Here is a 115,343-nt window from a genome sequence, read left to right on the forward strand (position 1 = left end):
CCAGAAGACCAACGCCTTCAACAAGAGCGATGAAGCCGCCTGCAGCTGGGCCCTGCAGTCCGCGCTGATCCGCTTCCAGAACGCGGCTAAAGCGGCCGGTGCCAATGCCGTGGTCGACCTGGCCAGCAACTACAAGAACGTCGAGTACAAGGACAGCCAGAAGTATGAATGCCACGCTGGCGCGATCATGGCGGGCGTCGCCCTCAAAGGAAACCTGGCCAATGTCAAATAAGCCCGTACGGCTCGGCCTGTTCATCGTATTGGCGTTGAGCGCCAGCCTGCCCGCACTCGCCGACGTGGACGGCCAGCACCTGTATCGCCAGCACTGCGCCAAATGCCACGCCGAAGACGGCCGCGCCAACACCTTGCGCGGCTGGTTGTACTTTGCGCAGAACCTGAGCAAGGTCAAATGGCAGGACAACAACAGCGACAGCGACATCCTCGAAGCCATTCAGGACGGTCCCGGCGCCATGCCCGGCTACGCCGATACGCTCAGCGAAGCCGAACAGCTGGCGCTGGTAAAGGCCGTACGCGATTTGCGTAAGCCCTGAGCAACACGCAGATAAAACAAAGGCCGCATGAGCGGCCTTTGTTTTGTGCAGGGCTTACTGATGGTACTGCCCAGACAACTCATGCACCGCTTCGAAGAAGGCACGCGCATGCTCAGGATCGACTTCCGGGGTGATGCCGTGGCCAAGGTTGAACACCTGACCACTGCCATGACCATAAGCCGCGAGAATACGCCCGACTTCAGCGCGGATTGCCGCCGGGTTGGCGTACAGCACGCTCGGGTCCATGTTGCCCTGCAGCGCCACCTTGTTGCCGACACGGGCACGGGCGCTGCCGATATCGCAGGTCCAGTCCAGGCCCAGCGCTTCGGCACCGCTATCCGCCATCGACTCCAGCCATAGGCCGCCGCCCTTGGTGAACAGAATCACCGGCACGCGGCGACCATCGTGCTCGCGGATCAGCCCGTCGATGATCTTCTGCATATAGGCCAGGGAGAACTCCTGATACGCCGCCGCTGACAGCGAACCGCCCCAGGAATCGAAAATCTGCACCGCCTGTGCGCCGGCCTTGATCTGCCCATTGAGGTAGGCGGTCACCGACTGCGCCAACTTGTCGAGCAACGCGTGCATGGCCTGCGGGTTGTCGTAGAGCATGGCCTTGGACTTGCGGAAGTCCTTGCTTGAGCCGCCTTCAACCATATAGGTGGCCAGGGTCCAGGGGCTGCCGGTAAAACCGATCAATGGCACGCGGCCATTCAACTCACGGCGAATGGTGCGCACGGCGTCCATCACATAACCCAGATCCTGCTCTGGATCGGGGATCGGCAGCGCTTCGATATCAGCCATGCTGCTGATGACTTTCTTGAAACGCGGGCCTTCGCCGGTTTCAAAATACAGGCCCTGGCCCATGGCGTCGGGGATGGTCAGGATGTCAGAGAACAGAATCGCCGCATCGAGCTGCGGGTAGCGGTCCAGCGGCTGGATGGTGACCTCGCAGGCCAGCTCCGGGTTCTTCATCAGCTTGACGAAGTCACCCGCCTTGGCGCGGGTGGCGCGGTACTCAGGCAGGTAACGACCGGCCTGGCGCATCATCCACACTGGGGTGACGTCGACAGGCTGCTTGAGCAGAGCACGAAGGAAGCGGTCGTTCTTCAGGGCGGTCATGGCAGTTCCCGAGAAAAGTAATCGGTAAAAAAGTGCGGGCATTTTCGCAGAGCGCAAAACAAAAGGCACGGCGAGTGCCGTGCCTTTTATCTATTGCGACGATTTGCCTCGCCCCAACTCTTAACTCTAAGCGTTACGAGCGAAGGTCAGGCAAGGCGGAAGCAGGCTAGGAAGCGGAGTGTACGAGTTGTACATGAGCATTCCGAGCCTGCTTTCAACGCAGCATGGCCGAGCGCAGTAGCTTAGACGCCGAGGTAGTCGAGGATGCCTTCGGCGGCGTTCCTGCCTTCGAAGATTGCCGTCACCACCAGGTCAGAACCGCGAACCATATCGCCACCGGCGAAGATCTTCGGGTTGCTGGTCTGGTGCTTGAACTGGCTCTGCTCCGGCGCTACGACGCGGCCTTGGCTGTCGGTTTCGATCGTGAAATCGCTGAACCAGGCAGCCGGGCTTGGACGGAAACCGAAGGCGATCAGCACGGCTTCCGCCGGGATGATTTCCTCGGAGCCCGGAATCGGCTCAGGGCTGCGACGGCCACGGGCATCCGGCTCGCCGAGACGGGTCTCGACCACTTTCACGCCCTCAACCTTGCCTTCACCAACGATGGCGATGGGCTGACGGTTGAAGAGGAATTTCACCCCTTCTTCCTTGGCGTTCTTCACTTCCTTGCGCGAGCCCGGCATGTTCTCTTCGTCGCGGCGATAGGCGCAGGTAACCGACTTGGCGCCCTGGCGAATCGAGGTACGGTTGCAGTCCATCGCGGTGTCGCCGCCGCCGAGCACGACGATACGCTTGCCCTTCATGTCGATAAAGTCTTCCGCATTCTTCTCGAAACCGAGGTTGCGGTTGACGTTGGCGATCAGGAAATCCAGCGCATCGGTGACGCCCGGCAGGTCTTCACCAGGGAGGCCGCCCTTCATATAGGTGTAGGTGCCCATGCCCATAAACACAGCATCGTATTCATCCAGCAGCTGCTGCATGGTGATGTCTGTGCCGATCTCGGTGTTCAGGCGGAACTCGACGCCCATGCCGGTGAAGACTTCGCGGCGATTGCTCAGCACGCTCTTCTCCAACTTGAACTCGGGAATACCGAAGGTCAGCAGGCCGCCGATTTCCGGGTTCTTGTCGAATACCACCGGGGTCACACCGTTGCGCACCAGGACGTCGGCGCAGCCCAGGCCAGCCGGACCGGCACCGATGACGGCGACGCGCTTGCCGGTTGGCACCACGCGCGACATATCCGGACGCCAGCCCATGGCGAAGGCCGTGTCGGTGATGTACTTCTCCACCGAGCCGATGGTCACCGCGCCGAAGCCGTCATTCAGGGTGCAAGCACCCTCGCACAGACGGTCCTGCGGACACACGCGGCCGCAGACTTCCGGCAGTGTGTTGGTCTGGTGCGACAGTTCGGCGGCGGCGAGGATGTTGCCCTCGGACACCAGCTTGAGCCAGTTGGGAATGAAGTTGTGCACCGGGCACTTCCATTCGCAATAGGGGTTGCCGCAGCCCAGGCAACGATGCGCCTGGTCGGCCGCTTGCGCAGGCTTGAAGTTGTCGTAGATCTCGACGAACTCTTTCTTACGCTGACGCAACAGTTTCTTCTTCGGGTCTTTGCGCCCGACTTCGATGAACTGGAAGTCGTTATTCAGACGTTCAGTCATTGCAATACCTCATCAAACCACTTCAGGCGCATTCTTATTGCGGGTTGGCACGGGTGCTGGAGAGCAACGACTTCAGGCTTGCCGCCTTCGGTTTGACCAGCCAGAACTTGCGCAGGTAGTCGTCCAGGTTTTCCAGCAGGGTCGCGCCCCACTCACTCGATGTTTCCTGGACGTACTCGGCGAGCACGCGTTCCAGGTGGCTACGGTAAGCCTCCATCGACTCATTGTTGATCCGCTGAATTTCCACCAGCTCGTGGTTAACGCGGTCGTAGAAGCTGTTATCCAGATCCAGCACGTAGGCGAAACCGCCAGTCATGCCGGAGCCGAAGTTGTAGCCGGTTTTGCCCAGTACGCAGACAAAGCCGCCGGTCATGTATTCGCAGCAATGGTCGCCCGTGCCTTCAACCACGGTGTGCGCACCGGAGTTACGTACGGCGAAACGCTCGCCCGCAGTACCGGCTGCGAACAGCTTGCCGCCAGTGGCGCCGTACAGACAGGTGTTGCCGATGATGGCACTGTCCTGGGTCTTGAACGGGCTGCCTTTCGGCGGGGTGATCACCAGCTTGCCGCCGGTCATGCCCTTGCCGACGTAGTCGTTGGCGTCGCCTTCCAGGTAAAGGTTCAGACCACCGGCGTTCCACACACCGAAGCTCTGGCCCGCAGTGCCCTTGAAGCGGAAGGTGATCGGCGCCTTGGCCATGCCCTGGTTGCCGTGTTTGCGGGCGATTTCGCCGGAGACACGGGCACCGATGGAACGGTCACAGTTGCAGATTTCCAGATCAATCTCAGCACCGCTGGCTGCCTCAATCGCCGGCTTGACCAGCTCGACCATCTTCTCGGCCAGCAGGCCTTCGTCGAACGGCGGATTGCGATCAACCAGGCAGAACTGCGGCTTGTCAGCCGGGATGTGGTCGCTGCCGAGCAGCGGCGTCAGGTCAAGATGACCCTGCTTGGCGGTTTCGCCCGGCAGCATTTCCAGCAGATCGGTACGCCCGATCAACTCTTCCAAGCTGCGAACACCCAGCTTGGCCAGCCACTCACGGGTTTCTTCGGCGACATAGGTGAAGAAGTTCATCACCATTTCGACGGTGCCGATGAAGTGATCCTTGCGCAGCTTGTCGTTCTGCGTGGCCACGCCGGTGGCGCAGTTGTTCAGGTGACAGATGCGCAGGTATTTACAGCCCAGAGCGATCATCGGCGCAGTACCGAAGCCGAAGCTTTCGGCGCCGAGGATAGCCGCCTTGATCACGTCGAGGCCGGTTTTCAGGCCTCCGTCGGTCTGTACCCGCACCTTGCCGCGCAGGTCGTTACCGCGCAGGGTCTGATGGGTTTCGGCCAGGCCGAGTTCCCACGGCGCACCGGCGTACTTGATCGAGGTCAGCGGCGATGCGCCGGTACCACCGTCGTAACCGGAGATGGTAATCAGGTCGGCATAGGCCTTGGCCACACCGGCGGCGATGGTGCCGACACCGGCTTCCGCCACCAGCTTGACCGACACCAGAGCGACCGGGTTGACCTGCTTGAGGTCATAGATCAGCTGCGCCAGGTCTTCGATGGAATAGATGTCATGGTGCGGCGGTGGCGAAATCAGGGTCACGCCCGGCACTGCGTAACGCAGCTTGGCGATCAGACCGTTGACCTTGCCGCCCGGCAGCTGGCCGCCCTCACCGGGCTTGGCGCCCTGAGCAACCTTGATCTGCAGCACTTCGGCGTTGACCAGATATTCCGGGGTTACACCGAAACGGCCGGTTGCCACTTGCTTGATCTTCGAGCTGCGCACGGTGCCGTAACGGGCCGGGTCTTCACCGCCCTCACCGGAGTTGGAGCGCGCGCCCAGACGGTTCATCGCCTCGGCAATGGCTTCGTGCGCCTCAGGCGACAATGCACCCAGCGAGATACCTGCCGAGTCAAAACGCTTGAGAATCTCGCCCAGCGGCTCAACCTGATCCAGTGCGATTGGCTGGTCTGCCAGCTTCAGTTTCAGCAGGTCGCGCAGCATCGACACCGGACGGGTGTCGACCAGCGTGGTGTATTCCTTGAATTTCTCGTAGCTGCCCTGCTGCACAGCCGCCTGCAGGGTGTTGACCACATCCGGGTTGTAGGCGTGGTACTCGCCGCCGTAAACGAACTTGAGCAGGCCGCCTTGCTGGATCGACTTGCGCGCGTTCCAGGCTTCGGCCGCGAGCAGCTTCTGCTCGTTTTCGATATCGACGAAGCGCGCGCCCTTGATGCGGCTGGCCACACCACGGAAGCACAGCTCGGTAACGTCATCGGCCAGGCCGACTGCTTCAAACAGCTGCGCACCACGATAAGAAGCAACAGTGGAGATACCCATCTTCGACAGGATCTTCAGCAGGCCTTTGGAGATGCCTTTGCGGTAGTGCTTGAACACTTCATACAGATCGCCCAGCACTTCGCCAGTGCGGATCAAGTCGCCCAGCACTTCGTAAGCCAAGAACGGGTAAACGGCCGACGCGCCAAAGCCGAGCAGCACCGCATAGTGATGCGGATCGCGGGCAGTCGCAGTCTCGACCAGGATGTTGCAGTCGCAACGCAGACCTTTTTCGGTCAGGCGGTGGTGAATCGCACCGGTGACCAGCGAGGCGTGAGCCGGCAGCTTGCCTGGAGCAATGTGGCGGTCAGACAGAACCAGCAGCACCTTACCGGCACGCACCGCTTCTTCAGCCTGATCGGCCATGTTGCGCACAGCAGCTTCCAGGCCAATCGACTCGTCGTAGTTCATATCGATCAGCTGACGCTCGAAACCTGGGCGATCCAGGTTCATCAAGGCGCGCCACTTGGCTGGTGAAATCACCGGGCTGCTGAGAATCACCCGCGCAGCATGCTCTGGCGACTCTTCGAAGATATTGCGCTCGGCACCGAGGCAGATCTCCAACGACATGACGATGGCTTCACGCAGCGGGTCGATCGGCGGGTTGGTAACCTGAGCGAACTGCTGACGGAAATAGTCGTACGGCGAGCGCACGCGCTGGCTGAGCACGGCCATCGGCGTGTCATCGCCCATGGAGCCTACTGCTTCCTGGCCTTGTTCGCCCAGTGGACGCAGCACCTGATCACGCTCCTCGAAGGTGACCTGGTACATCTTCATGTACTGCTTGAGCTGGTCGACGTCGTAGAACGCCGAACCATGGTCGCGGTCTTCCAGGGTCGCCTGAATGCGCTGGGCACTCTTGCGCATCCACTGCTTGTAGGGATGGCGCGACTTCAGACGGTTGTCGATATCGTCGCTGCCGAGGATCTGCCCGGTTTCGGTGTCCACCGCCAGGATTTGCCCAGGGCCTACGCGGCCCTTGGCCAAGACGTCCTCGGGTGCGTAGTTCCACACGCCGATTTCCGAGGCCAGGGTGATGTAGCCGTTCTTGGTGGTGACCCAGCGCGCAGGACGCAGGCCGTTACGGTCGAGCAGGCACACGGCATGGCGGCCATCGGTGAGTACCACACCGGCCGGACCATCCCAGGGCTCCATGTGCATGGAGTTGTATTCGTAGAACGCGCGCAGGTCGGCGTCCATGGTTTCAACGTTCTGCCACGCAGGCGGAATGATCATACGCACGCCGCGGAACAGGTCGATGCCGCCGGTAACCATCAGCTCAAGCATGTTGTCCATGCTCGAGGAGTCGGAACCCACGCGGTTGACCAGCGGGCCGAGTTCTTCGAGATCGAAGATCTGGTCGTTGGCGAACTTCATACGGCGCGCCTGCGCCCAGTTACGGTTGCCGGTGATGGTGTTGATTTCACCGTTGTGCGCCAAGAAGCGGAACGGCTGAGCCAGCGGCCACTTCGGCAAGGTGTTGGTGGAGAAGCGCTGGTGGAATACGCAAATGGCGGTCTGCAAACGCTCGTCACCCAGGTCCGGGTAGAACTGCTGCAGGTCGGCCGGCATCATCAGGCCTTTGTAGATGATGGTCTTGTGCGAAAAGCTGCAGATGTAGTGATCGCTGTCAGCGGCGTTGGCCACCGAGGAGCGACGACGGGCGCTGAACAGCTTGATCGCAAACTCCTGATCGGACAGACCTTCGCCGCCGATAAACACCTGCTCGATCTGTGGCAGACGCTCAAGCGCTAAGCGGCCAAGTACGCTGGTGTCGATTGGCACTTTGCGCCAGCCGACCAGGCTCAGGCCGGCAGCGAGAATCTCGCGATTCATGTTTTCGCGGGCCGCTTCAGCCTTCACTGGATCTTGGTTGAGGAACACCATGCCGACGGCGTACTGCTTAGGCAGCTCGGCGGCAAAGTGCTGCTGGGCCATGGCCCGCAGGAAAGCATCAGGCTTCTGGATCAGCAGACCGCAACCGTCACCGGTCTTACCGTCGGCGTTGATCCCGCCACGGTGGGTCATGCATGTCAGGGCTTCAATCGCGGTCTGCAGCAGGTGATGGCTAGCCTCACCCTGCATATGGGCGATAAGGCCGAAGCCGCAGTTATCCTTGAACTCATCAGGACGGTACAAACCTGCTTTCATAGGGACTCTCACCAGACGGCCTATCACAAGGCAATTACTTTCTAATTCAACCACTTACCATGCGCGCAGGACTAAACCCCAGCTTTGCGCAGGCGAAAGGGCAGTTATTGTACATACCCACCTAAGCCGTCACAAATCTTAGTGACGAAGCCTTGAAAAAATATGTCGCGAAAACGAAGGATAAGACCGGAAGGTCGTGGTAGCGACCGACCGGTCAGCGCAAGCGCTGAAGTGTATCAACTAGCGCGCCTGAGCAATCTCTTGCTGAATCCCGGCGAAGTTACGCGGCCAGGGCTTACCAGCCTGCACCTTCGCAGGCAGGGTACGCAAGGCCGCTTGCGCCGCATCACGCGTGGCAAAGCTGCCATAGGTGACCACGTACAGCGGCTTACCCTGATGCTGCTTCTTGAAATAGTGGTAATCCGCACCGTTGGCTTTTACAAACGCCTGAGCACCGCTCTCTAAACGCGCACCGAGAATCTGCAGGGTATAACGCGAGCCCGTCTGCGCAGCATACCAATCACCACCAGCCGCCGGCTTGGCCGCAGGGGGCGGAGCTTTCGGCTTTGCTGGCGACGGCGCCGCTGTGACCACTGGCGCAACCGGTTTGACCACAGGCGCAGCAGGCGGAGCAACCACAGGTGCCACCTTAACCGGTTCAGGCACCACAGGCGCCACCGGAACACTTGCTGACACTGCCGGCTCAGGCGCGATATCCGCAACGCCTGACACGCCCGCAGCGTCAGCTTCTTCAGCGCCACTCAAACCGGCGGCCTGCGCCAAAGGCTCACGAATCACCGGCTGCGCTTCGCCTACCAAAGGCAGCGGAAGTGGCTGATTGGCACCCTCAAATTGAATCGCCGGCGCAACCGCCGGAGCAGCTGTCGCGCCCGACTCCGCAACCACGGCAGACAGAGGAGTTTCACCGAGTGGCAACTGTGCAATCACCGGCGCATCAATATCCTCAACCACCCGACCTTGCATAAACCAGGCAGCCAGCACGCCGATCGCCACCACACAAAGGGCCAGCAAATGCTTGCGCGGCAAACTGAAGGAAAAACCACCACGACTTGCCGCACCACGCTGCGCCAACATCGCCTCAACCAGCGACTCACGCGCAACCTGATTGATTACGCCCGGCCAGCCGGAAGATTGCTCATGAATATCGGCAACCTGGTCATCACTCAACACCTCAATGCCCTGCCCCGCACCCTCAAGACGCTGAGCCAGATACTCGCGCGTCTCATCCTCGCTATAGGGCTGCAACTCGATGACATGAAAGCACTCATCACCCGCAGCCACACGCTCAAGCCGCGGCAGCAGCTGCGAATCAGCAAACAGAAAAACATGCGGGCGCCCCTCCGCATTGCCAACCGCCAGACTCAGCAAGCTGGTCAAGGCCGCATCACTGAGGTCTTCAGCATCATCCACCAGCACATAGACCTCCTGCCCGGTCAGCGCTAATTGCCCAACCTGTGCAAGAATGGCCGGCAGCTCTGGCCGCTGCACCTGCAACCCCTGCGCGACCTGACGCAAAATGCTCGCGGGATCCGAAGCGCCCTTGGCTGACACCACAACACTCTGCACTGCCTGCTTATTGGTACTCGCTACCAGCGCCTGGCGGAGCAGGGTCTTGCCACTGCCTTCCGGCCCACTGACCACCAGCAACAACTGACTGTAACGCGCCAGATGGTGCAACTGACCCAGCACTGGCTTGCGCTGGGCAGGGAAAAACTTGAACCCCGGCACCCTCGAAGCGAAAGGGTCATGGGTGAAGTGGTAATGATCGAGAAACGCCTCGTCAGCATGCAGACTTGTCATGGGACACTCGTTAATTTTTAAGCTGAGCCAGCTGCGCCGCATAGTCTGCGTTCAGCGTGGCATTCAAAATTTCCCGGGGAAAATCACCGGTTACAACCGCCTCACCCAAACCACGCAACAACACCAGACGCAGCTTGCCATCAAGGACTTTCTTGTCGACCGCCATATGCTCCATAAAATCCTCAGGCGTCATATCCTCAGGTGGAACAACCGGCAACCCTGCAGCCATAAACAACCGAACAGCACGCTCGCGTTCGGGCTTGCTAATCCAGCCCAACCGCTCAGACATATCCAACGCCATGACAGTACCCGCCGCCACCGCCTCACCATGCAGCCACGAACCATAGCCTTGGTGCGTCTCGATGGCATGGCCGAAGGTGTGCCCAAGATTCAACGTAGCGCGCACACCTGACTCACGCTCATCCGCCGCAACCACACGGGCTTTGGCCGCGCAGGAATGAGCAATTGCAGCAGTCAGGGCCTCCTGATCTAGCGCGCGCAATGCTGGCATATGCGCCTCAAGCCAGGACAGGAAGGGCTCATCACAGATCAAACCGTACTTAATCACCTCAGCCAAACCGGCTGACAATTCTCGAGCGGGCAAGGTAGCGAGCGTAGCAGTATCGATCAACACAGCTTGCGGCTGGTAAAAGGCACCCACCATATTCTTACCCAACGGGTGGTTGATGCCGGTTTTGCCGCCAACCGACGAATCGACCTGAGACAGCAATGTTGTTGGTACCTGAATGAAATTGACACCGCGCTGGTAACACGACGCCGCAAACCCCGCCATATCACCAATTACGCCGCCCCCTAGAGCAATCACGGTCGTGCGCCGGTCATGCCGTGCACCTAGCAACCCGTCAAAAATCAGCTGCAGGGTTTCCCAGGTTTTGTAACTTTCGCCATCAGGCAAAACCACAGAAGTTACGGCAAAACCAGTAAGCGAGCGTTCAAGCGCGGCTAGATATAGGGGAGCAACTGTCTCATTGGTTACGATCGCGACTTGACGACCAACAATGTGGGCCGCCAACACATCATCACGAGCCAATAGCTCGCCCCCGATATAGATCGGGTAGCTGCGCTCACCAAGATCGACATGAAGAGTTTGCATAGAGCCCCCAAGTTTCAAAGAGGCCTAGGATAGCGCAGTTCAGCCTGCGCTTTAACGGGGAGAAAGCGCCTCAAGACGCTCAAGGATCTCTTGTACCACCAGACGAGGGGCACGCTCGTCAGTTTCGACCACTACGTCGGCGATTTCACGGTAAAGCGGATCACGAACTGCCAACAGATCAGCCAGAACCTTACCCGGATCCGCCGCCCGCAACAGTGGACGATTACGATCACGTGAAGTGCGATCCACCTGCTGCTCGACAGACGCATGCAGATAGACCACATGTCCACCGCGCCTAAGGGCAACACGGTTTTCAGCACGCATTACCGCACCGCCGCCGGTGGCAAGCACCATACCATCGACATCGCAAAGGTCTGCGATCACCGCCTGCTCACGCTCACGAAATCCCTGCTCACCTTCAACATCAAAGATCCAGGGAATATCTGCGCCCGTACGCTGCTCAATCTCTTTATCAGAGTCTTTGAACGGCAACCGCAACTCTTTAGCAAGCAAACGCCCGATGGTGCTTTTACCAGCACCCATCGGGCCAACAAGAATCAAATTCCGCACTGAATCAGCGACTCACCGCGATGGTTTGATTGTTCATAATGCGAGGAGTCAGAAATATAAGTAGCTCAGACTTTTTATCCTGCACCAAGTCGCGCCGGAAGAGGCGACCTAAATATGGAAGATCTCCCAAGAACGGAACCTTATCTACCGATTTAGACTGAGTATTAGAAAAAACACCGCCAATTACAATTGTTTCACCATCAGCAACAAGAACCTTAGCATTAACCTCATTTTTATTGATTGATGGCACACCGCCTGTTGCTGCAGCTTGCGAAAAATCAGGCGCGTCTTTAGTTACCTTAACCTCAATTATTACGCGATTATCTGGCGTAATTTGGGGCGTAACCTCAAGAGATAGAGCGGCTTGCTTAAAAGATGTACTTGTTGCACCGCTGGAACTGGCCTCCTGATAAGGCACTTCAGAACCTTTCAAAATCTTTGCTGTCTCCTTGTCTGCTGTAACAACTTTAGGCTGGGAGACGACCTCGCCAGAGCCCGTTTTTTCCATAGCGCTCAACTGAAGATCCAAAATAACGTTATCTGTAACAAAACCGATACCAAACCCGCTTGTCGCCGCCGCAGCCCCCAAGTCAACAAAAGGACTATTCACTGGGGAAGTCCTGAGGCCTGGAAAACGCCCAACCGTACCGCCTTCATCATTCTCCTCAACACCTAAATCTCCATCCTTGCCCCAGGCATTCCACTTATCACCAGTCCAAAAATTACCACCCCAACGGACACCGAGTGACTTATCAAAATCCACATTGGCCTCAACTATACGCGCCTCGATCATAACTTGACGGACCGGAATATCTAGCTGAGTAACAATACGACGAAGCTCATCGATCCTTTCTTGAGTAAGCGTAACAATAAGGGTATTTGTTCTGTCGTCGAAAATAACAGAACCGCGCATATCATCCTTAAGTGTTCCTTGCGAATCGTTATCCTCATATATTTTCGCTATATCAGATGCCTTCGCATAATTCAGTTGAATAACATCTTTACGGAGCGGAGCTAACTCAGCCACTTGTTTCTGAGCTTCTAACTCCTGCCGTTCGCGCGCCGCGATCTCGTCCGCTGGCGCGACCATCAAGACGTTACCCACTTTACGCTTATCAAGACCTTTAGTTTTCAAAACGAGATCAAGTGCTTGATCCCAAGGAACGTTTTGCAAACGCAATGTGATATTTCCAGACACAGTATCACTAGCAACCAGATTGAGGTCAGTAAAATCAGCGATCAACTGCAGCACTGAGCGAACATCGATATCTTGAAAATTCAAAGAGAGCTTTTCGCCACTGTAGGCAAAACTCTCTTTCTTTTGCTGCTCAACATCGCTCTGACTCAATGGCTTTACACTTATAGTTAGCTTATTATCAGCCTGATAAGCTAGGTAGTCATAAAAACCAACAGGCTCGATAACTATAACAGCATCTCCACCGACCTCAGAAGAACTAACAAACTGAACAGGCGTAGCAAAATCTTTTACATCCAGCTTTACCCTCAAAGCTTCCGGAATTTCAGCCTTAGAGAACTTCAACTTAATTTTTCCGCCCTGATCCTGAATATCAGGGCTAATAGCTGAGTCCGCAAGGCCGATAATAATATTACCTTCCCCCTGATCACCTCGCTGGAAATCTATACTGTTTATTCCCTTACTAATTGATTCATACTTATCTTTCTGCGGCATTGAATCTGATCGAGCAGTACTCAAAACTGGCGCAACAGCACTAGAACGTTCGCCGACGACAACATATAAATTATTCCCTTCGGCACGTGTACTATATGGTTCCAGAGTTGTAAGATTAACTATTAAACGAGTCCGATCTTTGGCCTCAACTACAGTTACACTACGAGCATTACCTACGCCTAGCTCGCGGTTTTTCGCACCCAGCTTATTTGACACCCCAGGCAAATCTAAGGCGATTCGAGCAGGCTGCTCGATAGTATATCCGCGTGGAGCTAGAACCGGCTCATCAAAGGTGAGCTTCAGTTCAACCCTGTCTCCCGGCAATGCCGCAACATCCAAAGTCTGTAAATTCGCAGCAAAACTAGAACCAGTGAAAATCACTGCAATGAGCGGGAGACCAAAAATAGAGAACTGATTACTCATAATATTATTCCGCCGAGCAAATTGATTATTTTTTTCATAGTCATCACACCCTTAATTAAGAGCGCTCCTTAAGGGATAAGCTGCGCGGCCGCTCTAACCAACCACCTTCACCATCTGGAACTATCTCAATGACTTCAATTCTAGACTCATCTAAAGCCTGAATACGCCCATGATTTCGCCCGAGGTAGTCACCGACTTTGACCCTATGTACACCACCAGCACCGCTTATCAAGGCAAAAAATCCGCTTGAATTAGACAGCACACCAACCATGTCAAACACTTCGATATTGAAACCTTCGAGAAACTGTTTCGTGCGAGCCTCATCAGGCCTTACATCCTCGCCCCCTTTCTGCTTTGCAATGAGCTCCAATGTAACGGGCGGTTGAAATGGACTCCTTAATGATGCGGCACCATAAGTAAAACTCTCGTATACTTGAAATTTTGGCAACGGCTCGATCTCACCCTTAGGTCGCGCACGAATCTCCTCCATAAAAGACTGCAAGTCAGTAAAATCACTACTGGCTCCGCAACCGGCAATGCCAAAAAATAAAATAAAAATTAACAACAAACGAAAGCTCATTGCTGGCCTCCTTTATCATTATATCGATAGGTTTTTGCAAGTATATTCATTCTCAACTTAGATGAACTACCAGCAACCGCTGGCGCCAAATCAAAATCATGAAGAGTAACTATCCGCGGAAGACTAGCAACACCACTAACAAAGGTTGCTAGGTCATGGTAACTACCAACAACCTTCACCTGAATTGGCAGCTCAATATAAAATTGCTGAGCAACCTCAGGTAAAAGCTTAATTTCTTCAAACTCTAAGCCACTACCCAACCCTGTCCGCGTAATATCCTCAAGCAGGCCAGGGACCTCAGTATCACTTGGGAGCTGTTTTAACAGAGCCCCAAACGAAACCTCCATCTCTTGCATCTGATTCTTATAAGCATCTAAGTTTGCAGCTTGAAAGGCTTTCGTTGAGAACTGCTCTTTAAGAGTAATTTCCTCTGCATGCTTAGTCTCTAACTGGACTTGCAAATCTTTAAGGTGGAAATTGTAACCCAGTGCAACAACAATCATGAACAGAAGAATTCCTGATATAAACTTTACTGCTGCTGGCCACGAGCCAACATTATTAAAATCAAGATCACTTAGATCAATCTGACGCAGGCTTTCTAAAGAATCATTAAGGCTCATTGCTTAGCCTCCTCGGGAGCAAGCGCAGGCTGGGTCTGCTGCACACTTAGCTGAAACACATTGGCCTGATCAACCGCCCCGGCCGTCACAGACTTAACCTCAGTTAGATTCGGCGCTGTTAGCCACTCTGAAGCGTCTAAATTTCGCATCAGATTCGATACACGATTGTTAGATTCAGCCGCGCCAACAATTGAGATATTCTTAGCAGCCATTTTTACGGCAGTGAAATGCACACCATCAGGCAGTGTTCTAACCAACTGATCAAAGACACGACCAATAATAGGCCGATTACCTTGTAAATCCTGAATAATCTTCATCCGCTCAAGAAGCTGCTGACGACGAGTTTTCAGCTCACTAATTTCTTTAATGCGCGCATCCAGAACAGCAATTTCCTTACGGACAAACTCATTCCGAGCATCTTGTTGCTCAATAGCCCCGTTAAGATATTGATCCCCAAGAAATACAGCCCCTGCTGCTACGATAAACACACCAGCAAGTGTTACTAGAAAGCGCTGCTTGCGCTCTTCGCGCAGCTGCTCGCGCCAAGGTAAAAGGTTAATCCGCGCCATTAGTCGAAACTCCTCATTGCCAGACCACAGGCAATCATCAAGGCTGGCGCATCACTGGCGAGCGCGCCAGCATTGACCTTTCCACTCAACGCCATTTCAGCGAATGGGTTAGCGACCAATGTCTGAGTACCAATTTTTTGCTGAATCAAACGATCAAGGTCTGGAATCGAGGCAGTACCGCCTGCCAACAGGATGTAGTCGACATCATTGAACTGGCCTGCAGCGAAAAAGAACTGCAGCGATCGAGCGACTTGTTGCACCACGGCTTCTTTAAAAGGCTGCAACACTTCGCTGTCGTAGTCATCCGGTAAGCCGCCTTGCTTCTTGGCAAGGCCTGCCTCTTCAACTGACAAGCCGTAACGACGCTGAATCTCCTCGGTCAACTGCTTGCCACCAAACAGTTGCTCGCGGGTGTAGATGGTGCGGCCGTTGTGGAGAACACTGAGCGTGGTCATGGTGGCGCCAATGTCTACAACGGCTACGGTCAGCTCATCCCGACCACCACCCAATTGGTCAATCAACAAACCGTAGGCGCGTTCCAGGGCATAAGCCTCGACATCAACCACTTTGGCGGTGAGACCAGCAAGCGCAAGAGCGGCCTCACGAACCTCGACGTTCTCTTTGCGACATGCTGCGAGCAGCACCTCAACTCGATCGGCATTACGCGGGGATGCGCCCTGCACCTCGAAATCGATGGCAACTTCTTCTAAGGGGTAGGGGATATACTGGTCGGCTTCGATCTTCAGTTGGTTTTCGAGCTCATCATCAGAAAGCCCGGCTTCCATTTCGATGGTCTTGGTAATAACTGCAGACCCGGCAACCGCGACGGCGACAGTTTTTACACCGCTCTTAGCCTTCGCTAGCACACGTGAAAGGGCCTGACCCACACCTTCCAGCTCGGCGATGTTTTTTTCGACCACCGCGTTTGGCGGGAGCGGTTCAACTGCGTAAGCCTCTACCTTGTAGCGGCTTCCGGAGCGGCTCAATTCGAGGAGCTTGACGGAGGTCGAACTGATATCGATCCCGAGTAGCGTATTCGCTTTCTTATTGAAGAGCCCTAGCACGACCGATTTCCTATTGGCATCCGCGACTTACGGACTATTTATGTTTTTTCACATTAAATAACAGTCTTGACAGAAGCGCAAATGGCTACCCGGCAAAAAAACCGCTTATAATGTGATCAGTTTTTCTCTTTTAACCTTGTGTTTCGCTTAACCCGTTCTTTTATCTGGAAATCCAAAAATCTTGATGCGTCTTTTGCGTTTTTTTTGCTGGTCTAGCCTCGCCGCTTTTTGTGGTCTGGTACTCAGTTTCAGCGGTGCCTTCCTCTATCTTAGCCCCAGCCTTCCATCCGTCGAATCATTGCGCAGTATTCAGCTGCAGATTCCCCTGCGCGTCTATAGCAGCGACGCCAAGCTGATTGCCGAGTTTGGTGAAATGCGCCGCTCGCCCATCGCCTTCGAAGACATTCCCCAAGACTTCATCAGCGCGCTGCTGGCAGCCGAAGACGACAACTTTGCCAATCATTATGGCGTCGACCTGACCAGCCTGATGCGCGCTGCGACGCAAATCTTAAAAAGCGGCCAAATCCAGAGTGGTGGCAGCACCATCACCATGCAGGTAGCAAAGAACTTCTTCCTGACCAGTGAAAGAAGTTTCTCACGCAAGATCAACGAGATACTTCTAGCTCTGCAAATTGAGCGAGAGCTTAGTAAGAACGAAATTCTTGAACTTTACGTGAATAAGATTTACCTCGGTAATCGCGCCTACGGCATCGAAGCAGCCGCTCAGGTGTATTACGGTAAGTCCATTCGCGATGTCACTCTTTCACAGATGGCCATGATTGCCGGACTGCCTAAAGCGCCTTCGCGCTTCAACCCGCTAGTCAACCCGACACGCGCCCTTGAGCGCCGCGACTGGATTCTCGGGCGCATGTTCAGCCTGGGTCGCATTGACCAGCAGCGCTACAAAGAGGCGCTCGCCGAGCCGATCAATGTCAGTTACCACGTGCCAACGCCCGAGCTGGTAGCGCCTTACATAGCCGAAATGGCGCGAGCTGAGATGGTCGGGCGCTACGGCAGCGAGGCCTACACCGAAGGCTTTAATGTCACCACCACGGTACCGAGCGATCTGCAGCTGGCGGCCAATACGGCCGTACGCGAAGGCTTGATCACATACGACCAGCGCCACGGCTATCGCGGACCAGAAAGCCGACTACCCGGCATGACCAAAGAAAATTGGTTAACCGAACTGAGCAAGCAGACCTCTCTCGGCGGCCTGGAACCGGCCATTGTTACCGGCGTAGAGAAAAGCGGAATTATGGTCCTGCTGCGTAACGGCGAAGAACACGCCGTGGCTTGGGACAGCATGAAGTGGGCGCGACCATTCCTTAACACCAACAGCCTTGGTCCACGCCCACAGCAGCCTGCGGATGTCAGCCAGATAGGCGACCTGATTCGTGTGCAGCCTCAGGATGATGGAAGCCTGCGCTTCGTTCAGCTCCCCGCAGCACAAAGCGCTCTTGTTTCCCTGGACCCGAACAACGGTGCCATCCGCGCCTTGGTGGGCGGATTTTCTTTTGAGCAGAGCAACTACAACCGTGCCGCCCAGGCCAAGCGCCAACCCGGCTCGAGCTTCAAACCCTTCGTGTACAGCGCCGCGCTGGATAAAGGCTACACCGCCGCCACCCTGGTGAATGACGCGCCAATTGTGTTCGCCGATGACGCGCTGTCGCAGGTTTGGCGACCGAAGAATGACAACAACACCTTCCTGGGTCCGATCCGCCTACGCGAAGCCTTGTACCGCTCACGCAACCTCGTATCGATTCGCCTGCTGCAAGACCTCGGCATTGCCAGCACCTTGAGCTATATCGAGCGTTTTGGTTTTGACAAAAAGGACCTGCCGCCCAACCTGTCATTGGCGCTTGGCACCGCAAGTCTGACCCCAATGGAAATCGCCGAAGGCTGGAGCGTGTTTGCCAGCGGCGGCTATAAGACCGAGCCCTACTTGATCGAACAGATTGAGGATCGCACTGGCAAACAGCTGTTCAACGCCAACCCAGCGCAAACACCTACTGGGATCGCTCAGCGCGCAGAACAAAACAGCACGATACAACTCAGCACCGGCGACCAGCCTCTGCCGCCTGAGCCGGTACTTGCCGAGCAGATCATTGATGGGCGCACCGCCTACATCATGACCAGCATGCTTCAAGATGTGATCAAACGCGGTACGGGGCGCCGCGCCATGGCCTTGGGCCGTGATGACCTGGCAGGCAAAACTGGCACCACCAACGAATCAAAAGACAGCTGGTTCTCTGGTTATAACGCCGACTACATCACCACGGTCTGGGCCGGCTTTGATCAACCGGAAAGCCTGGGTCGCAATGAGTATGGCGGCACTGTAGCCCTGCCGATCTGGATGAGCTACATGGCTGCTGCCCTGAAGGACAAGCCAAGCCATCTACTGGCCGAACCCGAAGGTTTGCTGACCCTGCGTATCGATCCCCACAGCGGTCGCGCCGCTACACCGGATACACCGGAAGCCTATTTCGAGCTGTTCAAAAGTGAGGACTCACCACCGCCCATGGGTGAGTTTGAGCCGGGCACCTACATCCCGGGTAGCCCGCTACCCGCTGACGAATTGGCGCCGATCGACCTGTTCTAAGCCACTCGACGCCTTAAGCAGCGGCTTAGCAAATCGGAAATCGCGCCAATAAAAAACCCGCCTTAGCGGGTTTTTTATTGCGCTAGCGCTCAGCGATTAGCCGTTGAACACGTCGTTTACCGACTGCAGCGGGTAATGCTTCGGATACGGCAGAGTCGCCACACCGCTTTCAATCGCGGCCTTGGCCACAGCATCGCAGACCACAGTGATCAGGCGTGGGTCCATCGGCTTCGGAATGATGTACTCGCGACCGAACGACAGGGCAATGCCGCCGTAAGCGTCACAGACTTCCTGGGGCACCGGCAGCTTGGCCAGATCACGCAACGCCAAGGCTGCGGCGATCTTCATTTCCTCGTTGATACGGGTCGCGCGAACGTCCAGCGCACCGCGGAAGATGAACGGGAAGCCCAGTACGTTGTTGACCTGGTTCGGGTAGTCAGAACGACCGGTGGCCATGATCACATCGCTGCGCACTTCGCGCGCCAGCTCCGGTTTGATTTCCGGGTCAGGGTTGGAGCAGGCGAACACAATCGGATTAGGCGCCATGCGCTTGAGGTCTTCAGCAGCCAGCAGGTTGGCACCCGACAGGCCGACGAAAACATCGGCACCGTCCAGGGCATCAGCCATGGTGCGCTTGGTGGTTTCGCTGGCGAACACAGCTTTGTACTGATTGAGGTCATCGCGACCAGCGTGGATCACGCCTTTGCGGTCGATCATAAAGATGTTCTCGACCTTGGCGCCCATGCTCACCAGCAGCCTCATGCAGGAGATTGCGGCTGCGCCAGCACCCAGGCACACAATTTTGGCCTCTGGCAGTGTTTTACCGGCGATTTCCAGGGCGTTGAGCATGCCGGCCGCAGTCACGATCGCGGTGCCGTGCTGGTCATCGTGGAACACTGGAATGTCGCACTGTTCGATCAGCGTGCGTTCAATTTCAAAGCACTCGGGTGCCTTGATGTCTTCCAGGTTGATGCCACCGAAGGTGATCGAGATGCGGCGTACGGTGTCGATAAATGCCTGCGGGCTTTCAGACTCGACTTCGATATCGAATACATCGATGCCGGCAAAACGCTTGAACAGCACGCCCTTACCTTCCATCACCGGCTTGGAAGCCAGCGGGCCCAGGTCGCCCAGGCCGAGAATAGCGGTGCCGTCGGAAATCACTGCCACCAGGTTGCCTTTGCCGGTGTAGCGGTACGCCAGCTCCGGGTCACGCGCGATTTCGCGCACAGGCTCAGCGACACCTGGGCTATAGGCCAGGGACAGATCGCGCGCAGTTGCGGTGGGCTTGGTGAGCTCGACACTCAGCTTACCCGGACGAGGATTCGCATGGTATTCGAGAGCGGCTGTTTTCAAATCAGACATGTTGGCATTTCCGCTTTGGGCTGTTGAACAGGCAGGCGGCGAGGATACGCAAGTTGTATACAGCTGCACAAGACTGACGAGTCCGGATGGACACGCCAGCCCTAGCGCACGACCTTCAGCCAGTCGCCAGCACGCGGCTGCCCTGATGGGTAGAGGTTATTCAGCAGGCGCAGAGTCTTCAGCGCATCCCCCGGCAACTTGCTGCCTTTGGCCAGCGCCTCGATGGTTTGTCCCGGCTTGACCTTGACCATCTGCAAGCGCAGCGGCTGCGCCTGCTGGAACTCGGCGCTAGTCATCGGCCGGAAGCTTTTGATCACGCTGAGAAACTGCTCATCCTGAGTTTCCAGCGAGGCGCGACCACGTACTGCTCCGACAAACAGGTAAACCCGCGCACCGTACTGGATAACCGCCACTCGCTTGGCGGCAGTGCCTGGAATCACCGCGCTATAGCCTTTGAGACCAGCCTGCTGCAACTCGACGCCGGCCACCAGCCGTTGACCGCCGACGCGCTGGCGCAAGAGTTCAGCCGGCGTCAGTTGCTGCGGGTTATCTTCCAGGGTCATGGCGATAAACGCCTGCTGATCGACGGTGTGACCGATCAGCGCATCCGGGCGATTGAGCAAGCTCCAGCCCTTAGGAAACGCCAGGGTGAAGTTCAGATCGGCATGGTAAAAGCGCTGACCGCGACGCACACCGGTTTCGGCGGAGTCGCCAAAGGGCAGACCTTCCAGGCGCTTGAGAAAGGCCTCGCGATTGACCTCCTGCTGACCGGTAGCCAAGGCCCGCGCCGGGCCCAGCACCTGCTGCAAACGCCGGTCGTTATCCGGATGAGTATCGAACAGCCCGTGGTAGCCGCCTGCAGGTTGCGCCTCACCGCGCGCGGCAGCTTGGTCGCGGGCAAAGTCTTCCTGATTTTTCAGTACCTTGACCACTTCGATCATCGCCTGCGGGTCATAACCGCTGCGCGCCAGGTACTGCGCGCCCAGACCATCGGCCTCCAACTCCATGTCGCGGCCATAACCACGGACAACGGCACTGCCCAGCACGCCGGTGACATCGGCAGCGGCCCCCACGCCAGTGCCAATCGCCACAGCCTGGCCGAGCAAGCCCCAGGCAGTGGACTGGCTTTGCTGCTGCACGCTGTGCCGCGCGGTGACGTGGCCCACCTCATGACCTAGCACGGCGGCCAGCTCGGCTTCCGAGCTGAGATAGGCCAGCAGCCCGCGATGGATATAGATGTAGCCGCCCGGCAGGGCAAAGGCGTTGATATCCGGGCTGTCGACCACGGTGAACTGATAGGCCAGCTGGTTGCGGTGGCTATTCTTCGCCACCCGCTCACCGACCTGCTGCACGTAAGCCTGCAGCTTCTCATCGGCGTAGCGCGGGTTTTCTTTGAGGATTTCCTGGTTGTAGCGGCGCCCGAGGTCGAGTTCCTGCTGCTCGCTCATCATCACGAAATCGCTGCGGCCAGTGGCCGGATTGACCGCACAACCGGCCAACTGTACCAGCAGGACACAGAGCGTCAGTACACGCAGGATCATGGCAGGGCCTCCAACATAGCCTTATCAGTCAATCGCAGCATCCAGCGCGCCTGTCCCGCGCGCAAGCCGCCACGCCTGGAGCGGTCGATCACCCAGCCACGAGCCTCGACCTGGCGGCCTTCAAGGCTTTCGACCGCGCGCAGATCAAAATTGCCCAACGCCTTGGGCGCGATATGCAGCACCAGCGAATCGCCCATTTCCAGCCACAGACCGCCGCCATTGCGTTCGATACGCTGCACCTGCCCGCGGAGCAAAGCAAAGCCACCACGGCTCAACTGTTTGGGCGCTAGCACTGGCGAACGCTGCCAGAGCCCGGCACGTGCCTGCCGCGCACTGCGCTCGGCGGCTTGCTGGCACTGCACCAGCGCCAGGTTAGGTGCAACCGCCACCTGATAGCCCAAGCCCTCGGCGAGTAGCTGTGCTTCGAGATTATTACCACGGTCGTCATAGGCGTGGGCCAGGGTGCGCCCGTAGTGGTCCTTGGCCTGCCGACCAAGCTGCAGGGCCACCCGACCATCACTGGCCGCCACCAGCGCCTGCAGCCGTTGGCGCGCAGCCTCGGCAAACGGCTCGGCGGAACGTCCCTGCCGACCCATCTCCGGGCTGTTCAAGCCAATCAACCGCACTGTGCGGCCATCGACCAGGCGCAGGGTGTCGCCATCCACCACCCGCTGCACCTTGGTACTGGGCAGGTTGCCCGGCGCCGGACAGAACGCCAGGGCACCGCCAGCATAAACGCCGAAAACGAAAAAGGCGCCCACGAGGGACGCCTTTTTCAGTAGCGAGGTGAAACCCATGTGGGTCTGCGTCGCTGTGCGCAAGCTTACTGCTTGGCGCCGAACATGCCGAAACGCTGCTTGAAGCGATCAACACGGCCGCCGGTATCCAGCATTTTCTGCTTGCCGGTGTAGAACGGGTGGCACTCGTTGCACACGTCCAGGCTCAGCGGCTTGGCCAGAGTGGAGCGAGTTTCGATCACGTTGCCACAGCTGCAGGTGGCGGTGACGGCTACATAGTTCGGGTGGATATCGGCTTTCATGATGATTCCTCAGGGCTGTCGTGCCGCCACCAGACACTATTGTCAGGTACCGCACGGAAATAGGTCGGCGATAATACCAGAGCACCGCCGCGACGCAAGGCCGGCCGTCGACTGGCAGCATGCTAAGATCGCGCCCTGCAACCAGGAGCCCATCGCTTGCCAGACGTCATTTTGCGCCTCGCCTTGCCCTCGCCGCTGCGCCGCCTGTTCGACTACCGTGCCCCGCCCGGTGTGCCGCGCAGTGCCTTGCAGCCCGGTGCGCGGCTGCGCGTGCCGTTTGGTCGACGCGAAATGATCGGCATCCTGATCGAAGTCACGGAGCACAGCGACGTGCAGGCCGACAAGCTCAAGCCCGCCCTGCAATTACTGGACGCCCAATCGCCGCTGCCGCCCGCACTGTTCAAGCTGTGCCTGTGGACCGCGCAGTATTACCAGCATAGCCTGGGCGACACCCTGAGCTGGGCGCTGCCAGTACTGCTGCGCCAGGGCGAGCCGGCGGAAGTACGCCAACAGCGCTTCTGGTCGGTCACCGCCGGCGCGCAGTTGGACGACCCCCGCCTGAGCCGCGCACCGCGTCAGCGCGACGCCCTGAAAACCCTGGCCCAGCACCCCCACGGCGTTGCCCATGCACTGCTGAGCAAACTGCAGCTTAATAAGGACAGCCTCGACCTGCTGCTGGAAAAGGGTCTGGTGCAGATTGACGTGCGCCGTCATGCGCCGAGCGAGCGCCACGCCAACTGGTTGGCGCAGCCGGAGCTACCGCTGAATGCTGAGCAGCGCGCGGCCAGCGAGGCGATCCGCTCAGGTTTCGCCAGCTTCAACGCCTTTCTTCTCGCCGGGGTCACCGGCAGCGGCAAGACCGAGGTCTACCTGCAGCTGATCCGCGAAACCCTGGAGGCCGGCAAGCAGGCTCTGGTGCTGATCCCGGAGATCAACCTCGGTCCGCAAACCCTGGCGCGTTTCGAGCAGCGCTTCAACGCGCGCATCGCCCTGCTGCACTCGGCAGTGAATGACCGCGAACGCCTGGACGCCTGGCTGGCGGCGCGCGATGGCGAGGCGGACATCATCATCGGCACCCGCTCGGCGCTGTTCACCCCCATGCAGCGGCCAGGGCTGATCATCATCGACGAGGAGCACGACGCCTCCTATAAACAGCAGGAAGGTCTGCGCTACCACGCCCGCGACCTCGCCGTGGTACGTGCCCATCAGGAGAACATCCCGATCGTGCTGGGCTCAGCCACGCCCTCGCTGGAAAGCCTGCACAACGCCCACAGTGGCCGCTACGCCCTGCTGCACCTGCGTGAGCGCGCCGGCGGCGCCAAGCAGCCGCGTTTTCTGCGCCTGGATGTGAAAAGCCGACCGCTGGATTCCGGCATCTCCGGCCCCATGCAGCAGGCCATCGCACAAACCTTGCAGGCCGGCCAGCAAGTATTGGTGTTCCTCAACCGCCGCGGTTTCGCCCCGACCCTGCTCTGCCACGACTGCGGCTGGTTGTCCGAGTGCCCGCGCTGCGATGCACGCATGACCGTGCACCAGCGCTCACGCGAGCTGCGCTGCCACCACTGCGGCCACGTCGAGCGCCAGCCGAGTAACTGCCCGAAGTGCAACAACGTCGACCTGCGACCGGTCGGCGCCGGCACCGAGCGCGCCGAAGAGCGTCTGGAAATTCTTTTCCCCGACGTGCCGGTCTTGCGCGTCGACCGTGACAGCACCTCGCGCAAGGAGGCCATGACCACCTTGTTCAACACCGTACAAAAAGGTGAGCCGTGCATCCTGGTCGGCACGCAGATGCTCGCCAAGGGTCACCACTTTCCGCGGGTGACCCTGGTGGCGATTCTCGATGCCGATGGTGGGCTGTTTTCCGCCGATTTTCGCGCCAGCGAGCGTATGGCCCAGCTGATCGTGCAGGTCGCCGGTCGCGCCGGACGTGCCGAAGAGCCGGGCAAGGTGATTATTCAGAGTCACCTTGCCGACCATCCTTTATTGGAGCAGCTGACCGAGCAGGGCTACTTCGCCTTCGCTGAACAGGCCCTTAGCGAGCGTCGCAGCGCTGGCCTGCCGCCGTTCTGCCACCTCGCACTGCTGCGCGCCGAAGCGCATAAACCCGGGCAGGCCGAAGGCTTTCTCGACGATGCCTGCACGGAAGCTGAGCTGTTGCTGAACGAGCTGAAACTCAGCGGCATCGAACTGCTTGGTCCGGTGCCCGCGCCAATGGAGCGCCGCGCCGGCCGCTACCGCGCCCAGCTGCTGGTGCAGGCGAACGCCCGTGCGCCGCTGCATCGCTTACTCAACACTTGGATGCACGCACTGGAGCAGATGCCAAGCGGCCGCGCCGTGCGTTGGTCGTTGGACGTCGACCCCATCGATCTGTTCTAAGACAGGCCGCAGTGCGCAGCCTGTTACACTGCACGCCATTTCGTTTAGCAGGCCTGTACCGTGACCCACACCGCTTTCTCTTCTCTGCCGCTTTCCGCCGCCATGCTGGCGAACCTCGAGTCCCTCGGTTACAACGAGATGACCCCGATTCAGGCGCAGAGCCTGCCGGTAATGCTCAAGGGCATGGACCTGATTGCCCAGGCCAAGACCGGCAGCGGCAAGACCGCAGCTTTCGGCATCGGCCTGCTGAACCCGCTTAACCCGCGCTACTTTGGCTGCCAGGCACTGGTGATCTGCCCAACCCGCGAGCTGGCCGACCAGGTGGCCAAGGAACTGCGTCGCCTAGCCCGCTCGGCAGATAACATCAAAATTCTGACGCTGTGCGGCGGCGTGCCGTTTGGCCCGCAGATCGGCTCGCTGGAACATGGCGCGCAGATCATCGTCGGCACCCCGGGGCGCATCCAGCAGCACCTGAGCAAGGGCACGCTGAAACTCGACGGCCTCAACACCCTGGTGCTCGACGAAGCAGACCGTATGCTCGACATGGGCTTCTACGACAGCATCGCCGACATCATCAGCCAAACCCCGACGCGCCGGCAGACCCTGCTGTTCTCCGCCACCTACCCGGCCGGGATCAAGCAGCTGTCCGCGACGTTTATGCGCGATCCACAGCAGGTCAAAGCGGACGCCCTGCACGACGACACACAGATCGAGCAGCGTTTCTACGAAATCGCGCCAGAAGAGCGCATGGACGCGGTGGTCAAGCTGCTCAACAGCTATCGCCCGCAGTCCTGTGTGGCCTTCTGCTTTACCAAGCAGCAATGCCAGGAAGTGGTCGACCACCTGACCGCCAAAGGCATCTCGGCGGCCGCGCTGAACGGTGATTTGGAGCAGCGCGACCGCGATCAAGTGCTGGCGATGTTTGCCAACCGCAGCCTGTCCGTACTGGTGGCCACCGATGTGGCCGCCCGGGGCCTGGATATCGACGCCCTGGACATGGTGATCAACGTCGAACTGGCACGCGACTCGGAAATTCACATTCACCGCGTCGGCCGTACCGGTCGTGCCGGCGAAAAGGGCCTGGCCATGAGCCTGGTCGCCCCAGCCGAAGGCCATCGCGCCCAGGCTATCGAAACTCTGCAAAAGGCCCCGCTCAACTGGCACCCACTGAGCAGCCTGAAGCACCAGGGCGGCGCGCCATTACAGCCACCGATGATCACCCTGTGCATCGGCGCTGGTCGTAAAGATAAACTGCGCCCCGGCGATATTCTCGGCGCGTTGACTGGCGAGGCCGGCATCCCTGGCGCGCAGGTCGGCAAGATCGCGATCTTCGACTTCCAGGCCTATGTCGCCGTTGAACGGGTCGTGGCCATGCAGGCACTCAAGTGCCTGAGTGAAGGCAAAATCAAGGGCCGCTCGCTGCGTATCCGTACCCTATAGTTGCCATAAGCGCTAAACAGACGGTCGCCGTGACGCGACCAGCGACAGAGGAGTAGCACCCTTGCGCAATATTCTGGTGATCGAAGACAGCCCATTGGTGCTGAAAATTCTCGAGCATCTGTTTCGCAAGGAGACCGGCTTCCAGCCCATCTTCTGTGCGTCCCTGGGCGAAGCCCAGGTGATGCTGGAGACCTCGGCGGAGCTGTTCTTTGCCGCGATCGTCGACCTCAACCTGCCGGACGCCCCGGACGGTGAAATCGTCGACGTGGTGATGGGCTATCACCTGCCTTGCATCGTGCTCAGCGGCACCTACAACGAACAGCGCCGCGATCAGATGCTGCTCAAGGGCGTGGTCGATTACGTCCTCAAGGAAAGTCAGCACTCCTACGAGTACGCCTTCCGCCTGCTGCACCGCCTGGAAAGCAACAGCACCGTGAAGATCCTCATTGCCGAGGACTCCGATGCCACACGCCACTACATCCGCCACGTGCTGACCCCGCATCGCTACCAGATTATTGAGGCCTGCGACGGCGATGAAGCCCTGAGAATCCTCAAGGAACAGCCGGACATCGACCTGCTGGTGGTCGACCACAGCATGCCGGGGCTCAGCGGTTTTGACCTGGTCAAACTGCTGCGGCAGAAGATGAAGCGCCACGAGCTGATCATTCTTGGCCTGTCCGCCGACACCAAGGGCTCGCTCAGCGCCAAGTTTATCAAGCACGGTGCCGATGACTTTTTGCGTAAACCGTTCTGCTCGGAAGAGCTCAACTGCCGGGTGATGTCGACCCTGGAACGCCGCGACCTGCTGCGTGCGTTAAAACAAGCGGCGCAGTACGACGCCCTCACCGGCCTGAATAATCGCCGTGCGTTTTATGAACATGGCCAACAGCTGTTCCAGCAAGCCCGCTCCGGTGGCCGTGACCTGAGTGTGGCGATGCTCGATCTGGACTTTTTCAAACGGATCAACGATGACCACGGTCACGCCAGTGGTGATGCGGCACTCATCGGCTTTGCCCGGGCGTTTTCCGCCACCTTCCCAGACGCTCTACTCGGTCGCCTGGGCGGGGAAGAATTTGCCATGGTCAGCCAGCAGGACGCCGCCACCCTCAGCGACACCCTGGATCAGCTGCGCACGCACTGCGCCAGCTTGAAGTACGCCATCGGCGCACCCGCACTGTCATTCAGTGCCGGCATCTATCATGGCGCTCCTGATGACCTGGAAAGCCTGCTGCACCAGGCCGACCTGCGTCTGTATCAGGCCAAGAGCCAAGGCCGCGGGCGCAACTGCTGGCAGTAGTGCATACGGTCTGCTGGCGCTGCAGCATTAGGTCTTAGAGCCCATGGCGCAGAAAGATCTGCGCATAACTGCCATCGGCGCGCATGTCCTCAATCGCCTTATTAAAAGCATCAGCAATTTGCTGATGCTGCGGATGCTTGCGGCTAACCAGAATGTGCAGGCCGTTTTCGCTCAACGGCTGCGGCAGAAACTCCAACTGATCGCGAATCCCGGCAAGGCTGCGACTCAGGTGAAAGCGCGCCACCAGCTCATCCTCCAAGGTCAGCTGCACCCGCCGTGCCTGCAACATCCGCGCGCCCACCTCGAAGCCCACCACTCCCACTTTGGTCAAACGACTGTCCAGATCAAACTCACTGGAGTAGGCATACCCGCGCACCACAGCGATGCTGTAGGGGTACAGATCCGGCAACGTACGGAAGTTGATATGACTGTCCTTCCGTTGCAGAAAACGAATGCGGTTAATCAGGTAGGGCTGTGAGTAATGGCCAAAAACCGCGCGCTCGTCGGTATACCAAGCGTTGATCAGGACATCGTAGATTTCTTGCTGCAACCCCCGCACCGCACGCTCCCACGGCACCTGGACATAACTGGTGGTATAGCCGGCGCGGGCCAGGGCGGTGGTCACCAGGTCAGAGGCCACCCCGTTGTTCAGCAGCGTCTGGTCATTGAATGGCGGCCAAGGGTCCGCCACCAACCGCAAGGGTTCTGCAGCATGGCCATACAGAGGCGCCAACAGCAGCCACGACAGCAGGCAGGCACGCAGTCCATTCATCAACGGCGATTCCAGAGAAAGCAGAGCACTAATCCTAGTCGATCACTGGCTCAGCCACACCCTACTGGCCATGCGCTAATATGCGCGCTGTTTTGCGCCAGCCTTGGCGCGTGTCGCAGGTTGAGGAAATGGCTGTGCTTACCCCCCAGGTCGTGATTATCGGAGCCGGTGCCGCCGGGCTTATGTGTGCATTGACGGCCGCTGCGCGCGGACGCCAGGTGTTGCTGCTGGATCACGCCAACAAAGCCGGCAAGAAGATCCTGATGTCCGGTGGCGGGCGCTGCAATTTCACCAACATGTACTGTGAACCGAGCAATTTTCTTTCGGAAAATCCGCACTTCTGCAAATCGGCCCTGGCGCGCTACACCCAGTGGGACTTTATCGGCCTAGTGGCCAAGCATGGCGTGCCGTACCACGAGAAGAAACTCGGCCAGCTGTTCTGCGACAACAAGGCCAGCGACATCCTCGGTCTGTTGCTGAGCGAGTGCGATGAGGCCGGCGTCGAGCTGCGCCTGGACACCTCGGTCAGCGAGATCAGCAAGCGGGACAGTGGTTATCAGCTGCAGACCAGCGCCGGCCTGGTGCGCTGCGAATCGCTGGTGATCGCCACTGGCGGTCTATCGATTCCAACCCTTGGCGCCAGCGGCTTTGGCTATCAGGTGGCCAAGCAGTTCGGCCACGAGCTGCTGCCGACCCGCGCCGGCCTGGTGCCATTTACCCTCACCGACCCGCAGCTTAAAGCGCTGTGCACCGAGCTGTCCGGCACCTCAGTCGAGGACTGTGTGGTGAGCTGCAACGGCCAGAGCTTCAAGGAAAATATCCTGTTTACCCACCGCGGCCTGTCCGGCCCGGCGATTCTGCAGATTTCCTCATTCTGGCAACCCGGCGATGCCGTGAGTATCAACCTGCTGCCGCATATCGACCTGCCCGAGTGGCTGGAGCAACAACAACGCGAACGCCCCAACAGCGAGCTGAAAACCCTGCTCGCCGAGCTGTTTACCAAAAAGATGGCCGGGTTGCTGGCCGACAACTGGTTCGCTTCCAAACCGATGAAGCAGTACACCCACGCCGAACTCAAGGCGATTGCCGAGCAGCTCGGCAACTGGCAACTGGTGCCGGCCGGCACCGAGGGTTACCGCACCGCTGAGGTTACCCTGGGTGGCGTCGATACCCGCGAGGTGTCGTCTAAGACCATGGAGTCGCTGAAGTCACCGGGGTTGTATTTTGTCGGCGAAGTGCTGGATGTGACGGGACATTTGGGCGGTTTCAACTTCCAGTGGGCCTGGGCCTCCGGCTACGCGGCAGCTCAGTACGTCTGACCTTTCAGGGCGCCGGGGCAGGCTCAAGCGGCGGCAACGGCTCACCCGGCAACCACTTCTGGTGGATCACGGTAAAGCTGCCATCCCTCTTCATCGCGTCGAGTTCACGCTGCCAGCGGCTGATCAACGCATCATCCGTCTGCAGGGAAAAAGCGATGTAGCTGTCGCTGTGCATGAAGTCGAACAACAGCTGCACTTCATCGGCCTGGATATCGCCCTGTGCCAGCAGGGCATTGATGCTCAGGTTATCCAGCACCATCAGCTTGACCCGACCGAGCTTGAGCATGCTTACCACCTGCGCCGGCCCGGTTACCGGAGTGAGGTTGCTGAAGCCCTCAGCCAGCAGCCGCTGATGACTGTACCAGTCGCGCGGCACGGCAATTTCGCCGTACTCGCGTGCTTCTTCTAAACGGCTGATCGATAGAAAAGAGCGGCGCAGGGCGTAGAAGCTGGTGATGTTGCGGGTAATCGGCCCGACCCACTTGAACAGCTGTTCACGCTCACGGGTGCGCATGGCCACAAACAAGCCCGTGTTCGGTCGGGTCAAGGCCTCCTGATACCCACGCGCCCAAGGCACCACGCTGATCGGCGCGCTCTGCCCGGTGCGCTGCAGGATGGCTTGCACCACTTCAGTGGCTAGCCCTTTGGGTTCGCCGTTCTCGCTGAAATTGATGGGCGGGTATTCTTCGGTGTAGAAGCGCAGCGGCTGAGCCTGTAACACCCTGCACGACAAGCAGACAAGCAGCAACACGAGCAATCCACGCATACAGGTGTACAACACGGCAGATGCCTCGCGAATGGCGGATAGTTTAAGCGTAGCCCGGCCGCCGTGATTCACACCAACCCATCGATCGGCGCCACACTTTAATTGGTAGCAACACGGCTTACGGCTGCCAAGTCGACACAGACTCCGTTAGGCTGCTACCTGTTAAGGTTGATCAAGGTCGGGCCATGCCGTCCACTGCGCTGCGCCACTCGCTTCGTCGCCTCTGGGCCCAGGATAAATTCAGCTACAGCCTGCGGGTGTTTATCGCCCTCAGCGGCGCGTTGTTGCTGTGCTGGTCGCAGGGCTGGATGCATGCGCTGATCCCGTTGTTTCTCGGCGTCATCGCCAGCGCCCTGGCGGAAACCGATGAAAGCTGGCAGGGCCGCGTGGTCGCACTGCTGGTCACCCTTGGCTGCTTCAGCGTGGCGGCCTATGCAGTGGAATTTCTGTTCCCCTACCCCTGGCTGTTCGTCTGCGCCCTGGCGCTGTCGAGCTTTGCCCTGACCATGCTCGGCGCACTCGGCGAACGCTACGCCACGCTCGGCGCGGCCACGCTGATTCTCGCGGTGTACAGCATGATCGGCGTGGAGCAACGCGGCGGCGCGGCGGGCCTCTGGCAGGAGCCATTACTGCTGGTGGCGGGCGCAGCCTGGTATGGCCTGCTGTCGGTGCTGTGGAATGCGCTGTTCGCCAACCAGCCGGTGCAGCACAGCCTGGCGCGGCTGTTTCGCGAGCTGGGCCAGTACCTCACGCTCAAGGCCGCGCTGTTCGAACCGCTGCGTCAGCTGGATGTGGAAGAACGCCGCCTGGCCCTGGCCAAACAGAACGGTCGTGTGGTGGCGGCGCTGAATGCGGCCAAGGAAATCATCCTGCACCGGGTCGGCAATGGCCGGCCGGGACCGAAAGTCAGCCGCTACCTGAAACTGTACTTTCTCGCCCAGGACATCCACGAACGCGCCAGTTCCTCGCACTACCCCTATAACGAGCTGGCCGAAGCGTTCTTCCACAGCGATGTGTTGTTCCGCTGCCAGCGCCTGCTGCGCCTGCATGGCGAAGCCTGTCAGCGCCTGGCCCAGGCCATCGAACTGCGCCAGCCGTTCGAGTACCGCGAGCTGTGCCGCCAGGCGCTCGACGATTTGCACGACTCCCTCGAACACCTGCGGGTGCAGAGCAACCCCGCCTGGCGTCACCTGCTGCGCTCCCTCGGCGCGCTGGCTGGCAACCTACGCAGCCTGGATACGCTACTGGGCAATGCCAGCAACCCTGACGCCATGGCGGAGCAGCAGGACAGCAGCCTGCTCGACCGCGAACCGCACTCGCTCAAGGATGTTTGGGAACGCCTGCGCCTGCAGCTGACGCCCACCTCATTGCTGTTCCGCCACGCCTTACGCTTGTCCATCGCGCTGGCGGCCGGTTACGGCGTGCTGCACTGGATTCACCCGACCCAGGGCTACTGGATACTGCTGACCACGCTGTTTGTCTGCCAGCCGAACTACGGCGCGACCCGGCTCAAGCTGGTGCAGCGCATCAGCGGCACGGTGCTCGGCCTGCTGCTCGGCTGGGCGTTGTTTGACCTGTTCCCAAATCCGCTGGTGCAAGCGCTGTTTGCGGTGGTCGCCGGGGTGGTGTTCTTTGCCCTGCGCAGCAGCCGCTACACCCTGGCCACCGCCGCCATCACCCTGCTGGTGCTGTTCTGCTTCAACCAGGTCGGCGACGGCTACGGGCTGTTTATTCCGCGCCTGGTCGACACCCTGCTCGGCAGCATGATCGCCGGCCTGGCGGTGCTGCTGATCCTGCCGGACTGGCAGGGCCGCCGCCTGAACCGCCTGCTGGCCAGCACCCTGAGCTGCAACAGCCGCTACCTGCAGCAAATCATCGCTCAGTACGCCAACGGCAAACGTGACGACCTGGCCTACCGCCTGGCGCGGCGCAACGCGCACAACGCCGACGCCACGTTGTCGACCACGCTGGGCAATATGCTGATGGAGCCGGGGCACTTCCGTAAGGAAGCGGATATCGGCTTCCGCTTTCTGGTGCTCTCGCACACCCTCTTGAGTTACCTCTCAGGCCTTGGCGCGCACCGTGGCGAAACCAGCCTGAGCGGCAGCGACAACCCGCTGCTGGCCAGCGCCAGTCGCTTGGCCGCTAGCCTGGACGAGATTGCCAGCTGCCTAAGTGATGACCGCACAGTGGCCATTTACAGTGACGCCGAAGAACAGCTGGCCAGCGCGCTGGAAACACTCAGCGAAGACCTGGATGACCAACAACGACTGGTGCAAACCCAACTGGCGCTGATCTGCCGTCAACTCGGACCATTACGTACCCTGGCCTCACACCTGCAAAAACGCCAACCTGAGGCTTAACCTCAGGCTATACGGCGCACCAGCCACTATTGGCTAGCGCATAGAGCAGGCTTTCTGCCAGTATGCCAGCGCACGTATACCACCCTGGTCGCTCTATGCTCACCGCCAGGAACATCGCTAATCGATCGCTACAAATCAGCCTAAGCAGTCTGGTCCTAGCGTTCTGCCTGCTGCTGGTAATGCCCCTGAGCCAGGCTGAAATACGCCTCGATGACTATACACCCGCGCAAAACCTCAATGATCTGGCCGATTACCTGGCGGACCCCGGCGGCACACTGACCCTGAAAGATATACGGCAGGTCGACGCCGACTTTCGTCATCGCAAGGATCTCAGCTTCGGCTACACCCGCGGGCCGGTCTGGCTGCGCCTGCAGCTGCGCTCACACACCCTGCAAGCGCGTACCTGGCGCGTAGAGCTGGACTACCCCTCGCTGGATGAAGTGCGCCTGTACGATGTCGGATCAGACGGTATACGCACATCACGCGCTGGCGATACCGTGCCCTACTCAGAGCGCAGCATCGGCCACCGCACGCCCGTATTCGACATCCCCCTGCAACCTGGCGAGCAACGCACCCTGTACCTGCGCGTCGAATCGGCTGGCAGCATGACGCTGAGCGGCAGCCTGATGTCGCTCAGCGACTTCGAGCAGCACAGCCAACGCGGCTACCTGGTACATGCGACCTACTGCGGCTTGCTGATTGCCCTGGGTCTGTACAACCTTCTGCTATTTCTCGCGCTGCGCGAGCGGCCCTTTCTCAACTACGTGCTGTTTATGTGCGCCTTTGCCCTCGGCGTACTGTCGCTCAACGGTCTCGGCGCGCAATACCTATGGCCGCAGGCAGCGCCTTGGAGCAACCGCATGCTGCCCGTCAGCCTGACATTGGCAGCCCTCTTCTCGGCGATATTTGCCCGCAGCTTCCTCGACACACGTCAGTGGCTACCACGCTGGGATCGTGTACTGGTCGTGCTCTGCTTCGCGACAGCACTGGCCGTTCTGGCCACCTTGCTGTTGCCAGTACAGCGCGCCTTGCAGACCATGTCGCTGACCGGGCTGACGGTCACGCTCATGCTCCTGCTCACCAGTTTCGTCTGCGTCGGCTACCGTGTGCCAGGTGCCCGTTTATTTGCCCTAGCCTGGATGATGTTACTGACCGGCGCAGTGCTGCTGGCACTGCGTAACTTCGCCATCATCCCATCGAATTTTCTGACGCTCTATTCCATGCAAATTGGCTCAAGCCTGGAAATGATCCTGCTGTCTTTCGCCCTTGCAGCGCGTTTCAATGAGCTGAAACAGCAGCGAGAGGCTGCGCTGCAAAACAACGAACGGGTACTCGAACAGCGGGTGGCCGAGCGTACCCAGGCACTTGAGGAGGCCAACCAGCGCCTTAGCGAGCAAGCCATGCGCGACCCACTGACGGGCCTTGCCAACCGTACTGCACTGCAGCAGCACCTGACCCAGGCACTAAGCCGCAACCAGCGCCGCCAAGAGCTACTGGCCGTGATGCTGATTGATCTGGACGGTTTCAAACCCATCAACGACCTTTATGGTCACGGCTTTGGTGACCTGGTATTGGCACAAGTCGCCCAGCGCCTCAACCTGCAAATGCGCGAGAGTGATTTAGCGGCACGTTTGGGTGGCGATGAATTCGTGATGGTCTGCGAAAGCGTGCAGTCAGCCGAAGCCGTCCAGCAGCTTGCCGAACGCCTGCTCGACCGCCTGAATCAGCCGATGACCCTTGAAGGACACACCGTGCATGTCGCGGCCAGTATCGGCATTGCCCTGAGCCAAGAAGAAGACGACACCACAACCCTGATTCGTCGTGCCGACGCGGCGATGTATCAAGCCAAAGCGGCAGGCCGTAACCGTACCCAGCTTGGCTGAGGCCACGCTAAAAGCACTCGGCGCCAGCCTGTCAGCTAGCTAATGCAGCACCCGCACGACCTTGAGGAAGCACACCTGCCTGCTGCCCGCGCCAATGCTTTTCCGCTACCCTGCACGCCTGCCCAGAAAGTGCCCGCTATGAACAAGACCGAACTGCTGAAACAGGTAATCGCCCGCCTCGAAGATGACCTGCTGCAGGCTCAACAGGCGGCGCTCACCGCCTATGAAACGGCGACCCATGAAGAAAATATCGCTGAAAACAAATACGACACCCTAGGTCTGGAGGCGTCTTATCTAGCCACCGGGCAGGCGCGCCGTGCGGCCGCCATTCGTCAGACCCTGGCGAACTGGAAGCTCCTGGTATTACGCGCGTTTGACCCTCTACTGGGCATCCAGCTCGGCGCCCTGATTGAGTTGAGCGACGATGAAGATCGCCGCCAATGCCTGTTCCTAGGCCCGGACGGCGCAGCGATGAAACTGCAGCAGGACGGCCAGTCAATACAGGTAATCGGCCCGCAAGCGCCCCTTGGGCTGATCCTTATTGGCAAGACCGTTGGCGACGAAGTGACCCTGCACGTGGCCAGTGGTGTGCAACTGTTGGAGATTCTGTCGGTCGACTAAAGGGCTATCAGCCGATAGCGTTAACGGGAGACCGCTATGCAAGCCAACGTCCAAGAGCTTGAAACACTGTTCCAGCAACTGGGTCTCGAGCATGATCAGATCAGCATCGACCTCTTTATCAAGCGCCACTCTCCCCTGCCGGAAGACTGCCGACTGGCCGATGCACCGTTCTGGGACCCAGCCCAGGCCGACTTTTTGCGCCAACAGTTCTTAGCCGACGCTGAATGGGCCGAGGTGGTGGATCAGCTCAACCTGCTGCTACGTGGCTGACAGCACGCCTGCTGTTCCTGGCAGTTCCCGCCAGGTCAGGTAAACACGCAGGTCGAACTCCAGCTGGTGGTAGCCCGGCAGCATGTATTCGCAGAGTTTATAGAAGGCCTTGTTGTGCTCAGCCTCTTTCAGGTGCGCCAGCTCGTGCACCACGATCATCTGCAAAAACTCCGGCGCGGCCTCGCGGAACAATGAGGCCACGCGAATTTCCTTCTTCGCCTTGAGCTTGCCGCCCTGCACCCGCGAAATTGCCGTGTGCAAACCGAGAGCACGGTGGGTCAGATCGAGGCGATTGTCGTAGAGCACCTTGTCGATGGCTGGGGCATTGCGCAGGTGCTCCTGCTTGAGACCCTGGATATAGGCGTACAACGCTTTGTCGCTTTGAACCGCGTGCTTGCCGCTGTAAGACCGCGCCAGATAATCGCCCAGGCGCTCCTCAGCAATCAGCTGACGGATCTTGTCTTGCAGCGGGGCCGGGTAGCCTTGCAGGTATTTGAGCGGGGTCATGGTCAAAATGGCGTATGCACGGTAAAGCCGAGGATTATGCCGCAAGCCGCGCGCAACCAGGGCTGCTTTTGGCACCCCAGCTACTGGCTCGGTACAACCCGCAGCAACCGACCATCTGCACTGTCAGTGAGCAGGTACAACGCACCATCAGGACCGACACGCACGTCGCGAATACGCTCTTCCAGCTCCTCGAACAGCACGTCCTCACCAGCCAACTTGCCGTCCTGCAGACGAATGCGCCGCACACTGCGCTCAGCCAAGGTCGAAGCAAACAGATCGCCCTGCCATTCTGGGAATAGTGCCCCGCGATAAATCGTCAGGCTGGAAGGAGCGACCGACGGTGTCCAGTGCAGCAAGGGTTGCTGCAGGCCAGGCAGCTCGGTGTAAGGCGAAATCTGCGCACCGGTGTAGTCAATGCCATAGGTGATCAACGGCCAGCCATAGTTATTGCCGGGCTCGATGAGGTTCAGCTCGTCGCCTCCGCGTGGGCCGTGCTCGTGGCTGTAGAGGCGCTGCAGTTGATTGTCATAGACGATGCCCTGCACGTTGCGATGGCCCAGGCTGTAGATCTCCGCCGCCGCGCCGGACTGGCCCACCAGCGGGTTGTCCTTCGGCGCACTGCCGTCGCGGTTCAGGCGCACGATCTTGCCGAGGTGGTTGCTGGTGTTCTGGGCCTGCTCGCGCCAGTCGAAACCATCGCCCAGGGTCAGTACCAGGGTGTTATCCGGTAGCCAGGCCATGCGCCCACCGTAATGCGCAGCACCGGACTTAGCCGGCTGTGCGGTAAACAGCACCTGCACATCCTGCAGCTGACCATCGACCAGCCGCGCCTTGCTCAGACGGGTGTTGTTGGCCTGGGTCGTGCCGTATGCATAGCTCAGATACAGCTGCTGATTACTGGCGAACGCCGGGTCAAGGAGCACCTCCATAAGCCCGGCCTGGGCGGCGACAAACCCCTCAGGCACGCCGCCAACCGGTTGCGGGTTAAGGCTGCCGTCCTGCTCGATGATGCGCAGGCGGCCGACGCGCTCGGTTACCAGCATGCGGCCATCTGGCAAGAAGGCCAGCGACCAGGGATGCTCCAGGCCTTCAGTCACGGTTTCAATGCGGTAATCCATGGCGTGCGCCAAGCTGCTGCCAAGCAGACCAAACAACAACAGAGCGCGGGACGTATTCAGCATGATTCGGGCCTTTTGCTTGCAGAGGGATAAATCAGGATTGCGCCGGCGATGAGCGCCGCATCAGTCCGGCAAATAACAGCGCGCCCAGGCTGCCGCAGGCCATCAGCCCAACGGTGCCGGCAAGCGTGCGGTTGGCGCCAATCAGCGTTGGCATCGGTAGCAGTGCATTGGCCAGCGCCATCGCCGCCAGCACCGCCAACGCACCGGCCAGGGTAAACAGCAGCCAGCGGCCCATTGGCCAGAGGCGCGCCAACAAGCTTGCGGCTGGCAAGGCAAAAATAAAACCGAGGATCACCAGTATCGCGAAGGTCGGGCTAAAGCCCAACAGGTCCAGGCAGGTGGTCTGCACCCGCACACCAAGCGGCATGGGCGCGCCAAGCGCCTGCAGGTTAGCCAGATTGAACTGGGTCTGCAGCACAGTGCCCATTACACTCGCCAGCAGCACAGCCAGAAAGAAGTACAACAGAGTGCGCAATTTGCTTGGCATGCAGACAGATATCCAGAGACGACGGTGGCCCGAGTATGGACCAGCGCGCCGCGCTGCACGTGGCCGGTGTTTTACATGGTTTTACCAAGCCCACAAATGGGCGATAGGCGCAGCCACAGCGCTGTAGCAGAATGCCAGCAGCCATCCTGCCGACAACAACCCACACAAGAACCGCACGATGAAAAAAGCCCTACCCCTCTGTGCGCTGATTCTCGCACTGCTTGCCGTTGCGTTCAGCCTCGGTCCCGTGCCACCCGTCGACACCCAACTGACAGCGATCCAGCTGCCGGCCGACCTCGACCGCTACCTGACCGAGACAGAAGCACCTTATCCGGACATCACGCCCGGAGCGGAAAAGACCATCGTCTGGGCCCATCCAGACCAGCGCCAGACCGACCTGGCAATCATCTACCTGCATGGTTACTCGGCCACTCGCCAGGAAACCGCACCGCTAAGCGATCAACTGGCCCGGCAACTGGGCGCCAACCTGTTCTACACCCGCCTGAGCGGTCATGGCCGAAGCGGCGCCGCGATGGCCAAGGCCAGCGTGCAGGACTGGCTGCAGGACAGCCAGGAGGCCCTGCAGATCGGTCAGCGTTTGGGTAAACAGGTGCTGGTGATCGGCACCTCGACCGGCGCCACCCTGGCCACTTGGCTGGCGCTGCAGGGCGATAACCCGCAAGTGCTGGCCTATATCATGGTGTCGCCGAACTTTGCCCCCAAAGACCCGGCCGCGACCGTGCTCACCTGGCCTTGGGCGACGCACTTTGTGCCCTTGCTGCTGGGCCCGGAACATCAATGGCAACCGCGCAACGCCGCACAGGCGCGCTACTGGAGCCACCGCTACCCGGTACAGGCGCTGCTGCCGATGATGGCGCTGGTGAAATACGTGCGCGAACAGCCGCTGGAGCAGATCAAAGCGCCGATTCTCATACTCTATTCACAGGACGATCAGGTGGTCAGCGCCTCCGCCATCGAGGCCGCCTTTACCCGTTTCGGTTCGCCGCAAAAACAGCTGATCGCCCTCAAGGACACCCAGGACCCGTCACACCATGTGCTGGCCGGCGACATCCTCTCGCCGCAGGACACGCCACGGGTACAGGCGGCGATTCTGGCGTTTCTCGCCAGCCTGCCGCCGCGTTAGTCGATACGGCACACCGCCGGACTGAATGCACAGGGTTTGTCCGCCAGGTAACTGCGGTAGATCTGTAGCAGCTGCGGTGCCGTCAGGCGACAGGTCTGCGCCCGGCACTGCGCATTAAAGGCAAAGGCGCTCTGCTCGGCTTCGGCCAGGCGGATATAAAGCGCCGGCCAGTCAGTGACGGGCACATCGGCCGGGGTAAACAGCAAGCGCCCATCGCGCTGCACCAGCGGTGCACCGGCCGCCGCATAGTCGAAGACAAACAGCAGGGTACGCGCGGTCTTGGTCGTGCACTCGACGCGGGTGGCGCACTGCTGCGGATCGCTCGCCACCGCCACATTAACGGGCGGCCCGCTCACTGGTGGCTGATGGGCACAGCCGGCCAATGCAGCGAGTACACCGAACAGCCCGATCAACCTCGTCATAAGACTCCTCCGAATAACAAAAGCCCCGCATCGGCGGGGCTTTCAGTACAGCAACAGGCTTAGTTGACCTTGGCGGCCAGCTCACCCTTGGCATAACGCTGGAACATGCCTTCCAGGGAGATCGGTTTGATCTTCGAGGCGTTGCCGGCGGTGCCGAAGGCTTCGTAACGGGCGATGCAGATATCGCGCATAGCGGTGACGGTAGCACCGAAGAATTTGCGCGGGTCGAACTCGCTCGGGTTCTCGGCCATCAGGCGGCGCATGGCACCGGTGGACGCCAGGCGCAGGTCGGTGTCGATGTTGACCTTACGCACGCCGTACTTGATGCCTTCAACGATTTCTTCAACCGGCACGCCGTAGGTTTCTTTGATGTCGCCGCCGTACTGGTTGATGATCGCCAGCCACTCTTGCGGTACCGACGAGGAACCGTGCATCACCAAGTGGGTGTTGGGGATGCGCTTGTGGATTTCCTTGATGCGGTCGATCGCGAGGATGTCACCGGTGGGCGGCTTGGTGAACTTGTACGCGCCGTGGCTGGTGCCGATAGCAATGGCCAGGGCATCGACCTGGGTGCGCTTGACGAAGTCAGCCGCTTCTTCCGGGTCGGTGAGCATCTGGCTGTGGTCGAGCACGCCTTCCGCGCCAACGCCGTCTTCTTCACCTGCCATGCCGGTTTCCAGGCTACCCAGGCAACCCAGTTCACCTTCAACGGACACGCCGCAGGCGTGGGCGAAAGCCACGGTCTGCTGGGTGACACGGACGTTGTAGTCGTAGTCGGCCGGGGTCTTGCCATCTTCTTTCAGCGAGCCGTCCATCATTACCGAGCTGAAGCCCAGCTGGATCGAGCGCTGGCAGACGTCCGGGCTGGTGCCGTGGTCCTGGTGCATGCACACCGGGATGTGCGGGAATTCTTCGATAGCCGCCAGGATCAGGTGACGCAGGAACGGCGCGCCGGCGTATTTACGCGCACCGGCCGATGCCTGAACGATCACCGGGGAATCGGTCTTGTCGGCCGCTTCCATGATCGCGCGCATCTGCTCGAGGTTGTTGACGTTAAAAGCCGGCACGCCGTAGCCAAATTCGGCGGCGTGGTCGAGCATCTGGCGCATGCTGATAAGTGCCATGGTGTTCTTTCTCCCGGTGGGGCTCGTTAATCGTGCAAGCCTGCCGCAGGGGCAGGCGCTATTCAAGTCATTCAGACCGGGAGCAAACCCGGCCTGTATTCAAGTCGTTTCAGGGTGCCTTGCAGCCACGGCCGATCAGGTCATCCTTGGCCGTCCAGTAGACCAGCCCTTCCTCGCCTTTGGTGTGAAAAGACAACATCCCGTCACTGTACAGCGCACCCGAGCCAGCGGGCTCCTGCTGCAAGCGATAAACGATATCACCGCCGCCGAGGCGCACATCGACGGACTCTGCGCTGCTGTCGGCGAAACGCCAGAGCACTTCGGTCTGGCTGTCGCACACCCAGCGCGTCCAGTTATCCGACGGTGCAGGCTGACTGGCGCAGGCGCCAAGCAGGCTAAGCAATGCCAACAGGGTAATCCGTTTCATTATCGGGACTCGCTCCATGATCAGGCTGTTTATGCGTTAGCGCGTTGTTCCAGCACTTCAACCGCCGGCAATACCTTGCCCTCGACAAACTCGAGGAACGCACCACCACCGGTGGAGATATAGCTGATCTGCGCGCCAACGCCGTATTTGTCGATGGCCGCCAGGGTGTCGCCGCCACCGGCAATGGAGAACGCTGGGCTTTCGGCGATGGCCTGGGCCAGCACCTTGGTGCCGTTGCCGAACTGGTCAAACTCAAACACGCCGACCGGGCCGTTCCACAGGATGGTCTTCGAGGATTTCAGCAACTCGGCAAACTGCGCGGCAGTTTGCGGGCCGATATCCAGAATCATGTCGTCTGCAGCCACATCAGCCACCAGTTTGACGGTGGCTTCGGCGTCTTCGGCGAAGGCTTTGGCGACGACCACATCGACCGGTAACGGCACGCTGACCTTGGCCGCGATGGCCTTGGCAGTCTCAACCAGATCGGCCTCGTACAGCGATTTGCCCACTGGGAAACCGGCTGCGGCTAGGAAGGTATTGGCGATGCCACCGCCGACGATCAGCTGGTCGCAGATCTGGCTCAGGCTGTTGAGCACGTCAAGCTTGGTCGAGACCTTGGAGCCGGCAACGATAGCGGCCATTGGCTTGGCCGGATTACCCAGCGCCTTGCCCAGGGCTTCCAACTCGGCCGCCAGCAGCGGGCCGGCGCAGGCGACCTTGGCGAACTTGGCCACGCCATGGGTCGAACCCTCAGCGCGGTGAGCGGTACCGAAGGCGTCCATGACGAACACGTCACACAGCGCAGCGTACTGCTGAGCCAGTTCATCGGCGTTTTTCTTCTCGCCCTTGTTGAAGCGCACGTTCTCGAACAGCACGATCTCGCCAGCCTTGAGCTCAACTCCGCCGAGGTAATCTTTTACCAGCGGTACGTCGCGGCCCAGGGCCTTGCTCAGGTAGGCCGCGACCGGGGCCAGGCTGTTCTCTTCGCTGAACTCGCCTTCGGTCGGACGACCCAGGTGCGAGCAGACCATGATCGCTGCGCCCTTCTCCAGCGCCAGCTTGATGGTCGGCAGGGAGGCGAGGATGCGCGCGTCGCTCTTCACCGCGCCGTCTTTTACCGGCACGTTGAGGTCTTCGCGGATCAGCACGCGCTTACCGGCGAGGTCGAGGTCGGTCATCTTCAGAACGGTCATATATCAGTCCTTCACGGGGGCTGGAGTAGTCAGGGAGAGAAAGTGTTCAGCGACATCGAGCATGCGGTTGGCAAACCCCCACTCGTTGTCGAACCAGGACAGCAGGTTGACCAGACGCGGCCCGGAGACGCGAGTCTGGCTGCCATCGACGATGGCCGAATGCGGGTCATGGTTGAAGTCGCAACTGGCGTGCGGCAGTTCGGTGTAGGCCAACAAGCCCTTGAGCGGGCCGCTTTCCGCGGCCTGGCGCAACACGCGGTTGATCTCCTCGGTGGAGGTGTCACGCGCGGTCTGCAGGGTGATGTCCAGACACGACACGTTCACCGTCGGCACACGAATGGCTTTGGCCTGGATACGCCCGGCAAGCTCTGGCAGCAGGCGCTCGATACCACGGGCCAACCCGGTAGACACCGGAATCACCGACTGAAAGGCCGAGCGCGTGCGGCGCAGGTCTTCGTGGTGGTAAGCGTCGATCACCGGCTGGTCGTTCATCGCCGAGTGGATGGTGGTGATCGACACGTATTCGATACCCACCGTCTCATTCAGCAGTTTGAGCAGCGGCACACCACAGTTGGTGGTGCAGGAGGCGTTGGACACCAGCTGCTCGGTGCCGCTCAGGCAATCCTGATTGACCCCGTAGACCACCGTGGCGTCGATATCTGCCTCACTGGCCATGGGTTGCGACAGCAACACGCGCGGCGCGCCAGCATCGATAAAGCGCTGCGCCTCGCTGCGGCTGGTGTACTGGCCGGAGCATTCGAGCAGCAGATCAATGTCCAGCGCGGCCCAGTCGATGGCTTCCGGGCTGGCCTGGCGCAACACCTTCACGCAGTCGCCATTGATATGCAGGCAATCACCGTCGACCTTCACCTCACCGGGAAAACGCCCGTGGGTGGAGTCGAAACGCGTCAGGTATTCAATGCTGGCCTGGTCGGCCAGGTCATTCAGCGCGACGATTTCCAGCTGTGCCCCGGCGCCCCGCTCATGCAGCGCACGCAGCACGCAGCGGCCGATACGGCCATAACCGTTGAGGGCAATTCGATAGGGGCGCTTGGGCATGATGGTCTCGATAGGGAACCGTAGGATGGGTGAGCCGCAAGCGGCATCACCCATCATTCGCCGGATCAGGCGTCCAGCAGCTCGGCGGCGGTTTCCAGGATGTTTTCGACGGTGAAGCCGAACTCCTCGAACAGCGCCGGCGCGGGGGCAGACTCACCGAAGGTGGTCATGCCGATGATGCGACCTTCCAGACCCACGTACTTGTACCAGTAGTCGGCATGCGAGGCTTCGATGGCGATACGCGCACCCACCTGAACCGGTAGCACGGCCTGCTTGTAGCCGGCGTCCTGCTGGTCGAACACGCTGGTGGACGGCATCGAGACAACGCGCACCTGGCGGCCCTGCTCTTCCAGCTTGGCAGCAGCCTGCATGGCCAGGCCGATTTCCGAGCCGGTGGCGATCAGGATCAGTTCCGGCTCACCCGCGCAGTCTTTCAGCACATAACCACCACGGGCGACATCGGCCAACTGCTGGGCATCGCGGCTCTGGTGCGGCAGGTTCTGCCGACTGAAGATCAGTGCAGACGGGCCGTCATTGCGCTCGATGGCGTATTTCCACGCCACTGCGGACTCAACGGCGTCGCATGGGCGCCAGGTGTCGAGGTTCGGCGTGCCACGCAGGCTGGCCAGCTGCTCGATTGGCTGGTGAGTCGGGCCGTCTTCACCGAGGCCGATGGAGTCGTGGGTAAACACGAACAGCACACGCTGCTTCATCAGTGCGGCCATGCGCACCGCGTTGCGTGCGTATTCCATAAAGATCAGGAAGGTCGCGCCGTAGGGCACGAAGCCGCCGTGCAGGGCCACACCGTTCATGATCGCGCTCATGCCGAACTCGCGCACGCCGTAGAACATGTAGTTGCCGGATGCGTCATCAGCCGACACACCTTTGCAGCCTTTCCACAGGGTCAGGTTGGAGCCGGCCAGGTCCGCCGAGCCGCCGAGGAATTCCGGCAGCAGCGGGCCGAAAGCATTCAGGGTGTTCTGGCTGGCCTTGCGGCTGGCGATGGTTTCGCCTTTGGCGGCCACTTCTTGAATATAAGCAGCGGTCTTCTCAGCGAAGTCAGCGGGCAATTCGCCGGCGACGCGGCGCTTGAACTCGCTAGCCAGCTCAGGGAAGGCGGCGGCGTAGGCAGCAAAGCGCTCGTTCCACTCGGCCTCGGCGGCCGCACCGGCAGCCTTGGCATCCCACTCGGCATAGATGTCGGCCGGGATTTCGAACGGGCCATGGTTCCAGCCCAGGGTGGCGCGGGTCAGGGCGATTTCATCGTTACCCAGCGGCGCGCCGTGGCACTCTTCCTTGCCCTGCTTGTTCGGCGAACCGAAACCGATGGTGGTCTTGCAGCAGATCAGGGTCGGACGGTCGCTGGTCTTGCGCGCGGTTTCGATGGCCATCTTGATTTCTTCGGCGTCGTGACCGTCGACATTGCGGATCACCTGCCAGCCGTAGGCTTCGAAGCGCGCCGGGGTGTCATCGGTGAACCAGCCTTCGACTTCACCGTCGATGGAAATGCCGTTGTCGTCATAGAACGCCACCAGCTTGCCCAGGCCCAAGGTGCCGGCCAGCGAGCAGACTTCATGGCTGATGCCTTCCATCATGCAGCCGTCGCCGAGGAAGGCGTAGGTGAAGTGGTCAACGATCTGGTGGCCGTCACGGTTGAACTGCGCGCCCAGTACTTTCTCGGCAATGGCGAAGCCGACGGCGTTGGCGATGCCCTGGCCTAGCGGGCCGGTGGTGGTTTCCACGCCTGGGGTGTAGCCGTATTCCGGGTGACCCGGGGTGCGGCTGTGCAGTTGACGGAAGTTTTTCAGGTCTTCGATGCCCAGGTCGTAGCCGGTCAGGTGCAGCAGCGAGTAGATCAGCATCGAGCCGTGGCCGTTGGACAGCACAAAGCGGTCACGGTCGGCGAATTTCGGGTTGCTCGGGTTGTGCTTAAGGAAGTCACGCCACAGGACTTCGGCGATATCCGCCATGCCCATCGGGGCACCGGGGTGGCCGCTGTTGGCTTTCTGCACGGCATCCATGCTGAGGGCACGAATGGCATTGGCTCGCTCACGACGGCTGGGCATCACTGAATCTCCTGCGGGGGCTGCTTGGGCAACTGAGGGTCGAAAAAGGCGGCCATTTTCGCCCAGCGGCGCCATGGGGGCAATCACAGATGGTCGTTAACCCCGGACAATCGGCAATTAGCCCCCGTCAGCCGCCTCAAATCGATGCTTGCGTGGCCAGACAGGGTGCGCGAAACAGCTCGCCGTGCCACAAACCGTGCAGTGTGCGACGCATCACTAGCAACCAGACAAGCACCAGCTTGGCCGCCAGCAACAGGCCCACCCACATAAAGAACGCCAAACCGGTCATCTGCTGCAGGGCAAAGGTGGCCAGGGTGAATACCCCCAGAGGGAAGGTGAACCCCCACCAACCTAGGTTGAAGGGCAGCTCACGGCGCAGGTAATGCTGGGTAAACAGGCTGGCCGCGACCAACCACCACAACCCCGCACCCCACAGCGCCAACCCACCGACCAGACCCAGCTGCTGCGCCATTTCGGCCGCGCCCTGCAACGCGGTGCCCTGCCAGGCGTGAGGCGCCGCCTGACCCAGACTGATCAAGCCCAGGCAACCGGTGGCCAGCGGCCCCAGTGGCAGCCAGCTGCTGGCGGCAAAATCCATATCCGGCAACTTGTGCAGAGCCAGGCGCAACAGCACAAGAGCGATCAGGGCAAACGCCAGGCTCAGCGACAAGCCCCACAGCACATAGCCCAGACTGAGTAGCAATTGCGCCGACTCAGCCGCCAAATGCGGCGCCAGTGCCGCCGCGCCGCTGGCCACCACTTCGGGTGCGACAATCGGCAGCAGCCAAACCCCGGTGAGGGTTTCCAGCACATGTTTTTGCCGGGTAAACATCAAATATGGCACACCGAGTGCCGCGCCCAGAGCCAAGACCAGCGCCAGCCACCACAAACCATGAGCCAGAGCCACGAGGGAGGCGCCATGCACCGGCGCGGTAAACAACAGCAAACCGTTGATCACCTGCACCAGCCCCATGGGGATCGCCCCCAGAAACATCGACTGCACCGGGTGATCGAGCATCGGCCACAGAGTGTCGCGAAACAGCAGAAGGCGCGCGGCAAACAGCACACTGAACAGACCAAACAGCAACACCGTAAGCCACCACAGGCCTTCGGCCAGCAGCATCTGCCCCGGGAAAGACAGCGGCAACTTGGCCACCACCTGCGCCAGCACGCCGGTGCCCATGGTCATGGCAAACCAGTTGGGGGTGAATTGACGAACAAAAGCCAACGGCTCATGCAAACGGGTAAAGGGGCGCAACATCAGGGCATTCCTCACAGACAATCGCCACTGGCGATCCATGACTGGGAGATTAGGCAGACGCGTGCTATAGGTAAAATACATATAAAAGATACAAGGCATACCTTCTATTTATGAATCTGCACCACCTCAAGGTCTTTCTCGCCATCGCCCAGACCGGCAGCATCAGCGCGGGAGCCGCCCGCCTGTTTATCAGTCAGCCGGCGGTGACCCGCGAGATCCGCGAGCTGGAAGCACGACTGCGCTTGCCGCTGTTTGACCGACAAAGCCGTGGCGTCACCCTCACCGCCGCCGGGCAACGCCTGCTGCCCTATGCCGAGCGCATCTTTGCCTTGGAGCAAGCCGCCGAGCGCGACTTGCAGGCCTTCGCCAACCTCGGCTGCGGCGAGTTGCACCTGGGCGCCAGCGCCACCCTGGGCAGCTACCTGCTGCCAGCGCTGATTGCGCCGTTTCATCAGCAGTACCCCGACCTGCAACTGAGCCTGCAGATCGACAACACCGCAGCCTGCCTGCAACAACTGGAAGACAACGCCATCACCCTGGCCTTTATCGAAGGGCCATTCGCCCCGGAACAGTTCAATCACCGCCACCTTGGCACGGATGCGTTGCTACCTGTCGCCAGCCCCAAGCATCCTCTGGCCAAGCAGGCGACCGTCAGCCCAGGAGAACTGGCCGACGCCGCCCTGCTAATACGCGAACCGGGCTCTGGCACCCGCGCCACCCTGGAACAGACCTATCAGTCGCTCGGCCTGCAACCGCGTATCGCCATGGCCCTGGGCAATAGCGAGGCGCTAAAACGCAGCTTGTTGGCCGGCCAAGCCGTGGCCTGGATTTCCGAACTGGCGGTGCAGGAGGAGCTGCGCAGCGGACAGCTGTGCCACCTGCCCGTTCGCGACTTACAGATCAGCCGCGATCTGCATGCCGTCTGGCGCCGTGAACACAGCCTGAGCCCCGCGGCGGCCGCGCTGCTGGAACAGGTCGAACAGGCACTGAGCACCAGCAAGAGCAATATCAAAACTTTTTGATATTGCTCTTGCTGGATAAAAAGTGACCGACTAGACTGCCCAACCTATGAATATGCGCGCCTCCCATTTGGCCTTCGAGCCGGTCGATGCCCTCGCCGCCCTGTGCAAGGCCAGCGGTGACGCGTTGCGCCTGAATATTCTGCGCGCCCTGGCCAACGACTCGTTCGGTGTATTGGAGTTGGCGCAGATCTTCGCCACCGGTCAATCCGGCATCAGCCACCATCTCAAGGTGCTGGCCCAGGCTGGACTAGTGGCCACCCGCCGCGAAGGCAATGCGATTTTCTACCGCCGCGCCCTGGCTCAGGGTGAACAGCTGGGCAGCCGCCTGCATAGCGCGCTGCTTGATGAAATCGATCAGCTACAGCTGCCCGCCGAGGTACAGCAACGTATCGCCCAAGTGCACGGCCAACGCGCCGCCGCCAGCCAGGAGTTCTTCGCCCGCAGCGCGGCTAGCTTTCAGGCGCAGCAGGACCTGATCGCCGGTCTGCCGCAGTACCGCGACAGCGTGCTGGCCCTGCTCGACTCACTGGGTTTTGGCCGTGATGCCAGCGCCGTAGAAATCGGCCCTGGCGATGGCGGCTTTCTCCCGGAATTGGCGCAACGCTTCCAGCAGGTACTGGCCTTGGATAACAGCGCGGCGATGCTTGAACTGGCCCGTCAACGTTGCACCGAGGAAGGCCTGGGCAATGTGCAACTGCAGCTGGCCGATGCCCTGCAAGACGACTACCCGGCTGCCGACTGCCTCGTGCTGAACATGGTGCTGCACCACTTCGCCGCCCCGGCCGATGCGCTCAAGCAGCTGGCGCAGCGCGTGAAACCTGGCGGCAGCCTGCTGATCACCGAATTGTGCAGCCACAACCAGAGCTGGGCCCGCGAAGCCTGCGGCGACCTGTGGCTAGGCTTCGAACAGGACGACCTGGCGCGCTGGGCCGCCGCGGCCGGCCTTAACACCTGCGAAAGCCTCTACGTAGGCCTGCGCAACGGCTTTCAGATTCAGGTTCGGCACTTTGCCAAACCGTCACTCACTCATGGCCTACGGGCTGCAACTACCGGTCACTAACAGGAACCCGCACGATGAGCGAATACTCCCTCTTTACCTCCGAGTCCGTCTCCGAAGGCCATCCCGACAAAATCGCCGACCAAATTTCCGACGCGGTGCTGGACGCCATCATCGCCCAGGACAAACACGCCCGCGTTGCCGTGGAAACCCTGGTCAAGACCGGTGTGGCCATCGTTGCCGGTGAAGTCACAACCAGCGCCTGGGTCGACCTGGAACAGATCGTCCGCGACGTGATCTGTGACATCGGCTACACCAACTCCGAAGTCGGCTTCGACGGCGCCACCTGCGGCGTGCTGAACATCATTGGCAAGCAGTCCCCGGACATCAACCAGGGCGTCGACCGTGCCAAACCGGAAGACCAGGGTGCCGGCGACCAGGGCCTGATGTTCGGCTACGCCAGCAACGAAACCGACGTACTGATGCCCGCACCGATCTGCTTCAGCCACCGTCTGGTCGAGCGCCAGGCCGAAGCGCGCAAGTCCGGCCTGCTGCCATGGCTGCGACCGGATGCGAAATCCCAGGTCACCTGCCAATACGAAAATGGCAAGGTAGTCGGCATCGATGCGGTGGTGCTGTCCACTCAGCACAACCCGGAAGTGTCGCTGGCTGACCTGCGTGAAGGCGTGATGGAGCTGATCATCAAGCACGCCCTGCCGGCCGAGCTGCTGCACAAAGGCACCCAGTTCCACATCAACCCGACCGGCAACTTCGTGATCGGCGGCCCAGTGGGTGACTGCGGTCTGACCGGGCGCAAGATCATCGTCGACTCCTACGGCGGCATGGCCCGTCACGGTGGCGGCGCGTTCTCCGGCAAGGACCCATCCAAGGTTGACCGCTCAGCCGCCTACGCCGGTCGTTACGTGGCAAAGAATATCGTCGCTGCCGGCCTGGCTGAGCGTTGCGAAATTCAGGTGTCCTACGCCATCGGCGTGGCTCAGCCGACCTCGATCTCGATCAACACCTTCGGCACCAACAAGGTGGCAGACGATTTGATCATCAAGCTGGTGCGTGAAGTGTTCGACCTGCGCCCTTATGCCATCACCAAGATGCTCGACCTGCTGCACCCGATGTACCAGGACACCGCGGCCTACGGCCACTTCGGCCGCACGCCGAAGCAGAAGACCGTCGGCAACGACACCTTCAGCACCTTTACCTGGGAAAAAACCGACAAGGTCGCCGACCTGCGCGCTGCCGCTGGGTTGTAAGCCTGAAGCAATACCCGAAGCCCCGCCTTGTGCGGGGCTTTTTATTGCCTACACATCGCGCTCACTCGGGTAAATCCGACTAGTCTGAGTGAGACATCTGCCGAGCAAGGACGCTCACGGTGAACCTCCGAATTGCCTGCCTGCTGCTGTTCAGCAGCCCACTTTGGGCCACCTGCCCCGACTGGTCCGCCCCGCGCGCCGAACGCGAATTGAATGCCCTGAGCCGACAAGTGGCCGAATGGGACGATGCCTACCATCGTCTGGGGCAAAGCCCGGTCGCGGACGAGCTGTATGACCAGGCCAGTGTCACCCTGCAACACTGGCGCAGCTGCTTCCCGCAACCCCATAGCGCGGCAGTTAATCCGCTGGCCAGCAGCACCGGCCCGCAACCGCACCCGGTGGTTCATACAGGCCTGCGTAAGTTGCCGGACAAGCGCGCCATTGCGCAGTGGATGGCTAACCGGGAAGAGCTTTGGATTCAGCCCAAGGTCGATGGCGTGGCCGTCAGCCTGGTGTATCACCAAGGGCACCTGCAGCAACTGATCAGTCGCGGCGACGGCCGTCAGGGGCAGGACTGGACCCAGCTGGCCCACCAGCTGCCAGCAATTCCCGCAGAGCTGCCTTCGGCGCTGAACCTGACCCTGCAAGGCGAGTTGTACTGGCGCAGACCTGGGCATATCCAGCGGCAAGATGGCGGCCAAGGTGCACGCAGTAAGGTAGCCGGCCTGATGAGCCGCAAGGCGTTGAGCCATGAGGACGCAGCCGGTATCGGCCTGTTTGTCTGGGATTGGCCCGATGGCCCAGCCAGCATGCTAGAGCGCCTGCAGCAGCTGAGCGCGCTGGGCTTCACCGACAGCGCCACGTTCAGCCATCCCCTTCGCAGAGTGGCCGACGCCAGCCACTGGCGCGAGCAGTGGTACAGCAGCGCCCTACCCTTCGCCACCGATGGCGTGGTGCTGCGTCAGGCCCAGCGCCCACAGGCCGCACGCTGGCAAGCAGAACCGCCGCACTGGGCAGTGGCCTGGAAGTACCCGGTCGGGCAGGCTCTGGCGGTGGTGCAGGCCGTGGACTTTCGCATCGGCCGCAGCGGGCGCATCACCCCGGTGCTGCGCGTGCAGCCGGTAAAATTGGATGACCGGCGCATCGAATACGTCAGCGCCAACTCACTGCAACGCTGGCAGGCGCTGGATATACGCCCCGGCGACCAGGTGGTGATACGGCTCTCCGGGCTTACCATCCCGGTGCTCGACAGCGTGTTCTGGCACACCCAAGAGCGCGCTGAATTGCCGGTGCCAGATGCCCGCGCTTACCACGCACTGAGCTGCTGGCAAGCCAGCGCCGCTTGCGCCAGCCAGTTCCGTGCACGCCTGGCCTGGCTCAGCGGCAAACAGGGTTTAGCCCTACCGGGGGTGGGCCCGGGCACGTGGGAGAAGCTGCTGCAGGCGGGAATGATTAACGGCCTGCTCGACTGGCTGGAGTTAACCCCCGAGCAGTTGATTCGCGTGCCAGGCTTAGGCCCGCGAAGCGCAGCAGTCTTACAGCAGAGTTTTCAATTGGCCCGCCAACGTCCGCAGCAGGCCTGGCTGCGTGCCCTCGGAGTTCCGTCTCAGGTGCCATTAAACGCGGACTGGGACACGTTGGCGCAGCGCAGCACGGCCGACTGGCTACGCCAGCCCGGCATCGGCCCGCAACGCGCGGCGCAGTTAACGGCTTTCTTCCAGCACCCCGAGGTGAAAGCCCTGCAGGCGCAGTTGCGCACCGCGCAGATCGCCGGATTTTGAGAACTTTAGAACGCGCGAAACTCTTCATGACAAGCTTTGCAGCTGTCTTCAACACGCTGCATCGGCGCAACCAGTGCATCGGGCTTTAATGGCTTTGCCGCCGTCGCGGCGACTAGCGCAGCGGTGCTGGTTTCCATGGCGCGAGCCAGCTCCTGAAAACGCGCCTGGCGCTGCCAGACGTCATCCTTGGCACGGCTTTCCTCACCGTCATCACGCACCTGCGGAAAGTGCTGCCAAGGCGTGCGGGTCAGTTGATCGAGCTTGGCGGCGCCGTCAACAAACGCCTGATCCTTGAACGCCAACCGCCCGCGCAGCATGCCGCCAAGGTCTTCGCTGACCTTGAGCATCTGCTTGAAAATGCTCTGACGCTGGCCTTGCGGCGAATTGGGATCGACACCGCCGCAGCCGCTTAGAGCCAGCGCCAATACAACCAGAGACAGGGTTTTAAGCTTCATAACACCTTCAAATGCCAACAACCGGGTGGATAACGGGTGACAGTATCGCCACCCAGCACCCACCGGCCAAGCGTGGTGTTTTGCCGCAGAGGACTGAACAGTCCTGCTGCAATCAAGCCGATACGACAAACAGGCTGATGATCAGCCCCATGTTGACGAACCACACCAGTGAACGCACCGGCGCCCAGTCAGCCAGGTAACAAATGAAATAGACAATACGGCTGACGACAAACGCGATCGCCAACTGATCAAGTAATGCCTGCTCAGCGCCGCCTGCCAGGTGGGCAATGATCACCGCAGCCGAAAAAGCCGGGGTCACTTCAAAACTGTTGAGCTGGGCGTTGTTGGCCCGCCGCCCGACGCCGCTGAGGCTATTGAGCAACGCCCGCGGGTCATGGTTATGACGCGGGCTAAAACCACCGCTGACGGCCTTGGCGGTAACCGTCGACAGGTAAGGCAGAAACAGGGCAATCAATACACACCAGTAAGCAATCGTCATGGCAGCTCCGCGTTGAGGGAAGAAACATCTGCAGCCTGTATCAGCGCTGACGCAAACACCATGACTGAAGCAGCCAAAAGCGATGGCGCAACAGCCAATTCGCCCGACAGAAAGCCTTGGGCTTATGCGCCAGGCTGGCTATACTTCGCCAGCTTCATGTGGCCGGCACAGCTCCGGTCGCACCCGCCACCTGTCCGAGGGGCGCTGCAGCAAACTCTGGCCACCAGAGATTTGTCAGGCTCGGACAGGGCGTTAACCATACGCATCAACGGCGCCCATTCGCAGACAACGAATGGAGAGCTTTTATGAGCGCCGCTTTTAACGATTTTAAAGTCGCTGACATTTCCCTGGCTGCCTGGGGCCGTCGCGAAACCATCATCGCCGAATCTGAAATGCCTGCTTTGATGGGCCTGCGCCGCAAATACGCCGGCGAGCAGCCACTCAAGGGCGCGAAGATCATCGGCTGCATCCACATGACCATCCAGACCGCTGTGCTGATCGAAACCCTGACTGCACTGGGTGCCGAAGTACGCTGGTCGTCGTGCAACATCTTCTCCACCCAGGACCAAGCTGCTGCGGCTATCGCTGCTGCCGGCATCCCGGTATTCGCCTGGAAGGGCGAAACCGAAGAAGAGTACGAGTGGTGCATCGAGCAAACCATCCTCAAGGACGGTAAGCCATGGGATGCCAACATGATCCTCGACGATGGCGGCGACCTGACCGAGATCCTGCACAAGAAATACCCGCAGATGCTTGAGCGCATCCACGGCGTCACCGAAGAAACCACCACCGGCGTGCACCGTCTGCTGGACATGCTGGCCAAGGGTGAGCTGAAGATCCCAGCTATCAACGTCAATGACTCGGTGACCAAGAGCAAAAACGACAACAAATACGGCTGCCGTCACAGCCTGAGCGACGCCATCAAGCGCGGCACCGACCACCTGCTGTCCGGCAAGCAAGCGCTGGTTATCGGTTACGGCGACGTGGGCAAGGGCTCCGCGCAGTCGCTGCGTCAGGAAGGCATGATCGTACGCGTGACCGAAGTGGACCCGATCTGCGCCATGCAGGCCTGCATGGACGGCTATGAAGTGGTTTCGCCGTTCATCGACGGCATCAACGACGGCACCGCTGCAAGCATCGACAGCGCCCTGCTGAGCAAAATTGACCTGCTGGTGACCACCACTGGCAACGTCAACGTGTGCGACGCCAACATGCTCAAGGCCCTGAAAAAGCGCGCGGTGGTGTGCAACATCGGTCACTTCGACAATGAAATCGACACCGCTTTCATGCGCAAGAACTGGGCATGGGAAGAAGTGAAGCCACAAGTGCACAAGATCCACCGCACCGGTGCCGGCAGCTTCGACCCGCACAACGATGACTACCTGATCCTGCTGGCCGAAGGCCGTCTGGTGAACCTGGGCAACGCCACCGGCCACCCGAGCCGGATCATGGACGGCTCCTTCGCCAACCAGGTACTGGCGCAAATCTTCCTGTTCGAACAGAAGTTTGCTGACCTGTCCGCCGACAAGAAAGCCGAGCGTCTGACCGTGGAAGTGCTGCCCAAGAAGCTCGACGAGGAAGTGGCCCTGGAAATGGTCAAAGGCTTCGGCGGCGTGGTGACCCAACTGACCAGCAAGCAAGCCGAATACATCGGTGTGCCGCAGGAAGGCCCGTTCAAGCCACACGCTTACCGCTACTAATGCGTAGGGTGGATAAGCCTCTGGCTTATCCACCGCCGACTTCCCGCAAGGTGGATGGAACAACGCCCTCCACCTTTCGTCTCCAAGGCTAGACACCCTATGAGCCAAGAACGCCGTTACAGCTTCGAGTTCTTTCCCACCAAAACCGAAGCCGGGCACGAAAAACTGATGAATGTGGCGCGCCAGCTGGCGACCTACAAACCCGATTTCTTCTCCTGCACCTACGGTGCCGGTGGCTCCACCCGCGACCGTACGCTCAACACCGTGCTGCAACTCGACGGCGACGTGAAGGTGCCCACCGCACCGCACCTGTCCTGTGTGGGCGACAGTAAGGCCGAGCTGCGCGAGTTGCTGAACCTGTACAAGAGTTCCGGAATCAAACGCATTGTTGCGCTGCGTGGCGACCTGCCGTCGGGCATGGGCATGGCCAGCGGCGAACTGCGCTACGCCAACGACCTGGTCAGCTTTATCCGCGAAGAAACAGGTGATCACTTCCATATCGAAGTGGCCGCCTATCCGGAAATGCACCCGCAGGCACGCAATTTCGAGGACGACATCGCCAACTTCGTGCGTAAGGCCAAAGCCGGCGCGGACAGCGCGATTACCCAGTACTTCTTCAACGCCGACTGCTACTTCTACTTTGTCGACCGTGTGCGCAAGCTGGGTGTAGATATTCCAGTGGTACCGGGCATCATGCCGATCACCAACTACAGCAAGCTGGCGCGTTTCTCCGACGCCTGCGGTGCGGAAATCCCGCGCTGGGTGCGCAAACAACTGGAAGCCTACGGTGACGACACCGACAGCATCCAGGCGTATGGCGAGCAGGTCATCACTGAAATGTGCGAGCGCCTGCTGCAAGGCGGCGCCCCAGGCCTGCACTTCTACAGCATGAACCAGGCTGAACCGAGCCTGGCGATCTGGAACAACCTCAAGCTGCCACGCTGAGGGGCGATACCGCGTCCATGGCCACTGCACGCGCCATGGACGCTATCCCGCGACACACACCACAGTTTGTGACTTCCCCCAAGTCGGCTGCCTCAGACATATCCTGCCGTGACTCATCACCCACACCGACTTGACCTCAAGGTCAACCCTGCATAGCTTGAAGCTCAAGACCTCCATGGAGTTGCTCAATGGTCAGCAGAAAAACCATCAATGCCTCGGTCACCCCCAAAGGCAGCCTGGAAACCCTCTCGCAGCGTGAAGTGCAACAACTGCGCGAAACCGGTTCCGGCAGCGTCTATGCGCTGTTCCGCCAATGCGCCTTGGCCATCCTCAACACCGGATCGCACAGCGATAACGCCAAGACCATTCTGGAAGCCTACCCAGACTTCGAGATCAATATCCTGCAGCAAGACCGCGGCATCCGCCTGGAGCTGTTCAACGCCCCGGCTGATGCCTTTGTCGATGGCGAGATGATCGCCAGCACCCGCGAAATGCTATTCAGCGCCCTGCGCGACATCGTCTACACGCAGAGCGAACTGGAAAATCAGCGCATCGATTTTGGCAGCTCTCAAGGCATTACCGACTACGTCTTCCACCTGCTGCGCAACGCCCACACCCTGCGCGCCGGCGCCGAGCCGAAGATTGTGGTGTGCTGGGGCGGCCATTCGATCAGCACCGAAGAATACAAATACACCAAGAAAGTTGGCCACGAACTGGGCCTGCGCGGCCTGGACATTTGCACCGGTTGCGGCCCTGGCGTGATGAAGGGACCGATGAAAGGCGCGACCATCTCCCACGCCAAACAACGTAACGTGCATGGCCGTTATCTGGGCCTGACCGAACCCGGGATCATCGCCGCCGAAGCGCCCAACCCGATCGTCAATGAGCTGGTGATCCTGCCGGATATCGAGAAGCGCCTGGAGGCCTTCGTCCGCGTCGGCCACGGCATCATCATCTTCCCCGGCGGCGCGGGCACAGCCGAGGAGCTGCTGTATTTCCTCGGTATCCTGATGCACCCGGACAACCAGAACATCCCCTTCCCGCTGATCATGACCGGACCACGCAGCGCCGCCGCCTACCTGGAGCAGCTGCATGAGTTTATCGGCGCGACCCTGGGTGAAGCGGCGCAGCAGCGCTATCGCATCATCATCGACAACCCTGAGCAGGTCGCCCGGGAAATGGCTGAAGGGATCAAGGCCGTCAAACAGTTCCGCCGCGAACACAACGACGCCTTCCACTTCAACTGGCTGCTGAAGATCGATGAGAGCTTCCAGCACCCATTCGAGCCAACCCACGCCAACATGGCCAGCCTCAAACTGACTCGCGAGCAACCGGTGCATGAACTGGCCGCCAACCTGCGCCGGGCGTTTTCCGGGATTGTCGCGGGTAATGTCAAGGACAAGGGCATTCGCCTGATCGAGCAGCATGGCCCTTATGAAATTCGCGGTGAACGCGAAATCATGCGCCAGCTCGACCAACTGCTGCAGGCCTTTGTCGATCAGCACCGGATGAAACTGCCGGGCAACAGCGCCTATGTACCCTGCTATAAGTTGATCACCTGAGCGTACATGCACACATGTTTATAGGTCATGGGCGGCCGACACACGCAGATAGCAGCTACAGTGAGACAGGGTATCTGCAATGAAGTCTGCGAGGTCACCGCACCATGGTCAGGTTGTATGCACTGCTTTTCCTGCTGTCTTGCAGCGTCACCAGTTTCGCCCAGCCCCTGAAAGTCTGTACCAATGAATGGCCACCCTACACTCTCCTAGAAGACGGTCAGGTGCGCGGAATTGATGCTGATCTTCTGCATCTGGTACTGACAAACCTGAATATCAGTTACGACATTACGCTGGAGCCATGGCGGCGCTGCTTGCGCAAGATGAGCGATGGCAAACTGGATATTCTGCTCGATGCGTTCTACAGCGACGAACGCGCCAAAGGCATGATTTTCCCCAATGAAGCCATGGCCGACAGCGCAATGGTGCTGTTCCACGCACGAGCACGCCCTCACCTGATCAACTCGGTGGACGATCTTGCAGGCTTACGGGTTGGCACAGAACCCGGCTACGCCTACAGCAACCAAGCCTTCGCTAAGGGCACTCACTTTGTGCGTGAGGACGCCCCAACGCTGGATGCCAATATTGGCAAACTCCTCCTGGGGCGCATTGATCTGGTGATAACTGACCGGGCCGTTGGCCTTTACACCGCCAAGACAATGGGCGTCGAGAATGCCATCGCCTACAGCCCGCAACCGCTGTACAGCGACAAGGTGTATGCCGCCTTCAGCAAACAGCCTGCCGTGGCAGCACTGGTGCCGCGCTTCGAGAGCGAATTGCGACGCCTCAAAAGCAGCCCCGAGTACGCGGCAATACTGCGGCGCTACCACCAAGAAGTACCGGTTCAGACCGCCGAGCAGACCGACGCTCGCGCTGACTAGCGGCTCTGTTATACTCGGGCCTTCCCGCCAGGCTTGCGCCCGGATGCTAGCCCCCAGAGGCCAGTAGTACCGGACGGGATTACGCCCCCCAAGCGTGATTCAAGTCAGGCAATACACCCCATAGGGCTGCGCCCTCACTAGACAGGATTACACATGTCCTTTGCCTCCCTCGGTCTCTCCGAGGCTTTAGTCCGTGCGGTCGAATCCGCCGGCTACACCCAACCCACTCCGGTGCAACAGCGGGCCATCCCCGCCGCGTTGCAAGGCCGCGACCTGATGGTTGCAGCCCAGACGGGTACAGGTAAGACAGGCGGTTTTGCCCTGCCGATCCTTGAGCGACTGTTCCCCAACGGTCACCCGGATCGCGAACAGCGTCACGGCCCAAAGCAGCCGCGCGTCCTGGTACTGACACCGACCCGCGAACTGGCCGCCCAGGTGCATGACAGCTTCAAGCTGTATGCCCGCGATTTGAAATTCGTCAGCGCCTGCATCTTTGGCGGCGTTGGTATGAACCCGCAGGTCCAGGCCCTGGCCAAAGGCGTCGACGTGCTGGTGGCGTGCCCCGGTCGCCTGCTCGACCTGGCCAACCAGCGCGCCATCGACCTGTCGCACGTGGAAATCCTCGTCCTCGACGAAGCCGACCGCATGCTCGACATGGGCTTTATCCATGACGTGAAGAAGGTCCTCGCCAAGCTTCCGGCCAAACGCCAGAACCTGCTGTTTTCGGCGACCTTCTCGAAAGACATCACCGATCTGGCCGGCAAGCTGCTGCACAACCCGGAACGCATCGAAGTCACGCCGCCGAACACCACGGTCGAGCGCATCGAACAGCGTGTATTCCGCGTCCAGGCCAGCCACAAGCGCGCCCTGCTCGCTCACCTGATCACCGCTGGCGCCTGGGAACAGGTACTGGTATTCACCCGCACCAAGCACGGCGCCAACCGCCTGGCCGAGTACCTGGATAAACACGGCCTGCCGGCTGTGGCGATCCACGGTAACAAGAGCCAGAACGCCCGCACCAAAGCCCTGGCTGACTTCAAGGCCGGCAAAGTACGCATTCTGGTAGCCACTGATATCGCCGCCCGCGGCCTGGATATCGATCAACTGCCGCACGTGGTCAACTTCGAGCTGCCGAATATCGAAGAAGATTACGTGCACCGCATCGGCCGTACCGGCCGTGCCGGGCGCAGCGGTGAGGCGATCTCCCTGGTCGCACCGGATGAAGAGAAGCTGCTCAAGGGCATTGAGCGCATGACCAAGCAGAAGATCGGTGACGGTGACCTGCTGGGTTTTGATGCCAGCACCGTTGAGGCTGAGCGTCCGGAAGTGCGCGAGCCGCAGAAGCCACGTCAACCACGCGGCGCCAAGCCAGAAGGCGAGCGCCATGGCGGTGGCCGCAAGGACAAGGGCAAGGACAGCGGTCGCGACAACAACCGTAGCAAGCCACAGGGCGGCCGCAGCCAACAGCCGCGTGGCGCATCATCAAGCCGCGCCGCCGCGCCAGCCGTACCCGCACTCCCTCCGGACCGCGCGCCGGACGAGTTCCGCGACGATGAAATCGATAATTTCGGCAACCGTGCCGACTATGTAAGCCCAAACCAGAACAAGCAGCAGAACCGTGGCCGTCGGTCCGGTGCGCCTGCAGCGCCAAGCGGCCCAAGCGCCAGCAATGGCGTCGGTCTGGGTGCTCGTCCAGCCAAGCCGCCACGCAGTAATGGCGGCGGTGCAAACGCTGGCGCTGGCGCACAAGGTCGCCGTCAGGGCTCAGGCTCTGGTGGCCAGGGCGGTCAGGGCCGTAATGGTTCCGGCCGTGCACGTCCGCCGCGCGACACCCGCACCACATCGCTGAACCGCGATGAGTTGCCACGCCAGGAAGCGGCGGTGAAAAGCCCGCGTGACAAGCAACCGGTGATTGTGCACAAGGGCTCGCGCCTTGACCGTTTCCCGACGCCGGAGCAGCTCGACGAATTGGCGAGCGCACGTCCGCGTGGCGAAAAGCCGGCCCTGCTGACACGCAACCGCGAAGAGTCATAGTCCGCCAGCCGCACACAAAAACGCCGCCCAATGGGCGGCGTTTTTGTTGGCAGGTCTAATCTCAGGCGGGTTATGCCCCGCCTGGCAGGCTTACTTGCGCACGCCTTCCACCGAGATGATCAGCTCAACGTCCTGAGACGCCGGGCCGAGGTCTTTCTGGATATCGAAGTCTTTCAGCTTCAGTTTGGTGCTGCCTTCGAAGCCAGCACGGTAGCCGCCCCATGGGTCCTTGCCTTCGCCGATGAACTTGGCGGCAATCACCACCGGCTTGGTCACGCCGTTGAGGGTAAGGTCACCAGTAATGTCGGCAGTGCCTTCACCGGTGGATTTGACCGAAGTGGAGGCGAAGGTCGCAGTTGGGTGCTTGCTGACGTTGAGGAAGTCACCGCTGCGGATGTGCTTGTCGCGCTCAGCGTGGTTGGTGTCGACGCTGGTGGTGTTCAGGGTGACATTGACCTTGCTGTCCTGCGGCTTGGCAGCGTCAAAGCTGAAGCTGCCGTCGAAGTCTTTGAACGTGCCGTACAGCCAGCTGTAACCCAAGTGGCTGATCTTGAAATTGACGAAGGCGTGTTGGCCTTGCTTGTCGATGGCGTAATCGGCCGCCATCGCCTGACCAGCGCCGATCAATGCGCCACCCAGTGCCAGGGCTACGAGGGTTTTCTTCAACATGGGCATGCTCCTTGTGAGGGTGAGATGGGGCCAGTCCAGCCCCGGAAACAGCAAACGCAACTAGCGACCGAACATCCGCGTGAGCGTACGGTCACGATCAATAAAGTGGTGTTTCAACGCTGCAAGCGCATGAATGCCGGCAAAAATCACCAGCGTCCACGCCAGGTACTCATGCACCAGCCCAGCGACATCTTCCTGATCAGGAATGCTGGTCAAACTGGCTGGCACTTCAAACAGACCGAATACCGGAATGCCGCGACCGTCTGCCGTGGAAATCAGGTAGCCGGAAATCATCAGCACAAACAGCCCCAGATAGAGAAAGCTGTGGCCCAGCTTGCTGGCCATACGCGTCATCCGCCCATGGTTAGGCAGACTCGCCGGGGGCGGACTGAACCAGCGCCACAGCACTCGCGCCAGCATCACGGCAAACAGCACCAGGCCGATGCTCTTGTGCAGATCCGGAGCCGTCTGACGCCAGCTGCTGTAGTAATCCAGTCCGACCATCCAGTAACCCAGACCAAACAGACCGAAGACCACCACGGCGACCAGCCAGTGCATAAAGATGCTGACCAGCCCGTAGTGAGAAGAACTATTGCGCCATTGCATTACACACTTTCCGGAGAGAAGGACTAGAACCGCGAGTGGAGCAAGACTAGCAACAAACCTATCGACTAAAAGCGGAATTTTTCGCTTTGAAATATCGGGAAATACGATGCGTAGCCCTGATGCTTTAACTCAGCACGGTTAGTCTAGCGGCACACTGCAAAGTTCAGCGCACGGGCTACAGAAGGCAGAATAGAGCGGACCAGCGGGCGACCCGAGTCATCGTTTAAGGTTGTGCCGTCCATCCACTGCAATGCTTCTGATAGGCTGGGTACAGATGAGTGTGAGCCGAGGAAGACGTAAAGCGATGAGCCTGAATGACCAGTGGATGCAGCGTGACCTGAAAGTGCTCTGGCACCCCTGCACGCAAATGAAGGACCACGAGCAGCTGCCGTTGGTGCCGATCAAACGCGGCGAAGGCGTGTGGCTCGAGGACTTCGATGGCAAGCGCTACCTCGACGCGGTCAGCTCCTGGTGGGTCAACGTGTTTGGCCACGCCAACCCGCGGATCAATCAGCGCATCAAAGATCAGGTCGATCAGCTGGAGCATGTGATTCTCGCCGGCTTCAGCCATCAGCCGGTGATCGAATTGTCCGAGCGCTTGGTCAAGATGACACCTGCCGGCCTGGACCGAGTATTCTACGCCGACAACGGCTCGTCCTGCATCGAAGTCGCGCTTAAAATGAGCTTTCACTACTGGCTCAACGTCGGCAAACCGGCGAAGAAGCGCTTCGTTACCCTCTCCAACAGTTACCACGGCGAAACCATCGCGGCGATGTCGGTGGGCGATGTGGCGCTGTTTACCGACACCTACAAGGCACTGCTGCTCGACACCATCAAGGTGCCCAGCCCGGATTGCTACCACCGCCCCGACGGTATGAGCTGGGAAGAACATTCGCGCAATATGTTCCTGGCCATGGAACAAACCCTGGCCGAGAACCACGGTACCGTCGCTGCTGTAATCGTCGAGCCCCTGATCCAAGGCGCCGGCGGCATGCGCATGTACCACCCGATCTACCTCAAGCTGCTGCGCGAAGCTTGCGACCGCTATGGCGTGCACCTGATTCATGACGAGATTGCCGTTGGCTTCGGCCGCACCGGGACGATGTTCGCCTGCGAACAAGCCGGCATCCGCCCGGACTTCCTCTGCCTATCCAAAGCGCTGACTGGCGGCTATCTACCACTGGCCGCCTGCCTGACCACCAACGAGGTGTACCAGGCGTTCTACGACGACTACTCGACCCTGCGCGCCTTCCTCCACTCACACAGCTACACCGGCAACCCGCTGGCCTGCGCGGCAGCCCTGGCGACCCTGGATATCTTCGAGCAGGGCAATGTGATCGAGGCCAACAAGGCCCTGGCCGCACGGATGGCCAGCGCCACCGCACACCTGGCCGATCACCCGCATGTCGCCGAAGTGCGCCAGACTGGCATGGCCCTGGCCATCGAGATGGTGCAGGACAAAGCCAGCAAAACCGCCTACCCCTGGCAGGAACGTCGCGGCCTCAAGGTGTTCCAGCACGCTCTGGAGCGCGGCGCACTGCTGCGGCCACTGGGCAGCGTGGTGTATTTCCTACCGCCTTACGTGATCACCCCTGAGCAGATCGACTTCCTAGCCGAGGTAGCCACTGAGGGGATAGACATCGCCACCCGCACCTCGGTCAGTGTGGCGCAAGGCAATGCCAACTACCCCGGCTTTCGCGATCCGGGCTAAGCGTTCCTACCTAGCCGGCTGTATGCGGCACGCCTGAGGCGTTAAGCTTGCCGCCTCAACTGTGCCGCTGCAGCGATCAATTCATGCGCCTATCCCGTTTCTTTATCGATGCCCCCCTCTCCCTCGGCCAACACGAGCTACCGGAGGCCCAGGCCCACTATATCGGCCGCGTGCTGCGCCATGCCGTGGGCGATGCGGTGCAATTGTTCGATGGCAGCGGCCAGGAATACCGGGGCGAGCTGATCGAGGTGGGCAAGAAAAGCGTGCGCGTCGACTTGCGCGAAGCCTTTGCCGGCCAGGCAGAATCACCGCTGCATATTCATCTGGGCCAAGGCCTGTCGCGCGGCGAGCGCATGGATTGGGCGATTCAGAAAGCCACCGAACTGGGTGCCAATGAAATCAGCCTGATCATCAGCGAGCGCTGCGAAGTTCGCCTCAAGGATGAACGCGCCGACAAGCGCATGGCGCACTGGCGGCAGGTGGCGATCAGCGCCTGCGAGCAATGCGGCCGCTCGGTGCTACCGATCATTCATCCGCCCATCAGCCTGAACGACTGGCTGGGGCAGGTAACCGCCGAACTCAAGTTGGTGCTGCACCCAGTCGCCGAGCCCTGGGCCAGCCACCCGCAACCTAAGTCGCTCGCCTTTCTGATCGGTCCGGAAGGCGGGCTGAACGAGAGCGAAGTTGCCTTGGCCAAGACCCAGGGCTTCCACGCCGCCCGCCTCGGCCCGCGCGTGCTGCGCACGGAGACCGCGCCGGTGGTGGCGTTAAGCGTGGCGCAGCAGTTGTGGGGCGATTTCTAGGCCCACTGCAGCGCCATAAAAAAGCCCGCTAATGCGGGCTTTTTTGTTTGTTATCGGTCAGATCAATCCGGCATCCGCCAGCTTCTGCTCCAGCCCGATCAGGTCTGGAATCTTCAGCACCGCCTCGCCAAACTGCACCGCATCCAGCTCCAGCGGCGACAGGGCGGCATCGGCGCGCACCAGATCGGCACCGACCTTGATCGAGCGCGGAATACCCTGCACCAGCACAGCAATAAACTTGACGTTCGGCCGCCCACCCAAAGCGTTGATCACCGCCACGCGCGAGCCGGGGCTGACACTGACCTGGCCATCCGATGCTGCTTCGAACGACAACAGCGGCAGGCGTAGATCACGCCAGGCAATCTGCCCGAGGAACCAGCCGGGCATGCCTTCACTGATCTGCGGGGCGCGATAAGGGATCAACTCGGCCACTGCCACGTTGGGCAGCAGCAGAGTACGGTCAGTCAGCGGCATCAACAGGCCGGTCAGGCTGTTGGCGCTGTTCTGCGTGGCGACGGCTTGGCTCATGAAAATTTCCTGTACAGGGCACAGCCCCAGATTAACGGCACTGCTCGGCCAGGTGATTGACCAGAGCTTCGGCCAGCTCACGCGGATCACCGCTGTGGCTGCTGTAGCCGGCTTCACGCAGGCTGTCCGGCATGCTTGGACAGGCGCAGCTGTCTGCACGCTGGGTCCAGATCAAGCCACCCTGACGGCGCACATAAGCCGCCGCGGCACTGCCGTCACTGCCCATGCCACTGAACGCAATGACGCCACTCATGGCGCCGAAATGCTGGGCCAGGTTAAGCATCATCTGGTCGATGGACGGGCTATAGGGTTCCGGCCAGCCACGCTCAGATATCTGCATCAGGGCATCATCACTGAAGCCAAGTTCGTGGCTGATTGGTACCACCACCACTTCACCGCAACGCACCGCGTCGCCATGTCGAGCAGGGTTCACATGCCACTGGCTGTGGCGCCCCACAGCTTGCGGCAGCGTGCTCTCGAAACTGGCATCAATATGCTGAGCGTATACAAAGCCCACCGGCAACCCGCCGGGCAAGGCATCGAGAAAGGCTTTTACCGCCGCAGGACCACCCAAAGAGGCAGCCAGCAACCACACTTGACGCGCCGGCTCGCCGGCCACCAGCGGGGTATCGGCCAGAGCAGCCGGCAGATCCAGGCGTGATGGACGTTGCGCTTCAGCCAGCAGGGCTTCCAGGCTTGGGCCGACGGCCTGAGACGGATCGCCCACCAGCTTCTTCAATTTGCCGAACAGACGGCGCTCCCAGCGCGGATAGTTTTCCGAATGACGCTCGGGGGCGTGGCCTTCGCCAAACAGCACCGGAGCCGAGGCGCTTTCCATCAGGCTGTCGACCAGCGGCAAATCTTCCGACTGCGCCAGGTCAACCAGCCACAGGTCAGTTTCGCAGGCGTTCAGGGTTTCCTGATCAAGACGCGCCGGGTCGCTGTTCATCACCACCTGGTAGCCGCTGCCGGTCAACGCTTGCTGCAGCACATGGCGCTGCAGCGAGGTATCGGCAATCACCGCAATGCGGGCTGCAGTTTTCTCAGTCATTGCGGTTTACCGGGTGGCGACCCACCAATTGCTGAATGGTTTCAAGCAACAAGGACTCCTGGTATGGCTTACCAAGGTACTCGTTGACGCCGATGCTCATGGCCCGCTCACGGTGTTTTTCACCGGTACGCGAGGTGATCATAATGATCGGCAAGTCTTTCAAGCCATCATCGTGGCGCACCAGGGTGGCCACTTCGAAGCCGTCCATGCGGGGCATTTCGATGTCCAGCAGCATGATGTCGGGCTTGCGCTCCTGCAGCTGCGAAATGGCATCGACACCGTCCTTGGCGGTCAGTACGTTCATGCCGTTACGCTCAAGCAGGCGGCTGGTAACTTTACGCACCGTGACCGAATCGTCGACCACCATGACCAGCGTCGGCCGATCCGCTTCGATCTCCGCTGCCGTAGCCGACTGCCTGAGCTGGCGTGGCTGCAGTTGAGTGAGCAAATGCGCATGCAGCACGCGGATAGTCGCCAACAGGTCGAGAATCACTACCACGCGACCGTCACCAAGGATGGTCGCACCGGAAATCCCGTGTACGCCAGCAAACTGCGGACCGAGGCTCTTAACCACGATCTCGCGCGAACCAGCCAGGGAGTCAACCTGCACGGCCACGGCATGCTCCTTGGAGCGCACCAGAATCACCGGCAGCGGCAGGCTCTGACCCACCAGTTTGGGCTGCTGACCGTTGTTCAGCAGGTCGCCCAGGTAGCGCAGCTCATAGCTCTGCCCGGCGTACTCGAAGCGCGGTGCATCGGGGGCGTAGTAGGCTTCCAGCTCGTACGGCGAGACCCGCACAATACCTTCGATGGTGTTCAGCGGAATGGCGTAGAGGTCTTCACCCGACAACACCATCAACGCACGGTTGACCGACACGGTGAACGGCAACCGAATGGTGAACGTGGTACCCGTGCCTGGGATCGACTCGATGCTCATCGAGCCACCGAGCTGCTTGACCTCGGAGTGGACCACGTCCATGCCCACACCACGCCCGGAAATCTGCGTGACCTTCTCGGCGGTAGAGAAACCGGCCTCCAGGATAAACTGCAGTACTTCGTAGTCGGTCAGGTCGGCATCGGCGTCCATCAAGCCGCGCTCGATGGCTTTGCGCCTGACCGCTTCTAGACGAATGCCACCGCCGTCATCGGCCAGGGTCAGGACGATATCGCCACCCTCACGGCCCAGCGCCAAGCGGATAGTGCCCTGCTCCGGCTTACCGGCTGCACGACGCACGTCAGCCGCTTCAATGCCATGGTCAACCGCGTTTCGCAGCATGTGTTCCAGCGGTGCGACGATACGCTCGAGTACGGTACGGTCCATCTCACCATCGGCATTGCCGACGATAAACTCGACCTGCTTGCCCAACTCACCGGAAATCTGCCGCACGATACGGCGTAGGCGCGGCACCAGACGGTCAAACGGCACCATGCGCGTACGCATCAGGCCTTCCTGCAGTTCGGAGTTGACCCGCGCCTGTTGCAGCAGCAGGGTCTCCGCATCGCGGTTACGCGCGGCCAGGGTCTCTTTCAGGTCGAGCAAGTCGGAAGCGGACTCAAACAGTGCGCGCGACAGCTGCTGCAGCTGAGAGTGGCGGTCCATTTCCAGTGGGTCGAAATCCTCATAGCCCATACGCTCGGCTTCAGCCTCAATACGGCTGAGGATCTGCGCCTGGGTTTCGGTATCGAGGCGGCGCAACTGGTCACGTACGCGATCGATGGTGGCTTCCATCTCACTCAGGGTGAAACCAAAGTCGCTGACCTGCTGTTCAACACGGCCACGGAAAATCGAGGTTTCACCGGCCAGGTTAACCAGACCTTCAAGCAGTTCGGCCGGCACTTTGACCAGTTCCTGTGGGGCACGACGCGAAGCGGCTTCCTGAGCGGCCTCTTCAGCGCGGCGCACGAACGGTAGCACCTTGGCCACCAGTTCCTGCGCCGGCATGGCACTGGCCGCAACAATAGAAGCGCTCAATTCCGGCATACGCGCCGCTTGCTCGACTAGGGGCTCAGGCGCTTGCGGGCTCGCGGCATCAGCCACCAAGCTGTCATTCAGGCGCTGACGCAGCGCGTCGAGTTCCTGCTGCAAGCCTTCAAAACCCGACTGCACATCAACAAACAGACTCTGCGGCCACGGCGCGCCCTGGGCTTGCGCTTCGGTCAGGTGTTGCTCGAGGCTGTGAGTGAGGTCGCCCAGGCGCTTCTGTCCAGCCAGACGTGCGCCACCTTTGAGGGTGTGCAGGATGCGCAGCATATCGTCAATGGCGGCGCCGTCTTCACGGTCAGCCTCCCAACGGCCGATGGCAACTTCCATGGCCTCCAACAGGTCGTCACCTTCCTCAAGGAAGATGTCGAGGATGTCCGATTCAGCATCGTCATCCTCTTCGGCCTCAGCGGCCTTAAGGGCCACCGCGGACGGCATGCTGAGTTGCTCATCCGGATTGCTACGGAAACGCTTGATGGTTTCGATCAGCGCCTCGCCACTTGGTACACCGCGCTTGCCGCGTACGGCTTCAAGCATCTCAGCCAGGCTGTCGTGACAGGCCTGAAGCAGCGTGAACAGGTCCTGGCTGGCGCGCAAACGCCCTTGGCCAAGTCCTTCGTAGAGGAACTCCAGCTCGTGGGCCAGATCACCGATTTCACGGATTTCGGCCATGCGTGCACCACCCTTGAGAGTGTGCAAATCACGCTGCAGCGACTCCAGCTCCAGGCTGTTGTTGACGTCGCCCATCCAGCGTTGCAACGCCGCACCGGCACTGTCGATGATGTCGAAACCTTCTTCGAGGAAGATTTCCACCAGTTCAGGATCACGCTCGTCATCCAATACAGCAGGCGCAGCAATAGCAACCGGTGCTGGCTCTGGCTCGGGAGCAGTGTCGAGAAGCTCGGCAGACTCGACTTCGCTTTCGACAGCAGAGTCGACCCATGGCAGCTCATCGAGCTCTACGGCGGGCAATTCGGACGCGATGATCTCAGACGTTGCGGTGTCCTGCGGCTCGCTCCCCACGGGCTCCTGCGGGGCATCGGCGAGGATACCGAAGTCGATCTCTTCTTCAATCTCTGGCAGCTCAGCAGGCTCAGGCTCTGCCAGATCAAACGACTCGATCATCGGCAGGGCTTCGGCTTCGGCTTCGGCTTCGGCTTCGGCTTCGGCTTCGGCTTCGGCAACAGGCTCAGAGGTAACAGGAGGCACTGGCAAGCTTTGCCCGCCACTCTGGCGGAAGCTGCGAATGGCTTCGATCAACTCCAGCGGCAACGGCATGGCGACGCGCGCCTGTAACTGTTCCAGCAGTTGCGCCAGGGAGTCATGGCTCTGCTGCAGCAGATTCGCCAGTGGTTGCGAGAAGCTGTAGCGGCGGTCGACCAGACCTTCGTACAAGGATTCGAGCTCATGGGCAAGATCGCCAATCGGGCGAATCTCGGCCATGCGCGCACCACCCTTGAGGGTGTGCAGGTCTCGTTGCAGCGAGGACAGTGCCGCTTTGTTGTCCGTGTCGGCCAACCAGCGCTCCAGCGCCTGGCCGGCGCTCTCGAGGATATCGACTGCCTCTTCGAGGAAGATCGACACCATTTCTTCGTCGAGCGACTCGTACAGCGAAGCGACTGGTGCGTCAGCCAACGGCTCACTGGCGTCCTCGGTAACAGGTTCCGCCAGTTGTTCAACATCCGGCAGATCAAGCTCAAGCGGCTCGGCCAATTCGTCCGGCGCGTCCTGACTGAGTGCTTCCAGCGCAGCCGTGGCGTCGGCAAGCTCGACAATCTCGATACCGGCGTCACCATTGTTGGACAGCAATGCCAGGGTATTAGGGTCCAACGCTTCCAACAGCAGGTTGCGCAGGGCCATTACGCGCTCGGGAGCACCGCTGACCTGCAGGCCGGCAGCTACTTGATCCATCATGCTGATCAGCGCTTCGTGGGCTTGTTCGGCTTCGCTAAAGAAGCGCTCGCTGACCGCCAGACGACCTTCTTCGACCGCACCATAGAGGTCAAGCAGGGCTTCGCAGAGCTCATCAATTTGCGGCAACTCGGCCATCTCGGCGCCGCGTCCCAGGGTGGTCAGTTCGTCCAGCAGGGAGGTCAACTCCTGACGCTCGGACGGGTGCTCGCGCCATTTGCGCAGCAAGTCTTCAGCATCCAGCAGGATGTCCATGCCTTCGGCGAGGAAGATGCTGATCATCTGCGGGTCGCGTTTCACACCTTGATCGGTCTGCCGGCTATTTTCGGCGTGCTCGAGACGGTCACTGTGCAGCTTTTGTACGCGCTCAAGGAACTCGGCCGCACCCGGCAAAACGGCCAGTGGCTGACTTTCCAGCTGCTCAAGACCCAGGCGGAAGAGTTTCTCGGCGCTGCTCAGCAGCTCCGCTTCGGCCAGGTCCATCGGGATCAAGTTGGTTTTGAATTCTTTGACCAGTTTTTCCAGCGGCGAAGCAATCTCGGCCACCGGTTGAATACCGGCCATCGAAGCACTGCCCTTAAGGGTGTGCAGAGCACGCTGCAGGTCATCAGTGACCGGCTGCGGCAGTTCCTGAGCACAGTCAGCCAAGAAGCCGACCAGTGTATCGAGGTGCATTTCCGCTTCGTTACGGAAAATCTCCAGCAACTGCGGATCGAGCCCGTCTTCATCCTCAATAATTTCGCTGGTAGCTACTGGGCCGCCCTCAGGCTCTGCTACCAGCTCAACCGGGGCTTGAGGTTTTGGGAGGCTTCGGCCTTTGGCCAGGGCATGTGCCGTTGCAGCCAGGTGGTCAACATCGTCACGCTGACGTTGCGCTTTATTGGCAAATTCATCGACCAGAGACGGCATCAGCGCGACCACATCGGCGATGACCTGCTGCACCTCTGCACCCGGCTGAATGCTGCGATCAAGCACACGGTTGAGCAGATTCTCAATCGCCCAACCCAACTCACCAATGACCAGGGCGCGAACCATACGGCCACTGCCTTTGAGGGTGTGGAACGCGCGACGGATCTCGGTCAGGGCATCCTTATTTTCAGTGTCAGAACACCACTGCGGGAAGAACTCGCTAATGGTCTCCAGCACTTCACCGACTTCTTCGATAAAGACTTCCAGCAATTCTTCATCAATCGGCTCTTCATCAGCCGGTGGCGGCAGCAGGCTGGGCGGCACATCATGAGCCGGCGGATTAATCGCCTGCACTGGAGCAGCCATCACATCAGCCATCGACAGCGCTTTTTCAGCCACAACAGGTTCTGGTTCTTCGCTCACCAGAGCGATGGGCAGCTCAACCTCGGGCAACTCGAGTGCAGCCAGTTCAGCTTCATTCCAATTGGCCGGGCTGTCGCTTTCGTCCAACTCAAAACTGCCGAGTTGCAGCTCTTCACCGGCGAAGGGCTGTTCCGACTGAGTCTCAGCCAGCGGCAGGGGGGCGGCATCGGGTAGGTCGATACTGAAATCAATCAGTTCAAGCTCGGCACTCGGCGCTTCAGACGCCCATTTGGCATCGCTGGATGACGCATCAATCACCGTCGAATCCAGATCAGCAAACTCTGCACTGAAATCGTCGGTCAGGTCCAAGCTCAACGATTCTTCTGCAACCGGCTCCAAGGTGAGCTCAACTTCTACAGGCACCTCAGGCTCGGCGCTGAGCACCTCCATATCGTCCAACGGATCAGCCAATGGTGCGAAGGACTCTATCGGCGGCTCGACTCGATCGAGAATCGACGGTTTTTCTTTCAGCGGATAACCCAGGCTTTCCAGGCTTTCCTCAGCCACGTCGAGAATCAGATCACCTTGGGTCGCATGGTCTTCTGCCAAACGCTCAAGGTAGTACTCAACGCTGGTAATGGCGTCCGCCAGGGTGTCGAGGTTCTGCCAGTTGGGTACGGCTTTGCGCGCCAACAGCTGTTCCTGGATATAGCGGTTGCAGGCATTCAGCAGGTCGGCAGCACGCTGCAGTGGGATCATCGCCAGGCCACCACGCACCTGAGTCAGCAACTCAGGCACGCGGGCCAAGTGTTCGTGGTTCCACTGCGAGGCAATAAATTCGATGATCGCGTCTTTGGCCTGCTCCAGGCCATTGCGCGCTTCCTTGATCACCAGTTGGTGAATCTGCGCCACGTCGGTGGTTGGCAGATGGCTTTCTTCGCGGCCGCTATCCTGCGATGGACCGACCATACCGGCCAAGGTGGCTTCGACGTAGAGCAGCGCTCCAGCCACGTCCATCAATACGGCATCGCTCGGCTCGCCTTGCCCCTTGGCAAGGCCACCGACAACATCAAGCTGATCGGCAATGACTTTGCGCGGCTGACCAAATCCCAATACCGCGAGGGTGTCGGCAATTTGCTTGAGTGGTGCTGCAAGAGCATCCAGGTCGGTGACCTGAGTGCGGTCGCTGCGCACAAATAGATCGAGACTATCCTTGACCCGCACCAGCTCTTCACACAACGCAGCCACAACCGAACGCATCGCATCGCGATCCGGACCGGCTAGGCGGGCACGCTCTTCGTCGACAACATCGTTGTCCGGCAGCGCATCGTCGAGGCGGTATTGCTCTTTGAGGTTGCGCACGCGCGGCGACTGCGGCGACGACTTGGCCACATAGAACAGCAGGTTCTTGCTCAGTTCGTCGGGAGCGGCCTGGTTAAGACCATCGGCGCCCTGCTCGAGCAGACGCTTGAGTTCCTTATCAACCTGACGCAACAAGGTGCGAATCGACGTGCCATTGGCCACGCTGCCGTTGGCCAGACCTTCGATCACACCTGAAGCGATCTGCCACAACGGGCCAAGCGGAGAGTCCTTGCAGAGATTTTCCAGGCGCGCGAACACCCTTGCCATATAGCCCAGATTGGTCGTCAGGTCTTGGTTGCGGATTACCCCAACCAGAGCCATTTGCAGCATTTGCCGCAGCTTGCGCAGCAACACCGGCAGTTCGGCGGTACGCAGCTGGTCGATGGTTTCATGGGGCAGCGCTGGTGTGCGGCCGGACATATCCGGGGCAAACAGGCTGGTTTCCGAGAGTAGTTTTTCCCCACGCGCAGCGCGCAGGTCGTTGAGAAGTGGCAACACGACCATCGGCAGGTCGCGGCGGGCAGTCTGGATACGATCAAGGTACACCGGCAGCTGCAGAATCGACTGCATCAGCACTTCCAGGGCTTCACCCTGGTTGGTCACCCGGCCATCGATCAAAGCGCCGGCCAGCTGCTCCATTTCCTCAGCCAGTAGCGCCGCGCCGAAAAACTCGACCATCTGCAAGGTGCCGAGCACCTGATGCACATAGGTCTGGCAGAAACGCATGCGCGTAGCGTCCTGGGGGTTCTCGACGAACGCCTCCAGCGCCTGACGCGCCTGCTTCAGGGTTTCCGCGATCTCGCCCTTAACCCATTCCAGGGCGACATAATCGTGCCGATCACCCATAGCCACTCCACTCATAAACTTGGCTCTTCTGCCTTATCCCTTGCGGGTAAACGCCAGCACTCGCTCGTCGGCTACCGGGATCAACTCCGGATGCTGCCAACCTGCTACTTCGCCCACTCCCACCACCAGCAACCCCCCGGGCACCAGGCGCTCGGCCAGGCGGTTGAGGATCTCGCGGCGGCGCCAGCGACGAAAATAGATCAACAAGTTCTGACAAAAAATAACGTCCATTCCGGACATCGGTGCCTTGCCCAGCTCCAGCACATTGAGCCGGGCGCAACACACGCGCGCGGCCAAATTCGGCACTACTTTGAAACGTCCATCGTCCTGGGCCAGAAAATAGCGCTGGCACAGATCGGCATCCAATTGCTCCAAACGGCGCGCACCATATTGACCATCGCGCGCCTTGCTCAGGGCATTCAGGCTGATGTCAGTGCCTGTTACCCCAAAATGATCCGGATGTTCACTTTCACGCAACACTTCAGCCGCGCTGATGGCCAGCGAGTAAGGCTCTTCGCCGCTGGCACAGCCAACACTCCAAAGCTCCCATGGCTGCGTCACGCCCTGCTGCAAACGCTCATGCAAATAGCTTTCGAGCACTTCAAAGGAAGGACGATGACGAAAGAAACGGGTTTCCTGCACAGTCAGCCGATCCAGTAGGGTCGACCATTCCACCGCACCGCGAGGACCATCAGTGACTTGCCGGTAATACGTGGCGTAGTCCATAACGCCCAGCTCGCGCATACGCGCACTCAGATTGGTCTGCAAAAACGCCCGCCGCCGTTCATTGAGAACGACCCCGGTACGCTCCTCAAGCAGCGTCTGCCAGTCACGAAACTCCGTGGCTGTCATGTCTACCAGAGGCTGCAAGGCCCAGACGCCTGACTGCATGTCGTGCCCCTCGCTCACGGCCATAGTCCTTGTGCGACAGGCCTTTCAGCCTGCCGCGCAGCACCTGATTACGCCTGTTCCCCACCCGGCAAGGTAAAGCCGGATACCGACTTACGCATCTCACTGGCCATCTTGGCCAGGTTACCAATGCTCTTGGCGGTGGCAGTGGTACCGGAGGAGGTTTGCGAGGTGATTTCCTGAATCACGTTCATCGTGTTGGAAATGTGGCCAGCAGACGATGCCTGCTGGCGAGCAGCGTTGGAGATGTTCTGAATCAAGGCCGCGAGGGTCTTGGAAACCTTCTCGATCTCTTCCAGTGCAACCCCGGCGTCCTGCGCCAGACGAGCACCGCGCACCACTTCAGAAGTCGTTTGCTCCATCGAGATAACGGCTTCGTTGGTGTCGGTCTGAATCGTCTTTACCAGCGCTTCGATCTGCTTGGTTGCCGCAGAGGAACGTTCTGCGAGGCGTTGTACTTCGTCCGCTACCACGGCGAAGCCTCGACCCGCGTCACCCGCCATGGAAGCCTGGATCGCGGCGTTCAGTGCGAGGATGTTGGTCTGGTCAGCAATGTCGTTAATCAGGCTAACGATGTCACCGATCTCCTGGGACGATTCACCGAGGCGTTTAATACGCTTGGAGGTGTCCTGGATCTGCTCACGGATGTTATCCATGCCGGTGATGGTGTTGTGCACCACTTCGTTGCCCTTGTTGGCGATGGCTACGGAACGCTCTGCTACCGCAGAGGACTCCGAGGCGTTCGCCGATACCTGGTCAATCGACACGGCCATTTCGTTGATCGCCGCAGAGGCACCAGCAATTTCCTGTGCTTGGTGCTCGGAAGCCTCGGCCAGGTGCATAGCCGTGGCCTGGGTTTCCTGGGCTGCACCGGCTACCTGAACGGCGGTCAGGTTGATCGTGGCTACCAGGTCGCGCAGCTGGTCGATGGAGTAGTTAATGGAGTCAGCGATGGCACCGGTGAAGTCTTCGGTTACCGTCGCGGCTACTGTCAAGTCACCGTCTGCGAGGTCAGCGATTTCGTCGAGCAGTCGCAGAATCGCCGCTTGGTTCCGTTCGTTCTTCTCAGCGGTAGACGCCAGACGACGGTTGGTTTCCCGCACCATCACCAAGCCAATCAGGATAATCGAACCGAGCGCCAAAGCACCCAGCACGTAACCAATCAGGGTGTTGATGGCACGACCTGTAGCCAGGTCATCAAAACCGACCGCCAGGTCGGAAGCTTTGTCCAACAAAGTCTGCGAGACAGTGAAGATCACGTTCGCCGACTCGCGCACCTGGAACAGTTCAGGCGAGGTTTCGAGAATCTCGTCTACAGAACCCGATACAAACTCGAACAGCTCGGAAATTTCCGCCAGACGCTCAAGGGCCTCCTCGTCGCTTACCTGGGTAATTTCCATGGCGGCGTTGCCTTCAAGCATGGCCGCCAACACACGACCGAACAGGCTGGCATCACGACCAAACATGTCAGCCGCCTGAACCGAGTCCTGGTCACCGGCGAGTACCTTGTTTACCGAACCCAAGATACGTTCTGCCAGCAAAGATTGGCGCTGAGCAACCGAAACCTGAGCGGCTGGCGCACCGCTTTCCAGCAGGATATCGACGACTTCTTCGTACTCGACCTGCAGCTGCGGAATGGTTTCCGCCAGGGTGGCAGCTACCTGGTGAAGCGACAGTACGGTCTGTTCGTTGGCCAGAATGGCGTCGGTGTTCTGCCGCAGCGTATCCCAGTCCTGCTGCACAACAGCAATCTGAGGCTGCAGGGATTCTGGCGCTGCAGGCAGGCCGGTTTCCTCGTTACCGTCGGTCAGATAACCCCAGCGAGTCTGGAAGTCGTTACGCGCATCACGCAACAAGGCAAACGCTTCGGCCTTACCAGCCGCCGCTTCCGTGGAGTTTTTTGCGATACGCTGGGACAGTACGCGTAGCTCACCGGCGTGACCGATGTACTCCGTGTCGTAGTTGGATTGAGTGTTGATGTAGGCGAAGTTGGCGAACAACAGCACGATCGAAACGATCAGGACAATAAACAGCCCTGCAATCAATGTGCTACTGCGCGCACCTGCTAACAAATTACCTGCATTTAGTTTTTTCATTTACTGGCCCCCGCCTGGACCGACCGCACTACGGTTCCCATGTAACGCCAAAAGGCCGGCAACGCCGACCCCACCGATAAACTGTTAATACGCCACGTCGAGAAAACCCGGATTTTGGGCCAGCGCGTGTGGGCTGAACACCAACCAGGGCTGTTCACGTTGAAAGACTCCGTGGATAAAGGGTGCTATGGACGCCTCGAGCGGCGGCAGCTGCTCAGAGAAGGTATCCACAGGAAAATGCTGCATGCCAAACACTTCATCGACCGTCAGGCCAGCAAAGACTTCCTGGTGATCAACCACCAGCACGCGACGCTTCTTACGCAGTGGTGACAACTCATTGCCGAAGAAACCACACAGATCCATCACTGGCAGCAAGCGACCACGCACGTTGGCCACGCCCTTGACCCAGCTTTTTACGCCAGGCAGCAAGGTGTGCCGCGGCTCATGCAAAACCTCACCCACTTCGCCCATGGGCGCGACAAAAAAACGCTCGCCCATACGGAAGCCAATACCGCTCCAGGTCTGCACGACCGCTTGCTGCGAAGGCAAGCCAGCAGCGAGCGAACGACAGAGCCTGTCGATATCCTGAAGAGTTTGAAACGGAGTTTGCGCGTCCGACATGCCAGCTGCGGCCTTATTCTTTTTTAATTGCGGACTGATCGGATTTAGCCGGCCAATACCGCATTCAAGGTTTTAACCAGAGTGTCTTCATCAACCGGCTTGGTCAGGTAATCCTTCGCACCCTGGCGCTTACCCCAGACCTTGTCAGTTTCCTGATCCTTGGTGGTCACGATGATCACTGGGATGTGACTAGTGTCCGCATCCTTGGTCAGCTGGCGGGTCGCCTGAAAGCCATTCAGGCCAGGCATGACGATGTCCATCAGCACAGCGTCAGGCTTTTCCTGACGCGCCAAGGCAACGCCGTCCGCACCATTTTCCGCTTTCAGTACCTGATGGCCGTGCTTTTCCAGCATGGCGGTCAGTTTGTACATCTCAGTCGGCGAGTCATCAACAATCAGAATTCGAGCCATGGTGTTTCCCAATACTTTAAAAAGGCGTGCGACTGTTTAGCCGGACGTCAGGAGGCTTGCTCCACCGGTACAAAGTCCGGCACATGAGCTTTGATCGCACCGAGCAACTCTTCTTTGCTGAAAGGTTTGGTCAGGTACTGATCAGAGCCGACAATGCGCCCCTTGGCTTTATCGAACAAACCGTCTTTGGAAGACAGCATGATCACCGGGGTGGATTTGAAAGCGCTGTTGTTCTTGATCAAGGCACAGGTCTGATAGCCATCGAGCCGCGGCATCATAATGTCGACAAAAATGATGTTCGGATGGGTATCGGCGATCTTTGCCAAAGCATCGAAGCCGTCAACTGCGGTAATTACATCGCAGCCCACCTTTTTCAGCAGGGTTTCCGCGGTACGACGAATCGTTTTCGAATCGTCGATCACCATTACCCTCAAACCCTCGGAATGCTGTTCCATGTTTGCCCTACCATCGCCTCGGTGAGTCGTTATTTTTGCGTTATATCAGTGCGCCTGAGGGCCTGTCACCGACGGGCTACAACCCAATCGTCGGGCCTTTTTAGCACACTCTCCTGATGCAATCTATAAGCCGCGCGGGGCCAAGGTTTTTCCTTGACCACCCGACTTGTCAGCGCCACCCTGACGCCATATCACGTCTTAGCACACTTTAATCGCTGCCATTTTACGGAGAACACCGCCATGAGCGTCCGCCTCGGCATTGTCATGGACCCCATCGCCCAGATCGCCTTCAAGAAGGACAGCTCGCTGGCCATGTTGCTGGCCGCCCAAGCGCGCGGCTGGACCCTTTTTTATATGGAACAGAAAGACCTCTACCAAGCCAAAGGCCAAGCACGCGCTCGCCTGTCAGAGCTTAGCGTATTCAACGACCCCCAGCGCTGGTTCGAACTCGGCGCCGAGCAGGACATCGCCCTGAGTGACTTGGACGTGATCCTGATGCGTAAGGATCCGCCCTTCGACAATGAGTTCGTCTACTCCACCTACCTCCTGGAGCAAGCCGAGGACGCAGGGGTTCTAGTCGTCAACCGTCCGCAAAGCCTGCGCGACTGCAATGAAAAGTACTTTGCCACCCAGTTCAGCCAATACACGCCGCCGACCGTGGTCAGCCGCAGGGCCGACATTCTGCGCGAGTTTGCCAAAGAGCAGCGTGACATCATTCTCAAACCCCTCGATGGTATGGGCGGATCGATGATATTTCGTCATCGCGAAGGTGATCCCAACCTGTCCGTGATTCTCGAGACGCTGACCAACCACGGCCAGCAGCAGATCATGGCCCAGGGTTACCTGCCGGCAATTAAGGATGGCGACAAGCGCATCCTGATGATTGATGGCGAGCCTGTTCCATATTGCCTGGCGCGTATTCCTGCCGCTGGAGAGACGCGTGGCAACCTCGCCGCCGGCGGACGCGGTGAAGCCAGACCGCTGACCGAACGCGACCGTGAAATCGCCGCTGCCGTCGGCCCTACTCTGCGCGAGAAAGGCCTACTGTTTGTCGGCCTGGACGTAATCGGCGAGCACCTAACCGAGATCAACGTAACCAGTCCGACCTGCATCCGCGAGATCGACGCCGCCTTCGATACCCGCATCGGCGAGCAGCTGATGGACAAGATTGCCGAGAAGCTCAATGCGCGCAGTGCTTCATAGACTTTTCCATGCACCCTCGGCAGACTGCGCGGCAACCTGAGCAGACCCGAAACGCGATGAACGCAGCAGCCCAACTCCCTGAACTTTCCAGCGCCGGCGTACAGCCGGCGGACCGCCTGGGCTTTACCCTGTTCCTCGCTGCCGTGCTGCATGCCGCACTGATCCTCGGCCTGGGTTTTACCCTGGCCGAGCCGAGCCAAATCAGCAAAACCCTGGAAATCACCCTGTCCACCTTCAAAAGCGAAGAAAAGCCCAAAGAGGCCGACTTCCTCGCCCAGGACAACCAGCAAGGCAGCGGCACCCTGGAACACAAGGCCGCACCGAAAACCACCGAGCAAGCGCTGTTTCAGGACAGCGAAGTCAAACGCATCACCCCGCCCGCTGCACCGCAGCAACCAGCAGTGCGCCAGGAAGCACCCAAGGCCGCCGTCGCCACCCGCACCCCGCAACAACAGAAAACCCCGGTCAAACGCGAAGAAGCCAAGCCCACTCCGCAAGCCCGGCCAGCACCGGTTTTCGACAGCGCGCAACTGTCTTCGGAAATCGCCAGCCTGGAAGCCGAATTAGCCCAGGAAGTTCAGCAATACGCCAAGCGCCCGAAGATCCACCGCCTGAATGCTGCCTCGACCATGCGCGATAAAGGTGCCTGGTACAAAGATGAGTGGCGCAAGAAAGTCGAGCGGGTCGGCAACCTCAACTACCCGGATGAAGCGCGCCGCCAGGGCATCTATGGCAGCCTGCGCCTGCTGGTGTCGATCAACCGTGACGGCACCCTGTACGAAGTGCAGGTACTGGAATCCTCTGGGCAACGCACGCTCGACCAGGCCGCCCTACGCATCGTCCGCCTGGCCGCGCCGTTTGCACCGTTTACCGGCGACCTGGCCGATGTCGACCGCCTGGAAATCATCCGCACCTGGCGCTTCGAGCGCGGCGACCGCCTGTCGAGCAACTGATCAGGCAGACTTTTACCCAGCGATGCCGCGTCGCGCTTGAAGCCAATGGCCTGAAGCCTGAAACTAACGCCCATGAAAGACGCCAGCCCCAGCTACCTCAAGCACCACTTCCTGATCGCCATGCCGCACATGGCCGATCCGCATTTCGCGCAGACCGTCACCTACCTGATCGACCACAACGAGTTCGGCGCCATGGGCCTGGTGATCAACAAGCCCAACGGCCTCAACCTGGCTGACGTACTCGAACAGCTGCGCCCGGATGACGAGCCGCACGTGCTCTGCCAGAGCCTGCCGATCTTTAGCGGTGGCCCGGTGCAGACCGATCGCGGCTTTGTTCTACACCCTAGCGGTCCGCAGTTTCAGGCAACCTTGGAGTTGGGCGAGCTGGGCCTGTCGACATCGCAGGACGTGTTGTTCGCCATTGCCGATGGCACCGGCCCGGAGAAATACCTGATCACCCTCGGTTATGCCGGCTGGGAGGCTGGACAGCTGGAAGCCGAACTGGCGGACAACGCCTGGCTGACCTGTCCGGCCGACAACGCCATCCTCTTCGACCTGCCCTTCGACCAGCGTCTGAACGCCGCGGCCGCACGCCTGGGCGTCAATCTCAGCCTACTTACCTCACAAGCCGGGCACGCCTGATGGCCGAGGCGAATACAAAACCGCTGCGCCTGCTGCTGGGCTTCGATTACGGCAGTAAACAGATTGGCGTTGCGGTCGGCCAGGTGATCACCGGCCAGGCCCGTGAGCTGTGCATCCTCAAGGCGCAGAACGGCGTGCCGGACTGGCAGAAAGTCGAAGCGCTGATCAAGGAATGGCAGCCGGACGCCATCGTCGTTGGCCTGCCACTGAACATGGACGGCACGAAAAGCGAAATGAGCGACCGTGCCGAGAAATTCGCCCGCCGCCTTAACGGCCGCTTCAATCTGCCCGTGCACACCCACGACGAACGCCTGACCACCTACGAGGCCAAGGGCCAGCGCCTGCAGCAGGGACAGAACAGCGGTTACCGCGAACGCCCGGTCGATGCCCTGGCCGCCGCCCTGCTGCTGCAAGGCTGGCTCGAAGAAAATTGCCTGGGCTAACGCCCACTTAGTTTGTACCTGGAGTGTTGCCATGAGCTTACCCAACCCGGCCGAACTGCTACCGCAAATGGCCGCCGCCCTGACCAGCCACCTGAATCAGCGGCGGATCAGTGAACCGCGCTTTATTGGCATCCGTACCGGCGGCGTTTGGGTTGCTCAGGCACTGCTCGAAGCCTTGGGCCGCGACGATGCGCTGGGCATTCTCGATGTGTCCTTCTACCGTGACGACTTCACCCAGAACGGCCTGCACCCGCAAGTGCAGCCGTCCGAGCTGCCGTTCGAAATCGAAGGCCAGCACCTGGTGCTGATCGACGACGTACTGATGAGCGGCCGCACCATCCGCGCCGCACTAAATGAATTGTTCGATTATGGCCGCCCGGCCAGCGTGACCCTGGTCAGCCTGCTTGACCTGAATGCCCGCGAGCTGCCGATTCGTCCGGACGTGGTCGGTGCCACCCTGTCGCTGGAAGGCGACCAGCGGGTAAAATTGTCCGGCCCCACGCCGCTGACCCTCGAACTCCAGACGCTTGCCCACTGAGACTCGCCAGATGACGACCATAGCCGCCAAGCGCCCGCTGCAACTGAATGACCAAGGCCAACTGCGCCACTTCCTGTCCCTCGATGGCCTGCCCCGCGAGCTGCTGACGGAAATCCTCGACACCGCCGACTCTTTCCTCGAGGTCGGCGCGCGCGCGGTAAAAAAGGTCCCGCTGCTGCGCGGCAAAACCGTGTGCAATGTGTTCTTCGAGAACTCCACACGCACCCGCACCACTTTCGAACTGGCGGCCCAGCGCCTGTCAGCCGACGTGATCAGCCTCAACGTATCGACCAGTTCAACCAGCAAGGGCGAAACGCTGTTCGACACTCTGCGCAACCTCGAAGCCATGGCCGCCGACATCTTCGTCGTGCGCCATGCTGATTCCGGCGCAGCGCACTTTATCGCCGAGCATGTGTGCCCGAACCTGGCGATCATCAACGGCGGCGACGGCCGTCACGCCCACCCGACCCAAGGCATGCTCGACATGCTGACCATCCGCCGGCACAAGGGCAGCTTCGAGAATCTCTCGGTGGCGATCGTCGGCGATATCCTGCACTCACGGGTGGCACGCTCGAATATGCTCGCGCTGAAGACCCTGGGTTGCCCGGATATCCGCGTGATCGCGCCGAAAACCCTATTGCCGGTCGGTATCGAGCAATACGGCGTGACCGTTTACAGCGACCTCGCCGCTGGCCTCAAAGACGTCGACGTGGTGATCATGCTGCGCCTGCAACGTGAACGCATGACCGGCGGCCTGCTGCCCAGCGAAGGCGAGTTCTACCGCCTGTTCGGCCTTACCGAAGAGCGCCTCAAGCTGGCCAAACCGGACGCCCTGGTGATGCACCCGGGACCGATCAACCGCGGCGTGGAAATCGAATCGGCGGTGGCCGACGGCCCGCAATCGGTGATTCTCAACCAGGTTACCTACGGCATTGCCATCCGCATGGCCGTGCTGTCCATGACCATGAGCGGGCAAAACGCCCAGCGCCAACTCAATCAAGATGCCGAGGAACAGAACTGATGCGTATGCGTATCCTCGGAGCCCGGGTAATAGACCCCAGCAGCGGCTTCGATCAACAAGCCGATATCTATATCGAAAGCGGCAAGATTCTCGCCATCGGCCAGATTCCTGCCGGCTTCGTCGCCGAGCAGAGCATCGACGCCCAAGGCCTCGTTGCCGCACCTGGCCTGGTCGACCTCAACGTCGCCCTGCGCGAGCCTGGCTATAGCCGCAAAGGCAGCATCGCCACGGAAACCCTGGCCGCAGCCGCCGGCGGCGTCACCAGCCTGTGCTGCCCACCATTTACCAAGCCAGTGCTGGATACCCCAGCCGTGGCCGAGCTGATTCTCGACCGCGCCCGCGAAGCCGGGCACACCAAGGTGTTCCCAATTGGCGCACTGAGCAAAGGCCTGGAAGGCGAGCAACTGGCCGAACTGGTAGCCCTGCGCGACGCCGGCTGCGTGGCCTTCGGCAATGGCCTGGACAGTTTCCGCAATAACCGTACCCTGCGCCGCGCCCTGGAATACGCCGCCACCTTCGACCTGACGGTGATCTTCCATTCTCAGGATCATGACCTGGCTGAAGGCGGCCTCGCCCATGAAGGCGCCACCGCGAGCTTCCTCGGCCTGCCGGGCATTCCGGAAAGCGCCGAAACCGTGGCCCTGGCCCGCGACCTGCTGCTGGTCGAGCAAACCGGCGTACGTGCGCACTTCAGCCAGCTGACCAGCGCGCGTGGCGCACAGCTGATCGCTGACGCTCAGGCCCGTGGCCTGCCGGTTACGGCCGACGTAGCCTTGTACCAGCTGATCCTCACCGATGAAGCGCTCAGCGACTTCTCCAGCCTGTACCACGTACAGCCGCCGCTGCGTACCGCTGCCGACCGCGATGGCCTGCGCGCCGCCGTGAAAAGCGGGGTGATCTCGGCCATTTCCAGCCACCATCAGCCGCATGAGCGCGACGCCAAGCTGGCACCCTTCGGTGCCACTGAACCCGGCATCAGCAGCGTGCAACTGTTACTGCCGCTGGCCATGAGCCTGGTGCAAGATGGCCTGCTTGACCTGCCCACCCTGCTCGCTCGCCTGAGCAGTGGCCCGGCGCAAGCGCTGCGTCTGCCGGCTGGCAAATTGAGCGTGGGCGCTCCCGCCGACCTGCTGCTGCTTGATCCTCTAGCCTCGACGCTGGCTGGGGAGAGCTGGTATTCGAAAGGTGCTAATTGCCCGTTTATCGGTCACTGCCTGCCCAGCGCCGTGCGCTACACCCTGGTAGACGGGCATATCAGCTACCAGGCGTGATGCCTCATGCCACAAAAAAGCCCGCCAATAGGCGGGCTTTTTCTAGCCTGAACCTTAACTGCGCTCAGCGTTCTTGATCGACACCTGGGAGTTCAGCGTCCAGAAGTCATACAGCACACCAAGCAGGAACAAACCACCCGTAAACAGGTAAATGATCCCGGTGATCCACTTGCCTTGGTACATGCGGTGCACACCGAAGATGCCGAGGAAAGTCAGCAAGATCCAGGCGACGTTGTAATCAGTATCGCCGGCGGTAAAGCGCAGATCAGCCTCGCGATCCATCGCCGGAATCAGAAACAGGTCGACGATCCAGCCAATAAACAGCAGGCCGAAGGTGAAGAACCAGATGGTTCCGGTTACTGGCTTGCCGTAATAGAAACGGTGCGCGCCGAGAAAACCGAAAATCCACAGCAGATAGCCGATAAGTTTGCTGTGCGTGTCCTGTCGCTGCATAGGTGTGCCTCCTGATGGCTGGTATCACTTTGACGCCACACTCTACGCAAGGTTCGCTGCCCTGGGAAATCCACGGTACGTTCAGTCATCCCAACGCTTGATGCCTGCTGAAGATTGCTAAATACTGTATGCATAAACAGTTAAGCAGGCATCATCATGCAGCTGATCGAAAAACTCACGGTACTTGCCGACGCCGCCAAATACGACGCGTCTTGCGCCAGCAGCGGCGCACCCAACCGCAGTTCAAAAGGCAAAAGCGGCATCGGCTCGACCAATGGCATGGGCATCTGCCACAGCTTCACCCCAGATGGACGCTGCGTGGCGCTGTTGAAGATCCTGCTGACCAATTTCTGCCTGTATGACTGCCAGTACTGCGTAAACCGACGCTCCAGCGACGTACCGCGCGCGCGATTTACCCCAGAAGAAGTGGTGACCCTGACCCTCGACTTCTACAAACGCAATTGCATCAGCGGGCTGTTTCTCAGCTCGGGGATTATCCGTTCGGCCGACTACACCATGGAGCAACTGGTCCGTGTGGCCAAACTGCTGCGTGAAGAGCACGAATTTCGCGGCTATATCCACCTCAAGACCATTCCCGACGCCGACCCGCTTTTGATTGCCGAAGCAGGGCGTTATGCCGACCGCCTTAGCGTGAATATCGAACTGCCCACCGAAAGCAGCCTGATTCGCCTGGCCCCGGAAAAGCAGGTGCGCACCATCAAGCAGGCCATGCACTCTATCCACCAGGGCGAGAGCGAAGCGCGCGCGGAAAAGCGCGCACCGCGTTTCGCCCCGGCCGGGCAGAGCACACAGATGATCATTGGTGCCGATGCCACCGACGACAGCACCATTCTGCACACTGCCGCATCGCTCTACGGCAACTTCCGCCTGCGCCGGGTGTATTACTCAGCATTCAGCCCGATCCCGCAGAGCCCGAACACGGTGCCCTTCGAAGCGCCGCCCTTGTTACGCGAGCACCGCCTGTATCAAGCCGACTTCCTGCTGCGCGGCTACGGATTCGAGGTGGGTGAGTTGCTCAGCGGCCCTGGCAACCTGGCGCTGGATATCGACCCTAAACTGGCCTGGGCGCTGAACAACCGTGAGCACTTCCCCGTCGACCTCAATCGCGCCGAACCGGCAATGATCGCTCGCGTGCCGGGAATCGGCGTGCTCAGTGCGAAACGCTTGGTCGCCCTGCGCCGGCAGAAGCGCATCCGCTTTGAAGACCTGACGCGCCTGCGCTGCGCCCTGGAAAAGGCCAAGCCCTTTATCGTCACCCAGGATTATCGCCCCCTGCAGGCCAGCCGCGAATCCCTGCTGCTGCGCCAGCAGCTCAGCGAAACCCCGGCACAGATGGCGCTGTGGTAATGCATCACGCCTCATTCGACGGCAGCTTTGCCGGTTGGCGCGAGGTTGCCAGAAACCTGGTGCAGCACGGTATACCGCCGCATCAGATCACGTGGTTGGGCAACAACGACAGCGGTGGGTTGTTTGACCAAGCACCGATAAGCCTCACGTCTACGGTGACAAACCCTGCACCGCGGATCCCCAAGCAGCTGCTGGAGCTGCTGCAAAGCGCCGCACACTTTCGTGTCGAGGACCGCTGGAGCCTTCTCTACCGGATTCTCTGGCGGGTCGCTATGGGGGATCGCGCAGCCATGCTGCCGGGGGACATCGATGGCAGCCAGCTGCATAAACGGCTAAAAGCGGTGCGCCGCGAAGCCCACCACCTGCATGCCTTTCTGCGTTTTCATCCGCGCCCCGAAGACGCCGAAGGCCCACAGCTAGTGGCCTGGCATGAACCGGCCCATGACATCCTGGCCAGTGCCAGTGGGCACTTTGCCGAGCGCCTCGGGCGCACCCGCTGGTTGATTGCCACACCGGATGACGGTGTGTATTGGGATGGCCAGCGCCTACATTACCAGCGACCCTGCCCGAGTGAGTGGCAACGCATGGCGCAAACGCCCGAGGATACGGGGGAAGCCCTGTGGCTGGCGTATTACGGCAGCACGTTCAACCCTGCGCGGCTCAACCGCAGCGCACTGGAAACCAGCATGCCGGTGCGTTTCTGGAGAAACCTCCCGGAAGGCCCGCTGATTCCGCAACTGATGAGCCAGGCCCGCGCCGGCGCACAGCGTGATGGCCAAGCCGAAACCGTCGCGCGACAGGGTGGAAAACGCATTCATCACCCCAACGCGAAACCGCCGCCAATCAACGAAAACGACGACCTGGATCGTCCTGACTGACTTCCAGTGACAAACCCTGCGCCATGCTGCTCAGGTGATCGCCATCCGTTTCCGAACCGAGCTTGATCATCAAGCGCAGGTCGTTGGCCGAATCCGCATACAGCAGCGCATCTTCGTAGGTGATTTCGCCCTGGCTGTAGAGGTTATACAGCGCCTGGTCGAAGGTCTGCATGCCCTGCTCGGTGGAGCGTTTCATCAGCGCCTTGAGCTCGTGCACCTCACCCTTGCGGATCAGGTCGGCCGCCAGCGGGGTGTTGATCAATACCTCAATCACTGCGCGGCGGCCTTTGCCGTCCGGGGTTGGGATCAGTTGCTGGGCGACGATGGCCTTGAGGTTGAGCGACAGGTCCATCCACACCTGGTTCTGCCGGTCGGAGGGGAAGAAGTTGATGATGCGATCAAGCGCCTGGTTGGCGTTGTTGGCGTGCAGCGTAGCCAGACACAAGTGCCCTGTCTCGGCGAAGGCCACGGCATGGTCCATGGTTTCGCGGGTACGCACCTCACCGATGAGAATCACGTCCGGCGCCTGGCGCAGGGTGTTCTTCAACGCCACTTCAAAGGATTCTGTGTCGATGCCCACCTCACGCTGAGTGACGATGCAGCTCTGGTGCTGGTGGATGTATTCAATTGGGTCTTCAATGGAAATGATGTGGCCACTGCTGTTCTTGTTGCGATAGCCGATCATTGCCGCCAGCGAGGTCGATTTACCGGTACCGGTCGCACCAACAAACAACACCAGGCCACGTTTGGTCAGGGCCAATTTCTTGAGGATTTCCGGCAGTTTCAACTCGTCCAGCGTCGGGATATTGGTCTCGATACGACGCAGTACCATCCCCGCCAGGTTACGTTGATAAAACGCACTTACGCGGAAGCGGCCGACGCCACGGGCGCTGATGGCAAAGTTGCACTCATGGTTCTCGGTAAAATCGCGGCGCTGCTGCTCATTCATCACCGCATGCACGGTTTCACGCGTCTGCTCTGGCGACATGGGCGTCTTGGTGATCGGCATAATCTTGCCGTTGACCTTCATCGACGGCGGTACGCCAGCGGTAATAAACAGGTCAGAGCCGCCCTTTTCCACCATCAGGCGCAGCAGTTTTTCGAATTCCATCGTTGTTCGCCCATGTGCATCACGCGGTTATGCAAGACCAGCGGCAGGCGCGTGAATGGCCGCTGGGCTGAACCCGACAGGCGAATGCCGGCCAGGTACTGTCGATTTAGAAGTTTTCTGGCGTTTTAGCTTTTTCGCGCGCGGCTTCGCGGCTGACGATGCCCTTGGTCACCAGCGTTTTCAGGCAGGAATCCAGGGTCTGCATACCCAGCGAGCCACCGGTCTGAATGGCCGAATACATCTGCGCCACCTTGTCCTCGCGGATCAGGTTACGGATGGCCGGGGTGCCAATCATGATTTCGTGAGCCGCCACGCGACCGCCGCCGATCTTCTTCAGCAGGGTCTGCGAGATAACCGATTGCAGCGATTCGGAGAGCATGGAACGAACCATGGACTTCTCTTCGGCCGGGAATACGTCAACCACGCGGTCGATGGTCTTGGCCGCCGAGGTGGTGTGCAGGGTGCCAAACACCAAGTGGCCGGTTTCCGCGGCGGTCAGGGCCAGGCGGATGGTTTCCAGATCGCGCATCTCGCCGACCAGGATGATGTCCGGGTCTTCCCGCAGTGCCGAGCGCAGGGCTTCGGAGAAGCCGAGGGTGTCACGGTGCACCTCACGCTGGTTGATCAGGCACTTCTTCGATTCGTGAACGAATTCGATTGGGTCTTCGACCGTCAGAATATGGTGATACTTGTTGCTGTTTATATAGTCGAGCATCGCCGCCAGGGTGGTCGACTTGCCCGAACCGGTTGGCCCGGTTACCAGCACCAGGCCGCGCGGCACATCGGAAATTTTGCGGAATATCTCGCCCATGCCGAGGTCTTCCATGCTCAGCACTTTCGACGGAATGGTCCGGAATACCGCGCCAGAACCACGGTTCTGGTTGAAGGCGTTAACCCGGAAACGTGCCACGCCGGGTACTTCGAAGGAGAAGTCGGTCTCGAGGAACTCCTCGAAATCCTTGCGCTGCTTGTCGTTCATGATGTCGTAGATCAGTGCGTGCACCTGTTTATGGTCCAGCGCAGGCAAATTGATCCGGCGAACATCACCGTCGACCCGAATCATCGGAGGCAGGCCAGCGGAGAGATGCAGGTCCGATGCACCTTGCTTGGCGCTGAAGGCCAGCAATTCAGTGATATCCATGGGACTCCCTAATGACAGACAAGCAGGTAGAATGCCGCGAAACCCAGGCGGCGGGCGCAAGTAATGTCCACGATAGCAGAGAATATTGCAAAGGTCGGAGTGCGCATCCGTGAGGCGGCGCAAGCCTCGCAGCGAGATTGTGCGACTGTTGGCCTACTCGCGGTGAGCAAAACCAAACCGGCCGAAGCAATTCGCCAGGCCTTTGCAGCCGGCACCTGCGATTTCGGTGAAAACTACCTGCAGGAAGCCCTGGAAAAGCAGGCAGAATTGAGCGACCTGCCGCTGACCTGGCACTTTATCGGTCCGATCCAATCGAACAAAACCAAGCCCATCGCCGAGCACTTTGCCTGGGTGCATTCGGTGGATCGCCTGAAAATCGCCCAGCGTCTATCTGATCAACGTCCGGCGCATCTACCGCCGTTGAATATCTGCCTGCAGGTGAATGTTAGCGGTGAGGCCAGCAAATCCGGCTGCAACCCAGATGAGCTGCAGGCCCTGGCACAAGCGGTTACACAACTGCCAAACCTGCGCCTACGCGGATTGATGACAATCCCCGAGCCCACCGACGACCCCAGCGAGCAACGCGCCGCCTTCGCCCGCCTGCGCGAGCTGATGCAAGGTCTGAACCTGGACCTCGACACCTTGTCCATGGGCATGAGCCATGACCTAGAAGCCGCCATCGCCGAAGGCGCAACCTGGGTGAGGATTGGCACCGCCCTCTTCGGCGCACGTGACTACAGCACAACCTGATTGAGTTTGCCTTCAGCTATAAAAGGAAGCCCGTTATGACCACGCCTCGCATTGCCTTTATCGGCGCCGGCAATATGGCCGCCAGCCTGATCGGCGGACTGCGCGCCCAGGGCACTGATGCCAGCGCCATTCGCGCCAGTGACCGCGGCGCCGAACAGCGCAACAAGATCAGCGCCGAACATGGCATCGAAACCTTTGCCAGCAACGCTGAGGCGATTCAGGGCGCGGACGTGATCGTGCTGTCGATCAAGCCGCAGGTGATGAAAGAAGTCTGCCTGGATCTCGCCGCACATATCGGCGAACAGCAGCTGGTGGTGTCGATTGCCGCCGGCATCAGCTGCGCCAGCCTGGAAAACTGGCTTGGCCCGCGCGCGATTGTGCGCTGCATGCCCAACACGCCGGCACTGCTGCGCCAGGGCGTCAGCGGCCTGTATAGCAATGCTCAGGTTTCGCCGGCCCAGCGCCAACAGGCAGAACAGCTGCTCAGCGCCGTCGGCCTGGCGCTGTGGCTGGATCAGGAAGCACAGATCGATGCTGTGACCGCCGTATCCGGCAGCGGCCCGGCATACTTCTTCCTGCTGATTGAAGCCATGACCGCCGCGGGCGAGAAACTCGGCCTGCCGCGCGAAACCGCTGCCCAGCTGACACTGCACACCGCACTCGGCGCTGCCCGTATGGCTGTGGCCAGCGATGTTGATGCCAGCGAACTACGCCGCCGGGTCACTTCACCGGCTGGCACCACCGAGGCTGCGATCAAGACCTTCCAGGCTGACGGCTTCGAGGCCTTGGTCGAGAAAGCCCTGAATGCCGCCGCCCACCGCTCTGCCGAGCTCGCCGAACAACTCGGTCAATAAGGAACGAAAATGATCGGACTCAACACCGCCGCCGTTTACATCCTGCAGACCATTGGCAGCCTCTACCTGCTGATCGTATTGCTGCGTTTTATCCTGCAACTGGTACGTGCAGACTTCTACAACCCACTCAGCCAGTTCATTGTGCGCGCCACCCATCCGCTGCTGAAACCGCTGCGCAAGTTGATTCCAAGCGTCGCCGGACTTGATCTGGCCTCGCTGGTGCTGGCCATTTTGGTGCAGCTCGTGCTGATGGCACTCACCCTGATGCTCCTTGGTTATGGCCTGGAGAACCCGCTGCAGCTGCTGGTGTGGTCAATCATTGGCGTCACTGCACTGTTCCTCAAGGTGTTCTTCTTCGCCCTGATCATCAGCGTGATTCTGTCCTGGGTCGCCCAAGGCAGCCATAACCCCACCGCCATGCTGATCAATCAGATCTGCGAGCCGCTGCTGTCGCCAATTCGCCGCATTCTGCCGAGCATGGGCGGGCTGGATCTGTCGCCCATAGTCGCGTTCCTGCTCCTCAACCTGATCGACATGCTAGTGATCCGCAACTTGGCGGTCATGACTGGCATGTACAAAGGCCTGAGCTTGGCAATCTGACCGCGAGCGCCAGATGAGCCACTTTCGCTGGGACGGCGCCGACCTGATTCTCGAGTGCCACCTGCAGCCTAAGGCGAGCAAGGATGAGTTCGCGGGGCTGCACGGTGAGCGGGTGAAAATCCGTCTTACCGCACCGCCTGTAGATGGCAAAGCCAATGCCCAGCTGCTGGCGTTCCTCGCCAGCGTATTTGCAGTCAGCAAAAGCCAGGTCAGCCTGGAAAGCGGTCAACAAAGCCGGCAAAAGCGCGTGCGCATCAAACAACCACAGCGTTTACCCACCGAACTCGCACTGACCGCTCGGTCACCCTGACCGACCATAAGGCGGGCGGGCGACGACATGCGATTGACGCCATAGCTGCGACCCGCATAATGCCAGGCAGGTCAATCCACGAACGTCGTGGATCTGGCGCAATTGCGCAGGCTTTAAAGCATTATCTGCCGCGTCAGTTACCCACGCGGCACCGTTCAATGTGTGCCCGATTCAACCTGGGTGCCGTATAGCCCAGTCGCCCCACAATGGATGCGCCAACCGGAGGAAAGCCCAGGATGAGCATGGAACGTCTCAGTCAGCAAGTCGATGCTTACGTCACCTGGAAGCGCGAGCTGATGCGCGAAATCACCCGCTATCGCAGCTGGCTGCTGACCAATCGGCTCAACTCTGACGCCGTGGAAGCCAAGCTTGAGCGCGCGCTTAAACTGTTGCGCACTGACCATATCACCCTGGCCTTTGTTGGCGAGTTCTCACGCGGCAAGACCGAGCTGATCAACAGCCTGTTCTTCTCCTCCTACGGCCAGCGCATGCTGCCGTCCCAGGCTGGGCGCACCACCATGTGCCCTACCGAGCTGTTCTTCGACCCACGTTCGGAGCGCTCCTATATCCGCCTGCTGCCCATCGAGACCCGCGTGTCCGAGGCCAGCGTGGCGCAGTTCAAACGGATTCCGCGGCACTGGGTAAATATTCCGCTGGACCTCAGCGACCCGGACAACATGGTTCAGGCCTTTATCCAGGTCGCCCGCACCAAACCCATGCCGGTCGAACAGGCGATTGCCCTGGGCTTTCACCCGGACATGCTGGAAAGCACCAATAAGCCCGGCGAAGTGCTGGTGCCGGCCTGGCGTCACGCCATGGTCAACTTCGACCACCCGTTGTTGCGTCAGGGTTTGCGCATCCTCGACACCCCAGGCCTGAACGCCCTCGGCAGTGAGCCGGAGCTGACCTTGTCGATGCTGCCTAGCGCCCAGGCGATCATCTTCCTGCTGTCCGCCGATACCGGCGTGACCGCCAGCGACATGGCCGTGTGGCAGCAGCATATCCGCCAACTCGACGAAGACACCCAGACCAGCTTGTTCGCCGTATTGAACAAGATCGACGTGCTCTGGGATGACCTGGCCGGCGAAGCCTTTGTGCAGAACGCCATCCGCCAGATTCAGACCAGCACCGCGCGCCAGCTCGGCATCCGCGTCGAGGACGTGCTGCCGCTGTCGGCCAAGCAGGCGATGCTGGCCAAGGTGCGCAAGGATCCGGAACTGCTGGCCCGCAGCCAGATGAGCAACCTGGAAAACCTGCTCTGCGAACGTATCATCGCGCAGAAGGAGCGCCTGCTCGAAGACCGCGTGGTCAATCAGGTGCTGAGGCTGCTGCAGAACAGCCAGCACGTACTCAACCTGCGTCTGGAAAAGGTCAACGAGCAACAGGGGCTGCTGAGCAATCACCAGCACGACAACGGCCAGATGCTGTTCGAGCTGACCGCCAAGACCAAGGAAGACCACAGCCAGCACCATAAACGCCTGCTTGGCCTGAAAACCAACCAGCGCTTGCTCAAACGTCAGGGCGACCTGCTGCGCCACGCCTCGCGCAGCGAGCGCCTGGACGAACACCTGAACAAGGTACGCAAGAACCTCACTGGCAGCTGGACCACCCTGGGTATCAACCAGGCCATCCTGCATTTCTTCCGCAGCATGGAGCAGGACCTGCACAACCTGGCCCAGGAAGCCGACATGGCCAACAAGATGGTCGCGGCCATCTACCGTCGGCACAACGAAGAGAACCCACTGCACGGCGTCGACGCACCGCAGTTCAACGTCAACCGCTACCTGCGTGAACTCAAGCAGCAGCAGACCAAGGCCGACCAGTTCCGCCTGCAGCTGAAAACCCTGCTGACCGAACAGCGCAGCCTGACCAAGCGCTTTTTTGCCACCCTGGTGCAGGAAGTGATCGGCCTGCACCAGCGCATGCGCCAGGAAGCCGAACAATGGGCCAGCGATGCGCTGATGCCACTGATGCAGCACACCCTGGAGCACAAGCAGCTGCTGGAAACCCACATGCTGCGGCTTAAAGCCCTGGCCCAGGAAACCCAGCAGGCGCGCCAACGCGGCCAACAACTGGCGCGTTACAGCAGCGAACTGGAGCAGCAACTGGCGCAAGCAAACGACATGCTGCGCATCCTGCGTCGCCCTGCCCCCGTGCAGCGCCAGGGCAAGGTGGTCAACCTGCCAGGAGCTGCGCGCCCGCACAGCATCGGCGAATAGCCCCGGCTCAGCTCTGCCATATCCGCCGTACCCCTGCCGCCCCATGCGCTTGCCGCCTGGGGCGGCGCTCTTTAGACTGCGGCTCTTCCTTTATTGCGAGCAGGGTCGATGTCGACTGCCTTTCCCCAAGACTCTGTTGGCCTGGTAACCCCGCAGGTGCTGCACTTTGCAGAACCTCTGGCGCTGGCCTGCGGGCGCGGCCTGGCCGACTACCAACTAATCTTTGAAACCTATGGCGAGCTGAATGCCACGGCAAGCAACGCCGTGCTGATCTGCCACGCCCTGTCCGGCCACCACCATGCCGCCGGTTATCACAGCGCGGAAGACCGTAAACCGGGCTGGTGGGACAGCTGTATCGGTCCCGGCAAACCCATCGACACCAACAAGTTCTTTGTCGTCAGCCTGAACAACCTAGGCGGCTGCAACGGCTCCACCGGCCCGAGCAGCATCAACCCAGCGACCGGCAAAACCTTCGGCGCCGACTTCCCGGTAATGACCGTGGAGGACTGGGTACACAGCCAGGCGCGGCTGGCCGACAACCTCGGCATCCAGCAGTGGGCCGCGGTGATCGGCGGTAGCCTCGGCGGTATGCAGGCCATGCAATGGACCATCAGCTACCCCGAGCGCGTGCGTCACTGCCTGGCGATTGCCTCGGCGCCCAAGCTATCGGCACAGAACATCGCCTTCAACGAAGTGGCGCGCCAGGCGATCCTCACTGACCCGCAATTCCATGGCGGACACTTTCAGGAACAGGGCGTGATCCCCAAGCGCGGGTTGATGCTGGCGCGCATGGTCGGCCACATCACCTACCTGTCGGATGACGCCATGGGCGAAAAATTCGGCCGAGGCCTGAAGAGCGAGAAGCTCAACTACGACTTCCACAGCGTCGAGTTCCAGGTGGAAAGCTACCTGCGTTACCAGGGCGAGGAGTTCTCCGGGCGCTTTGACGCCAACACCTACCTGCTGATGACCAAGGCGCTGGACTACTTCGACCCGGCGGCAGCCTTCGATGGCGACCTGGCCAAGACCCTGGCCCACGTCAGCGCCGATTTCTGCGTGATGTCCTTCACCACCGACTGGCGCTTCTCGCCGGCACGCTCGCGGGAAATCGTCGATGCCCTGACCGCCGCGCGGAAAAACGTCTGCTACCTGGAAATCGATGCGCCCCAGGGCCACGACGCCTTCCTCATGCCGATCCCGCGCTACCTGCAGGCGTTCGACAGTTATATGAAACGGATTAAGGTGTAGCCATGCGCGCGGATCTCGACATCATCCAAGAGTGGATTCCCGCCGGTAGCCGGGTGCTTGACCTGGGTTGCGGCAATGGCGAGCTGCTCGCCTGGCTGGCCGAACACAAGCAGGTCAGCGGCTACGGCCTGGAAATCGATGCGGACAACATCGCCCAATGCGTGAGCAAGGGCGTCAACGTGATCGAGCAGAACCTCGACAAGGGTCTGGGCAACTTCGCCAGCAACAGCTTCGACGTGGTGGTCATGACCCAGTCGCTGCAAGCCCTGCATTACCCGGACAAGGTGCTGGCAGAGATGCTGCGCGTCGGCAAGACCTGCATCATCACCTTCCCTAACTTCGGCCACTGGCACTGCCGCTGGTACCTCACCACCAAGGGCCGCATGCCGGTGTCGGATTTTCTCCCGTACACCTGGTTCAACACGCCGAACATCCATTTCTGCACCTTCGAAGACTTCGAAAAGCTGTGCCACGATCAGGGCGCAAAAGTCATGGATCGTCTGGCCGTGGACCGCGACCACCGGCACGGCTGGGCCAGCCGGATCTGGCCTAATCTGTTAGGTGAAATCGGCATTTACCGGATCAGCGGGCCTACTGCCCAGGATGTTCAAATCGCCAATTGAGCGGCCTTATCCCAGGCCGCTGTCCATCTGGAGAACCCTTATGCGTCGCATCGCACTTTTATTTATCGCCCTGTGCCTGAGCCTGCCTGCGCTGGCTGAACGCAAGCAGACGTTCGGCGACCTCGACGTTCACTACATCACCTTCAACTCCAGCTTTCTGCAGCCGGACATAGCCGCGGCCAATGGCCTGGTGCGCAGCAAAACCCAGGGCGTGGTGAACATTTCCGTACTCAAAGCCGGCAAGGCCAGCAGCGCCAGCGTCAGTGGCGAAGTGAAGGATCTGGTCGGTCGCAGCCAGCCGCTGACCTTCAAGCAGGTCAACGAAGGTGAAGCCATCTATTACCTGGCGCAATTCACCTTCAGCCAACGTGAAATGCTGCGCTTCACTATCAACGTGCGCGCGGCCGATGGCGTGGCGCACAGTTTTAATTTCAACCAGGAAGTCTTCCCAGACGAATGATGGCCCTGAATACATGATGCCTTTCAACGAGCTTGTACTCGCCAGCCATAACGCCGGCAAACTCAAAGAGCTGCAGGCCATGCTCGGCAGCAGCGTACACGTGCGCTCAGTCGGCGAGTTCTCCATGGTCGAGCCGGAAGAAACCGGCTTATCGTTTATTGAAAACGCCATTCTGAAAGCACGCAATGCTGCCCGCCTGTCAGGCATGCCGGCGCTGGCGGATGACTCCGGCCTGGCGGTGGATTTTCTCGGTGGCGCACCGGGCATCTACTCGGCGCGCTACGCCGATGGCCAGGGTGATGCGGCGAATAACGCCAAGCTGCTCGACGCTCTGAAAGATGTGCCGGATGCCGAGCGCGGCGCGCAATTCGTCTGTTGCCTGGCGCTGGTACGGCATGCCGACGACCCGCTGCCGATCATCTGCGAAGGCCTCTGGCACGGGCGCATCCTGCACGCCGCGCAAGGCGTGGAAGGCTTCGGCTATGACCCGCTGTTCTGGGTGCCCGAGCGCGACTGCTCCAGCGCCGAACTGCCAGCGGCCGAGAAAAACCAGATCAGCCACCGCGCACGCGCCATGGCCCTGCTGAAACAGCGGCTGGGCCTGGCATGACCACGGCGTCCGGCGGTGGCTTCGCGCTGCCGCCACTTGCACTCTATGTGCACATTCCCTGGTGCGTAAAGAAGTGCCCGTATTGCGACTTCAACTCCCACACCGCCGGGCCCAACCTGCCGGAGGAAGAGTACGTCGACGCCCTGCTGGCCGATCTCGATGCTGATCTGGCGCAGGCGCATAACCGGCCGCTGAGTTCGATTTTCTTTGGCGGCGGCACGCCTAGCCTGTTTTCAGCCAAAGCCCTCGGTCGCCTGCTTGAAGGCGTGGAGCGGCGCGTGCCGTTTGCCGCCGATATCGAAATCACCCTGGAAGCCAACCCCGGTACCTTCGAACAGGCCAAGTTCAAGGACTATCGCCGCCTGGGCATCAATCGCCTGTCGATTGGCGTGCAGAGTTTCCAGGCGCCCAAGCTGATCGCTTTGGGCCGAATCCACGACGGCGACGAAGCGGTGCATGCCGCCGATATGGCACGCGCCGCCGGCTTCGACAATTTCAACCTCGACCTGATGCACGGCCTGCCGGATCAGTCCATCGAGGATGCCCTCAGCGATCTGCGCACCGCCATTGCTCAAGGGCCGACGCACCTGTCCTGGTATCAGCTGACCGTGGAGCCGAACACGGTGTTCTGGAACCAGCCACCCGAAGTGCCGGAAGACGATATTCTCTGGGACATTCAGGAAGCCGGACAGGCCCTGCTGGCCGCTGAAGGTTACGCGCAGTACGAAGTTTCAGCCTACGCCCAGGCCGGCAGGGCCGCGCGGCACAACCTGAACTACTGGACCTTCGGCGATTTTCTCGGCATCGGCGCCGGCGCTCACGCCAAACTCAGCCAGCCGGACGGGCGCATCAGCCGTAGCTGGAAAACCCGCCTGCCCAAAGACTATCTAGACCGCAGCAAACGCTTCAGCGCCGGCGAACGCGTCCTGGGTGCTGATGAGCTGCCCTTCGAATTTCTGATGAATGTGCTGCGCCTCACGGACGGCGTCGCCAGCGAACTGTTCACTCAGCGCACCGGCCTGCCGCTCAGCCAACTCGCCGCAGCGCGCATCGAAGCGCAAAAGCGCGGCCTGCTGCACAGCGACCCGACACGCCTGAGCGCCACCCGCGAAGGCCAGCTGTTTCTCAACGACCTGCTGCAGTATTTTCTACCCTGACGCACACGCCGCCACGGCTAAGGACACCGGATGGACCTGCTACTCGACCTGATCGTCACCCTGTCGCGCTGGAGCCGCAGCCACCTCTACGATATTTCCCTGGCGATCATGGCCACCCTGCTGGTGCTCTTCGGCCCCGGCATCAATGCCTGGGTGCAACGCAACACCAGCAGCATGAACTTCATCTTCCGCACGCTGATCTTCGTGCTGCTCTGCGCAGTGGGCTACGGCCTGCTGATCGTCTTCGCCACACCGTATCTGGCCAAAGGCCTGAGTTTCTTCAACAACTTCACCCTGGCCCCGGTGCTGATTCTGGTGTTCTTTATCATCGGCATCCTCGCCGACCGCAGCTGACTCGGCAATCAGGCAAACGGCTTGATCGCCACCTTGAGCACACCATCGCGCTGATGTGCGAAGAGCTCATAAGCGGCGACGATGTCATCCAGCGCATACTGGTGTGTCACCAGCGCGCCGAAATCGACTCGCCCGGAGGCCACCACATTGATCAGCCGGCGCATGCGTTCCTTACCGCCCGGGCACAGTGAGGTAATGATCTTGTGGTCACCCAAACCGGCATGAAACGCCGCCAGGGGAATCACCAGATCCGTTGAATACACCCCCAGGCTGGACAACGTGCCACCCGGCTTGAGCACGCGAAGCGCACTTTCGAAAGTGGATTGCAGGCCCAATGCCTCGATGGCCGCATCCACACCACGACCACCGGTCAGGTGCAGGATCTCTTCGACCACATCGACCTGATTGAAGTTAAGGGTGATGTCCGCGCCCATCTGCCGGGCAATCTGCAAGCGCTGCTCGACACCATCGACCACGATGATGGTGCTCGCCCCGCGCAGCTTGGCCCCGGCTGTGGCGCACAAGCCAATCGGCCCCTGGGCGAAGACGGCGACCACATCACCGATCTTGATATTCGCGGCTTCTGCACCGGCAAACCCGGTGGACATGATGTCCGGACACATCAGCACCTGCTCGTCAGTCAGGCCATCCGGCACCGGGGCCAGGTTGCCCTGAGCGTCTGGCACCAGCACATACTCGGCCTGGGTGCCGTCGATGCTGTTGCCGAAGCGCCAGCCGCCCATGGGTTTGTAGCCATGGCAGCTGCAGCCGCCATCCTGAGAGGAATAACCGTCCTGGCTGGCGTAAGAGCTGAAGCTTGGGCAGATGGCTCCGGCGATCACCCGCTGCCCCTCGTGGTAACCCTGTACGTTGCTCCCCAGCTTCTCGATGATGCCAACCGGTTCGTGGCCGATGGTCAGCCCCTTGGCCACTGGGTATTCACCCTTGAGGATGTGCACATCGGTGCCGCAGATGGTCGTGGTGGTAATTCGTACCAGCGCATCATTGGGCCCAACGGGCGGGATGGGCTTGTCCACCAGCTCGATGCGTCCAGGCTCGATAAACACCGCTGCTTTCATCATGCTCATGGTCAGGCTCCTTGTATGCGCTAGCACAGAGCCCTGACTGTAGCCGGATGACAGCTCGGCTACTTGTCCTGCATCAACGGCCGGCGCAGTTCGCGTAATGCTCCAAGGCCACACAGCCTCAATCGCCGGGCATAAAAAAACCGCCTGCAAGAGGCGGCTTTTTCAGTGCGATGAGGCTCAGTTACCTTCGCGGCGCAGCGCCTGCGGGGTGAAATCGCGCGGCGTCAGCTTGGCGTTGAAGTTGTACATCGGCTCGTTGTTATCCAGGCCGTCGACAAAGTAACGCTTGCCCTTGAAGTCGTAGATGGTCTCCAGGGTACTGCCGAACATCGGCACGTCGTAGTAGCTGATCGGATGGCTTTCCTGCACACCGCTCAGCTCGCCGCTCTTGTCATAGAGGTCGGCGGCGAGGATCTGCCAGCTGTCTTCATCGATATAGAAGCGACGCTTGGCATACGGGTGGCTGAAGCCCTTGCGCAACTCAGCATCGACAACCCAGACGCGGTGCAGCTCATACCGCAGCAGTTCCGGATTCACGGTATTGCTACGCAGAATGTTGTCGTATGGGATGCCTTTCTGGTGCACGGCGTAGCTGTTGTAAGGCACCAGCATTTCCTGCTTGCCGACCAGGTTCCACTCATAGCGGTCAGGCGCACCGTTGTAGGAGTCGACCACGTCGGCGGTGGCCATGCCGTTGGTGTCCGGCTGCAGGGTGTCGTAGGCCAGCATCGGCAGACGGCGCACACGGCGCTCGCCACGGTTGAAGCGCCAGGCCTTGCGGATCGCCAACACTTGATCGAGGGTCTCCTGTACCACCAGCGCCGAACCTGCAAGCTTGGCCGGCGCGACCACCTTGTACTTGTAGTAGAACAGGGTGTTGTCCAGGTCCTGCGGGCTGACACCTTCACGGCCGTAAAGGAAGTAGATGTCACGTTCCAGTTTGAGCAGGTTATAGGCACCATTGCTCAGTACCGCCGCCTGGTTGGTGACAAAGCTGATCTGATCGCCACGGTAACGCATGATGTGGTTCCAGATAACTTCCTGACCGGTTTTCGGCAGCGGGAAGGGGATACCAGCAGCAGCACCGTCGACACCGTTACCGCCGGAAATCAGCTCAGCGGTCTGCGCGTTGAAGCGCGTAGCGTCATAGATGCGCTGCGGCGCTGCAGCGCTGCGACGGGTCGGGAATACCCGCAGAAAGTAATCCGGATTTTTCTCCAGCAACGCCTTCAGGCCCGCCGGCAGCTGCGCCTGGTACTGCGCCAGGTTTTGGCTGTTGACCTGATACAAGGGCGCATCGGCGCTGTAAGGGTCAGGGTGATGCATGCCCGGCTGGTAGTTGGCTGGCGGTTGCGCCAAGCCACCGTCCCAGGCTGGAATGGTGCCAGCGGCATTGCCCGCGCGCTCACCGCCCAGTGGCGTCAGGTCCTGGCCCAGGCGCGCAGCCTGGGCACTGTCGACTTTGGCCTGTGCCTGTAGCGCGCACGTAGCCAGCAGCAGAATTGAAAGCGTTCTCAACACAGCGATCTCCTCGCAGCCTGGCCTGAGGCAGGGCTGCTGTTTTTATGACCGGGGCAGTGCTGCCCGGGTTTATGTGCCGTCTTGGTGAGGAGCCGTCCTGGCGGGCGTCGGATTATTCCGATCTTGTGCAATCGTCCTTGTGCTTATGGTTTTGCTGCGCCGATACCTCAGCGCGTGAATCAATCAATCGATGCGTTGGAACTTCAGATCCCATACGCCATGTCCCAGACGCTCGCCACGACGCTCGAACTTAGTGGTCGGACGCTCCGTTGGCCGCGGCACATACTGGCCGTCTTCGGCCTGATTCTGGTAACCGGGCGCGGCATTCATCACTTCCAGCATGTACTCGGCGTAAGGTTGCCAATCGGTGGCCATGTGCAACACGCCGCCGACCTTAAGTTTCTGTCGCACCAGCTCTGCAAACGCCGGCTGCACGATACGCCGCTTGTTGTGCTTGGCCTTATGCCAGGGGTCCGGGAAGAATAGCAGCACCCGATCCAGGCTGGCGTCGGCCACACAGTTGCGCAGTACGTCCATCGCATCGCAGCTGTAGACGCGCATATTGCTGAGGTTCTGCGTCATCAGACCGTTGAGCAGTGCGCCAACACCCGGACGGTGTACTTCCACCCCGATAAAGTCCTGCTCGGGCGAGGCCGCGGCCATTTCCAGGGTGGAATGGCCCATACCGAAGCCGATCTCGAAGGTGCGCGGCGCCGTGCGGCCGAATACCTGATCGAAGTCACGCAGGCCGTCCTCCGGTTGCAGGCCGAACTTCGGCCAGCCCTGATCGAGGCCACGTTGCTGGCCTTCGGTCATGCGCCCGGCACGCATCACAAAACTTTTGATTGCGCGGTGCTTGGAGGTGTCTTCAGCCGGCTCAGGCTGTTGCTGCAATTCAGTCATGCTGTGCTCGTTACTTAATCAGGCCATCCAGCGGCGACGAGGCGCTGGCATAGAGTTTTTTCGGCATGCGCCCAGCCAGGTAGGCCATGCGCCCGGCGATGATCGCGTGCTTCATCGCCTCGCCCATCAGAATCGGGTTCTGCGCATGGGCAATCGCGCTGTTCATCAGCACCGCCTCGCAACCCAGCTCCATGGCGATGGTGGCATCGGACGCGGTGCCCACGCCGGCATCGACCAATACCGGAACGGTAGCCTCTTCCAGGATGATGCGCAGGTTGTACGGGTTGCAGATACCCAGCCCGGTGCCAATCAAGCCGGCCAGCGGCATCACCGCGATACAGCCCATGGCCGCCAGCTCGCGGGCGATGATCGGGTCATCGCTGGTGTACACCATCACGTCGAAACCGTCTTTAACCAGCACTTCGGCGGCTTTGAGGGTTTCGATCACATTGGGGAACAGGGTCTTCTGGTCCGCCAGCACTTCCAGCTTGACCAGCTTGTGGCCGTCGAGCAGCTCACGGGCCAGGCGGCAGGTACGCACCGCCTCGACGGCGTCATAGCAGCCGGCGGTGTTCGGCAGGATGGTGTACTTGTCCGGCGAGATCACATCCAGCAAGTTCGGCTCGCCCGGGTTCTGCCCGATATTGGTCCGGCGCACCGCCACGGTAACGATCTCGGCACCCGAAGCTTCGATGGCCAGGCGGGTTTCTTCGAGGTCCTTGTACTTGCCGGTACCGACCAGCAGACGCGACTGGTAGGTACGACCGGCCAGGGTAAAGGGCTTGTCGCTGGGCGCATGGCTCATGGGTAATCCTCGTGAAGGTGGGCGGCTGTCTGAACGCGATAAACCGATGAGCGGGGATCAACCACCGCCAATGGCGTGGACCACTTCAACCTGGTCACCCTCGCGCAAGGCGGTGGTGGCATGCTGGCTGCGCGGCACGATATCCAGATTGAGTTCGACCGCCACGCGCCGTCCGGCAAGGTCCAAGCGCTCGATCAACCCGGAGACAGTTTCCCCGTCGGGCAATTCGAATGCTTCACCGTTTAACTGAATACGCATGACGGCTCGGTCACAACTGAGAAAAGGGCCGGCATTCTAGCCTGATCATGGGCGTTGACCAAGGCTGAAGGCTGCCACTCGTCCTGCTTTCTGACTTATGGGTCAGGCGCTACTGCGCGCACCCAGCTTCCAGGCCGCCAAACCCAGGCATAACCAGCCGGCGAGAAACGCCAGGCCACCGAAAGGCGTGACCATGCCCAACGTACTGATACCGCTCAAAGTCAGTGCATACAGGCTACCGGAGAACAGCACGATGCCCAGGGCAAACAGCGCGCCCGCACAATTGACCAACGGCGCCGGTCGCAGGATGGCCAGCAGGCCAACGCCGAACAGCGCCAGCGCGTGAATCAGTTGGTAGTGAGCACCGGTCTGGAATACCGCGAGATAGGCCGGTGTCAGCTGACTCTTCAGGCCATGCGCGGCAAAGGCACCCAAGGCGACACCGGTAAAACCGGCGCAGGCGGACAGCAATAACCACAGACGAGCCATGCATCACTCCAGCTATAAAGACAGGGCTGGCTATAATGGCCGGCAAATTCATCCCGGCCAAGCACGCATGTTTCGATCCCTCTTCCGTCGACTGCTCAAACTCCTGCTCTGGCTGAGCATCGGTTCTGTTCTGCTGGTGCTGTTATTCCGCTGGGTACCACCACCCGGCACCGCGCTGATGGTCGAGCGCAAGATTGAGTCCTGGATCGATGATCAACCCATCGATCTGCAACGCAGCTGGCGCCCCTGGAGCGAACTGCCGGATGACCTGAAGATGGCGGTGATCGCCGGCGAGGATCAGAAGTTCGCCGAACACTGGGGCTTCGATGTCGCGGCTATCCAGGCCGCTCTGGAACACAACCAGCAAGGCGGTTCTCTGCGCGGCGCCAGTACCCTCAGCCAGCAAGTGGCGAAGAACCTGTTTCTCTGGTCTGGGCGCAGTTGGCTGCGCAAAGGTATGGAAGTGTGGTTTACCGGCCTGATCGAACTGCTCTGGCCCAAGCAGCGGATTCTTGAGGTGTACCTCAACAGCGTCGAGTGGGGCGATGGCGTATTCGGTGCCGAAGCAGCCGCGAGGCATCATTTCAAGGTCGGCGCGCCCTACCTGTCACGCCAGCAGAGCAGCCTGCTGGCCGCCGTGCTACCCAACCCTCGCGAGTGGAGCGCCAGCCGCCCGAGTGCACACATCAGCCGCCGGGCCAACTGGATTCGCCAGCAGATATGGCAACTGGGCGGCAGCCACTACCTCAACCGCCTCAAACCCAGCCGCCCCGATTGGTGGCCAGGCTGGATGCTGTAACCGCCGGCACTTTGCTGCAGACAACAAAAAGCCGCACCTGAGTGCGGCTTTTTTACGCCTGGCGCTTACGCCGCGATCGAGCCCTTGAGCTTGTTCATGGCGTTCTTTTCCAGCTGACGAATGCGCTCGGCCGACACGTTGTACTTGGCGGCCAGGTCATGCAGCGTGGCTTTCTCTTCAGCCAGCCAGCGCTGGTAGAGGATGTCACGGCTGCGCTCATCCAGACCTTCCAGCGCCTCGTGCAGATTAGCGGTGGAGCTGTCGCTCCAGTCGGAATCTTCCAACTGACGCGCCGGGTTGTAGCGATGGTCTTCCAGATAATGCGCCGGCGACTGAAAGGCGCTTTCGTCGTCCGCCTCAGCAGCCGGATCGAAGGCCATGTCATGGCCGGTCAGGCGGCTTTCCATTTCGCGCACTTCACGCGGCTCAACGCCAAGGCTTGCTGCTACTGCATGCACTTCGTCGTTGTTCAACCAGGCCAGACGCTTCTTCTGGCTGCGCAGGTTGAAGAACAGCTTGCGCTGCGCCTTGGTGGTGGCGACTTTGACGATGCGCCAGTTTTTCAGGATGAACTCGTGGATCTCGGCGCGAATCCAGTGCACGGCGAACGACACCAGGCGCACACCCATTTCCGGGTTGAAACGCTTAACCGCCTTCATCAGGCCGACGTTGCCTTCCTGAATCAGGTCGGCCTGGGCCAGACCATAACCGGAGTAGCTGCGGGCGATATGCACAACAAAACGCAGGTGAGCCAGCACCATTTGCCGGGCGGCTTCGAGGTCTTGTTTGTAGAAGAGACTTTCCGCCAGTTCACGCTCCTGCTCAGGGGTCAACAGCGGGATGCCGTTTACCGCATGCACGTATGCTTCTAGGTTGGCACCCGGAACCAGAGCATGAACAGGTTGCAAAGAAGTGGACATTTGAATCCTCCGACTTACGAATCGTGGAGCAGTCTAGCACTGCTCCTTGGGACTTTATACCGAGGTACAAGTTCCCTTACACATAGTCAATATCAAGCAAAACAATAACTTACTATCTAGGAGCCAGCTCGCTCAAGTGCCTTGCGACCGCCAGCCAGGCGCCAATATAGCCCAACAGGACCGCGCCGAGCAGCAGGGATAGACCATCGGCTATCGGCACGCCCGCCAGTGCGAAGTCGCTGCCGTACAAACCGGCCAAGCGCACCACAGCGTCGTTCAGCCAGCCAAGGCCATAGGCCAGCAGCAGCCAGGCCAGCAGCCCAGCGCCTAAACCGTACAGTGTGCCCATATACAGGAAGGGTCGACGCACATAGCTGTCGGTACCGCCAACCAGCTTGATCACCTCGATCTCGGTGCGGCGGTTCTCGATGTGCAGGCGAATGGTGTTACCGATCACCAGCAGCAGCGCCATCACCAGCAGTAAGGTCAGGCCAAAGACGAAGCGCTCACCCAGCTTGAGCATGGCGCTCAGGCGTTCGACCCAGAGCAGGTCCAGCTGCGCCTGCTGCACCCGTGGTAGTTCGGCCAACCGCAGCCTTAGGGCCTCCAGAGCAACCTTATCGACCTGCTGCGGTGTCACCACAATCACCCCAGGCAACGGGTTATCCGGCAGTTCCTTCAGCGCTTCACCCAGCCCGGATTGCTGCTGGAACTCGCTCAAAGCCTGTTCGCGGCTGATCCACTCGGCCTCTTCCACATCGTCCATCGCGGCGATCTGCTCACGCAGTGCCTGACCTTGGGCGTCCGTGGCATCGATCTGCATAAACAGGGAAATCTGCGCCGCACGCTGCCAGGACACCCCCAGGCGCTCAACGTTATCCAGCAGCAAGGCCAAGCCCATCGGCAGACTGAGGGCCACGGCCATCACCAGGCAGGTAAAGAAGCTGCCAATCGGCTGTTTAGCCAGACGGCGCAGGCTGTCGACCAGGCTGGCGCGGTGGTTTTCCAGCCAGGCGTGCAGTTGGTGGGTAAAGCTTGGGCCATCGTCGCCCGGTGTTGGCGACTCGGATTTCTTCGGTGCAGCACCGACGCGCTGCGCGGGCTGCGGAGGCGGCATGCGGGTGGCGCTCATGCGGCCTCCCCATCGCCGATCAGGCGGCCGCGCTGCAGGGTTAACATACGGTGGCGCATGCGCGCGATCAGGGCCAGGTCGTGACTGGCGATCAGCACGGTAGTGCCCAAGCGGTTAATGTCCTCGAACACGCCCATGATCTCGGCGGCCAGGCGCGGATCGAGGTTACCGGTGGGCTCATCCGCCAGCAGCAGGGCCGGCCGATGCACGATGGCGCGGGCAATGCCGACGCGCTGCTGTTGACCGGTGGACAGGTCGCCAGGCGATTGCTCGGCCTTGTCGGCCAGGGAAACCCGCTCCAGCGCAGTACGCACGCGGGTGCCGATCTCATCCTTGGACAGACCAAGAATCTGCAGCGGCAGCGCTACGTTGTCGAACACACTGCGATCGAACAGCAGCTGATGGTTCTGGAACACCACACCGATCTGCCGACGCAGGAACGGAATTTGTGCATTGGTGATATGCGACAAATCCTGCCCGGCCAGCAGCAATTTGCCGCTGCTCGGCCGCTCCATCGCCAGCAGCAAGCGCAGCAAAGTGCTCTTGCCTGCACCGGAGTGACCGGTGACGAACAGGAACTCGCCGCGGCGCACATGAAAGCTCAGTTCATGCAGCCCGATGTGGCCGTTGGCATAGCGTTTACCGACCTGTTCGAACTTGATCATCCTATTTCTCCGCGAACAGCGCCTGAACAAAGGCTTCAGCCTCGAAGGTGCGCAGGTCATCAATACCCTCACCCACCCCGATATAACGAATCGGCAAAGCAAACTGCTTGGCCAGGGCAAAGATCACCCCACCCTTGGCGGTGCCGTCCAGCTTGGTCAGCGCCAGGCCGGTCAGGTTGACCGTCTGGTTGAACTGCTTGGCCTGATTGATCGCGTTCTGTCCGGTACCAGCATCCAACACCAGCAGCACTTCGTGTGGTGCGGTGTCATCGAGCTTACCAATCACCCGACGGACCTTCTTCAACTCTTCCATCAGGTTGTCTTTGGTGTGTAGACGCCCGGCGGTGTCAGCGATCAGCACGTCCATGCCGCGCGACTTGGCGGCCTGCACGGCATCGAAGATCACCGAAGCGGAGTCGGCCCCGGTGTGCTGGGCGATCACTGCAATCTGGTTGCGCTCGCCCCACACCTGCAGCTGCTCAACGGCAGCGGCGCGGAAGGTGTCACCGGCGGCGAGCATGACTTTCTTGCCATCCTGCTGGAGCTTCTTCGCCAGCTTACCGATCGTGGTGGTCTTGCCAGCGCCGTTTACGCCGACCACCAGAATCACATAGGGCTGTTTGCTGCTATCGATTTTCAGCGGTTGCTCAACCGGCTTGAGCAACGCCACCAATTCATCCTGCAGCGCCTTGTATAGGGCACCGCTGTCAGCCAGTTCCTTGCGCGCGACGCGTTTGGTCAGGTTACCGATGATCGCCGTGGTGGCTTCAACGCCCACATCCGCCGTCAGCAGGCGGGTTTCCAGGTCTTCGAGCAGGTCATCATCGATGACCTTCTTGCCCAGAAACAGGCTGGCCATGCCCTCGCCAAGGCTGGCGCTGGTTTTCGACAGGCCCTGCTTGAGGCGCTCAAGGAAACCGGTACGGCTCTCCTCAACGCTTTTAGCCGGCGCTGCGACAGGTTCTACGACAGCAGGTGCGGCCACCGGTGGCTCGATGACCGGCTCAACCATCACCGGCACCTCAACGTGCGCATGCAGGACTTCGCTGCCCGCGTTGATCCGAAAACGCGAGGGACGTGGCGGTGGTTTTAAGCCGCGGGTGTCAGCTAGTGCAGGAACGGCGGCAGCCGCCTGCTCAACGGAAGCAGCTGGAGCAAGCAGAGGCTCGGACGTACTAACCGGCGACTCAACTGGCGCAGCCACTTCGCTGATCGGCGCAGCAGGCACAGGAGCAGTTTCAGTGACCTCAGCCGCAACGACAGCCGGAGTAGCAGGCTGCTCGTTCACCGAAGCTGATGACGGCTCGGGCGTCACCGGCGCTTGCGGCTTTTTGCGCAGCCAGCCGAACAAGTCTTTCTTCTCTGCAGGTTTGTCGGCAGAGGGCGGCGTAGAGGGCGCGGGCGTGTTCTTGTCGTCGTTGGAACCAAACATGGAGGACGGCTATCTCAAAGGTGCGACGCGCAGACCATGGCCTCTGAAACCACTGCTCACGCGGCATTAAAAGCTGAAGAGTGCACGCGGAAACAATCAGAAGCCTTAGCAGGCGTGGTCGCCAGTAAAACGGATGCGTATCCTAGCATCTCCGCGCCCGCCGACGCTAAGAACAAGCGGGCCCGTCCGACAGGTCGATAACCCATGCATATGATTGCCCAACGCACTGCAGCACTGCTGCTCGGCGTGCTCTGCACACCCCTGCTGGCCTTCGCCACAGAAATCCAGCCGACCCACGAATTCAGCCTGGACAATGGCCTCAAGGTCATCGTGCGCGAAGACCATCGCGCGCCGGTGGTGGTCTCCCAGCTCTGGTACAAGGTCGGTTCCAGCTACGAGACGCCCGGCCAGACAGGCCTGTCCCACGCCCTCGAACATATGATGTTCAAGGGCAGCCGCAAGCTCGGCCCCGGCGAAGCCTCGCGCATCCTGCGTGAACTGGGCGCCGAGGAAAACGCTTTCACCAGCGACGATTACACCGCCTATTACCAGGTGCTGGCCCGCGACCGCTTGGCCGTCGCCCTGGAGCTGGAAGCCGACCGCCTGGCCAGCCTCAAGCTGCCAGCCGATGAGTTCGCCAAGGAAATCGAGGTGATCAAGGAAGAGCGCCGCCTGCGCACCGATGACAAACCGTCGAGCCTGGCCTACGAACGCTTCAAGGCCATGGCCTACCCCGCCAGCGGTTACCACACACCCACCATCGGCTGGATGGCCGACCTTGAGCGCATGACCGTCGAGGAGCTGCGCGCCTGGTACGAAGCCTGGTACGCGCCGAACAACGCCACCCTGGTGGTGGTCGGTGACGTCAGCGTCGCCGAGGTGAAGATCCTCGCCGAGCGCTACTTCGGCGCCATTCCCAAGCGCACTGTGCCCACCGCCAAAGCCCCGCGTGAGCTGGCCGCACCGGGCGAGCGCCGTATCACCCTGCACCTGAAAACCCAGCTGCCGAGCCTGATGATGGGCTTTAACGTGCCAGGCCTGGCCACCGCTGAACAACCGCGCCAGGTGCATGCCCTGCGTCTGGCTGCCGCCCTGCTAGACGGCGGCTACAGCGCCCGCCTGCCGACCCGCCTGGAGCGCGGCGAGGAACTGGTATCCGGCGCATCTGCCTGGTACGACGGCTTCTCCCGTGGCGACAGCCTGTTCATCCTTTCCGCCACGCCCAACGTGCAGACCGGAAAAAACCTGGAGCAGGTCGAAGCCGGCCTGTGGCGTGAGCTGGAAGATTTGAAAAACACCCCGCCAAGCGCCGAAGAGCTGGCCCGCGTGCGCGCACAAGTGATCGCCGGCCTGGTCTACGAGCGTGACTCGATCACCAGCCAGGCTACCGCCATCGGTCAGCTGGAAACCGTCGGCCTGTCATGGAAGCTGATCGACCAGGAACTGGCCGAACTGGAGGCCGTGACCCCGGCCGATATCCAGCAGGCCGCCAGCACCTTCTTTACCCGCGACCGACTGAGCGTCGCCCATGTTCTGCCTGAGGAGAAGCGCAATGAGTGAGCGCAATGGCCTGCGCTACGGCCTGCTCGGCCTGGCGCTACTGATATTGATGGCGCTGCTGGCCCTGGTGATCAACCGCCCGGATAGCAGCCCAACCGCGGCACCGGCCGCCGAATCGACCCACATCGAATCCCTGGCCGCCCTCGGCGATCAGCCGCCCAGCCGCCGCGATCTGGACATCCAGACCTGGCAGACCGCTGAAGGCGCCAAGGTGCTGTTCGTCGAAGCCCGCGAGCTGCCGATGTTCGACCTGCAACTGACCTTTGCCGCCGGCAGCAGCCATGATGATGGCGTACAGGGCCTGGCCATGCTGACCAACGCCATGCTCAATGAAGGCGTACCGGGCAAGGATGTCGGCGCAATCGCCGCAGGTTTCGAAGATCTCGGCGCCAACTTCGGTAACGGCGCATTCCGCGACATGGCCATCGCCAGCCTGCGCAGCCTCAGTGCTGCGGACAAGCGCGAGCCGGCCATGCAACTGTTCAATCAAGTGCTCGGCCAGCCGACCTTTCCGGAAGACGCCCTGGCGCGGATCAAGAACCAGCTGCTGGCCGGCTTCGAATACCAGAAGCAGAACCCCGGCAAGCTGGCCAGCCTGGCGCTATTCGAGCGCCTGTACGGCACGCATCCTTACGCGCACTCCAGCGACGGCAATGCCGAGTCGATACCGACCATCAGCCGTGAACAGTTGCAGGCCTTCCATTCCAAGGCCTACACCGCCAATAACGCGATTATCGCGCTGGTCGGCGACCTTTCGCGCAGCGACGCCGAAGCGCTGGCCAGCCAGGTATCCGCTGCCCTGCCGAAAGGTCCGGCGCTACCACGTATCGCCCAGCCGGAAGAGCCCAAGCCGTGCCTGCAACATATCGAGTTCCCTTCGAACCAGACCCACCTGATGATTGCCCAGCTCGGCATCGACCGCCGTGACCCGGACTACGCCGCGCTCTACCTGGGCAACCAAGTATTCGGCGGCGGTGGCTTCGGCACCCGTTTGATGACAGAAGTACGCGAGAAGCGCGGCCTGACCTATGGCGTCTACTCCGGTTTCAGCGCCATGCAGGCGCGCGGCCCCTTTATGATCAACCTGCAGACCCGCGCCGAACTCAGCGATGGCACCCTGCAACTGGTCAAAAGCATGCTGGCCGACTTCATCAACAACGGCCCGACTGCAGAAGAGCTGAACAACGCCAAACGCGAACTGGCCGGCAGCTTCCCGCTGTCCACCGCGAGCAACGCGGCGATCGTCGGCCAGCTCGGCTCCATGGGTTTCTATGACCTGCCGCTGAGCTACCTGGAAGACTTTATGCGCGACGTCGACGCGCTGAGTGTCGAGCAGGTTAAAGCTGCCATGGCCAAGCACCTCAACCCGGACGCCCTGGTGATCGTCACCGCCGGCCCAAGCGTGGCGCAGAAAGAACTGCCACCGCCCACCGACAACCCTGCCGAGCAACCCACTGGCGTCCCGGAGCACTGATGAGCAAGCGACCCAAACCGCCGAAAGCCAACCCCGCCCACAGCGGCGATGGCCAGCTGCGGATCATCGGCGGGCAGTGGCGCTCGCGCCAGTTCAACTTCCCCATGGCGGCTGGCCTGCGACCGACACCAAACCGCGTGCGCGAAACCCTGTTCAACTGGCTGGCGCCCTATGTCGAGGGCGCCAAGGTGCTCGACCTGTTCGCTGGCAGCGGCGCGCTGTTTCTCGAAGCGCTGTCGCGCGGCGCGGGCAGCGCCCTGGCCCTGGACCTCAATCCGGCGGCCATCGCCAGCCTGCGCGGCCACCTGCAAACACTGAACTGCGACAACGGCCAGCTGCAGCAGACTGACGCCCTGCTCTACCTGCAGAACGCGGCGGCGACGCCGTTCGATCTGGTGTTTCTCGACCCTCCGTTCAACCAGAACCTGCTGCTCCCCGCCTGCACCCTGCTCGAGCAGAACGGCTGGCTGGCGGCTGACGCCTGGGTCTACACCGAAAGCGAGAACCCGCCCTCCAGCCTCGGCATGCCTGGCAACTGGCGCCTGCACCGCGAGCAGAAGGCGGGGCAGGTGTATTACGCGTTGTGGCAGCGTACAGCCGCGTAGGGCTTTTGCAGGGTGGGTGGGCCGGAGCAGATCAGCAGGGTTTAATCCCCAGCGGGATGTGGCACAACCCACCAGGAAGCAGAACAAGCCCACCCTAAGTCAGGTTCTGTTATTCGCCCCAGTCATAGCGCTTCCGTTTCACCGCCCAAGGCCCTAGCCTGGGCGCTTTCCCTAGCGATACCAGTCCATGCCCTTTAAACCCGCTTGGTGGCTACCCGGCCCCCATCTACAAACCCTATGGAACCCAATGTGTCGCCAACCGGCGAAACTTGAGCGCACACGCGAACGGCTGTGGCTGGAGGATGGAGACTTTCTTGATCTGGACTGGCACGGTCCGCATCAGGCCGATGCACCGCTGGTGTTGGTGTTGCACGGCCTGACGGGTTCATCCGACTCTCTGTATGTGCTGGGATTGCAGCAAAAGCTGGCGGCCCAGGGCTGGGCCAGCGTGGCGCTGAACTGGCGCGGCTGCTCCGGCGAGCCGAACCTGCTGGCCAGAGGTTATCACTCAGGCGCCAGTGAGGACCTGGCGGAAACCGTACGCCACCTGCGCGCCCAGCGGCCGATGGCGCCTATCTATGCCGTGGGTTATTCCCTGGGCGGTAATGTGCTGCTCAAGTACCTGGGTGAAACCGGGGCCGACAGCCAACTGCAGGGCGCAGCGGCAGTGTCGGTGCCGTTTCGTCTGGATCAGTGCGCCGACCGCATCGGCATGGGCTTTTCCAGGGTTTACCAGAGCCACTTTATGCGCGAGATGGTGGCCTACGTGAAAGAAAAGCAGCGCCTGTTTGCCCACCAGGGCATGGCCGACCGACTGTCCACCCTGGAGAAACTCGGCCCGCTGGACAATATGCGCACCTTCTGGGATTTCGACGGCCGTATCACCGCACCGCTGCACGGTTACGCCGATGCTGAGGATTACTACCGGCGCGCCTCCAGTCGTTACTTCCTTGGCCGGATCGAAACACCGACGCTGATCATCCAGGCCGCGGACGATCCCTTCGTCTTCCCCCACAGCCTGCCCGAAACCAGCGAGCTATCACCCAGCATCGAATTCGAACTGCACGCTAATGGCGGTCATGTCGGTTTTGTCGAAGGCAGCCTGACCAAACCAGGTTACTACCTGGAACGGCGCATTCCGCAGTGGCTTAGCGGCTTAGCATAAACGTCTCGTATTCCAGGTCTTCAAGCGAACTGGAGAGACGCATCAGACCGAGCAATACGCACACCAGCAACGACAGGGTGAAGCCATAACCATAGAACGTCGGGCCCATATACTGGCTCAGCAGTGTGAGAGCAGCGTTGAGCACCACAAACAGCACGCAAAGCTCCAGCACAATGGCGCGCTTATCGAGGTAGAAAAACACGTTCAGCAACGCCATAAACACCACCTGAATACTCACCCCAATCAGGTCAACGTAGAACAGCTGCAGGTAATACGCTGAAATACCCAGCCACTCCAACATTGCCGGGGCCAGAAGGAACAGCAGGACCACGGTCAAGCCTTGCACCTTGCAGATTTCTAACAAGCCTTGGCGGATGGCCAAAATCATCTGTTCTTTGAGTACGCCAATATGCTGCAGCGTCTGCCCGCCGCGAATCGCCGAGTAGACCCGCTCATACCATTCGGCAAAATCGGTTTCGATGCGCACCAGAAACACCGCCATCCCCGGAATAATGGCCAAGTACGCCAGGAAGATTGGCAAGTCGTAGAGCATCGAGGCGCGCAGCGGGCCGATAACCTCGCTGGAGGTCTGCGGGTTGAACCAGAAGATGAACTTATCGATCCAGATGCCCAGGTTGTAACAAAAGCCCGTGACCAGCAGGCTGATAAAAACCTGACGACGCTTGAGAAAGTCGAACGCAACGAGTTGCTTGGCTGGGTACTCACGCAAGATATCGAACAGAAACATAAACAGCAGGCTGCCATGACCGATCAGCAAGGCCAGCAGCAGACCATTCATGTGCAAAAAGCGCAGAAAGAACGCGCACAACACCATCAATGAATAGCCCACAAGCATAACCAGCAGAATGCGGTTATAGGCTTTCATGCCCGATAGAAAAATGATCACCAACCACAGGTTGCAGAGCGTTACGAAGTTGGCCAATACCAAGAGGCGATACGCGAAGGGCTCGTCGAACATAAACCCCATGACCAGGCTGGCCAGCACACCCGAGGACAGCGTGACGATCAGCATGATGCCCAGCAGATTGGGCAGAATACGGTCGTTCTTCTTCTCAAACAGCCTGTCAGAAATGAAGCGGGTAAAAAACAACTGCGCGCCACCGGTATAAATCAGCGAACTGGCCATCAGGTAGGTAACCGTGACCAAGAACTGCCGCACGGTATTGTCCGGCACAACCACCCCAAGGCTGATCACCCCGATCAACATCACGCTGATGATCGACAGCACCCAGGGTCCGGAACTGATCAAGCCCGCATAGAGGTATGCCCGCAGCGTTGCCGAATAAGAATCACGCGACAGTATCTTGCGCAGCTCAAAACCAATACCCGCCATATCAAACAGCCTCCATGGCTTCGCGGTACAGGGTGCGATAGCGCTCTAGCATAAGGGTTTCGGTGTAGAACCGATTGACGCGTTCCAGCCCGACCGCCTGGGCGGCATGCCAGCGCTGCGGGTTATTAAGCAGTTCGACAATCGCACGCGCGGTTGCCTGCGGATCTGCGATGGCCACCACCTCGCCGGCGATACCAAGCTCGCGATCCTCACCCGGCGCACCTTCGATCAGTTCACGGCACGAGCCCACGTCGCTGCTCACAACCGGTGTACCTGCGGCCCATGCTTCGAGGATAACCAATGGCTGCGCTTCGCTGATGGACGTCAATACCATCATGCCCAGAGAAGGCAGCAATTCGTGTATTCGGCGGAAGCCGAGGAACTTGACCTTACCCTCCAACCCCAGGCTCAGGACCAAGTTGTGGCATTCCTGCGCGTATTCCGGGTCCTCCTCTTCAGGCCCGACGACCCACGCCTCGGCCTCTGGAATGGCACTGATCACGCCCCGCATGGCACGGATAAAGGTTTTAACGTCCTTGATCGGCACGACCCTACCAATCAGCCCAACCACCTTGGGAATGCCTTCAGGCCGCTGTTGCATGGCGTCTTTCCAGGCTTCCATCGAAATGCCATTAGGAATGACCCGCGTGCGAGCGGGGTCAGCGCCATCATTAATCTGCTGAGTGCGATTACCGCCATACAACGCGATGATGGGGTCAGCTGACCGATAGGCCAGCAAACCAATTCGCTCGAAAAAACGGATCCACAACCGACGGATATAGTTGACCTCGGCATCCAGACCGGTGCGCAGCATTTCATCCGGGCTTTCGGAAATCCAATTCGCCTGAGCCAGGTCGATTTTACGTTCCTTGGTGTAAATGCCGTGCTCACTGATCACGTAGGAACACTTCCAGCGATGCTGCAGGATGCTGCCCAGCAGACCCGCATAGCCCGTTGAGATCGAGTGCAACATGCGCGCACGCGGCAGCTTGCGCGCAGCCTCAGCCAGCATCACCAGCGGCGCCTGCATGGTTCGCAGTGTCCAGAAGTAATTCACAAACGATGGGTCGCTGCAGTGGCGCACATAGCCTTCGGTGATGGCCTCCCAATTAGCGCGGCTGTGCAGCACATCGTCCAGACTCATTGCGCCATTGGCGAGGTTTTCCAGCATGGCCTGACCTTGCTCAAGGCTGGGCTCATCTGGATGGTGGAGAAAGACGTGCATGTCGCGCATCAGCTGACGCGGCCCCTCACGCTTGGCGGCAACGACTGCATCACCGGGCTTCCAGGCATTTTCGAGGAAGTGTTCCTCGATATGCACGACATTCGCCGGAATAGCGTATTGGCGTTTGCCATACGCACCGCTTTGACCGCCAATAAAAAACACCGAAAAGGTCAGCTCAGGCAGGCCGAGAATCAGTTGGTTGACCCAGCTAGATACCCCACCACGGACATACGGCCAAGTCCCTTCCAGCAATAGGCAGATATCTGCAATAGGTGCCTCAACTGCAGGAGTTTTCATAACCAGTATCTCGCCAGGGCCGCAAAGGGCGGCCGCGTCAGCATGTCCTCGGGGAGCTGTCGTAGCAGCTGCGCAATCGCGGTGTAATCACCGCGGGAGAACGCAATTTCAGCCATAAACGGCAGCAGCTTTTCTAAATCAATGCCTGCTACTTGTGCGTCCAGCAAATGCTGCTCCGCCCCTTCAAGATCGCCCATTTCCATGGAGATCCGTGCAGCCAAAAGATGACTGTCGTCGCCCGCATCCTGCGCCAGGGCACTATTGACATGCTCACGCGCCTGC

General features: G+C 60.3%; 103 protein-coding genes and 1 riboswitch (2 of these 104 only partly in view). Of the genes, 48 read left to right on the forward strand and 55 right to left on the reverse strand.

Features of this window, described 5'->3' with window-relative positions; all coding sequences use genetic code 11:
- Together BLO50_RS06305 and BLO50_RS06310 are read left to right on the forward strand one after the other, a co-directional pair.
- Positions 1–232: the 3' portion of an excinuclease gene (locus BLO50_RS06305; protein WP_090249943.1), read on the forward strand. Its footprint begins 212 nt before the window's first position; the window shows 232 of its 444 coding nt (coding positions 213–444); its start codon lies off the left edge, out of view; it ends in the stop codon at positions 230–232.
- Positions 222–551 carry a c-type cytochrome gene (locus BLO50_RS06310; protein ID WP_167354437.1) on the forward strand — a complete coding sequence of 110 codons (330 nt, stop codon included), beginning with the start codon at positions 222–224 and terminating at the stop codon, positions 549–551. Before BLO50_RS06305 ends, BLO50_RS06310 begins: the two co-directional genes overlap by 11 nt.
- Positions 552–605: 54 nt before the next feature.
- On the opposite strand, the gene hemE is transcribed toward BLO50_RS06310, so the two are convergent.
- The 11 genes from hemE to BLO50_RS06365 all read right to left on the reverse strand — a co-directional run bounded on the left by hemE (position 606) and on the right by BLO50_RS06365 (position 16,268).
- Positions 606–1,673: a uroporphyrinogen decarboxylase gene (gene hemE, locus BLO50_RS06315; RefSeq protein ID WP_090249948.1), complete on the reverse strand. Its 1,068-nt coding sequence runs from the start codon at positions 1,671–1,673 to the stop codon at positions 606–608.
- A 242-nt stretch (positions 1,674–1,915) separates the two neighbouring features.
- Positions 1,916–3,334: an FAD-dependent oxidoreductase gene (locus BLO50_RS06320; protein WP_090249950.1), complete on the reverse strand. Its 1,419-nt coding sequence runs from the start codon at positions 3,332–3,334 to the stop codon at positions 1,916–1,918.
- A 34-nt stretch (positions 3,335–3,368) separates the two neighbouring features.
- Positions 3,369–7,817, reverse strand: coding sequence for a glutamate synthase large subunit (gltB, locus tag BLO50_RS06325; protein ID WP_090249953.1), 4,449 nt, complete (start codon positions 7,815–7,817; stop codon positions 3,369–3,371).
- A gap of 240 nt (positions 7,818–8,057) precedes the next feature.
- Positions 8,058–9,638: an AAA family ATPase gene (locus BLO50_RS06330; protein WP_090249955.1), complete on the reverse strand. Its 1,581-nt coding sequence runs from the start codon at positions 9,636–9,638 to the stop codon at positions 8,058–8,060.
- A 10-nt stretch (positions 9,639–9,648) separates the two neighbouring features.
- Positions 9,649–10,752, reverse strand: a complete 1,104-nt coding sequence (aroB, locus tag BLO50_RS06335) for a 3-dehydroquinate synthase (protein WP_090249958.1) — start codon at positions 10,750–10,752, stop codon at positions 9,649–9,651.
- 51 nt (positions 10,753–10,803) lie between these two features.
- Positions 10,804–11,322: a shikimate kinase AroK gene (gene aroK, locus BLO50_RS21985; protein ID WP_090249960.1), complete on the reverse strand. Its 519-nt coding sequence runs from the start codon at positions 11,320–11,322 to the stop codon at positions 10,804–10,806.
- Between the two features lie 4 nt (positions 11,323–11,326).
- The gene (locus BLO50_RS06345; RefSeq protein ID WP_090249963.1) at positions 11,327–13,435 is read right to left on the reverse strand and encodes a type IV pilus secretin PilQ; all 2,109 of its coding nucleotides are present in this window, start codon (positions 13,433–13,435) and stop codon (positions 11,327–11,329) included.
- Between the two features lie 55 nt (positions 13,436–13,490).
- Complete coding sequence (locus tag BLO50_RS06350; protein WP_090249965.1) at positions 13,491–14,015, reverse strand: pilus assembly protein PilP; 525 nt, start codon at positions 14,013–14,015, stop codon at positions 13,491–13,493.
- Complete coding sequence (pilO, locus tag BLO50_RS06355) at positions 14,012–14,635, reverse strand: type 4a pilus biogenesis protein PilO (protein WP_090249968.1); 624 nt, start codon at positions 14,633–14,635, stop codon at positions 14,012–14,014. Before pilO ends, BLO50_RS06350 begins: the two co-directional genes overlap by 4 nt.
- Positions 14,632–15,204 (reverse strand): PilN domain-containing protein, encoded by a 573-nt coding sequence (locus BLO50_RS06360; protein ID WP_090249970.1) that lies wholly within the window; start codon positions 15,202–15,204, stop codon positions 14,632–14,634. The genes pilO and BLO50_RS06360 overlap by 4 nt, the downstream gene beginning before the upstream one ends.
- A complete protein-coding gene (locus BLO50_RS06365) occupies positions 15,204–16,268 on the reverse strand; it encodes a pilus assembly protein PilM (protein ID WP_090249972.1) in 1,065 nt (354 codons plus the stop codon). Before BLO50_RS06365 ends, BLO50_RS06360 begins: the two co-directional genes overlap by 1 nt.
- A 184-nt stretch (positions 16,269–16,452) precedes the next feature.
- On the opposite strand from BLO50_RS06365, the gene BLO50_RS06370 reads away from it, so the two are divergent.
- Positions 16,453–18,867 carry a penicillin-binding protein 1A gene (locus tag BLO50_RS06370; RefSeq protein ID WP_420875444.1) on the forward strand — a complete coding sequence of 805 codons (2,415 nt, stop codon included), beginning with the start codon at positions 16,453–16,455 and terminating at the stop codon, positions 18,865–18,867.
- A gap of 96 nt (positions 18,868–18,963) precedes the next feature.
- On the opposite strand, the gene BLO50_RS06375 is transcribed toward BLO50_RS06370, so the two are convergent.
- The 4 genes from BLO50_RS06375 to rpmE all read right to left on the reverse strand — a co-directional run bounded on the left by BLO50_RS06375 (position 18,964) and on the right by rpmE (position 22,812).
- On the reverse strand, positions 18,964–20,232 hold the full coding sequence (locus BLO50_RS06375) for a malic enzyme-like NAD(P)-binding protein (protein WP_090249976.1): 1,269 nt from the start codon (positions 20,230–20,232) through the stop codon (positions 18,964–18,966).
- Positions 20,233–20,333: 101 nt separating this feature from the next.
- Positions 20,334–21,773 (reverse strand): M48 family metalloprotease, encoded by a 1,440-nt coding sequence (locus BLO50_RS06380; RefSeq protein WP_090249978.1) that lies wholly within the window; start codon positions 21,771–21,773, stop codon positions 20,334–20,336.
- A complete protein-coding gene (locus tag BLO50_RS06385; RefSeq protein ID WP_090249981.1) occupies positions 21,770–22,570 on the reverse strand; it encodes a thermonuclease family protein in 801 nt (266 codons plus the stop codon). Before BLO50_RS06385 ends, BLO50_RS06380 begins: the two co-directional genes overlap by 4 nt.
- Before the next feature lie 26 nt (positions 22,571–22,596).
- Complete coding sequence (gene rpmE, locus BLO50_RS06390) at positions 22,597–22,812, reverse strand: 50S ribosomal protein L31 (protein WP_090249983.1); 216 nt, start codon at positions 22,810–22,812, stop codon at positions 22,597–22,599.
- A 156-nt stretch (positions 22,813–22,968) separates the two neighbouring features.
- Here rpmE and BLO50_RS06395 point away from each other — a divergent pair, with 156 nt between their 5' ends.
- The 3 genes from BLO50_RS06395 to BLO50_RS06405 all read left to right on the forward strand — a co-directional run bounded on the left by BLO50_RS06395 (position 22,969) and on the right by BLO50_RS06405 (position 27,925).
- Positions 22,969–25,188, forward strand: coding sequence for a primosomal protein N' (locus tag BLO50_RS06395; RefSeq protein WP_090249985.1), 2,220 nt, complete (start codon positions 22,969–22,971; stop codon positions 25,186–25,188).
- Between the two features lie 60 nt (positions 25,189–25,248).
- Entirely contained in the window at positions 25,249–26,628 is a 1,380-nt protein-coding gene (dbpA, locus tag BLO50_RS06400) for an ATP-dependent RNA helicase DbpA (protein ID WP_090249987.1), read from the forward strand.
- 61 nt (positions 26,629–26,689) lie between these two features.
- Positions 26,690–27,925, forward strand: a complete 1,236-nt coding sequence (locus BLO50_RS06405) for a diguanylate cyclase domain-containing protein (RefSeq protein ID WP_090249989.1) — start codon at positions 26,690–26,692, stop codon at positions 27,923–27,925.
- A 34-nt stretch (positions 27,926–27,959) separates the two neighbouring features.
- On the opposite strand, the gene BLO50_RS06410 is transcribed toward BLO50_RS06405, so the two are convergent.
- A complete protein-coding gene (locus tag BLO50_RS06410; RefSeq protein WP_090249992.1) occupies positions 27,960–28,697 on the reverse strand; it encodes a substrate-binding periplasmic protein in 738 nt (245 codons plus the stop codon).
- A 128-nt stretch (positions 28,698–28,825) separates the two neighbouring features.
- Between BLO50_RS06410 and BLO50_RS06415 the strand changes: the two genes are divergently transcribed.
- Positions 28,826–30,016, forward strand: a complete 1,191-nt coding sequence (locus tag BLO50_RS06415) for a BaiN/RdsA family NAD(P)/FAD-dependent oxidoreductase (protein WP_186343792.1) — start codon at positions 28,826–28,828, stop codon at positions 30,014–30,016.
- Between the two features lie 4 nt (positions 30,017–30,020).
- Here the strand turns inward: BLO50_RS06415 and BLO50_RS06420 are convergent, their stop codons facing one another.
- Positions 30,021–30,782 carry a substrate-binding periplasmic protein gene (locus BLO50_RS06420; RefSeq protein WP_090249995.1) on the reverse strand — a complete coding sequence of 254 codons (762 nt, stop codon included), beginning with the start codon at positions 30,780–30,782 and terminating at the stop codon, positions 30,021–30,023.
- A gap of 185 nt (positions 30,783–30,967) precedes the next feature.
- On the opposite strand from BLO50_RS06420, the gene yccS reads away from it, so the two are divergent.
- From yccS to BLO50_RS06440, 4 genes are all read left to right on the forward strand, one after another.
- Complete coding sequence (gene yccS / locus BLO50_RS06425; RefSeq protein WP_090249997.1) at positions 30,968–33,145, forward strand: YccS family putative transporter; 2,178 nt, start codon at positions 30,968–30,970, stop codon at positions 33,143–33,145.
- Positions 33,146–33,324: 179 nt separating this feature from the next.
- Complete coding sequence (locus tag BLO50_RS06430; RefSeq protein ID WP_244152844.1) at positions 33,325–35,028, forward strand: diguanylate cyclase; 1,704 nt, start codon at positions 33,325–33,327, stop codon at positions 35,026–35,028.
- Positions 35,029–35,166: 138 nt separating this feature from the next.
- Positions 35,167–35,649: a GreA/GreB family elongation factor gene (locus BLO50_RS06435; RefSeq protein WP_090251314.1), complete on the forward strand. Its 483-nt coding sequence runs from the start codon at positions 35,167–35,169 to the stop codon at positions 35,647–35,649.
- A 36-nt stretch (positions 35,650–35,685) separates the two neighbouring features.
- Positions 35,686–35,919, forward strand: a complete 234-nt coding sequence (locus BLO50_RS06440) for a DUF2789 family protein (protein ID WP_090250004.1) — start codon at positions 35,686–35,688, stop codon at positions 35,917–35,919.
- On the opposite strand, the gene BLO50_RS06445 is transcribed toward BLO50_RS06440, so the two are convergent.
- The 3 genes from BLO50_RS06445 to BLO50_RS06455 form a co-directional block, all read right to left on the reverse strand.
- Positions 35,908–36,426: a YgjP-like metallopeptidase domain-containing protein gene (locus BLO50_RS06445; protein WP_090250006.1), complete on the reverse strand. Its 519-nt coding sequence runs from the start codon at positions 36,424–36,426 to the stop codon at positions 35,908–35,910. The genes BLO50_RS06440 and BLO50_RS06445 overlap by 12 nt on opposite strands.
- A gap of 80 nt (positions 36,427–36,506) precedes the next feature.
- Positions 36,507–37,607 carry a PQQ-dependent sugar dehydrogenase gene (locus BLO50_RS06450; RefSeq protein ID WP_090250008.1) on the reverse strand — a complete coding sequence of 367 codons (1,101 nt, stop codon included), beginning with the start codon at positions 37,605–37,607 and terminating at the stop codon, positions 36,507–36,509.
- A gap of 31 nt (positions 37,608–37,638) precedes the next feature.
- The gene (locus BLO50_RS06455; protein ID WP_090250010.1) at positions 37,639–38,094 is read right to left on the reverse strand and encodes a hypothetical protein; all 456 of its coding nucleotides are present in this window, start codon (positions 38,092–38,094) and stop codon (positions 37,639–37,641) included.
- 178 nt (positions 38,095–38,272) lie between these two features.
- On the opposite strand from BLO50_RS06455, the gene BLO50_RS06460 reads away from it, so the two are divergent.
- Complete coding sequence (locus BLO50_RS06460) at positions 38,273–39,238, forward strand: alpha/beta hydrolase (protein ID WP_090250012.1); 966 nt, start codon at positions 38,273–38,275, stop codon at positions 39,236–39,238.
- Here BLO50_RS06460 and BLO50_RS06465 read toward each other — a convergent pair.
- From BLO50_RS06465 to BLO50_RS06495, 7 genes are all read right to left on the reverse strand, one after another.
- Positions 39,235–39,660, reverse strand: a complete 426-nt coding sequence (locus BLO50_RS06465) for a hypothetical protein (protein WP_090250015.1) — start codon at positions 39,658–39,660, stop codon at positions 39,235–39,237. The two genes, BLO50_RS06460 and BLO50_RS06465, sit on opposite strands and share 4 nt — an antisense overlap.
- A gap of 59 nt (positions 39,661–39,719) precedes the next feature.
- On the reverse strand, positions 39,720–40,784 hold the full coding sequence (gene fba, locus BLO50_RS06470; protein ID WP_090250017.1) for a class II fructose-bisphosphate aldolase: 1,065 nt from the start codon (positions 40,782–40,784) through the stop codon (positions 39,720–39,722).
- A 109-nt stretch (positions 40,785–40,893) separates the two neighbouring features.
- Positions 40,894–41,211, reverse strand: coding sequence for an MliC family protein (locus BLO50_RS06475; RefSeq protein WP_090250020.1), 318 nt, complete (start codon positions 41,209–41,211; stop codon positions 40,894–40,896).
- Positions 41,212–41,240: 29 nt separating this feature from the next.
- Complete coding sequence (locus BLO50_RS06480) at positions 41,241–42,404, reverse strand: phosphoglycerate kinase (protein WP_090250022.1); 1,164 nt, start codon at positions 42,402–42,404, stop codon at positions 41,241–41,243.
- Between the two features lie 3 nt (positions 42,405–42,407).
- Positions 42,408–43,463: an erythrose-4-phosphate dehydrogenase gene (epd, locus tag BLO50_RS06485; RefSeq protein ID WP_090250025.1), complete on the reverse strand. Its 1,056-nt coding sequence runs from the start codon at positions 43,461–43,463 to the stop codon at positions 42,408–42,410.
- Positions 43,464–43,528: 65 nt separating this feature from the next.
- Complete coding sequence (tkt, locus tag BLO50_RS06490) at positions 43,529–45,529, reverse strand: transketolase (protein ID WP_090250028.1); 2,001 nt, start codon at positions 45,527–45,529, stop codon at positions 43,529–43,531.
- 136 nt (positions 45,530–45,665) lie between these two features.
- The gene (locus BLO50_RS06495) at positions 45,666–46,790 is read right to left on the reverse strand and encodes a TDT family transporter (RefSeq protein WP_090250031.1); all 1,125 of its coding nucleotides are present in this window, start codon (positions 46,788–46,790) and stop codon (positions 45,666–45,668) included.
- A 110-nt stretch (positions 46,791–46,900) separates the two neighbouring features.
- Between BLO50_RS06495 and BLO50_RS06500 the strand changes: the two genes are divergently transcribed.
- The 4 genes from BLO50_RS06500 to ligB all read left to right on the forward strand — a co-directional run bounded on the left by BLO50_RS06500 (position 46,901) and on the right by ligB (position 51,858).
- The gene (locus tag BLO50_RS06500) at positions 46,901–47,812 is read left to right on the forward strand and encodes a LysR family transcriptional regulator (RefSeq protein ID WP_090250033.1); all 912 of its coding nucleotides are present in this window, start codon (positions 46,901–46,903) and stop codon (positions 47,810–47,812) included.
- Positions 47,813–47,858: 46 nt separating this feature from the next.
- Positions 47,859–48,872, forward strand: coding sequence for an ArsR/SmtB family transcription factor (locus BLO50_RS06505; protein ID WP_090250035.1), 1,014 nt, complete (start codon positions 47,859–47,861; stop codon positions 48,870–48,872).
- A 14-nt stretch (positions 48,873–48,886) separates the two neighbouring features.
- Positions 48,887–50,077 (forward strand): methionine adenosyltransferase, encoded by a 1,191-nt coding sequence (gene metK / locus BLO50_RS06510; RefSeq protein WP_090250039.1) that lies wholly within the window; start codon positions 48,887–48,889, stop codon positions 50,075–50,077.
- A gap of 119 nt (positions 50,078–50,196) precedes the next feature.
- A complete protein-coding gene (ligB, locus tag BLO50_RS06515) occupies positions 50,197–51,858 on the forward strand; it encodes an NAD-dependent DNA ligase LigB (RefSeq protein WP_090250041.1) in 1,662 nt (553 codons plus the stop codon).
- Positions 51,859–51,863: 5 nt separating this feature from the next.
- On the opposite strand, the gene BLO50_RS06520 is transcribed toward ligB, so the two are convergent.
- Together BLO50_RS06520 and BLO50_RS06525 are read right to left on the reverse strand one after the other, a co-directional pair.
- Complete coding sequence (locus BLO50_RS06520) at positions 51,864–52,313, reverse strand: c-type cytochrome (RefSeq protein ID WP_090250044.1); 450 nt, start codon at positions 52,311–52,313, stop codon at positions 51,864–51,866.
- Positions 52,314–52,425: 112 nt separating this feature from the next.
- Complete coding sequence (locus BLO50_RS06525) at positions 52,426–52,812, reverse strand: MAPEG family protein (protein ID WP_090250047.1); 387 nt, start codon at positions 52,810–52,812, stop codon at positions 52,426–52,428.
- A gap of 190 nt (positions 52,813–53,002) precedes the next feature.
- A riboswitch (S-adenosyl-L-homocysteine riboswitch) is annotated at positions 53,003–53,096 on the forward strand.
- A gap of 21 nt (positions 53,097–53,117) precedes the next feature.
- Between BLO50_RS06525 and ahcY the strand changes: the two genes are divergently transcribed.
- The 5 genes from ahcY (at position 53,118) to rhlE2 (ending at position 59,931) form a co-directional block, all read left to right on the forward strand.
- Positions 53,118–54,512, forward strand: a complete 1,395-nt coding sequence (gene ahcY / locus BLO50_RS06530) for an adenosylhomocysteinase (RefSeq protein ID WP_090250050.1) — start codon at positions 53,118–53,120, stop codon at positions 54,510–54,512.
- 99 nt (positions 54,513–54,611) lie between these two features.
- Entirely contained in the window at positions 54,612–55,457 is an 846-nt protein-coding gene (gene metF / locus BLO50_RS06535) for a methylenetetrahydrofolate reductase [NAD(P)H] (protein WP_090250053.1), read from the forward strand.
- 188 nt (positions 55,458–55,645) lie between these two features.
- Complete coding sequence (gene ppnN / locus BLO50_RS06540) at positions 55,646–57,019, forward strand: nucleotide 5'-monophosphate nucleosidase PpnN (protein WP_090250055.1); 1,374 nt, start codon at positions 55,646–55,648, stop codon at positions 57,017–57,019.
- A 104-nt stretch (positions 57,020–57,123) separates the two neighbouring features.
- Complete coding sequence (locus BLO50_RS06545) at positions 57,124–57,897, forward strand: substrate-binding periplasmic protein (RefSeq protein ID WP_090250058.1); 774 nt, start codon at positions 57,124–57,126, stop codon at positions 57,895–57,897.
- 153 nt (positions 57,898–58,050) lie between these two features.
- A complete protein-coding gene (rhlE2, locus tag BLO50_RS06550; protein WP_090250060.1) occupies positions 58,051–59,931 on the forward strand; it encodes an RNA helicase RhlE2 in 1,881 nt (626 codons plus the stop codon).
- Positions 59,932–60,021: 90 nt separating this feature from the next.
- Here rhlE2 and BLO50_RS06555 read toward each other — a convergent pair whose 3' ends face one another.
- Positions 60,022–60,600: a YceI family protein gene (locus tag BLO50_RS06555; RefSeq protein WP_090250063.1), complete on the reverse strand. Its 579-nt coding sequence runs from the start codon at positions 60,598–60,600 to the stop codon at positions 60,022–60,024.
- 60 nt (positions 60,601–60,660) lie between these two features.
- Positions 60,661–61,206, reverse strand: coding sequence for a cytochrome b (locus BLO50_RS06560; RefSeq protein ID WP_090250065.1), 546 nt, complete (start codon positions 61,204–61,206; stop codon positions 60,661–60,663).
- A gap of 304 nt (positions 61,207–61,510) precedes the next feature.
- On the opposite strand from BLO50_RS06560, the gene BLO50_RS06565 reads away from it, so the two are divergent.
- Together BLO50_RS06565 and BLO50_RS06570 are read left to right on the forward strand one after the other, a co-directional pair.
- Positions 61,511–62,917, forward strand: coding sequence for an adenosylmethionine--8-amino-7-oxononanoate transaminase (locus BLO50_RS06565; protein WP_090250068.1), 1,407 nt, complete (start codon positions 61,511–61,513; stop codon positions 62,915–62,917).
- 83 nt (positions 62,918–63,000) lie between these two features.
- A complete protein-coding gene (locus tag BLO50_RS06570) occupies positions 63,001–63,720 on the forward strand; it encodes a 16S rRNA (uracil(1498)-N(3))-methyltransferase (protein WP_090250070.1) in 720 nt (239 codons plus the stop codon).
- A 57-nt stretch (positions 63,721–63,777) separates the two neighbouring features.
- Here the strand turns inward: BLO50_RS06570 and BLO50_RS06575 are convergent, their stop codons facing one another.
- The 8 genes from BLO50_RS06575 to pilG form a co-directional block, all read right to left on the reverse strand.
- Positions 63,778–64,248, reverse strand: a complete 471-nt coding sequence (locus BLO50_RS06575; RefSeq protein ID WP_090250072.1) for a chemotaxis protein CheW — start codon at positions 64,246–64,248, stop codon at positions 63,778–63,780.
- A 31-nt stretch (positions 64,249–64,279) separates the two neighbouring features.
- Positions 64,280–65,299, reverse strand: coding sequence for a chemotaxis protein CheB (locus BLO50_RS06580; RefSeq protein ID WP_090250076.1), 1,020 nt, complete (start codon positions 65,297–65,299; stop codon positions 64,280–64,282).
- The gene (locus tag BLO50_RS06585) at positions 65,292–72,671 is read right to left on the reverse strand and encodes a hybrid sensor histidine kinase/response regulator (protein ID WP_090250077.1); all 7,380 of its coding nucleotides are present in this window, start codon (positions 72,669–72,671) and stop codon (positions 65,292–65,294) included. Before BLO50_RS06585 ends, BLO50_RS06580 begins: the two co-directional genes overlap by 8 nt.
- A gap of 33 nt (positions 72,672–72,704) precedes the next feature.
- Entirely contained in the window at positions 72,705–73,562 is an 858-nt protein-coding gene (locus BLO50_RS06590; protein ID WP_090251317.1) for a protein-glutamate O-methyltransferase, read from the reverse strand.
- Positions 73,563–73,630: 68 nt separating this feature from the next.
- Entirely contained in the window at positions 73,631–75,676 is a 2,046-nt protein-coding gene (locus tag BLO50_RS06595) for a methyl-accepting chemotaxis protein (protein WP_090250081.1), read from the reverse strand.
- An 84-nt stretch (positions 75,677–75,760) separates the two neighbouring features.
- Entirely contained in the window at positions 75,761–76,297 is a 537-nt protein-coding gene (locus tag BLO50_RS06600) for a chemotaxis protein CheW (protein WP_090250084.1), read from the reverse strand.
- A 44-nt stretch (positions 76,298–76,341) separates the two neighbouring features.
- On the reverse strand, positions 76,342–76,707 hold the full coding sequence (gene pilH / locus BLO50_RS06605; RefSeq protein WP_090250086.1) for a twitching motility response regulator PilH: 366 nt from the start codon (positions 76,705–76,707) through the stop codon (positions 76,342–76,344).
- A gap of 47 nt (positions 76,708–76,754) precedes the next feature.
- The gene (pilG, locus tag BLO50_RS06610) at positions 76,755–77,162 is read right to left on the reverse strand and encodes a twitching motility response regulator PilG (RefSeq protein ID WP_069516374.1); all 408 of its coding nucleotides are present in this window, start codon (positions 77,160–77,162) and stop codon (positions 76,755–76,757) included.
- Positions 77,163–77,402: 240 nt separating this feature from the next.
- Here pilG and gshB point away from each other — a divergent pair, with 240 nt between their 5' ends.
- From gshB to BLO50_RS06645, 7 genes are all read left to right on the forward strand, one after another.
- A complete protein-coding gene (gene gshB, locus BLO50_RS06615) occupies positions 77,403–78,365 on the forward strand; it encodes a glutathione synthase (RefSeq protein WP_090250089.1) in 963 nt (320 codons plus the stop codon).
- 56 nt (positions 78,366–78,421) lie between these two features.
- The gene (locus BLO50_RS06620; RefSeq protein WP_090250092.1) at positions 78,422–79,318 is read left to right on the forward strand and encodes an energy transducer TonB; all 897 of its coding nucleotides are present in this window, start codon (positions 78,422–78,424) and stop codon (positions 79,316–79,318) included.
- Between the two features lie 72 nt (positions 79,319–79,390).
- Positions 79,391–79,960 carry a YqgE/AlgH family protein gene (locus BLO50_RS06625; protein ID WP_090250094.1) on the forward strand — a complete coding sequence of 190 codons (570 nt, stop codon included), beginning with the start codon at positions 79,391–79,393 and terminating at the stop codon, positions 79,958–79,960.
- The gene (gene ruvX, locus BLO50_RS06630; RefSeq protein ID WP_090250097.1) at positions 79,960–80,403 is read left to right on the forward strand and encodes a Holliday junction resolvase RuvX; all 444 of its coding nucleotides are present in this window, start codon (positions 79,960–79,962) and stop codon (positions 80,401–80,403) included. The genes BLO50_RS06625 and ruvX overlap by 1 nt, the downstream gene beginning before the upstream one ends.
- A 31-nt stretch (positions 80,404–80,434) precedes the next feature.
- Positions 80,435–80,941, forward strand: a complete 507-nt coding sequence (gene pyrR, locus BLO50_RS06635; protein WP_090250099.1) for a bifunctional pyr operon transcriptional regulator/uracil phosphoribosyltransferase PyrR — start codon at positions 80,435–80,437, stop codon at positions 80,939–80,941.
- 10 nt (positions 80,942–80,951) lie between these two features.
- The gene (locus tag BLO50_RS06640) at positions 80,952–81,962 is read left to right on the forward strand and encodes an aspartate carbamoyltransferase catalytic subunit (protein ID WP_090250101.1); all 1,011 of its coding nucleotides are present in this window, start codon (positions 80,952–80,954) and stop codon (positions 81,960–81,962) included.
- Positions 81,962–83,233: a dihydroorotase gene (locus BLO50_RS06645; RefSeq protein WP_090250103.1), complete on the forward strand. Its 1,272-nt coding sequence runs from the start codon at positions 81,962–81,964 to the stop codon at positions 83,231–83,233. Before BLO50_RS06640 ends, BLO50_RS06645 begins: the two co-directional genes overlap by 1 nt.
- A 54-nt stretch (positions 83,234–83,287) precedes the next feature.
- Here the strand turns inward: BLO50_RS06645 and BLO50_RS06650 are convergent, their stop codons facing one another.
- A complete protein-coding gene (locus tag BLO50_RS06650) occupies positions 83,288–83,686 on the reverse strand; it encodes an NINE protein (RefSeq protein ID WP_090250106.1) in 399 nt (132 codons plus the stop codon).
- Positions 83,687–83,842: 156 nt separating this feature from the next.
- On the opposite strand from BLO50_RS06650, the gene BLO50_RS06655 reads away from it, so the two are divergent.
- Positions 83,843–85,054 (forward strand): putative DNA modification/repair radical SAM protein, encoded by a 1,212-nt coding sequence (locus tag BLO50_RS06655; RefSeq protein ID WP_090250108.1) that lies wholly within the window; start codon positions 83,843–83,845, stop codon positions 85,052–85,054.
- Positions 85,054–85,932: a TIGR03915 family putative DNA repair protein gene (locus BLO50_RS06660; RefSeq protein WP_090250110.1), complete on the forward strand. Its 879-nt coding sequence runs from the start codon at positions 85,054–85,056 to the stop codon at positions 85,930–85,932. Before BLO50_RS06655 ends, BLO50_RS06660 begins: the two co-directional genes overlap by 1 nt.
- On the opposite strand, the gene BLO50_RS06665 is transcribed toward BLO50_RS06660, so the two are convergent.
- Together BLO50_RS06665 and BLO50_RS06670 are read right to left on the reverse strand one after the other, a co-directional pair.
- Positions 85,898–87,043 (reverse strand): PilT/PilU family type 4a pilus ATPase, encoded by a 1,146-nt coding sequence (locus BLO50_RS06665; RefSeq protein ID WP_090250113.1) that lies wholly within the window; start codon positions 87,041–87,043, stop codon positions 85,898–85,900. The two genes, BLO50_RS06660 and BLO50_RS06665, sit on opposite strands and share 35 nt — an antisense overlap.
- 106 nt (positions 87,044–87,149) lie before the next feature.
- A complete protein-coding gene (locus tag BLO50_RS06670; RefSeq protein WP_090250115.1) occupies positions 87,150–88,184 on the reverse strand; it encodes a type IV pilus twitching motility protein PilT in 1,035 nt (344 codons plus the stop codon).
- A gap of 63 nt (positions 88,185–88,247) precedes the next feature.
- On the opposite strand from BLO50_RS06670, the gene BLO50_RS06675 reads away from it, so the two are divergent.
- The 11 genes from BLO50_RS06675 (at position 88,248) to BLO50_RS06725 (ending at position 97,369) form a co-directional block, all read left to right on the forward strand.
- Positions 88,248–88,934, forward strand: coding sequence for a YggS family pyridoxal phosphate-dependent enzyme (locus BLO50_RS06675; protein WP_090250118.1), 687 nt, complete (start codon positions 88,248–88,250; stop codon positions 88,932–88,934).
- A gap of 35 nt (positions 88,935–88,969) precedes the next feature.
- A complete protein-coding gene (proC, locus tag BLO50_RS06680; protein WP_090250121.1) occupies positions 88,970–89,788 on the forward strand; it encodes a pyrroline-5-carboxylate reductase in 819 nt (272 codons plus the stop codon).
- Between the two features lie 9 nt (positions 89,789–89,797).
- Positions 89,798–90,388, forward strand: coding sequence for a YggT family protein (locus tag BLO50_RS06685; RefSeq protein WP_090250125.1), 591 nt, complete (start codon positions 89,798–89,800; stop codon positions 90,386–90,388).
- Positions 90,389–90,401: 13 nt separating this feature from the next.
- Complete coding sequence (locus BLO50_RS06690; protein ID WP_090250127.1) at positions 90,402–90,698, forward strand: DUF167 domain-containing protein; 297 nt, start codon at positions 90,402–90,404, stop codon at positions 90,696–90,698.
- A gap of 236 nt (positions 90,699–90,934) precedes the next feature.
- Positions 90,935–92,917 (forward strand): dynamin-like GTPase family protein, encoded by a 1,983-nt coding sequence (locus tag BLO50_RS06695; protein WP_090250129.1) that lies wholly within the window; start codon positions 90,935–90,937, stop codon positions 92,915–92,917.
- Between the two features lie 108 nt (positions 92,918–93,025).
- The gene (gene metX, locus BLO50_RS06700; protein ID WP_090250132.1) at positions 93,026–94,165 is read left to right on the forward strand and encodes a homoserine O-succinyltransferase MetX; all 1,140 of its coding nucleotides are present in this window, start codon (positions 93,026–93,028) and stop codon (positions 94,163–94,165) included.
- A gap of 2 nt (positions 94,166–94,167) precedes the next feature.
- Positions 94,168–94,788, forward strand: a complete 621-nt coding sequence (gene metW / locus BLO50_RS06705) for a methionine biosynthesis protein MetW (RefSeq protein ID WP_090250134.1) — start codon at positions 94,168–94,170, stop codon at positions 94,786–94,788.
- A 40-nt stretch (positions 94,789–94,828) separates the two neighbouring features.
- A complete protein-coding gene (locus BLO50_RS06710) occupies positions 94,829–95,248 on the forward strand; it encodes a DUF4426 domain-containing protein (protein ID WP_090250138.1) in 420 nt (139 codons plus the stop codon).
- A 13-nt stretch (positions 95,249–95,261) separates the two neighbouring features.
- A complete protein-coding gene (rdgB, locus tag BLO50_RS06715) occupies positions 95,262–95,858 on the forward strand; it encodes an RdgB/HAM1 family non-canonical purine NTP pyrophosphatase (protein WP_090250142.1) in 597 nt (198 codons plus the stop codon).
- Positions 95,855–97,015, forward strand: a complete 1,161-nt coding sequence (hemW, locus tag BLO50_RS06720) for a radical SAM family heme chaperone HemW (RefSeq protein WP_090250145.1) — start codon at positions 95,855–95,857, stop codon at positions 97,013–97,015. The genes rdgB and hemW overlap by 4 nt, the downstream gene beginning before the upstream one ends.
- A 30-nt stretch (positions 97,016–97,045) precedes the next feature.
- Complete coding sequence (locus tag BLO50_RS06725; RefSeq protein WP_090250148.1) at positions 97,046–97,369, forward strand: DUF3392 domain-containing protein; 324 nt, start codon at positions 97,046–97,048, stop codon at positions 97,367–97,369.
- An 8-nt stretch (positions 97,370–97,377) separates the two neighbouring features.
- On the opposite strand, the gene BLO50_RS06730 is transcribed toward BLO50_RS06725, so the two are convergent.
- The 6 genes from BLO50_RS06730 to BLO50_RS06755 form a co-directional block, all read right to left on the reverse strand.
- Positions 97,378–98,457, reverse strand: a complete 1,080-nt coding sequence (locus BLO50_RS06730; protein ID WP_090250151.1) for an NAD(P)-dependent alcohol dehydrogenase — start codon at positions 98,455–98,457, stop codon at positions 97,378–97,380.
- 177 nt (positions 98,458–98,634) lie between these two features.
- Complete coding sequence (locus tag BLO50_RS06735; RefSeq protein WP_090250154.1) at positions 98,635–99,978, reverse strand: DUF1329 domain-containing protein; 1,344 nt, start codon at positions 99,976–99,978, stop codon at positions 98,635–98,637.
- 183 nt (positions 99,979–100,161) lie between these two features.
- Positions 100,162–100,881: a tRNA (guanosine(46)-N7)-methyltransferase TrmB gene (gene trmB / locus BLO50_RS06740; protein ID WP_090250156.1), complete on the reverse strand. Its 720-nt coding sequence runs from the start codon at positions 100,879–100,881 to the stop codon at positions 100,162–100,164.
- A 10-nt stretch (positions 100,882–100,891) separates the two neighbouring features.
- Positions 100,892–101,686 carry a thiazole synthase gene (locus tag BLO50_RS06745; protein WP_090250159.1) on the reverse strand — a complete coding sequence of 265 codons (795 nt, stop codon included), beginning with the start codon at positions 101,684–101,686 and terminating at the stop codon, positions 100,892–100,894.
- Between the two features lie 57 nt (positions 101,687–101,743).
- Positions 101,744–101,944: a sulfur carrier protein ThiS gene (gene thiS / locus BLO50_RS06750; RefSeq protein WP_090250161.1), complete on the reverse strand. Its 201-nt coding sequence runs from the start codon at positions 101,942–101,944 to the stop codon at positions 101,744–101,746.
- Positions 101,945–102,046: 102 nt separating this feature from the next.
- Positions 102,047–102,433 (reverse strand): DUF423 domain-containing protein, encoded by a 387-nt coding sequence (locus tag BLO50_RS06755; protein ID WP_090250164.1) that lies wholly within the window; start codon positions 102,431–102,433, stop codon positions 102,047–102,049.
- 67 nt (positions 102,434–102,500) lie between these two features.
- Here BLO50_RS06755 and mtgA point away from each other — a divergent pair, with 67 nt between their 5' ends.
- Positions 102,501–103,232 (forward strand): monofunctional biosynthetic peptidoglycan transglycosylase, encoded by a 732-nt coding sequence (gene mtgA / locus BLO50_RS06760; RefSeq protein ID WP_090251319.1) that lies wholly within the window; start codon positions 102,501–102,503, stop codon positions 103,230–103,232.
- 65 nt (positions 103,233–103,297) lie between these two features.
- Here mtgA and rpoH read toward each other — a convergent pair whose 3' ends face one another.
- The 4 genes from rpoH to ftsY form a co-directional block, all read right to left on the reverse strand.
- Positions 103,298–104,152, reverse strand: coding sequence for an RNA polymerase sigma factor RpoH (gene rpoH, locus BLO50_RS06765; protein ID WP_090250167.1), 855 nt, complete (start codon positions 104,150–104,152; stop codon positions 103,298–103,300).
- Between the two features lie 112 nt (positions 104,153–104,264).
- Complete coding sequence (ftsX, locus tag BLO50_RS06770) at positions 104,265–105,284, reverse strand: permease-like cell division protein FtsX (RefSeq protein ID WP_090250169.1); 1,020 nt, start codon at positions 105,282–105,284, stop codon at positions 104,265–104,267.
- On the reverse strand, positions 105,281–105,949 hold the full coding sequence (gene ftsE / locus BLO50_RS06775; RefSeq protein WP_090250172.1) for a cell division ATP-binding protein FtsE: 669 nt from the start codon (positions 105,947–105,949) through the stop codon (positions 105,281–105,283). The genes ftsX and ftsE overlap by 4 nt, the downstream gene beginning before the upstream one ends.
- A gap of 1 nt (position 105,950) precedes the next feature.
- Entirely contained in the window at positions 105,951–107,381 is a 1,431-nt protein-coding gene (gene ftsY / locus BLO50_RS06780) for a signal recognition particle-docking protein FtsY (protein WP_090250175.1), read from the reverse strand.
- 204 nt (positions 107,382–107,585) lie between these two features.
- Here ftsY and BLO50_RS06785 point away from each other — a divergent pair, with 204 nt between their 5' ends.
- From BLO50_RS06785 to BLO50_RS06800, 4 genes are all read left to right on the forward strand, one after another.
- A complete protein-coding gene (locus BLO50_RS06785) occupies positions 107,586–108,941 on the forward strand; it encodes a M16 family metallopeptidase (protein WP_090250176.1) in 1,356 nt (451 codons plus the stop codon).
- Positions 108,934–110,415, forward strand: a complete 1,482-nt coding sequence (locus tag BLO50_RS06790; protein ID WP_090250179.1) for a M16 family metallopeptidase — start codon at positions 108,934–108,936, stop codon at positions 110,413–110,415. The genes BLO50_RS06785 and BLO50_RS06790 overlap by 8 nt, the downstream gene beginning before the upstream one ends.
- Positions 110,415–111,020: a 16S rRNA (guanine(966)-N(2))-methyltransferase RsmD gene (gene rsmD / locus BLO50_RS06795; RefSeq protein ID WP_090250181.1), complete on the forward strand. Its 606-nt coding sequence runs from the start codon at positions 110,415–110,417 to the stop codon at positions 111,018–111,020. The genes BLO50_RS06790 and rsmD overlap by 1 nt, the downstream gene beginning before the upstream one ends.
- A 187-nt stretch (positions 111,021–111,207) precedes the next feature.
- Positions 111,208–112,185: a hydrolase gene (locus tag BLO50_RS06800; RefSeq protein ID WP_090250184.1), complete on the forward strand. Its 978-nt coding sequence runs from the start codon at positions 111,208–111,210 to the stop codon at positions 112,183–112,185.
- Here BLO50_RS06800 and pelG read toward each other — a convergent pair.
- The 3 genes in view from pelG to BLO50_RS06815 are tightly spaced (at most 1 nt apart) and all read right to left on the reverse strand, a layout consistent with a single transcriptional unit that may run on beyond the window.
- Positions 112,169–113,539: an exopolysaccharide Pel transporter PelG gene (gene pelG, locus BLO50_RS06805; protein ID WP_090250186.1), complete on the reverse strand. Its 1,371-nt coding sequence runs from the start codon at positions 113,537–113,539 to the stop codon at positions 112,169–112,171. The two genes, BLO50_RS06800 and pelG, sit on opposite strands and share 17 nt — an antisense overlap.
- 1 nt (position 113,540) lies before the next feature.
- The gene (gene pelF, locus BLO50_RS06810) at positions 113,541–115,061 is read right to left on the reverse strand and encodes a GT4 family glycosyltransferase PelF (protein WP_090250189.1); all 1,521 of its coding nucleotides are present in this window, start codon (positions 115,059–115,061) and stop codon (positions 113,541–113,543) included.
- On the reverse strand, positions 115,058–115,343 hold the end of the coding sequence (locus BLO50_RS06815) for a tetratricopeptide repeat protein (RefSeq protein ID WP_090250191.1). Its footprint extends 704 nt past the window's final position; the window shows 286 of its 990 coding nt (coding positions 705–990); its start codon lies beyond the right edge, outside the window; it ends in the stop codon at positions 115,058–115,060. Before BLO50_RS06815 ends, pelF begins: the two co-directional genes overlap by 4 nt.

The sequence above is a fragment of the Pseudomonas peli genome, assembly GCF_900099645.1.
In the GTDB taxonomy this organism is placed as follows: Bacteria; Pseudomonadota; Gammaproteobacteria; order Pseudomonadales; family Pseudomonadaceae; genus Aquipseudomonas; species Aquipseudomonas peli.

Bases quoted from the DNA above. Each gene is read 5' to 3' on its own strand.
- BLO50_RS06310 (WP_167354437.1), top strand. From the start codon at position 222: ATGTCAAATAAGCCCGTACGGCTCGGCCTGTTCATCGTATTGGCGTTG.
- hemE (WP_090249948.1), bottom strand. From the start codon at position 1,673: ATGACCGCCCTGAAGAACGACCGCTTCCTTCGTGCTCTGCTCAAGCAG.
- BLO50_RS06320 (WP_090249950.1), bottom strand. From the start codon at position 3,334: ATGACTGAACGTCTGAATAACGACTTCCAGTTCATCGAAGTCGGGCGC.
- gltB (WP_090249953.1), bottom strand. From the start codon at position 7,817: ATGAAAGCAGGTTTGTACCGTCCTGATGAGTTCAAGGATAACTGCGGC.
- BLO50_RS06330 (WP_090249955.1), bottom strand. From the start codon at position 9,638: ATGACAAGTCTGCATGCTGACGAGGCGTTTCTCGATCATTACCACTTC.
- aroB (WP_090249958.1), bottom strand. From the start codon at position 10,752: ATGCAAACTCTTCATGTCGATCTTGGTGAGCGCAGCTACCCGATCTAT.
- BLO50_RS06345 (WP_090249963.1), bottom strand. From the start codon at position 13,435: ATGAGTAATCAGTTCTCTATTTTTGGTCTCCCGCTCATTGCAGTGATT.
- BLO50_RS06350 (WP_090249965.1), bottom strand. From the start codon at position 14,015: ATGAGCTTTCGTTTGTTGTTAATTTTTATTTTATTTTTTGGCATTGCC.
- pilO (WP_090249968.1), bottom strand. From the start codon at position 14,635: ATGAGCCTTAATGATTCTTTAGAAAGCCTGCGTCAGATTGATCTAAGT.
- BLO50_RS06360 (WP_090249970.1), bottom strand. From the start codon at position 15,204: ATGGCGCGGATTAACCTTTTACCTTGGCGCGAGCAGCTGCGCGAAGAG.
- BLO50_RS06370 (WP_420875444.1), top strand. From the start codon at position 16,453: ATGCGTCTTTTGCGTTTTTTTTGCTGGTCTAGCCTCGCCGCTTTTTGT.
- BLO50_RS06375 (WP_090249976.1), bottom strand. From the start codon at position 20,232: ATGTCTGATTTGAAAACAGCCGCTCTCGAATACCATGCGAATCCTCGT.
- BLO50_RS06380 (WP_090249978.1), bottom strand. From the start codon at position 21,773: ATGATCCTGCGTGTACTGACGCTCTGTGTCCTGCTGGTACAGTTGGCC.
- BLO50_RS06385 (WP_090249981.1), bottom strand. From the start codon at position 22,570: ATGGGTTTCACCTCGCTACTGAAAAAGGCGTCCCTCGTGGGCGCCTTT.
- rpmE (WP_090249983.1), bottom strand. From the start codon at position 22,812: ATGAAAGCCGATATCCACCCGAACTATGTAGCCGTCACCGCCACCTGC.
- BLO50_RS06410 (WP_090249992.1), bottom strand. From the start codon at position 28,697: ATGAATGGACTGCGTGCCTGCCTGCTGTCGTGGCTGCTGTTGGCGCCT.
- BLO50_RS06415 (WP_186343792.1), top strand. From the start codon at position 28,826: ATGGCTGTGCTTACCCCCCAGGTCGTGATTATCGGAGCCGGTGCCGCC.
- BLO50_RS06420 (WP_090249995.1), bottom strand. From the start codon at position 30,782: ATGCGTGGATTGCTCGTGTTGCTGCTTGTCTGCTTGTCGTGCAGGGTG.
- yccS (WP_090249997.1), top strand. From the start codon at position 30,968: ATGCCGTCCACTGCGCTGCGCCACTCGCTTCGTCGCCTCTGGGCCCAG.
- BLO50_RS06430 (WP_244152844.1), top strand. From the start codon at position 33,325: ATGCCCCTGAGCCAGGCTGAAATACGCCTCGATGACTATACACCCGCG.
- BLO50_RS06435 (WP_090251314.1), top strand. From the start codon at position 35,167: ATGAACAAGACCGAACTGCTGAAACAGGTAATCGCCCGCCTCGAAGAT.
- BLO50_RS06440 (WP_090250004.1), top strand. From the start codon at position 35,686: ATGCAAGCCAACGTCCAAGAGCTTGAAACACTGTTCCAGCAACTGGGT.
- BLO50_RS06445 (WP_090250006.1), bottom strand. From the start codon at position 36,426: ATGACCCCGCTCAAATACCTGCAAGGCTACCCGGCCCCGCTGCAAGAC.
- BLO50_RS06450 (WP_090250008.1), bottom strand. From the start codon at position 37,607: ATGCTGAATACGTCCCGCGCTCTGTTGTTGTTTGGTCTGCTTGGCAGC.
- BLO50_RS06455 (WP_090250010.1), bottom strand. From the start codon at position 38,094: ATGCCAAGCAAATTGCGCACTCTGTTGTACTTCTTTCTGGCTGTGCTG.
- BLO50_RS06460 (WP_090250012.1), top strand. From the start codon at position 38,273: ATGAAAAAAGCCCTACCCCTCTGTGCGCTGATTCTCGCACTGCTTGCC.
- BLO50_RS06465 (WP_090250015.1), bottom strand. From the start codon at position 39,660: ATGACGAGGTTGATCGGGCTGTTCGGTGTACTCGCTGCATTGGCCGGC.
- fba (WP_090250017.1), bottom strand. From the start codon at position 40,784: ATGGCACTTATCAGCATGCGCCAGATGCTCGACCACGCCGCCGAATTT.
- BLO50_RS06475 (WP_090250020.1), bottom strand. From the start codon at position 41,211: ATGAAACGGATTACCCTGTTGGCATTGCTTAGCCTGCTTGGCGCCTGC.
- BLO50_RS06480 (WP_090250022.1), bottom strand. From the start codon at position 42,404: ATGACCGTTCTGAAGATGACCGACCTCGACCTCGCCGGTAAGCGCGTG.
- epd (WP_090250025.1), bottom strand. From the start codon at position 43,463: ATGCCCAAGCGCCCCTATCGAATTGCCCTCAACGGTTATGGCCGTATC.
- tkt (WP_090250028.1), bottom strand. From the start codon at position 45,529: ATGCCCAGCCGTCGTGAGCGAGCCAATGCCATTCGTGCCCTCAGCATG.
- BLO50_RS06495 (WP_090250031.1), bottom strand. From the start codon at position 46,790: ATGTTGCGCCCCTTTACCCGTTTGCATGAGCCGTTGGCTTTTGTTCGT.
- BLO50_RS06500 (WP_090250033.1), top strand. From the start codon at position 46,901: ATGAATCTGCACCACCTCAAGGTCTTTCTCGCCATCGCCCAGACCGGC.
- BLO50_RS06505 (WP_090250035.1), top strand. From the start codon at position 47,859: ATGAATATGCGCGCCTCCCATTTGGCCTTCGAGCCGGTCGATGCCCTC.
- metK (WP_090250039.1), top strand. From the start codon at position 48,887: ATGAGCGAATACTCCCTCTTTACCTCCGAGTCCGTCTCCGAAGGCCAT.
- BLO50_RS06520 (WP_090250044.1), bottom strand. From the start codon at position 52,313: ATGAAGCTTAAAACCCTGTCTCTGGTTGTATTGGCGCTGGCTCTAAGC.
- BLO50_RS06525 (WP_090250047.1), bottom strand. From the start codon at position 52,812: ATGACGATTGCTTACTGGTGTGTATTGATTGCCCTGTTTCTGCCTTAC.
- ahcY (WP_090250050.1), top strand. From the start codon at position 53,118: ATGAGCGCCGCTTTTAACGATTTTAAAGTCGCTGACATTTCCCTGGCT.
- metF (WP_090250053.1), top strand. From the start codon at position 54,612: ATGAGCCAAGAACGCCGTTACAGCTTCGAGTTCTTTCCCACCAAAACC.
- ppnN (WP_090250055.1), top strand. From the start codon at position 55,646: ATGGTCAGCAGAAAAACCATCAATGCCTCGGTCACCCCCAAAGGCAGC.
- BLO50_RS06545 (WP_090250058.1), top strand. From the start codon at position 57,124: ATGGTCAGGTTGTATGCACTGCTTTTCCTGCTGTCTTGCAGCGTCACC.
- rhlE2 (WP_090250060.1), top strand. From the start codon at position 58,051: ATGTCCTTTGCCTCCCTCGGTCTCTCCGAGGCTTTAGTCCGTGCGGTC.
- BLO50_RS06555 (WP_090250063.1), bottom strand. From the start codon at position 60,600: ATGTTGAAGAAAACCCTCGTAGCCCTGGCACTGGGTGGCGCATTGATC.
- BLO50_RS06560 (WP_090250065.1), bottom strand. From the start codon at position 61,206: ATGCAATGGCGCAATAGTTCTTCTCACTACGGGCTGGTCAGCATCTTT.
- BLO50_RS06565 (WP_090250068.1), top strand. From the start codon at position 61,511: ATGAGCCTGAATGACCAGTGGATGCAGCGTGACCTGAAAGTGCTCTGG.
- BLO50_RS06570 (WP_090250070.1), top strand. From the start codon at position 63,001: ATGCGCCTATCCCGTTTCTTTATCGATGCCCCCCTCTCCCTCGGCCAA.
- BLO50_RS06575 (WP_090250072.1), bottom strand. From the start codon at position 64,248: ATGAGCCAAGCCGTCGCCACGCAGAACAGCGCCAACAGCCTGACCGGC.
- BLO50_RS06580 (WP_090250076.1), bottom strand. From the start codon at position 65,299: ATGACTGAGAAAACTGCAGCCCGCATTGCGGTGATTGCCGATACCTCG.
- BLO50_RS06585 (WP_090250077.1), bottom strand. From the start codon at position 72,671: ATGGGTGATCGGCACGATTATGTCGCCCTGGAATGGGTTAAGGGCGAG.
- BLO50_RS06590 (WP_090251317.1), bottom strand. From the start codon at position 73,562: ATGCAGTCAGGCGTCTGGGCCTTGCAGCCTCTGGTAGACATGACAGCC.
- BLO50_RS06595 (WP_090250081.1), bottom strand. From the start codon at position 75,676: ATGAAAAAACTAAATGCAGGTAATTTGTTAGCAGGTGCGCGCAGTAGC.
- BLO50_RS06600 (WP_090250084.1), bottom strand. From the start codon at position 76,297: ATGTCGGACGCGCAAACTCCGTTTCAAACTCTTCAGGATATCGACAGG.
- pilH (WP_090250086.1), bottom strand. From the start codon at position 76,707: ATGGCTCGAATTCTGATTGTTGATGACTCGCCGACTGAGATGTACAAA.
- pilG (WP_069516374.1), bottom strand. From the start codon at position 77,162: ATGGAACAGCATTCCGAGGGTTTGAGGGTAATGGTGATCGACGATTCG.
- gshB (WP_090250089.1), top strand. From the start codon at position 77,403: ATGAGCGTCCGCCTCGGCATTGTCATGGACCCCATCGCCCAGATCGCC.
- BLO50_RS06620 (WP_090250092.1), top strand. From the start codon at position 78,422: ATGAACGCAGCAGCCCAACTCCCTGAACTTTCCAGCGCCGGCGTACAG.
- BLO50_RS06625 (WP_090250094.1), top strand. From the start codon at position 79,391: ATGAAAGACGCCAGCCCCAGCTACCTCAAGCACCACTTCCTGATCGCC.
- ruvX (WP_090250097.1), top strand. From the start codon at position 79,960: ATGGCCGAGGCGAATACAAAACCGCTGCGCCTGCTGCTGGGCTTCGAT.
- pyrR (WP_090250099.1), top strand. From the start codon at position 80,435: ATGAGCTTACCCAACCCGGCCGAACTGCTACCGCAAATGGCCGCCGCC.
- BLO50_RS06640 (WP_090250101.1), top strand. From the start codon at position 80,952: ATGACGACCATAGCCGCCAAGCGCCCGCTGCAACTGAATGACCAAGGC.
- BLO50_RS06645 (WP_090250103.1), top strand. From the start codon at position 81,962: ATGCGTATGCGTATCCTCGGAGCCCGGGTAATAGACCCCAGCAGCGGC.
- BLO50_RS06650 (WP_090250106.1), bottom strand. From the start codon at position 83,686: ATGCAGCGACAGGACACGCACAGCAAACTTATCGGCTATCTGCTGTGG.
- BLO50_RS06655 (WP_090250108.1), top strand. From the start codon at position 83,843: ATGCAGCTGATCGAAAAACTCACGGTACTTGCCGACGCCGCCAAATAC.
- BLO50_RS06660 (WP_090250110.1), top strand. From the start codon at position 85,054: ATGCATCACGCCTCATTCGACGGCAGCTTTGCCGGTTGGCGCGAGGTT.
- BLO50_RS06665 (WP_090250113.1), bottom strand. From the start codon at position 87,043: ATGGAATTCGAAAAACTGCTGCGCCTGATGGTGGAAAAGGGCGGCTCT.
- BLO50_RS06670 (WP_090250115.1), bottom strand. From the start codon at position 88,184: ATGGATATCACTGAATTGCTGGCCTTCAGCGCCAAGCAAGGTGCATCG.
- BLO50_RS06675 (WP_090250118.1), top strand. From the start codon at position 88,248: ATGTCCACGATAGCAGAGAATATTGCAAAGGTCGGAGTGCGCATCCGT.
- proC (WP_090250121.1), top strand. From the start codon at position 88,970: ATGACCACGCCTCGCATTGCCTTTATCGGCGCCGGCAATATGGCCGCC.
- BLO50_RS06685 (WP_090250125.1), top strand. From the start codon at position 89,798: ATGATCGGACTCAACACCGCCGCCGTTTACATCCTGCAGACCATTGGC.
- BLO50_RS06690 (WP_090250127.1), top strand. From the start codon at position 90,402: ATGAGCCACTTTCGCTGGGACGGCGCCGACCTGATTCTCGAGTGCCAC.
- BLO50_RS06695 (WP_090250129.1), top strand. From the start codon at position 90,935: ATGAGCATGGAACGTCTCAGTCAGCAAGTCGATGCTTACGTCACCTGG.
- metX (WP_090250132.1), top strand. From the start codon at position 93,026: ATGTCGACTGCCTTTCCCCAAGACTCTGTTGGCCTGGTAACCCCGCAG.
- metW (WP_090250134.1), top strand. From the start codon at position 94,168: ATGCGCGCGGATCTCGACATCATCCAAGAGTGGATTCCCGCCGGTAGC.
- BLO50_RS06710 (WP_090250138.1), top strand. From the start codon at position 94,829: ATGCGTCGCATCGCACTTTTATTTATCGCCCTGTGCCTGAGCCTGCCT.
- rdgB (WP_090250142.1), top strand. From the start codon at position 95,262: ATGATGCCTTTCAACGAGCTTGTACTCGCCAGCCATAACGCCGGCAAA.
- hemW (WP_090250145.1), top strand. From the start codon at position 95,855: ATGACCACGGCGTCCGGCGGTGGCTTCGCGCTGCCGCCACTTGCACTC.
- BLO50_RS06725 (WP_090250148.1), top strand. From the start codon at position 97,046: ATGGACCTGCTACTCGACCTGATCGTCACCCTGTCGCGCTGGAGCCGC.
- BLO50_RS06730 (WP_090250151.1), bottom strand. From the start codon at position 98,457: ATGAGCATGATGAAAGCAGCGGTGTTTATCGAGCCTGGACGCATCGAG.
- trmB (WP_090250156.1), bottom strand. From the start codon at position 100,881: ATGACTGAATTGCAGCAACAGCCTGAGCCGGCTGAAGACACCTCCAAG.
- BLO50_RS06745 (WP_090250159.1), bottom strand. From the start codon at position 101,686: ATGAGCCATGCGCCCAGCGACAAGCCCTTTACCCTGGCCGGTCGTACC.
- thiS (WP_090250161.1), bottom strand. From the start codon at position 101,944: ATGCGTATTCAGTTAAACGGTGAAGCATTCGAATTGCCCGACGGGGAA.
- BLO50_RS06755 (WP_090250164.1), bottom strand. From the start codon at position 102,433: ATGGCTCGTCTGTGGTTATTGCTGTCCGCCTGCGCCGGTTTTACCGGT.
- mtgA (WP_090251319.1), top strand. From the start codon at position 102,501: ATGTTTCGATCCCTCTTCCGTCGACTGCTCAAACTCCTGCTCTGGCTG.
- rpoH (WP_090250167.1), bottom strand. From the start codon at position 104,152: ATGTCCACTTCTTTGCAACCTGTTCATGCTCTGGTTCCGGGTGCCAAC.
- ftsX (WP_090250169.1), bottom strand. From the start codon at position 105,284: ATGAGCGCCACCCGCATGCCGCCTCCGCAGCCCGCGCAGCGCGTCGGT.
- ftsE (WP_090250172.1), bottom strand. From the start codon at position 105,949: ATGATCAAGTTCGAACAGGTCGGTAAACGCTATGCCAACGGCCACATC.
- ftsY (WP_090250175.1), bottom strand. From the start codon at position 107,381: ATGTTTGGTTCCAACGACGACAAGAACACGCCCGCGCCCTCTACGCCG.
- BLO50_RS06785 (WP_090250176.1), top strand. From the start codon at position 107,586: ATGCATATGATTGCCCAACGCACTGCAGCACTGCTGCTCGGCGTGCTC.
- BLO50_RS06790 (WP_090250179.1), top strand. From the start codon at position 108,934: ATGAGTGAGCGCAATGGCCTGCGCTACGGCCTGCTCGGCCTGGCGCTA.
- rsmD (WP_090250181.1), top strand. From the start codon at position 110,415: ATGAGCAAGCGACCCAAACCGCCGAAAGCCAACCCCGCCCACAGCGGC.
- BLO50_RS06800 (WP_090250184.1), top strand. From the start codon at position 111,208: ATGCCCTTTAAACCCGCTTGGTGGCTACCCGGCCCCCATCTACAAACC.
- pelG (WP_090250186.1), bottom strand. From the start codon at position 113,539: ATGGCGGGTATTGGTTTTGAGCTGCGCAAGATACTGTCGCGTGATTCT.
- pelF (WP_090250189.1), bottom strand. From the start codon at position 115,061: ATGAAAACTCCTGCAGTTGAGGCACCTATTGCAGATATCTGCCTATTG.